This window comes from Aestuariibacter sp. GS-14 (genome assembly GCF_006494365.1).
GTDB lineage: Bacteria > Pseudomonadota > Gammaproteobacteria > Enterobacterales > Alteromonadaceae > Alteromonas > Alteromonas mangrovi.
Genome location: NZ_VHIP01000005.1, coordinates 57,672 through 173,014, shown reverse-complemented (window position 1 = coordinate 173,014; position 115,343 = coordinate 57,672). Strand labels below are relative to the sequence as shown.

The 115,343-nt window shown below is 48.0% G+C and carries 102 protein-coding genes and 1 tRNA gene (2 of these 103 cut by a window edge); 53 read left to right on the top strand and 50 right to left on the bottom strand.

The window, feature by feature from the left end:
* On the bottom strand, positions 1-856 hold the 5' portion of the coding sequence (locus FJ444_RS10375; protein ID WP_140958220.1) for a DUF808 domain-containing protein. 62 nt of this gene lie to the left of the window's left edge; only the first 856 of its 918 coding nucleotides appear in the window; its start codon is at positions 854-856; its stop codon lies beyond the left edge, outside the window.
* A 5-nt stretch (positions 857-861) separates the two neighbouring features.
* Positions 862-1,656: a hypothetical protein gene (locus FJ444_RS10370; protein WP_140958219.1), complete on the bottom strand. Its 795-nt coding sequence runs from the start codon at positions 1,654-1,656 to the stop codon at positions 862-864.
* Positions 1,657-1,911: 255 nt separating this feature from the next.
* On the opposite strand from FJ444_RS10370, the gene glnK reads away from it, so the two are divergent.
* The 7 genes from glnK to FJ444_RS10335 all read left to right on the top strand — a co-directional run bounded on the left by glnK (position 1,912) and on the right by FJ444_RS10335 (position 9,120).
* Positions 1,912-2,250, top strand: coding sequence for a P-II family nitrogen regulator (gene glnK, locus FJ444_RS10365; protein ID WP_140958218.1), 339 nt, complete (start codon positions 1,912-1,914; stop codon positions 2,248-2,250).
* Positions 2,251-2,285: 35 nt separating this feature from the next.
* The gene (locus tag FJ444_RS10360) at positions 2,286-3,527 is read left to right on the top strand and encodes an ammonium transporter (protein WP_140958217.1); all 1,242 of its coding nucleotides are present in this window, start codon (positions 2,286-2,288) and stop codon (positions 3,525-3,527) included.
* A 163-nt stretch (positions 3,528-3,690) separates the two neighbouring features.
* Complete coding sequence (gene ggt, locus FJ444_RS10355; protein ID WP_140958216.1) at positions 3,691-5,376, top strand: gamma-glutamyltransferase; 1,686 nt, start codon at positions 3,691-3,693, stop codon at positions 5,374-5,376.
* 7 nt (positions 5,377-5,383) lie between these two features.
* Positions 5,384-6,298: a Dyp-type peroxidase gene (locus FJ444_RS10350; RefSeq protein ID WP_140958215.1), complete on the top strand. Its 915-nt coding sequence runs from the start codon at positions 5,384-5,386 to the stop codon at positions 6,296-6,298.
* 21 nt (positions 6,299-6,319) lie between these two features.
* Positions 6,320-7,198: a transcriptional activator NhaR gene (nhaR, locus tag FJ444_RS10345; protein ID WP_140958214.1), complete on the top strand. Its 879-nt coding sequence runs from the start codon at positions 6,320-6,322 to the stop codon at positions 7,196-7,198.
* Positions 7,199-7,316: 118 nt separating this feature from the next.
* On the top strand, positions 7,317-8,198 hold the full coding sequence (htpX, locus tag FJ444_RS10340; RefSeq protein ID WP_140958213.1) for a protease HtpX: 882 nt from the start codon (positions 7,317-7,319) through the stop codon (positions 8,196-8,198).
* A 70-nt stretch (positions 8,199-8,268) separates the two neighbouring features.
* Positions 8,269-9,120 carry an endo alpha-1,4 polygalactosaminidase gene (locus FJ444_RS10335; RefSeq protein ID WP_255439117.1) on the top strand — a complete coding sequence of 284 codons (852 nt, stop codon included), beginning with the start codon at positions 8,269-8,271 and terminating at the stop codon, positions 9,118-9,120.
* Here the strand turns inward: FJ444_RS10335 and FJ444_RS10330 are convergent.
* Genes FJ444_RS10330 through FJ444_RS10315 form a run of 4 tightly spaced genes read right to left on the bottom strand, consistent with a single transcriptional unit; the run spans position 9,107 to position 12,747 of the window.
* On the bottom strand, positions 9,107-9,313 hold the full coding sequence (locus tag FJ444_RS10330) for a hypothetical protein (protein ID WP_140958212.1): 207 nt from the start codon (positions 9,311-9,313) through the stop codon (positions 9,107-9,109). The two genes, FJ444_RS10335 and FJ444_RS10330, sit on opposite strands and share 14 nt — an antisense overlap.
* 42 nt (positions 9,314-9,355) lie before the next feature.
* On the bottom strand, positions 9,356-10,423 hold the full coding sequence (locus tag FJ444_RS10325; RefSeq protein WP_140958211.1) for an adenylate/guanylate cyclase domain-containing protein: 1,068 nt from the start codon (positions 10,421-10,423) through the stop codon (positions 9,356-9,358).
* A 23-nt stretch (positions 10,424-10,446) separates the two neighbouring features.
* Complete coding sequence (gene hemL, locus FJ444_RS10320; protein ID WP_140958210.1) at positions 10,447-11,727, bottom strand: glutamate-1-semialdehyde 2,1-aminomutase; 1,281 nt, start codon at positions 11,725-11,727, stop codon at positions 10,447-10,449.
* Positions 11,728-11,739: 12 nt separating this feature from the next.
* Positions 11,740-12,747 carry an aspartate carbamoyltransferase gene (locus tag FJ444_RS10315; RefSeq protein ID WP_140958209.1) on the bottom strand — a complete coding sequence of 336 codons (1,008 nt, stop codon included), beginning with the start codon at positions 12,745-12,747 and terminating at the stop codon, positions 11,740-11,742.
* 244 nt (positions 12,748-12,991) lie between these two features.
* On the opposite strand from FJ444_RS10315, the gene FJ444_RS21375 reads away from it, so the two are divergent.
* Together FJ444_RS21375 and FJ444_RS10310 are read left to right on the top strand one after the other, a co-directional pair.
* Positions 12,992-13,144 carry a hypothetical protein gene (locus FJ444_RS21375; protein ID WP_181405127.1) on the top strand — a complete coding sequence of 51 codons (153 nt, stop codon included), beginning with the start codon at positions 12,992-12,994 and terminating at the stop codon, positions 13,142-13,144.
* Positions 13,128-13,805, top strand: coding sequence for a DUF2982 domain-containing protein (locus FJ444_RS10310; protein WP_140958208.1), 678 nt, complete (start codon positions 13,128-13,130; stop codon positions 13,803-13,805). Before FJ444_RS21375 ends, FJ444_RS10310 begins: the two co-directional genes overlap by 17 nt.
* 27 nt (positions 13,806-13,832) lie before the next feature.
* Here FJ444_RS10310 and FJ444_RS10305 read toward each other — a convergent pair whose 3' ends face one another.
* On the bottom strand, positions 13,833-16,961 hold the full coding sequence (locus FJ444_RS10305; RefSeq protein WP_140958207.1) for a hybrid sensor histidine kinase/response regulator: 3,129 nt from the start codon (positions 16,959-16,961) through the stop codon (positions 13,833-13,835).
* 211 nt (positions 16,962-17,172) lie between these two features.
* Here FJ444_RS10305 and parC point away from each other — a divergent pair, with 211 nt between their 5' ends.
* From parC to FJ444_RS10290, 3 genes are all read left to right on the top strand, one after another.
* Positions 17,173-19,422 (top strand): DNA topoisomerase IV subunit A, encoded by a 2,250-nt coding sequence (gene parC / locus FJ444_RS10300; protein ID WP_140958206.1) that lies wholly within the window; start codon positions 17,173-17,175, stop codon positions 19,420-19,422.
* 146 nt (positions 19,423-19,568) lie between these two features.
* Positions 19,569-20,105: a heme NO-binding domain-containing protein gene (locus FJ444_RS10295; RefSeq protein WP_140958205.1), complete on the top strand. Its 537-nt coding sequence runs from the start codon at positions 19,569-19,571 to the stop codon at positions 20,103-20,105.
* A gap of 2 nt (positions 20,106-20,107) precedes the next feature.
* The gene (locus tag FJ444_RS10290; protein WP_140958204.1) at positions 20,108-22,270 is read left to right on the top strand and encodes a bifunctional diguanylate cyclase/phosphodiesterase; all 2,163 of its coding nucleotides are present in this window, start codon (positions 20,108-20,110) and stop codon (positions 22,268-22,270) included.
* Between the two features lie 38 nt (positions 22,271-22,308).
* On the opposite strand, the gene FJ444_RS10285 is transcribed toward FJ444_RS10290, so the two are convergent.
* The 8 genes from FJ444_RS10285 to rpe all read right to left on the bottom strand — a co-directional run bounded on the left by FJ444_RS10285 (position 22,309) and on the right by rpe (position 30,906).
* Positions 22,309-23,115 carry a DUF1338 domain-containing protein gene (locus FJ444_RS10285; protein WP_140958203.1) on the bottom strand — a complete coding sequence of 269 codons (807 nt, stop codon included), beginning with the start codon at positions 23,113-23,115 and terminating at the stop codon, positions 22,309-22,311.
* Positions 23,116-23,140: 25 nt separating this feature from the next.
* Entirely contained in the window at positions 23,141-24,613 is a 1,473-nt protein-coding gene (astD, locus tag FJ444_RS10280) for a succinylglutamate-semialdehyde dehydrogenase (protein ID WP_140958202.1), read from the bottom strand.
* A gap of 24 nt (positions 24,614-24,637) precedes the next feature.
* Positions 24,638-25,675 (bottom strand): arginine N-succinyltransferase, encoded by a 1,038-nt coding sequence (astA, locus tag FJ444_RS10275; RefSeq protein WP_140958201.1) that lies wholly within the window; start codon positions 25,673-25,675, stop codon positions 24,638-24,640.
* A gap of 17 nt (positions 25,676-25,692) precedes the next feature.
* On the bottom strand, positions 25,693-26,901 hold the full coding sequence (locus FJ444_RS10270) for an aspartate aminotransferase family protein (RefSeq protein WP_140958200.1): 1,209 nt from the start codon (positions 26,899-26,901) through the stop codon (positions 25,693-25,695).
* Positions 26,902-27,301: 400 nt separating this feature from the next.
* Positions 27,302-28,462: an HDOD domain-containing protein gene (locus FJ444_RS10265; RefSeq protein ID WP_140958199.1), complete on the bottom strand. Its 1,161-nt coding sequence runs from the start codon at positions 28,460-28,462 to the stop codon at positions 27,302-27,304.
* A 100-nt stretch (positions 28,463-28,562) separates the two neighbouring features.
* Entirely contained in the window at positions 28,563-29,183 is a 621-nt protein-coding gene (locus tag FJ444_RS10260; protein WP_140958198.1) for an aminodeoxychorismate/anthranilate synthase component II, read from the bottom strand.
* Between the two features lie 18 nt (positions 29,184-29,201).
* Positions 29,202-30,209 (bottom strand): tryptophan--tRNA ligase, encoded by a 1,008-nt coding sequence (gene trpS / locus FJ444_RS10255; protein ID WP_140958197.1) that lies wholly within the window; start codon positions 30,207-30,209, stop codon positions 29,202-29,204.
* A 19-nt stretch (positions 30,210-30,228) separates the two neighbouring features.
* Positions 30,229-30,906, bottom strand: coding sequence for a ribulose-phosphate 3-epimerase (rpe, locus tag FJ444_RS10250; RefSeq protein WP_140958196.1), 678 nt, complete (start codon positions 30,904-30,906; stop codon positions 30,229-30,231).
* 355 nt (positions 30,907-31,261) lie between these two features.
* Between rpe and FJ444_RS10245 the strand changes: the two genes are divergently transcribed.
* The 3 genes from FJ444_RS10245 to FJ444_RS10235 all read left to right on the top strand — a co-directional run bounded on the left by FJ444_RS10245 (position 31,262) and on the right by FJ444_RS10235 (position 32,578).
* Positions 31,262-31,978 carry a TorF family putative porin gene (locus tag FJ444_RS10245; RefSeq protein ID WP_140958195.1) on the top strand — a complete coding sequence of 239 codons (717 nt, stop codon included), beginning with the start codon at positions 31,262-31,264 and terminating at the stop codon, positions 31,976-31,978.
* Between the two features lie 145 nt (positions 31,979-32,123).
* On the top strand, positions 32,124-32,381 hold the full coding sequence (locus FJ444_RS10240; RefSeq protein ID WP_140958194.1) for a hypothetical protein: 258 nt from the start codon (positions 32,124-32,126) through the stop codon (positions 32,379-32,381).
* A gap of 5 nt (positions 32,382-32,386) precedes the next feature.
* A complete protein-coding gene (locus tag FJ444_RS10235) occupies positions 32,387-32,578 on the top strand; it encodes a DUF2970 domain-containing protein (protein ID WP_140958193.1) in 192 nt (63 codons plus the stop codon).
* A gap of 10 nt (positions 32,579-32,588) precedes the next feature.
* On the opposite strand, the gene FJ444_RS10230 is transcribed toward FJ444_RS10235, so the two are convergent.
* The 9 genes from FJ444_RS10230 to pilM form a co-directional block, all read right to left on the bottom strand.
* A complete protein-coding gene (locus tag FJ444_RS10230) occupies positions 32,589-33,443 on the bottom strand; it encodes a Dam family site-specific DNA-(adenine-N6)-methyltransferase (protein WP_140958192.1) in 855 nt (284 codons plus the stop codon).
* 252 nt (positions 33,444-33,695) lie between these two features.
* Positions 33,696-35,141, bottom strand: a complete 1,446-nt coding sequence (locus tag FJ444_RS10225; RefSeq protein WP_140958191.1) for an SPOR domain-containing protein — start codon at positions 35,139-35,141, stop codon at positions 33,696-33,698.
* 23 nt (positions 35,142-35,164) lie between these two features.
* The gene (gene aroB / locus FJ444_RS10220) at positions 35,165-36,244 is read right to left on the bottom strand and encodes a 3-dehydroquinate synthase (protein ID WP_140958190.1); all 1,080 of its coding nucleotides are present in this window, start codon (positions 36,242-36,244) and stop codon (positions 35,165-35,167) included.
* A 21-nt stretch (positions 36,245-36,265) separates the two neighbouring features.
* Positions 36,266-36,781, bottom strand: a complete 516-nt coding sequence (gene aroK, locus FJ444_RS10215; protein ID WP_140958189.1) for a shikimate kinase AroK — start codon at positions 36,779-36,781, stop codon at positions 36,266-36,268.
* A gap of 277 nt (positions 36,782-37,058) precedes the next feature.
* Positions 37,059-38,834 (bottom strand): type IV pilus secretin PilQ, encoded by a 1,776-nt coding sequence (locus FJ444_RS10210; protein ID WP_140958188.1) that lies wholly within the window; start codon positions 38,832-38,834, stop codon positions 37,059-37,061.
* 16 nt (positions 38,835-38,850) lie between these two features.
* The gene (locus FJ444_RS10205; RefSeq protein ID WP_140958187.1) at positions 38,851-39,372 is read right to left on the bottom strand and encodes a pilus assembly protein PilP; all 522 of its coding nucleotides are present in this window, start codon (positions 39,370-39,372) and stop codon (positions 38,851-38,853) included.
* Positions 39,369-39,977 carry a type 4a pilus biogenesis protein PilO gene (locus tag FJ444_RS10200; RefSeq protein WP_140958186.1) on the bottom strand — a complete coding sequence of 203 codons (609 nt, stop codon included), beginning with the start codon at positions 39,975-39,977 and terminating at the stop codon, positions 39,369-39,371. Before FJ444_RS10200 ends, FJ444_RS10205 begins: the two co-directional genes overlap by 4 nt.
* Positions 39,974-40,567 (bottom strand): PilN domain-containing protein, encoded by a 594-nt coding sequence (locus FJ444_RS10195; RefSeq protein ID WP_140958185.1) that lies wholly within the window; start codon positions 40,565-40,567, stop codon positions 39,974-39,976. The genes FJ444_RS10200 and FJ444_RS10195 overlap by 4 nt, the downstream gene beginning before the upstream one ends.
* The gene (pilM, locus tag FJ444_RS10190; RefSeq protein WP_140958370.1) at positions 40,555-41,622 is read right to left on the bottom strand and encodes a type IV pilus assembly protein PilM; all 1,068 of its coding nucleotides are present in this window, start codon (positions 41,620-41,622) and stop codon (positions 40,555-40,557) included. The genes FJ444_RS10195 and pilM overlap by 13 nt, the downstream gene beginning before the upstream one ends.
* Positions 41,623-41,764: 142 nt before the next feature.
* Between pilM and FJ444_RS10185 the strand changes: the two genes are divergently transcribed.
* From FJ444_RS10185 to FJ444_RS10175, 3 genes are all read left to right on the top strand, one after another.
* Complete coding sequence (locus tag FJ444_RS10185; RefSeq protein ID WP_140958184.1) at positions 41,765-44,437, top strand: penicillin-binding protein 1A; 2,673 nt, start codon at positions 41,765-41,767, stop codon at positions 44,435-44,437.
* Between the two features lie 46 nt (positions 44,438-44,483).
* Entirely contained in the window at positions 44,484-46,175 is a 1,692-nt protein-coding gene (locus FJ444_RS10180) for an NAD-dependent malic enzyme (protein WP_140958183.1), read from the top strand.
* Positions 46,176-46,386: 211 nt separating this feature from the next.
* Positions 46,387-47,364 carry a DUF4382 domain-containing protein gene (locus FJ444_RS10175; protein ID WP_140958182.1) on the top strand — a complete coding sequence of 326 codons (978 nt, stop codon included), beginning with the start codon at positions 46,387-46,389 and terminating at the stop codon, positions 47,362-47,364.
* 30 nt (positions 47,365-47,394) lie between these two features.
* On the opposite strand, the gene FJ444_RS10170 is transcribed toward FJ444_RS10175, so the two are convergent.
* Positions 47,395-48,258, bottom strand: coding sequence for an alpha/beta fold hydrolase (locus FJ444_RS10170; RefSeq protein WP_181405126.1), 864 nt, complete (start codon positions 48,256-48,258; stop codon positions 47,395-47,397).
* Between the two features lie 197 nt (positions 48,259-48,455).
* Positions 48,456-48,803 (bottom strand): hypothetical protein, encoded by a 348-nt coding sequence (locus tag FJ444_RS10165; RefSeq protein WP_140958181.1) that lies wholly within the window; start codon positions 48,801-48,803, stop codon positions 48,456-48,458.
* 786 nt (positions 48,804-49,589) lie between these two features.
* Here FJ444_RS10165 and FJ444_RS10160 point away from each other — a divergent pair.
* The 5 genes from FJ444_RS10160 to FJ444_RS10140 all read left to right on the top strand — a co-directional run bounded on the left by FJ444_RS10160 (position 49,590) and on the right by FJ444_RS10140 (position 55,135).
* Positions 49,590-50,501, top strand: coding sequence for a sugar phosphate isomerase/epimerase (locus FJ444_RS10160; protein WP_140958180.1), 912 nt, complete (start codon positions 49,590-49,592; stop codon positions 50,499-50,501).
* 513 nt (positions 50,502-51,014) lie between these two features.
* Positions 51,015-52,115, top strand: a complete 1,101-nt coding sequence (locus FJ444_RS10155) for a polyamine ABC transporter substrate-binding protein (protein WP_140958179.1) — start codon at positions 51,015-51,017, stop codon at positions 52,113-52,115.
* A 148-nt stretch (positions 52,116-52,263) separates the two neighbouring features.
* Entirely contained in the window at positions 52,264-53,409 is a 1,146-nt protein-coding gene (locus FJ444_RS10150; protein WP_140958178.1) for an ABC transporter ATP-binding protein, read from the top strand.
* 5 nt (positions 53,410-53,414) lie between these two features.
* Positions 53,415-54,323 carry an ABC transporter permease subunit gene (locus FJ444_RS10145; protein ID WP_140958368.1) on the top strand — a complete coding sequence of 303 codons (909 nt, stop codon included), beginning with the start codon at positions 53,415-53,417 and terminating at the stop codon, positions 54,321-54,323.
* Positions 54,320-55,135 carry an ABC transporter permease subunit gene (locus FJ444_RS10140; RefSeq protein ID WP_140958177.1) on the top strand — a complete coding sequence of 272 codons (816 nt, stop codon included), beginning with the start codon at positions 54,320-54,322 and terminating at the stop codon, positions 55,133-55,135. Before FJ444_RS10145 ends, FJ444_RS10140 begins: the two co-directional genes overlap by 4 nt.
* Before the next feature lie 124 nt (positions 55,136-55,259).
* On the opposite strand, the gene argA is transcribed toward FJ444_RS10140, so the two are convergent.
* From argA to FJ444_RS21640, 7 genes are all read right to left on the bottom strand, one after another.
* Positions 55,260-56,570, bottom strand: a complete 1,311-nt coding sequence (argA, locus tag FJ444_RS10135; protein ID WP_140958176.1) for an amino-acid N-acetyltransferase — start codon at positions 56,568-56,570, stop codon at positions 55,260-55,262.
* Positions 56,571-56,576: 6 nt separating this feature from the next.
* Positions 56,577-57,959 (bottom strand): argininosuccinate lyase, encoded by a 1,383-nt coding sequence (gene argH / locus FJ444_RS10130; protein WP_140958175.1) that lies wholly within the window; start codon positions 57,957-57,959, stop codon positions 56,577-56,579.
* Between the two features lie 2 nt (positions 57,960-57,961).
* Positions 57,962-59,170, bottom strand: a complete 1,209-nt coding sequence (locus tag FJ444_RS10125; RefSeq protein ID WP_140958174.1) for an argininosuccinate synthase — start codon at positions 59,168-59,170, stop codon at positions 57,962-57,964.
* A 14-nt stretch (positions 59,171-59,184) separates the two neighbouring features.
* Positions 59,185-60,096 carry an ornithine carbamoyltransferase gene (locus FJ444_RS10120; protein ID WP_140958173.1) on the bottom strand — a complete coding sequence of 304 codons (912 nt, stop codon included), beginning with the start codon at positions 60,094-60,096 and terminating at the stop codon, positions 59,185-59,187.
* Position 60,097: 1 nt separating this feature from the next.
* Positions 60,098-60,889: an acetylglutamate kinase gene (gene argB / locus FJ444_RS10115; protein WP_140958172.1), complete on the bottom strand. Its 792-nt coding sequence runs from the start codon at positions 60,887-60,889 to the stop codon at positions 60,098-60,100.
* On the bottom strand, positions 60,879-61,901 hold the full coding sequence (gene argC, locus FJ444_RS10110; RefSeq protein WP_140958171.1) for an N-acetyl-gamma-glutamyl-phosphate reductase: 1,023 nt from the start codon (positions 61,899-61,901) through the stop codon (positions 60,879-60,881). The genes argB and argC overlap by 11 nt, the downstream gene beginning before the upstream one ends.
* Before the next feature lie 119 nt (positions 61,902-62,020).
* On the bottom strand, positions 62,021-62,143 hold the full coding sequence (locus tag FJ444_RS21640) for a hypothetical protein (protein ID WP_255439114.1): 123 nt from the start codon (positions 62,141-62,143) through the stop codon (positions 62,021-62,023).
* 264 nt (positions 62,144-62,407) lie between these two features.
* Between FJ444_RS21640 and FJ444_RS10105 the strand changes: the two genes are divergently transcribed.
* From FJ444_RS10105 to trmL, 7 genes are all read left to right on the top strand, one after another.
* On the top strand, positions 62,408-62,824 hold the full coding sequence (locus FJ444_RS10105; protein ID WP_140958170.1) for a methylglyoxal synthase: 417 nt from the start codon (positions 62,408-62,410) through the stop codon (positions 62,822-62,824).
* A gap of 188 nt (positions 62,825-63,012) precedes the next feature.
* Positions 63,013-64,656, top strand: a complete 1,644-nt coding sequence (locus FJ444_RS10100; protein WP_181405125.1) for a DUF1800 family protein — start codon at positions 63,013-63,015, stop codon at positions 64,654-64,656.
* Between the two features lie 9 nt (positions 64,657-64,665).
* Positions 64,666-66,015, top strand: coding sequence for a DUF1501 domain-containing protein (locus FJ444_RS10095; protein WP_140958168.1), 1,350 nt, complete (start codon positions 64,666-64,668; stop codon positions 66,013-66,015).
* A gap of 217 nt (positions 66,016-66,232) precedes the next feature.
* Positions 66,233-66,946, top strand: coding sequence for a response regulator (locus tag FJ444_RS10090; RefSeq protein ID WP_140958367.1), 714 nt, complete (start codon positions 66,233-66,235; stop codon positions 66,944-66,946).
* A complete protein-coding gene (locus tag FJ444_RS10085; protein WP_140958167.1) occupies positions 66,943-68,313 on the top strand; it encodes an ATP-binding protein in 1,371 nt (456 codons plus the stop codon). The genes FJ444_RS10090 and FJ444_RS10085 overlap by 4 nt, the downstream gene beginning before the upstream one ends.
* Entirely contained in the window at positions 68,300-69,283 is a 984-nt protein-coding gene (locus FJ444_RS10080; RefSeq protein ID WP_140958166.1) for an alpha/beta fold hydrolase, read from the top strand. Before FJ444_RS10085 ends, FJ444_RS10080 begins: the two co-directional genes overlap by 14 nt.
* A 71-nt stretch (positions 69,284-69,354) precedes the next feature.
* Positions 69,355-69,819, top strand: a complete 465-nt coding sequence (gene trmL / locus FJ444_RS10075) for a tRNA (uridine(34)/cytosine(34)/5-carboxymethylaminomethyluridine(34)-2'-O)-methyltransferase TrmL (protein ID WP_140958165.1) — start codon at positions 69,355-69,357, stop codon at positions 69,817-69,819.
* A gap of 10 nt (positions 69,820-69,829) precedes the next feature.
* Here the strand turns inward: trmL and gpsA are convergent, their stop codons facing one another.
* The 4 genes from gpsA to FJ444_RS10055 are packed head-to-tail and all read right to left on the bottom strand — an operon-like array spanning position 69,830 to position 72,090.
* Positions 69,830-70,831, bottom strand: a complete 1,002-nt coding sequence (gpsA, locus tag FJ444_RS10070) for an NAD(P)H-dependent glycerol-3-phosphate dehydrogenase (protein ID WP_140958164.1) — start codon at positions 70,829-70,831, stop codon at positions 69,830-69,832.
* A 9-nt stretch (positions 70,832-70,840) separates the two neighbouring features.
* Entirely contained in the window at positions 70,841-71,350 is a 510-nt protein-coding gene (gene secB / locus FJ444_RS10065) for a protein-export chaperone SecB (RefSeq protein ID WP_140958163.1), read from the bottom strand.
* A gap of 36 nt (positions 71,351-71,386) precedes the next feature.
* Entirely contained in the window at positions 71,387-71,644 is a 258-nt protein-coding gene (gene grxC / locus FJ444_RS10060) for a glutaredoxin 3 (RefSeq protein WP_140958162.1), read from the bottom strand.
* 20 nt (positions 71,645-71,664) lie between these two features.
* Positions 71,665-72,090: a rhodanese-like domain-containing protein gene (locus FJ444_RS10055; RefSeq protein ID WP_140958161.1), complete on the bottom strand. Its 426-nt coding sequence runs from the start codon at positions 72,088-72,090 to the stop codon at positions 71,665-71,667.
* Positions 72,091-72,794: 704 nt separating this feature from the next.
* Between FJ444_RS10055 and gpmI the strand changes: the two genes are divergently transcribed.
* From gpmI to FJ444_RS10040, 3 genes are all read left to right on the top strand, one after another.
* Positions 72,795-74,330 carry a 2,3-bisphosphoglycerate-independent phosphoglycerate mutase gene (gpmI, locus tag FJ444_RS10050; RefSeq protein ID WP_140958160.1) on the top strand — a complete coding sequence of 512 codons (1,536 nt, stop codon included), beginning with the start codon at positions 72,795-72,797 and terminating at the stop codon, positions 74,328-74,330.
* Between the two features lie 72 nt (positions 74,331-74,402).
* Positions 74,403-75,500 (top strand): murein hydrolase activator EnvC, encoded by a 1,098-nt coding sequence (locus tag FJ444_RS10045; RefSeq protein ID WP_181405124.1) that lies wholly within the window; start codon positions 74,403-74,405, stop codon positions 75,498-75,500.
* 106 nt (positions 75,501-75,606) lie between these two features.
* Positions 75,607-76,419 (top strand): divergent polysaccharide deacetylase family protein, encoded by an 813-nt coding sequence (locus FJ444_RS10040; RefSeq protein ID WP_140958158.1) that lies wholly within the window; start codon positions 75,607-75,609, stop codon positions 76,417-76,419.
* 145 nt (positions 76,420-76,564) lie between these two features.
* Here the strand turns inward: FJ444_RS10040 and FJ444_RS10035 are convergent, their stop codons facing one another.
* Both FJ444_RS10035 and FJ444_RS10030 read right to left on the bottom strand, forming a co-directional pair.
* Positions 76,565-79,684 carry a TonB-dependent receptor domain-containing protein gene (locus FJ444_RS10035; RefSeq protein ID WP_140958157.1) on the bottom strand — a complete coding sequence of 1,040 codons (3,120 nt, stop codon included), beginning with the start codon at positions 79,682-79,684 and terminating at the stop codon, positions 76,565-76,567.
* A gap of 217 nt (positions 79,685-79,901) precedes the next feature.
* Positions 79,902-81,710, bottom strand: a complete 1,809-nt coding sequence (locus FJ444_RS10030) for a tetratricopeptide repeat-containing sulfotransferase family protein (RefSeq protein WP_181405123.1) — start codon at positions 81,708-81,710, stop codon at positions 79,902-79,904.
* 207 nt (positions 81,711-81,917) lie between these two features.
* Here FJ444_RS10030 and FJ444_RS10025 point away from each other — a divergent pair, with 207 nt between their 5' ends.
* Positions 81,918-82,331, top strand: a complete 414-nt coding sequence (locus tag FJ444_RS10025; RefSeq protein WP_140958155.1) for a MerC domain-containing protein — start codon at positions 81,918-81,920, stop codon at positions 82,329-82,331.
* On the opposite strand, the gene FJ444_RS10020 is transcribed toward FJ444_RS10025, so the two are convergent.
* The 4 genes from FJ444_RS10020 to rsgA form a co-directional block, all read right to left on the bottom strand.
* Entirely contained in the window at positions 82,328-83,017 is a 690-nt protein-coding gene (locus tag FJ444_RS10020) for a glycerophosphodiester phosphodiesterase family protein (RefSeq protein WP_140958154.1), read from the bottom strand. The two genes, FJ444_RS10025 and FJ444_RS10020, sit on opposite strands and share 4 nt — an antisense overlap.
* Positions 83,018-83,020: 3 nt before the next feature.
* Positions 83,021-83,896 (bottom strand): DMT family transporter, encoded by an 876-nt coding sequence (locus FJ444_RS10015; protein ID WP_140958153.1) that lies wholly within the window; start codon positions 83,894-83,896, stop codon positions 83,021-83,023.
* A gap of 3 nt (positions 83,897-83,899) precedes the next feature.
* A complete protein-coding gene (asd, locus tag FJ444_RS10010) occupies positions 83,900-84,787 on the bottom strand; it encodes an archaetidylserine decarboxylase (protein ID WP_140958152.1) in 888 nt (295 codons plus the stop codon).
* 127 nt (positions 84,788-84,914) lie between these two features.
* On the bottom strand, positions 84,915-85,943 hold the full coding sequence (gene rsgA / locus FJ444_RS10005; RefSeq protein WP_140958151.1) for a small ribosomal subunit biogenesis GTPase RsgA: 1,029 nt from the start codon (positions 85,941-85,943) through the stop codon (positions 84,915-84,917).
* 88 nt (positions 85,944-86,031) lie between these two features.
* Between rsgA and orn the strand changes: the two genes are divergently transcribed.
* The 5 genes from orn (at position 86,032) to ilvN (ending at position 90,446) form a co-directional block, all read left to right on the top strand.
* Positions 86,032-86,589 (top strand): oligoribonuclease, encoded by a 558-nt coding sequence (orn, locus tag FJ444_RS10000; protein WP_140958150.1) that lies wholly within the window; start codon positions 86,032-86,034, stop codon positions 86,587-86,589.
* Between the two features lie 100 nt (positions 86,590-86,689).
* Positions 86,690-86,765, top strand: a tRNA-Gly gene (locus FJ444_RS09995).
* Between the two features lie 257 nt (positions 86,766-87,022).
* A complete protein-coding gene (locus FJ444_RS09990; RefSeq protein WP_140958149.1) occupies positions 87,023-87,511 on the top strand; it encodes a DUF4442 domain-containing protein in 489 nt (162 codons plus the stop codon).
* Between the two features lie 719 nt (positions 87,512-88,230).
* A complete protein-coding gene (locus FJ444_RS09985) occupies positions 88,231-89,949 on the top strand; it encodes an acetolactate synthase 3 large subunit (protein ID WP_140958148.1) in 1,719 nt (572 codons plus the stop codon).
* Positions 89,949-90,446, top strand: coding sequence for an acetolactate synthase small subunit (gene ilvN / locus FJ444_RS09980; protein WP_140958147.1), 498 nt, complete (start codon positions 89,949-89,951; stop codon positions 90,444-90,446). Before FJ444_RS09985 ends, ilvN begins: the two co-directional genes overlap by 1 nt.
* A 66-nt stretch (positions 90,447-90,512) precedes the next feature.
* On the opposite strand, the gene FJ444_RS09975 is transcribed toward ilvN, so the two are convergent.
* Together FJ444_RS09975 and FJ444_RS09970 are read right to left on the bottom strand one after the other, a co-directional pair.
* Positions 90,513-90,803: a hypothetical protein gene (locus FJ444_RS09975; protein ID WP_140958146.1), complete on the bottom strand. Its 291-nt coding sequence runs from the start codon at positions 90,801-90,803 to the stop codon at positions 90,513-90,515.
* A gap of 162 nt (positions 90,804-90,965) precedes the next feature.
* Positions 90,966-91,925, bottom strand: a complete 960-nt coding sequence (locus FJ444_RS09970) for a hypothetical protein (RefSeq protein ID WP_140958145.1) — start codon at positions 91,923-91,925, stop codon at positions 90,966-90,968.
* 305 nt (positions 91,926-92,230) lie between these two features.
* On the opposite strand from FJ444_RS09970, the gene tatA reads away from it, so the two are divergent.
* From tatA to hemB, 7 genes are all read left to right on the top strand, one after another.
* Entirely contained in the window at positions 92,231-92,476 is a 246-nt protein-coding gene (gene tatA, locus FJ444_RS09965) for a Sec-independent protein translocase subunit TatA (protein ID WP_140958144.1), read from the top strand.
* A complete protein-coding gene (gene tatB / locus FJ444_RS09960; RefSeq protein WP_140958143.1) occupies positions 92,476-92,775 on the top strand; it encodes a Sec-independent protein translocase protein TatB in 300 nt (99 codons plus the stop codon). The genes tatA and tatB overlap by 1 nt, the downstream gene beginning before the upstream one ends.
* Positions 92,776-93,513 carry a twin-arginine translocase subunit TatC gene (gene tatC, locus FJ444_RS09955; protein WP_140958142.1) on the top strand — a complete coding sequence of 246 codons (738 nt, stop codon included), beginning with the start codon at positions 92,776-92,778 and terminating at the stop codon, positions 93,511-93,513. It abuts the gene before it with no gap.
* A gap of 77 nt (positions 93,514-93,590) precedes the next feature.
* On the top strand, positions 93,591-94,163 hold the full coding sequence (locus FJ444_RS09950; protein ID WP_140958141.1) for a type VI secretion system-associated protein TagO: 573 nt from the start codon (positions 93,591-93,593) through the stop codon (positions 94,161-94,163).
* Entirely contained in the window at positions 94,164-94,937 is a 774-nt protein-coding gene (locus FJ444_RS09945; protein WP_140958140.1) for a TatD family hydrolase, read from the top strand. It begins immediately after the preceding gene.
* A gap of 8 nt (positions 94,938-94,945) precedes the next feature.
* Positions 94,946-96,817, top strand: a complete 1,872-nt coding sequence (locus tag FJ444_RS09940; protein ID WP_140958139.1) for a diguanylate cyclase — start codon at positions 94,946-94,948, stop codon at positions 96,815-96,817.
* Between the two features lie 9 nt (positions 96,818-96,826).
* Entirely contained in the window at positions 96,827-97,828 is a 1,002-nt protein-coding gene (gene hemB / locus FJ444_RS09935; protein WP_140958138.1) for a porphobilinogen synthase, read from the top strand.
* Positions 97,829-98,015: 187 nt separating this feature from the next.
* Here hemB and FJ444_RS09930 read toward each other — a convergent pair whose 3' ends face one another.
* The 4 genes from FJ444_RS09930 to rhlB all read right to left on the bottom strand — a co-directional run bounded on the left by FJ444_RS09930 (position 98,016) and on the right by rhlB (position 105,844).
* Positions 98,016-100,304 (bottom strand): multiheme c-type cytochrome, encoded by a 2,289-nt coding sequence (locus FJ444_RS09930; RefSeq protein WP_140958137.1) that lies wholly within the window; start codon positions 100,302-100,304, stop codon positions 98,016-98,018.
* Between the two features lie 182 nt (positions 100,305-100,486).
* A complete protein-coding gene (locus FJ444_RS09925; protein WP_140958136.1) occupies positions 100,487-102,640 on the bottom strand; it encodes a sulfatase in 2,154 nt (717 codons plus the stop codon).
* Between the two features lie 415 nt (positions 102,641-103,055).
* On the bottom strand, positions 103,056-104,567 hold the full coding sequence (locus tag FJ444_RS09920) for a guanosine-5'-triphosphate,3'-diphosphate pyrophosphatase (protein ID WP_140958135.1): 1,512 nt from the start codon (positions 104,565-104,567) through the stop codon (positions 103,056-103,058).
* A 14-nt stretch (positions 104,568-104,581) separates the two neighbouring features.
* Positions 104,582-105,844 (bottom strand): ATP-dependent RNA helicase RhlB, encoded by a 1,263-nt coding sequence (gene rhlB / locus FJ444_RS09915; protein WP_140958134.1) that lies wholly within the window; start codon positions 105,842-105,844, stop codon positions 104,582-104,584.
* A 99-nt stretch (positions 105,845-105,943) separates the two neighbouring features.
* On the opposite strand from rhlB, the gene trxA reads away from it, so the two are divergent.
* From trxA to FJ444_RS09890, 5 genes are all read left to right on the top strand, one after another.
* Positions 105,944-106,270 carry a thioredoxin TrxA gene (gene trxA / locus FJ444_RS09910; protein ID WP_140958133.1) on the top strand — a complete coding sequence of 109 codons (327 nt, stop codon included), beginning with the start codon at positions 105,944-105,946 and terminating at the stop codon, positions 106,268-106,270.
* A 129-nt stretch (positions 106,271-106,399) separates the two neighbouring features.
* Positions 106,400-107,713 carry a tRNA 5-hydroxyuridine modification protein YegQ gene (yegQ, locus tag FJ444_RS09905; protein WP_140958132.1) on the top strand — a complete coding sequence of 438 codons (1,314 nt, stop codon included), beginning with the start codon at positions 106,400-106,402 and terminating at the stop codon, positions 107,711-107,713.
* 271 nt (positions 107,714-107,984) lie between these two features.
* A complete protein-coding gene (rho, locus tag FJ444_RS09900) occupies positions 107,985-109,250 on the top strand; it encodes a transcription termination factor Rho (RefSeq protein ID WP_140958131.1) in 1,266 nt (421 codons plus the stop codon).
* Positions 109,251-109,375: 125 nt separating this feature from the next.
* Positions 109,376-110,674 (top strand): amidohydrolase, encoded by a 1,299-nt coding sequence (locus FJ444_RS09895; RefSeq protein ID WP_140958130.1) that lies wholly within the window; start codon positions 109,376-109,378, stop codon positions 110,672-110,674.
* Between the two features lie 35 nt (positions 110,675-110,709).
* Positions 110,710-113,481, top strand: a complete 2,772-nt coding sequence (locus FJ444_RS09890) for a response regulator (RefSeq protein WP_181405122.1) — start codon at positions 110,710-110,712, stop codon at positions 113,479-113,481.
* 35 nt (positions 113,482-113,516) lie between these two features.
* Here FJ444_RS09890 and FJ444_RS09885 read toward each other — a convergent pair whose 3' ends face one another.
* Entirely contained in the window at positions 113,517-114,395 is an 879-nt protein-coding gene (locus FJ444_RS09885; RefSeq protein WP_140958128.1) for a LysR family transcriptional regulator, read from the bottom strand.
* Between the two features lie 287 nt (positions 114,396-114,682).
* Here FJ444_RS09885 and purE point away from each other — a divergent pair, with 287 nt between their 5' ends.
* A complete protein-coding gene (gene purE, locus FJ444_RS09880) occupies positions 114,683-115,168 on the top strand; it encodes a 5-(carboxyamino)imidazole ribonucleotide mutase (protein ID WP_140958127.1) in 486 nt (161 codons plus the stop codon).
* A 2-nt stretch (positions 115,169-115,170) separates the two neighbouring features.
* Positions 115,171-115,343, top strand: partial view of a 5-(carboxyamino)imidazole ribonucleotide synthase gene (locus tag FJ444_RS09875; protein ID WP_140958126.1) — the 5' portion only. 976 nt of this gene lie beyond the right edge of the window; 173 of the gene's 1,149 nt are visible here — the first part of the coding sequence; the start codon lies at positions 115,171-115,173; the stop codon falls past the right edge of the window.

Sequence of the window (115,343 nt, the reverse complement as noted above, 5' to 3'; positions counted from 1 at the left end):
CGCCAGCCACACCATCAAACAGAATGCTCACTAACCAGTCGACAGCGGGGGCCAGGCTGACTGCAGCTTCTGCAACGTGGTGAAGGACACCAATACTGTGGGTGAGAATGCCGCCGCCCACTAAGAACATCGCAATGGTGCCCGCGATGGACAGAAATTTCATCAGTGCTGGTGCAGCGGTTAACATCAAGCGCCCACTTAGTCGCTGCACAGTATTAAATGAGCCAGTTAGCGACTTTCTGAGCAAATACAATCCGAAGTCATCCATTTTCACAATGGCTGCAACTAATCCATACACACCCACGGTAAAGGCGATGCTCAGGCCACTCAAAATCAGTATTTGCGAAAACAAATCCGCATCCTGAATGGAGCCAAGTGTGATCACCACGATTTCTGCGGAAAGAATAAAGTCGGTGCGAATGGCACCTTTGATTTTGTCTTTTTCCATCGCCACCAAATCAACGCTGTCGTCGGCCAATTTGTGTAAACGCGCTTCTGAATCTTCGTGGTCGCCATGGGAAGCAAAAAACTTGTGCAGTAGCTTTTCGGCACCTTCAAAGCACAAAAAGAGCCCGCCTATTACTAACAGGATGGTGATCAACGCAGGTACGAAAGCACTTATCAACAGCGCGGCGGGTACTAAAATAAGTTTATTCAGGAATGACCCTTTTGCAACGGCCATTACTACCGGAATTTCGCGTTCGGGCTTTACTCCCTGCACCTGGTTTGCGTTGAGTGCAAGGTCATCTCCCAGCACCCCGGCCGTTTTCTTGGCCGCCATTTTTGACATCACGGCGATGTCGTCGAGCATGGTGGCAATGTCATCCAATAACGCCAGTAAGTTTGCTGCAGCCACTGTAATTAGTCCTTGTCGAGATGTGTTTTATTCAGCCGCTTGTCTATAAACTGCTGAAAGTCGTTACGTTGGGTGCACTTTACATTGCCACCAAACAGTCCTGCAACCACTGCCAGTGAACTATTCACACCCTTGTCGCAATTAATTTCATGTTCACCAGGTGTTGGCTCGGGATTGGGTTGATACTCACCAATCCTCAGATCCGGCGAGTTTTTTTGTTCACGGTAAGCCCGGGCCGCGGCTTCAGCCATTTCCTGCTGCACCTGTAACTGTTGCTGCTGGAGTGACTGTCCAATCGACTGCCGAATACTGCGGCTGGCGGGGGCCGGGCTGTCGTCAGACTGCATCAAAATGCTACTGGTATCGGTAGTCACCTCTGTGGTCACCTCCGGGGTCACCTCTGGGGTCACCGCTCGGGCAGGCGTGGTTGGCTCCGGTATTGTTTCTTTTGCTACTGCCTCTGCAACAGGCTCAGTTTTTGGTGCAGGCTCATCATTGGGCAGTGGGGCGTCTACTGCTAACTGTTCGGTTATTTCCGCCACTGCCTCGGGGACGGGCAACAAGACTTCCTGCTTTATTTCAGGCGCAGGCGTGATAGCAGGTAGTTGAATCAATACCGCCTTAATTGCGGGAGCAGTCGTTTCTTGTGGCGCGGGAGTTGACCAGGATAGTGACGTCACGATCCCAATATGAACCAATACAGAGAGCAGCACGATTCCCCACAGTGCGTTTGACTGTGTTGGTGGCCTTGAACCTGGTCCTGGTATGTCGTCGACCAGGTCTATATCGATCATTTGCATGCGCAATTCGACCCACTCAGGCAGCGATAGTTCCCTGCGATAAATCGTGTGAATGGCGAGTTAAAATCCCATGGCACTAAAATAGTGCAAAAGGATGTTGTTGCTTTCAAATGGTGCAAAAATTTGAGAAATTCTTGTGCAATTTTGGCGTAAGTTACTGAATTGTATTGATTAAAATTTGTGGCATAGGACTTGTCTTATTAGCATTTGCACAACATCAATATTGCTAAGCAATCCAACATTTGGGAGCAACACATGAAACTAGTCACAGCAATCATCAAGCCATTTAAGCTGGATGATGTTCGTGAAGCCATTTCAGAAATCGGTATCGACGGTTTAACCGTGACCGAAGTGAAAGGTTTCGGACGTCAAAAAGGACACACTGAATTATACCGCGGCGCGGAATATCAGGTCGATTTCCTACCTAAGGTAAAACTGGAAATTGCGGTACAGGATGACCAGGTAGATCGTCTGGTAGAAGCGATCGTTGGTGCAGCGAAGACCGGTAAAATCGGCGATGGTAAGGTATTCGTTTACAACCTTGAAGGTGCCGTTCGGATTCGTACGGGCGAAACAGACGCTGACGCCCTGTAAGCGCCGTCTACGAGAATTTTGCGGAGATAAGCATAATGGAAACAACTTTTGAATTAGGGTACGCGTTAGATACCTTTTATTTTTTGATCTGCGGTGCATTGGTAATGTGGATGGCTGCGGGTTTTGCCATGCTGGAAGCTGGCCTTGTACGTGCTAAAAACACAACAGAAATTCTTACTAAAAACATCGCACTGTTTGCGATTGCTTGTACCATGTACATGATTTGCGGTTACGGCATCATGTATAAAGGCGGCGACATGATGTTGCTGGCTGGTATTATGGGCGATGGTGCAACGGGTGTGACTGAAGAGCCGGCAACCTATGCTCCTGCCGCTGACTTCTTCTTCCAGGTAGTATTCGTTGCAACAGCAATGTCTATCGTATCTGGTGCGGTAGCTGAGCGTATGAAACTGTGGGCTTTCCTGGCTTTCTCAGTAGTAATGACTGGTTTCATCTACCCAATGGAAGGTTCTTGGACCTGGGGTGGCGTGTCTGTATTTGGCATGTACACACTGGGCGACTTAGGCTGGTCTGACTTTGCAGGCTCAGGTATCGTTCACATGGCGGGTGCTGCAGCAGCATTAGCAGGTGTTCTGGTACTGGGTGCACGTAAAGGCAAATACACTGCTGATGGCAAAGTAAATGCTATCCCTGGTGCAAACCTGCCGCTAGCTACCTTAGGTACATTCATCCTGTGGATGGGTTGGTTTGGTTTTAACGGTGGTTCTGTACTGGCTACTGCTACTGTTGAAAGTGCAAACGCAGTTGCGGTTGTATTCATGAACACCAATGCAGCGGCTGCTGGTGGCTGTATTGCTGCGCTGATTGTTGCCCGTATTATGTTCGGCAAAGCTGACCTGACAATGGCATTAAACGGTGCACTGGCTGGTCTGGTTGCAATCACTGCCGAGCCGTCTACGCCAACTCCATTTACTGCTACTCTGTTTGGTGCATTAGGTGGCGTACTGGTTGTATTTAGCATCATCACGCTGGACAAACTGAAAATCGATGATCCAGTAGGTGCTATCTCTGTTCACGGTGTTGTAGGTCTGTTAGGTCTTATCCTGGTACCTTTCACCAACGACAATTCTTCAATCAGCGGCCAGTTGATTGGTGCACTGACTATCTTTGTATGGGTATTCGTGACCAGTCTGGTTACCTGGTTAATCATCAAAGCTATCATTGGTGTACGTGTAACTGAAGAAGAAGAGTTCGAAGGTGTTGATATTAGCGAATGTGGTCTGGAAGCATACCCAGACTTCACAAACGGTCGTTAATCACACTGATAAAATTTAAGATTAGGCACGAAAACAATATTAATAAGCCTATATCACTTCAACTATAACCCCGCTTTTGCGGGGTTTTTCTTATCCTGATACCCTTCTCTCAACACGCTTTAGCAGGTATGCTTTGATTATTTGGCCAACGCCCATAACGATCATGAAAATAATTAGCCGGCTGTTGATATTGCTCACATTTTCTTCTGCGTCTCACGCTTATGACCGCGTAACGGGCGCGCCGTTTGCCAGTCGCTCAGAAGTCATTGCGCAGCAGGGTATGGCGGCGACCAGTCAACCATTAGCTACACAGGTTGCCCTCGATATACTGAAACAGGGTGGTAGCGCAGTAGATGCCGCTATTGCCGCTAACGCCATGCTTGGATTAGTAGAGCCCACCGGGTGCGGGATCGGCGGTGATTTATTTGCCATTGTCTGGGATGCTGAAACCAAACAACTTCACGGCTTAAATGCGTCAGGGCGTTCTCCTGCATCACTAAAAGCCGACTACTTTGCGAAGCAAGGCTTAACAGCTATTCCCTCATTTGGGCCACTGCCGGTTTCTGTTCCTGGTGCCGTAGATGGTTGGTTCAGCTTGCATGAGAAATTTGGCCGCCTGCCCATGACCAGTATTTTATCACCGGCGATTGACTATGCGCGCAGGGGCTACCCTGTGAGTGAAGTAGTGGCTTACTACTGGCAAATGAATGTTGATCGCATTGGACAGTACGACGGGTTCGCTGACGTATTTATGCCCAACGGCAAAGCGCCAGTCACCGGTCAAATCTTCAAGAATCCGTCGCTGGCTGCTACGTACGAGAAAATTGCGACTGGTGGACGCGATGCGTTTTACAAAGGTGATATCGCGCGCACTATTGGCGCATACATGAAAGAGCAGGGTGGCTTTTTAAGTTATGACGATTTGGCGGCGCATACCTCAGAGTGGGTCTCGCCGGTATCCGCCAACTATCGCGGTTACGACGTTTGGGAATTACCGCCAAATGGGCAGGGGATTGCTGCACTGCAAATCCTGAATATTCTGGAACAGTATGATATTGAAGGAATGGGATTTGGATCAGCCGACTATATTCACACTTTTGTGGAAGCCAAAAAGCTGGCGTTTGAAGACCGTGCCAAATACTACGCTGACCCAGCGTTTAACAAGATTCCGGTAGGCGCGCTTATTTCGAAAGAGTACGCGCAACAACGCCGCGCGTTGATTAATCCCGACAAGGCTGCGAAGCGTTACGAAGCGGGTGTAGTGGAAGGCGATACTATTTACCTTACCGTAGCCGACAAAGACGGCAACATGGTGTCACTGATCCAAAGTAACTATCGCGGCATGGGCTCAGGTATGACGCCACCCGGCTTAGGGTTTATTTTGCAAAATCGCGGTGAGTTGTTCACTCTGGCACCCAATCATTTCAATTCTTACGTACCCCAAAAGCGTCCGTTTCACACTATTATTCCGGCGATGGTAACCCGTAATAACAAGCCCTGGTTGAGTTTTGGTGTAATGGGTGGTGCAACGCAGCCGCAAATGCATGCCCAAATTGTGGTAAACCTCATTGATTTTGGGATGAACCTGCAGGAAGCAGGCGATGCCCCACGCTTTATTCACGTAGGCTCGAGCAGCCCAACCGGTGCCCTGATGAAAGATGGTGGCGAGCTGAGTATGGAAACCGGCTTTGCTACGGAAGTGCGTCGTACATTATTTGAGCGGGGGCATCAGTTGTCTGATAAGCTGGGAATATACGGTGGCTATCAAGCCATTCTGTATGATGCCGATAAACAAGTCTATTATGGCGCTTCGGAAAGCCGCAAAGACGGTCAGGCCGCGGGATATTAGGAGTTTTATGTCACAACCACAAAAAGGTATCTGTGCCGAGCCAAACCTGCACGCACAATATTTGATGTTCAACGTGGTTGACGAAGACAGCCAGGCGGTGCGCGCCAAATTAGGGCGAGTACTGGAAGTACTTGATCACTACGACAACGAGCACTATGAAGCCATGGTGTCCGGTGTGATTGCAGTGGGTAACAGCTACTGGAGTGAGTTGTATCCCGGCCCCATTCCCGTCGAGCTTACGCCCTTCCCCGATATGCAGTGCGAAGACAGAATTGCGCCCGCCACGCCTGCGGATTTGTTTATTCAAATCCGTGCTGACCGATGGGATATTTGCTATGCCATTGGCTTAGAGATTATGGAGTTATTGCGTATCCATGTCGAATTGGTTGAGCATGTGCAGGGATTTCGTTATCTGGATGGCAGGGACCTTAACGGTTATGTGTACGCGGCCAACAACCCGCGCGGCATGCAGCGTATGAAAGTGGCCGTGTTAGACGAAAGCGATGAGTTTGTTGGCGGGAGCTATGTGCATGTACAACGATTTCGTCATGATTTACGGCGGTGGCAGAGTTTGTCTCAACGGCAGCAGGAACAGGTGATGGGTACAACTCAGGAACACAATCTGCCGAGCGTTGAGTGTAGTCCGTCTTCACATTCAGTAAGATCTAATCTGTTATCGCACGAAATGGGTACACCGGAGTTACTCAAACAGGGCATGCCCTATGGTGATATGATAGTGCAGGGACTATTTTCGGTAACCTGTTCCGCCAGTTCACAACCGTTTAAGCGCATGCTGCACAGCCAGATTTTTGGTACCGGTGACGGCGATTACGACCGCTGGCTGGACTTTACCAGCGCAGAATCGGGCGGCGCTTACTTTGCGCCGTCCATTAACTACATTAAGCAACAAGCTAAGCTTTAATTCTTTTGGTCGCCACTGCCCATGACACCGGTAAATTTTAATCAGCTGTATTATTTTTATATGGTGGCTGAGCACGGCAGTATTGCACGCGTCAGTGAGTTGCTGCATATCACACCGCAAACCATCAGTGGCCAGATTAGTGCCCTGGAGGATTCCATTGGCGCACGATTATTCACCCGTCAGTCGCGCAGATTAACGCCTACCGAACTAGGTAATCTGGTGCATGGCTACGCTGCCGATATATTTCAGTTAGGTGATGAACTCAAAGCCGTACTCACACAACAACACAGCCAGTGGCAAAGCTTTACCGTTGGGATAACCGACGTGCTGCCTAAAACGCTGGTATATGAAATGCTGAAACCCGTGCTGACACTCCCGGTAAAACTGGTGTGCAGGGAGGGCGAGCTTACCAGCCTGCTGGCCGAACTGGCGGTAAATAAGCTGGATATGGTACTGGCCGACCAACCCATTCAAACCGGTAGTCATGTAAAAGCCTATAGTCATTTGGTTGCCGAATCTTCAATGGCGGTTTATGCCACGCAGGAGCTGGCGACATCGTTAAGCAACGGGTTCCCGGAATCGTTGAATAATCAGCGGTTCTTATTACAAGGTAAAAAGTCGCTTATTCGGCAAAAACTGTTGGGTTGGTTCAGTGAAATGGAGCTTCAGCCCGATATACATGCCGAATTTGATGACAGCGCGCTTATGCTGGCATTTGCCCAGCAGGGGTTAGGCGCATTTGCTGCCCCGGAACTGTTGTCTGCGCACCTTCACACACAATACGGTTTGGTAAAAGTAGGCACTATCGAGCGCGTTACCGAACATCTGTATGCCATTTCCCCTGAACGCAAACTTTCACATCCCGCGGTAGTCACGCTGGTAAAAGCCCTTCGTAAATAGTCAGGATTTGCCTGATTATTTATAAGTTATATTCGATTTTAACTTATAACGTTTGACCCTATATACTCTATGTCTGGGAAATCTCAGAAGCAGGTTTCTATTTATTACAGAGGTTATTATGAAACGTATAGTGCTATTCCTTATCACCAACCTGGCTGTGGTGTTGGTGCTGAGCGTTGTAATGAGCGTTGTATTCAGCGTTCTGGGTATCAACAGCCAGAGTATGGGTGGATTATTAATTTTCGCTGCAATCTTCGGATTCGGCGGATCGTTTATATCGCTGGCTATGTCAAAATGGATGGCTAAGCGATCAACAGGCGCTGTGGTGATCACTGAACCACGCAATGCAACTGAGCGCTGGTTACTGGATACCGTGCGTCGTCAGTCTGAAAAAGCAGGCATTGCTACGCCGGAAGTGGCAATTTACGACTCACCGGAAATCAACGCCTTCGCTACCGGTGCCAGCAAGAACAATTCGCTGGTGGCGGTAAGCACCGGTTTGTTGCAAAGCATGACACAAGACGAAGCCGAAGCGGTACTGGCCCATGAAGTGTCTCATGTAGCCAATGGCGACATGGTAACCCTGGCCCTGATCCAAGGCGTGGTGAACACCTTTGTTATTTTCTTGGCGCGTGTAGTGGCGGGGATTATTGATAATTTCGTTCGTGGTAACGACGAGGAAGGTGAATCCATGGGCGGTTTTGCTTACTTCATTACGGTAATTATTTTGGAGATAGTTTTTGGAGCACTGGCCAGCATCATTGTTTACTGGTTCTCACGTCAACGCGAATACCGTGCGGATGCGGGTTCGGCCAGATTGGTTGGCAGCCATAAAATGGTTGCTGCGCTGGAACGCCTGAAGTCTAACAGGGAAAGCCAGTTAGAAGGCACGATGATGGCGTTTGGTATTGCCAGTAAACCAGCAATGTCAGAATTGTTTATGAGTCACCCCCCGCTTGAAAAGCGGATCCAGGCACTTCGCACTACTCTGCATGGATAATGGGTGATCAGGCCGGACGGGTGTCCACTTCCCGTCCGGCTTTTTCTATTTTAGGCCTTGAGGACTCTGTGTGCTGTTATTCAATCGCGTGTTGCTTTGTGTTGTTGTGCTTACTTCACTAAATGGTTGCGGTGGTAACGGTCAGGAAGATCCGCAGTCTTCAGCGCCACTTCCTCTGCCCACTCCCGTTCAGGGGGAATGGTACTCACCCGCACTGGGCACTACCTGGCAATGGCAACTCAGTGGCGACCTCAACACTCAATACGATGTTGATGTGTACGATGTGGATTTATTCGATGTCAGCGAGTCACACATCGCGAATCTGCATTCTCAGGGAAAGCAGGTGATTTGTTATTTTTCAGCTGGTTCATACGAACAATGGCGCGAAGACGCAGCGCAGTTTCCTGCACATGTACTGGGCGATACGCTGGATGGATGGGAGGATGAACGCTGGTTGGATATTCGGGATGAGCGCGTACTCGCAATTATGGATTCCCGTATCGAACTGGCGAAAAGTAAAGAGTGCGACGCTGTTGAGCCCGATAACGTTGACGGTTATACCAACCATACCGGATTTAATCTAACTCACGAAGATCAATTGGCTTTTAATGTGGCACTGTCGGATTCAGCCCACGCGGCAGGGTTAGGTATTGGCCTTAAAAATGATCTGGACCAGATCATAGAGTTAGTGCCCTACTTTGATTTTGCGGTAAATGAGCAGTGCTTCGAATATAGCGAGTGTGAAGCACTGCAGCCATTTATTGACGCCAACAAAGCGGTGTTTAACGCCGAATATCACAGCCGTTGGGTTAACGACGAGACCGCACGTGCAGATTTATGTGAACAGGCTAATGCCATGGGGTTTAGTACACTGGTGTTGCCACTCGTGCTGGACGACAGCTTTCGCTTTAGCTGCTTGTAGATATATCCGGCTTGTTAATCAGCACAATCAGATAAATCAAAGCAACCAGCGGAATAATACAAGACACAGCAAGGGAAACAGCAGTCAGAACCGGGGTGTTTGTTTTGCGCTTGCCAAGGTAATAGCCTGCCAGGCCCATTGTAATCGCGACGAAAAAAATAATTTCGCCTGCCAGGGTAAGGTTAATATCCATCGTCTCGTCCCTAATAAAGTAGTGAAAGCCAATCAGAAACAACTAAGCGGAAACGGAGCCATCCCAGTCTTGCGGGATGGTTAATTGCATTAGTTGTTGGCACGTATCAATGTGGTAACTTACCACAGGATCTCCAGGAATTCTGCTAAGTGCACGGTGAAAATGAGTAAGGGCAGTGGGAAAGTCCCGGGCAATCCGGCATGCCAGTCCCTGTTCAATGTCATGCTGAATCATGAGTTTATTTTGTCTGATCGGTTCGTCCAAATGGTTCAGTACTTCATAAACCCGCACCGGTGAGCGCCGTCCCTTTACTCTAACCCAATCCAATACCCGGTACTGAATATCTGATGCTTCACCAATGATGGACAACGTTTGTGCACTTACCACGATATCGGCGTGATATTTTGGCGCCAGGCTCTCCAGCCTGAATGCCACATTCACACTGTCGCCTATTACGGTGGTATCCATGCGATCGTCTGAACCTACTGTACCTAAAATTACCGGGCCAAAATGAATACCCACGCCTACGCTAATGCCGGCATAACCTACATTGGCCCGATGCGCGTTATATATTTTCAGGGCTTGCTGTAAATCGATTGCAGCACGCACGGCATCGAGTGCCTTGGCACGACCATCGCCACCGGGGTGGTTAAATAACGCCATAATGGCATCGCCGATGAACTTATCAATGAAGCCCCCGTTTTGGTGAATTGGGTCGTTCATTCGCAGGAAGCACGAATTGAGAAAGTTCATTAACTCCTGTGGGCTCATTTGCTCAGACAAGCCGCTAAAGCCGCGGATATCACAGAGCAATATGGCCACTTCGTCCTCCGCTGCACGGCCCAATTCGAGGGTATCATTGCCGTGCTTGGCAAAATGCTCCACAAACTGCCGGGGAACAAATTTCTGAAATGTTTGGGTAAGTCGCATGGCCTCATCGGCCTTTTCAAGGAATCGCTGTTCGCTGTCGTCGATTTGACCAGCCGGGCGGCTTACTATACGAGTGGCAGAGGTAATAATATGCTGTGTAAGTCGACGCTGCCTGATATACAGCAGCGTCACAATCAGTGCGTAGAGACCAAGGCTTATAAAAAGAGCGATTAATATCATTGCCTTAGTCCCCGTGAGTTGCGTTACAAGTTAGCAAATACCTTACGTGCAGCGTCCAGTGTTGCGGTGATGATGGCATCATCATGTAACTTTGAGACAAAACCTGCTTCGTAGGAGGCAGGTGCCAGGTAAACGCCTTCGTCGAGCATGCCGTGATAGAACTGCTTGAACTGTGCCTGGTTACAGTTAATGGCTTGCTGATAATTCACCACTTTTTTCACGTCGGTGAAGAAAATACCAAACATGCTACCTGCTGAGTTGGTTGTGAGCGGGATGCTAAATTCGTCTGCAATCGCTTGAAAGCCATTTACCAGTTTCTGCGTGCTGGCAAAAATACTCTCGTAGAGTCCAGGTTCGGCCAGTTGTTCTAACGCCGCCAATCCGGCAGCCATGGCAATGGGGTTACCCGACAAGGTGCCTGCCTGATATACTGGGCCTGTGGGCGCAATATGGGTAAGTATTTCACGTTTTCCGCCAAACGCACCTACCGGCATACCGCCGCCAATCACTTTACCCAGACAGGTCAGATCCGGCGTAATACCGTAGCGTTCCTGTGCGCCACCGCGGCTTACTCTGAAGCCGGTCATTACTTCGTCAAAAATCAATACTGCGCCGTATTGGTCACAAATAGCCCGCAATCCTTCGAGAAAACCCTCTACGGGTGGAATGCAGTTCATATTGCCTGCTACCGGCTCCACAATAATACAGGCAATATCGTCGCCGCATTCGGCAAAGATGGCCTTCACGCTGTCGAGGTTATTAAACTCAACAGTAAGCGTGTGTTTGGCAACATCGGCGGGCACGCCAGGTGAACTGGGTACGCCCAGAGTGAGAGCGCCGGAACCGGCTTTTACCAGCAATGAGTCGGCATGACCGTGATAGCAACCTTCAAATTTAACCAGCTTGTTTTTGCCGGTAAAGCCACGGGCCAGACGAATCGCTGACATCGTGGCCTCTGTACCTGAGTTCACCATGCGGACCATTTCCATTGACGGCACCAGCGATTTGACTTTCTCCGCCATGATGATTTCTGCTTCGGTGGGTGCGCCGAAACTCAGTCCGTTTTGCGCCGCTGCAATAACGGCATTGCGAATGTTGGCGTTGTTATGACCCAGTACCATCGGGCCCCAGGATTGCACATAATCGATGTATTGTTTGCCGTCGGCGTCATAAATGTACGGGCCGTCAGCTTTGGTAATAAAGCGCGGTGTGCCGCCTACGGCTTTAAAGGCGCGCACCGGTGAGTTTACGCCACCGGGAATGGTCTTTTGCGCACGTTCAAATAATTGTTCTGATTTTTGCATAGTTACTAACTCTTATTTATTGGTGTACCACACCACATCCCGCTCGTATTTAGACACCAGATTTTCAACGCCCAGGGTAAGCGCAAACAGGGCCATACGAACCAGCACGCCGTTGTCGGTCTGACGAAATATAGCCAGGTTGGGGTTGAGGTTCAGGTCGTTATCTAATTCGTTGGCTTCAATACGCGAGTCCCGAGGTAAAGGATGCATGATTACCGTCTTTGACTGGAAGTGACGGGTGTAAATTGCCTGATTCAAACGGAACTTACCACGGTATTTGTTGGCTTCATCCTGTGACGGGAAGCGCTCTTCCTGAATGCGTGTCTGATAACAGATATCGGCATCCATAATACCTTCTAACTGTTCGGTTACGTGCAACGAATGACCAGCATCGGTGATTGCGTCCAATATGTTCTGTGGCATGGCCAGCTCTTTGGGCGAAATCAAAGTAAAACGAATGTTCTTGAATAAACACAACAGTTTTGACAAGGAGTGAACTGTGCGCCCATAGCGCAAATCACCAATCATCGCGATATGCAAACCGTCAATGGTTTGATTATGGTATTGCAACTCGCGCTTTATGGTAAATAAATCCAGCAATGCCTGAGTGGGGTGTTCATTGGCCCCATCTCCGCCGTTAATCACCGGCACACGGCTACCTTCGGCAAACTCCGCCACCGATCCTGCTGCGGGATGACGCATAGCAATAATGTCGGAATAACCGCTCAGCACCCGAGCGGTGTCGTACAGCGATTCACCTTTCGCCAGTGCGGAATTATCCATGCCGGTCGTTTCGCGAACTTCACCACCCAGCAGGTTAAAAGCGGTACCAAAACTCACTCGTGTTCGTGTACTGGGCTCAAAAAACAGATTCCCCAGTATTGCGCCATCAAGAACAGATGTTCTTTTCTTCCGTTTGGCGTAGGGCTCCATGGATTCGGCAACATTAAATACCAAATCAATGGCATCACGATTAAACTGTGTAACTGATAGGATGTGGTTTCCGGTAAAACTGGACATAGTCGATGCGATTGGCCTAAGTTGGTGGACGGAACAAGTCTATATACTGTGCACTGCTGATTAATGGCAGCCTGAAGTACACCGGTAAGTGTAGCAAAAACAGCAGACAGACGCGCAGATAATCTTTGCCCTGGATCATAGCGATGTGCAGATAGATTGCCAAGTTTTAGTGATTTTTGAATCGCCCCATCATTGATGGAAAAAATCATCCTTATTTGCCTGATTTGCGTTTAAAGGATACAACATGCAGCAAAAGTCTTCGCCTTCGCAGCGACAGACCCGAACAACGAAAAAACGCTGGTGGTCAACCGACTGTCAGGTGTGTATACGCATGCGTTTATATGTGATTTGGACGGTTATCATGATGGTGGTGTATTTTTATGTCTTCGACCAATGACATTATATTCATAAAGTCTACTGCTAAGCGCAACGGTCTCACTACGCTGTTGATTGGAACAATTGCGCTTCTGCTGTCTGCAGCTATGTTAATTGCACTGCCCGACTGGTTGTTTCTGATTGGTATCTTTATGGTGAGTGGTGCCATTGTAACAATGCTAATTGGGTGGTTTAAAATTCGCGAGCCTGAACACAGCCTGTCGGTGGATCGTGAGCGTATTCTGTATCAGCATCGCTGTGGTCAGTGGCAAATTGCGTGGGATAACATACAGCGTATCGATTGTCCGCGGGTGCAGCAGGGGTTGTCGTTAACCCCACTGAATATGGTGGGCTTTAAGTTAAAACATTACGACGACTTCATTCTGGCTATTTCTCCCCGACTGGCTTCTCACCTTATTATGGAGCAGCGAGCGCTGTTAATGCATAGTGAAGACAAGTCCTGCGCAACCGGTGGGTGTTACAGTAGTAGTTTATTTGAAGACAAGCCTTATCAGCTGGCAGATGGCCAGGTGGTCACTGGCATCAAGGCAATACTGGCAAACCGAATGATCACGTTACGGCAGATATTCGGCTACGATGTGTTTTTGTCTGCCAGCGAACTGGACCGCTCTCCCGAGGCATTTGTCAGTTTGCTGCGGGATTGCCAGCAATCCCGGCATTAAGGGCTGTTATTTAAATATCAACAGCCCCTAATCGCTACTGTTTTCCTGAATGAATTTATTGACCTGAGCTGAAACTATCTCGCATTCAAGGATGATGGTAGGGATCAGCTCGCCCAATTCAGAATGTTTGCCCAGTTTCAAATTACTCTCAATTCTGTTTGCCAGTGCCTGTAGTTTCGGTACGCCGGTATAGCAGCATGCACCGTGCAAACGATGGATTTCGTCCTGAACGCCCTTGTAATTACGCGCATTCCATTCTGTGCGAATCATTTCCACAGATTTTGGCAGGTGGCTTACAAAATCGCCCAGTAATTCCAGTGCGATATCCCGATTTTGATTGGCGCGTTTTACCGCGAGTTGCCAGTCCAGTGTCGGGAGCGCCAGCGTGGTGTTGTCACCCTGCTGACACCAGCGTTTAATCAGGTTAATAAGGGTAGCGTATTCAATGGGCTTGGGCAGATAATCATCCATGCCTGATGCCAACAGTCGCTCCTGTTCTTCTTTGAAGGCATGGGCAGTTACCGCAACAATGGGGGTTTTCTTGTTCAGCGGTGATTTTTTAATTAAACGTGTTGCCTGCAAGCCGTCGATGCCGGGCATTTGCACATCCATTAGGATCAAATCATATTCATTGTGCTGGCATTTCTTAATGGCATCCTGACCACTGGTTGATAGCGTAAGCGTAACCGAAGAATTGGACAGCCAGGTATCCAGTAGCTTTAAGTTCATATCCATGTCGTCTACAGCCAAAATCCGCACAGGTGGCAATGAACTGGCTTTTGGTTGCGACGGAGACTGGGAAATAAGGTGATCACCGTGCAGTAAACCATCCAGTTTAGATGGCGTTACTGGCAGGCGTATTTGTGCCTCGAAGTCGTCAATGTACGCGGTATATTCACTCAATGGCTCGTCGCCTGCAAACCACAAAATGCGTTTGTCTGCAGGCACTTCAATCAGTGTTTCCAGCATCATTTCCCAGCGAGATTGTTTGTAATTGGGTAATGCTGCAAACAAATAATCAAAATGGCCGGTTGCGCGGCGCAGGTAATCCAGCGATTCCACACTGTGCACATGTGCGCCCAGGCTGATGAGCATTTTTGCGGTGGCACGACGGCTAACCGGGTGCGGATCAAACAATAAAATGTATTTATCCTGCCATTCCGGATTACTGGTCAGAGAGTAACGCTGACTGAGCGTGTTAGTGCGGATATGAACGGTGAACAAACTTCCCTGGCCTGGCGTACTCTGCAGTTGCAGCGAGCCTCTCATCAGCTTCACGAGCTCCTGACAAATTACCAAACCCAGTCCGGTACCCTGATAGCTTCTATTAAGCGCATCATCTAACTGAGAGAAGGCGTTAAACAGCTTATTGCGATCCTTGCGGCTAATGCCTATTCCAGTATCTTCGATTTTAATTTCTAATTCGTGAATGCCGTGAGGAAGCGCACGTCCTTCAACCGATAGCTTGATATAGCCTTCAGAGGTAAACTTAAGCGCGTTGCTAAGTAAATTGTTTAACACCTGCCGGATACGAAACAGGTCGCCAATGAGCTTTTCTGGCAACGGTGCCAGTTCAAAAACAAATTCCAGACCTTTCATATGCGCTGACTTACTCATAATGGTAACCATCTCCTCAAACAGCGTGTTAGGAGAAAAGGGCTGGTTGTTTACGTTGAGTTTGCCGGCTTCTATTTTCGAAAAATCCAGCACGTCATTCACAATCGTCAGCAAGTTGTCGGCAGCGGCATTAATAATACGCACCTGCTCCATTTTGTCGGAAGGCAGTGATAGATTGGTCAGCTCCTTACTGAAGCCCAGTATGGCGTTGAGTGGGGTGCGTATTTCGTGACTCATATTAGCCAGAAACTGTGATTTAACATTACTGGCCTTAATGGCATCTTTGCGGGCAATGTCCAGGCGCGCGTTTTGTTCTTCAATTAACTCCATGTTGTGGCGCAGTTCGTCAGTGGCTTCCGACACTTCGTTCTCAAGCCTGCTGCGGCTCTTTTCCATGAGGGCAATAGAAAACAATCCGGCTTCGCAGAACACCGCCACCTGGAAACAATAGGTAGTGAAGAGGTTTGAAGGCACGGCTCCTATCAGACTCAGCATGCCAATAAGTGCGCCGGTGGCCAGAATACTCCAGGCAAAAATAAAGTAACGCGCGGGTTTATATTTTTTCAGATAGGCTTCGAAACCTGCGGCAATATAACTGCAGATCGATAGCATGGCGATGCCATAAATTAAATTGTGTTCCCAGGTGGGGGGCATAATCCCGATGAGTGCCACAAAGCCCATAACGCCCTGAAGCCATAGGAAGGCTATAACAACCGGATGAGTTGATGGCGCGTTGTCTTTAGTTTCTAAAAATATCAGTGAAAAAATGCCCGAACAGATACCTATGAGCACAAATATCAATGAGGTATGGGGCGAGAATATAGGAGACAAGGTATCGGGGAAAAAGAAGTGTAAATGACCACCCCATACAATTTGCCAAATTAATACTGCGGCGATGTATATTACATACCCAATCAGGCTCAACTCTCTGGAGCCCAGGAACAGCACAAAGTTATACAACGCAAGGATCAGTAAGCCACCGTAAAAAAAGCCCCACAACAGGTTGTCAACCTGACTGATAATGGTTTGTTTGCTTTGTGACGTCACATAAACTGGTGCAATTAACGCAGAAGAGCTGCTTTGTATCCGCACAAATAGCTCGGCCTCAAGCCCAACGGGTAGCGAGGTAGCAAAAACGGGAATGCGGAAATGTTGCTCAGGCTGGAATTTCCCCTGATGGCTCTGATCGATCACATGGCCGTTTTGCACGATATAAAAGTCAACCTTGTCTAGCTGGCTGAAATTAAGTGCAAACACCCACTCGTCAGTGTGCGAGAGGTTCGCGATCTCTGCGTGCAACCAAAGTCCGTTGTCACTGAAACCGTAATTGGGATTATCGTCGGCCTGATAGATAAATTCATGGCGAAGCTTCTGTATTTCACCAATGGTGAGTTGTTCGCGCTTTTCGCGGTATACCGAAAAATTATCGGCCAGCAACTGCATTTGCTCTTCGTCGTAAAGATGCACCGCTCCCTGAACCGGTAAGCCGATGACGCACAAAAGCAGTAAACACCACCTTATTACCGGGAAACTACGCATAGACTTTTCAGATCCTTGATAATGCAGTCGTAAAAAAGACATCCCTATTAAACCCTAACTTTCACTTGTCTGCAAAAGCAGCGAATTAGCTTCAATCGCAACGCTCCTGTCTATTGCGATTAAAGCTGGTTTATCTCACAATGGGTTAATCAGTACCTACGTTGAGGCAGCCGCGCCTGCGTTAGCAATACGACGAGAATAATAACGACTCATGAGCGACGAAATCACCATCAATCAAGACGGTATCGAACAGCTTCCTATGCGGAAGTTCACCGAAGATGCTTATCTGAACTATTCCATGTACGTCATTATGGACCGGGCCCTACCGAATATCGGTGACGGCCTGAAGCCGGTGCAACGACGTATCATTTACGCCATGTCTGATCTGGGACTCAGTGCCACCGCCAAATATAAAAAGTCGGCGCGTACTGTGGGTGATGTGTTGGGTAAGTTCCATCCTCACGGCGACTCAGCGTGTTATGAAGCCATGGTGTTAATGGCGCAGCCCTTTTCTTATCGATACCCATTGATAGACGGCCAGGGTAACTGGGGCGCACCGGATGATCCCAAGTCGTTCGCCGCTATGCGGTATACCGAAGCGCGTCTGTCAAAATTCAGTGAAGTATTACTCAATGAACTCGGGCAGGGCACTACCGATTGGGTACCTAATTTCGATGGTACGCTGGACGAGCCTAAAGTGCTGCCATCGCGTTTACCGCATATCCTGTTAAACGGGGTAACGGGGATTGCGGTGGGTATGGCAACCGATATTCCACCGCATAACGTGCGTGAAGTAGCCAATGCCTGTGCCCGGTTACTGGATAATAGCAAGGCAGAATTATTCGAACTACTGGAAGATATTCAGGGGCCGGATTTTCCCACTGAAGCGGAAATTATTACGCCGCGCAGTGAAATTCAGAAAATGTATGAATCTGGTCGTGGCAGTATAAAAATGCGTGCGGTGTACCACGAAGACAATGGTGATGTAGTGATTACTGCATTACCGCATCAGGCGTCGGGTGCGAAAATCCTCGAGCAGATTGCAGGTCAAATGCAGGCTAAAAAGCTGCCAATGGTAAGTGATTTACGCGATGAATCCGACCACGAGAATCCCACAAGACTGGTGATTGTGCCACGTTCAAACCGGATTAACGTAGAACAGTTGATGCAGCATTTGTTTGCTACCACGGATCTTGAAAAAAGCTACCGGGTAAATTTGAATATGATTGGTCTGGATGGACGTCCCCAGGTTAAGGATCTGCGTACGATTCTGTCTGAGTGGCTGGTGTTCAGAAAAGATACCGTTACCCGACGTTTGCAGTATCGTCTCGATAAAGTACTGGCGCGTTTGCACATTCTTGAAGGCTTGCTGATTGCCTTTTTGAATATCGATGAAGTCATCGAGATTATTCGCTTTCACGAAGAACCCAAAGCGGAATTGATGCGCCGCTTTAGCCTCAGTGATAAACAGGCTGAAGCCATTCTGGAATTAAAGTTGCGCCACCTGGCAAAACTGGAAGAAATGAAAATCAAAGGCGAGCAGGAAGAACTGGCTGCCGAACGGGATCACTTACAACAATTACTTGGCTCAGATCGTCGTTTAAAATCGCTGATTAAGAAAGAGTTGCTGGCCGATGCTGAAACGTATGGCGACGATCGGCGTTCACCCATTGTGGAGCGCTCAGAAGCGAAAGCGCTGAGCGAAAAAGAGCTGGTACCCAGTGAGCAGGTAACGGTCGTATTGTCTGAGAAAGGCTGGGCGCGCTGTGCTAAAGGGCACGATATTGACGCTAACGCATTAAGTTATAAGTCGGGCGATGAGTTTCTTGCCAGTGCCATGGGACGAAGTAATCAACCTGTGGTGTTCCTGGACACATCCGGCCGGGCGTTTGCCTGCGATGCGCATGCCTTACCGTCGGCGAGAAGTCAGGGCGAACCGCTTACTGGACGTTTCAGTATCGTCGCTGGCGAGCAATTTGCTCATGTGTTAATGGGCAGTGACGACAGTAAATACCTGATTGCGTCGGATGCGGGGTATGGTTTTGTGGGTACGTTTGCCGATATGGTAAGTAAAAATAAAGCCGGCAAGGCTTACATCAATTTATCTACCGGCGCCAAAGTGATTGCTCCACAGGCCGTTGAAAATCTTGAAACCGACTGGTGTCTGGCTATCTCTAACGAAGGGCGAATGCTGATGTTCCCGCTTCGGGATTTACCGAGCCTGGGTAAAGGTAAGGGCAACAAGATCATCAGTATCCCGTCTGCCAAAGCGCAAACTCATGAAGAATATGTGAAAGTGTTGGCAGTCGTGCCAGAGGGCAGGTCGGTGAAATTGTCTGCTGGCAAGCGCAGTATGACGCTTACTGCAGAGGATCTGTCTCATTATCAGGGCGAGCGTGGGCGCAGAGGAAACAAACTGCCTCGCGGTTTGCAACGGGTAGACGCCCTGGAAATCGAATAACGGCATGTCCGGCTGTTAAATTAAGAATATTAAAAGAAAAATGCGCCGAACAGGCGCATTTTTTTTGTGCTTTTACCGTGCTCATCTACACTTTGAATAGATGCAAATTAGTCCTGTGTCAGGGTTGTTTAAGTTAGGAGTTGATTGTGCTTGGGATAGTCTTTACCACGTTAGTGGATATGCTAGAGGAAAAAATTTCACCGGAGTTTGCTGATGAGGTGCTGGTAGAGGCCAATCTGCAAAATGATGGTGCATATACCGCCGTTGGCTATTACCCCTTTTCCGAAATGGAAAAGATACTTACGGTGCTGGTAAATAAAACCGGTCAGTCAGTTGATCAACTTCTATATGGCTTTGGTGAGCATTTGTTTGGTGTACTCGCCGGGGCGCACGCAGAGGTAATGACAGATAAAATGACGGTGCTGGAGGTACTGGACAGTCTGGATAATGATATTCATGTTCAGGTGCGCAAGTTGTATCCAGACGCCGATTTGCCTTCCTTTAAAGTACTGGCGCGCAAAGAAAATGTTATCGAACTTGAATATTACTCTCAGCGTGATTTATACAAGCTGGCGGAGGGTTTGATTGACGGGGCGGCAAAGTATCTTGGCAATACCGTAACACACGAGGTGACGCCAACCAGTACCCCCCATACGTATATTATCCGGGTAACAATGGATTAGCCGTGCCAGTTTCGCCACAGGACCCGGGAGCAGACATAGCGTTACTAAATCGCAGGTTAAAGCGCGAGAAAGCCGCGCGGCAACAAGCGGAGAAACTGCTAACGGAGAAAAGCAGGGCGCTGTATTTAGCGCTCCAGCAAAGTCAGGCCAATCAGGAAAAACTGGAGCTTGCCTTGTGGGCAAGTCAGGAGTCTTACTGGGAGTGGCACGCTGAAGATGATAGTTTTGTTGTTAAGTCCTTTGGCTTACATCGAAAACAGGTGAAGCAATCCAGACACAACGCAATTGCGCTGCTTTCGTTGATCCACGAAGATGATATGTCGGCGATACAATTTCAGTGGTCATTGGCCGTACACAGTCTTTACGATGATATCGAAGTCACTTTCCGCATCAAGGCTCGTCATGGATATCAGTGGATGAGATCGAGAGGGAAAGTGCTCAGAAGAGATGATAGCGGTGCGGCTCGTTACATTGTTGGAACCAGTAAAGACATTACCCAGCAGCAACGGGCAGAGCAGTCGTTTCAGTTAATGGCCTCGGCATTTTCGAGCTCCAGAGAGCCAATGCTGGTGCTGTCTACCGATTTTGTTATTACCGAAACAAATGAAGCATTCCTGGCGTTAACAAAACTCACTACCAAATCGGATTGCGAGCAGAAAAGCCTAACGGTGTTTCTACCCGAAGCAGAAAAACAGCTTGGTCGACTGCCACAGTTAGGACAGCTGCAGTTTGATACGCAACTGGTTACCTGCGCCGGGCAATTAATACCAGTGGATGTATCATTGGCGATGTTTGAATCTCGTCAGCAAAGTTCCCGGTATTTGATTGCCACGATTCGGGATATCAGTGAACGCAAGCAAAACGAAGCGCGGCTGCGCGAACTGGCTACGCACGACGATTTAACCGGGCTTAAAAACCGACTTGGTCTCAATGCTGCACTGGCAGACTTAACCGAGTCTAACAGACCCTATTCGCTGGCGTTCATCGACCTGGATGGATTCAAAGCTATCAATGACCTGGCCGGCCATGATGCAGGGGATCGTTGTTTAATTGCGGTAGCCAGTACGCTTTGTTCAATATACGAGGACAGCGCCATCATCACCCGCTGGGGAGGCGATGAGTTCCTGATAGCCATTCCAGGCGAAGACCAGCAGGCATGTGTCGCGTCTAGCCAGTCATTGATCAAGTCACTTGAATTGCTTAACTTCGCACTCAACGACAGCGATATAAGCCTGTCTGCCAGTATTGGTATTGCCAGTTTCCCTGAACATGGCGACAGTGTAGAAGACATTATTCAAAATGCAGACGCCGCCATGTACCAGGCCAAAACATCCGGCAAAGGCCAGGTATTTGTATACTGTCATGGCCTGATCGAAAGCATGAAAGAGCAGGTGACCTTGCTGACGGATTTGCGCAGGGCAATCCGAACGCGTGCACTGGATTTTTACCTGCAGGGTAAATTCAGTTCTACCGGCAGGATGATTGGTGCTGAACTGTTGTGTCGATGGTTCTCACCGCTACATGGCATGGTGAGTCCGGGAACGTTTATTCCCCTGGCAGAAGCACATGGCCTGGACGACCAAATTGGCTTGATGGCGCTGGAGTCTGCGTGTGAGTACATTGCCATGATGGAAGCCGAGGGTTTAAGTGTGCCCATGTCGGTAAATATCAGTGCTAATCAGTTGTTGGAACCAGGTTTTGCCGCTGTGGCACTTGCGTTGTGTGAAGATCATGTCGTGTCACCGCAATTGATTGAAATAGAAATCACAGAATCTATTTTTATAAAGGATCAATCAAATGCCTGGCGGGCACTTACCGAGTTGCGCAACGCCGGTTTTGTGTTGTCGCTGGATGATTTCGGCAGTGGTTTCTCATCGCTGAGCTATTTACGCACCTTTCAGTTCGATATTATTAAAATTGACCGCTCACTGGTCAGGGATATCCATCGTTCAGCAAAAGCGTTGTCGCTGTTAACCGGCGTGGTGAAAATGCTAAACAGTCTGCAGTATGAAGTGCTTATTGAAGGAATAGATGATCCGGCTTACATACCGCTACTGGAGGAGATGGGGATTTCGGCGTTTCAGGGGTTCTTGTTTGAAAAGCCCATGCCTTACGACCAGTTTATTTACAAACATGCACGGTATCCGATGGCCGTGGAGGAATAAATACGCGGCTATTGGCGGGCAATAACCGCGTGGAAAGTTTATTTGGCGTTGGTACTTTCGAAGATTTTGTCAGCTGAGGCCTCAACAAAGCCCTGATACAACTCGCCATTTGGCATAGTGTAGCGCTGTGCGAACTCATAAAAACAACTTGGAATGGTTAACGTGGTGTCACTGAATTCCAGGTCGATTTTATCTGCCATAGTAGAAGACTGAGCCAAAAAGACCGACTCGCCGCCCTTTATTTCACCGCCCACCGTATTCAGAACAAAGCCAGCGTCTTTAAGTAAGGTGTTAACCTGCTCAAGGCTGTCACTGTGGGTTAAATGATTTACGCTCACGGTGAAGTGGTTAGCTCTGAAGCCCCACGCCGCTAACCAGCCAGCGTATTCAGACTCGCTAATTAACGCCTGGTATTCTTCAGTAGATAATTGCCATTGGCGCCCTGAGTAAAGGAAATTATCAGCCGTTACCACGTCTGCCGACATCTGCGCTACTAACCCCTTAATGATCTGCTGAGCACCTTCCGACAATTCTTCCACACGCAATTGGCTAATAAACACCTTTGGCTTGGTGGTGTCAGGGTGCTCAAAGTGTTTGGCATCCAGCTTTTTAGCTTTGAAGTTGTATTCGCCCTTGGCTTCATAACCCAGTGCCAGAAAATGCGCGGCCAGCTTATCCAGGTTTGTTTTGTCCAGGTTGAATGTACGAAACGCTACGTGATCATTCACGATGTCGGGACTGCTTTCTTCGCCGGCCAACAACTCGTGAATACGCTTCGCACTTGGGGTAATTTGCACATAATCCTGCCACATATTGGCAAACAGGGTACTGATATCGTTGTGCATGATGTTCTGTCGTTCCTTTATATTTTTAAATTGTTAGACCCGGGTTAAGTGTGCCCGGCAATGTTACTTTGTCCAGCTCAACTGACGCTACAGGATAAGCGCAGTAGTCGGCTGCGTAGTAAGCACTCGCTCTGTGATTACCGCTTTCGCCAATGCCCCCGAATGGAGCCGCACTGCTTGCGCCTGTAATTGGACGGTTCCAGTTAACAATACCTGCCCGGATATGCTGGAAGAAGTGCTGATAGTCTGATTCGGCGTCACTGAGCAAGCCGGCAGATAATCCGAAACGGGTGTTGTTGGCCTGTGCAATCGCGGTGTCGAAATCGGTGTAGCGGATCACTTTGAGCAGCGGACCGAAGTGTTCTTCATCCGGCATGCTGTCAACGATAGCCGTTACGTCAACGATGCCTGGCGTGACAAACCCGGTTGATTCATCTGTGTGAACAAGTGGCAGCAACGCAGTTGCACCTAGATCCAGCAGCGATTGCTGTGCCGCAGCCATGCCCTTTGCCGCTGCCGCGCTAACCATAGCGCCCATAAAAGGTTGTGGCTCGGCATCGTAATGACCAATCTGAATGGCCTTGGTTGCTTCAATTAGTGCAGCCATCAGGTTGTCTCCCTGCGGGTTGGCAGGAATAAACAAGCGACGCGCGCATGTGCAGCGCTGACCGGAGGTAACAAAAGCAGATTGAATAATGTCATGCACGGCTGCTTTAGTATCAGCCACATCAGTAATGATGAGCGGGTTGTTACCACCCATTTCCAGCGCCAGAATTTTACCCGGATGACCGGCAAATTGCTCGTGCAGGATTTTACCGGTACGCGAGCTACCCGTGAAGAACAAGCCGTCCAGTTGTGGGTGGGCCGCCAGTGCTTTACCAGTTTCTACTTCACCCTGTACCAGATTCAGCACACCTGCCGGGATACCAGCTTGCTCCCACAATTTCACAGTAGCTTCAGCAACGGCAGGTGTTAAATCACTGGGTTTAAATATAACGGTATTCCCTGCAATTAACGCAGGTACAATGTGACCATTTGGCAAGTGACCCGGGAAATTATAAGGGCCAAATACCGCTACAACGCCATGGGGCTTGTGGCGGATAAATGCTTTACCCACTGGCATAGGATTTTCAACTGTACCCGTGCGTTCAAAATAGGCTTTTTCGGAAATAGCGATCTTGCCAATCATGGCAGCCACTTCAGTAGCTGTTTCCCACAGTGGTTTGCCGGTTTCCTGGGCAATGAGCGTTGCCAATTCTGATTTATTGGCGGCCAACAATTCACCGAAGCGCTTTACAATGGTAAGACGCGCTTCAACCGTGAGGGCAGACCAGGCAGGTGATGCGGCTCTGGCAGCGTTAACGGCACGGCTCACTTGCTCGGCTGAAGCGGCGTTGCCGTGCCAGAAAACGTGATTCTTGGCTGGATCAGTGGAGCTGATAGAGGCACCCTGGCCCTCAACCCACTGACCATTTATAAAATGTGTAGTTGGCATAATTCTGTCCTGATGCTTGTAATAGTGTTAATCCCGCGGGGTGACCGCGGCAAAGCGGATTGCACCGCCTTCGTCAACGTTAAGAGCGGCTGCGGCCTTATGAGATATCACGGCAATATCGGCCTGACTGTCATACTGAACATCGGCAACCACGGCCCTAAAGCCTTTAACTGACGTGTTGATGATGTAGCATAATTCGCCGTCTTGTGCGGCAGACTGATCGTCAATGTGCACTGTAGCGCGCCTGCTGCGCTGCGCAGTGCGTATATGACTTAAATTCGCTTCTACCGTGGGGCCGCCATCAAAGATGTCTACGTATCCACGACCAATGAAGCCTTCTTCCTGTAATAAGCGCAGTGCAGGCTCGGTTTTTTTGTGCACCTTACCAATTACGTTTTGAGCATCCTGACTCAGCAGGTTTACGTAAATGGGGTATTTGGGCATCAGTTCGGCGATGAACACCTTGTTGCCAATACCGGTCAGGTAATCCGCGGTAGGGAAATCCATTGAAAAGAAATGGGCTTCCAGCCACTCCCAAAAGGGAGAACGGCCGTTTTCGTCACTCACTCCGCGCATTTCTGCAATAACGGTATCGGCAAAGCGTTCGCGGTGTTCCTGCATGAACAGGAATCGCACTTTAGAAAGGAACCGGCCATTGAGGCCTTTACGGGCACTTTCACGTAAGAACAGCGTACAAATTTCACTTACGCCGGTGTAGTCGTTACAAAACGTCAGGATCTCTACCGTGTTGTGAATGTTCAATTCGCGCGACGCGTGTACTACCTTACCAACATGATAATGGTAAAACGCGTCATCGGTACCAACGGCGGCTTCTATACCTGCTGTACCTACTACTTCACCAGTAGTGACATCTTCCATGACAAACAAATAGGATTCGCTGTGAGGCTCGGACACATCCTTACCAAAAGAGCTGGTTGACCTGTCGATTTTGCGCTGCAATAAGCTTTCGTTCACCGGCAATGACGTGAAGCCAATGCCGGATTCCACTGCAATCGCATACAGCGCAGGATAATCGCTTTGTTGTATGGGGCGAATAATGTACATGCTCAGCTCACTTACCGTTACTTGGCAGCGACTACGCTGGCAATGGCTTTTTCAAAGCGCACCAATCCTTCTGCAATATCCTCATCAGGAATAATAAGCGAAGGTGCGAAACGAACAACGTTGGCGCCGGCCACCAGACACATGAGTTGTTGTGCAGTAGAGGCGTCCAGGAAAGCCCGGGACTGACCAGCAAAATCTTCGTTTAACGCACAGCCTAGCAGCATGCCTTTACCGCGAATTTCGCTAAACACTTTGTGCTTATTATTGATGGTTGCCAGCGTATCGCGGAACAACTGTTCCTTGCGTTTTACGCCTTCCAGTACCGCCGGATCATTCACGATGTCGAATGTGCGCTCGGCTACTGCACAAGCTAATGGATTACCACCGTAAGTACTGCCGTGCGTACCCGGTTTCAGGTGTGAGGCAATTTCAGTGGTAGTCAACATGGCACCAATTGGGAAACCGCCGCCTAATGACTTGGCTGACGTTAGAATGTCAGGGATAACGCCCACGCCCATGTAAGCATATAAATGACCGGTACGGCCCACACCTGACTGCACTTCGTCAAAAATTAACAGTGCGTTGTGCTTGCTACACAGTTCACGCACACCCTTAATAAATTCGGGAGTTGGAGAGATGATACCGCCTTCACCTTGTAAAGGTTCCATCATTACTGCACAGGTATTGTCTGAAATCAGCGCTTCAAACGCAGCTAAATCATTGTAGGCACAGTGGTCGATCGCGCCTGGCTTAGGACCAAATCCGTCGGAATAGGCCGCCTGACCACCTACTGTAACGGTAAAGAAAGTACGTCCGTGGAAGCCTTGGTTAAATGCGATGATTTGCTGTTTGTGCTCACCGAACTTCTCCAGCGCATAGCGACGGGCCAGCTTCAGTGCGGCTTCGTTCGCCTCGGCACCAGAGTTGGCAAAATAAGCGCGCTCGGCAAACGTGTGCTCAGTTAATTTCTTGGCCAAACGCAATGCGGGTTCGTTAGTAAACACGTTGCTCAGGTGCCATAATTTATTGGCTTGTTCAGTCAGTGCTTTCACCAATTCAGGGTGACAGTGACCTAATGCATTTACGGCAATACCACCTGCAAAGTCGATAAACTCGTTGCCGTCCTGATCCCAGACTCGCGAACCCAGGCCGCGAACCGGCACCATACTGGCAGGGTTGTAGTTCGGTACCATGACTTCATCAAATAAACTCCGGGTTACGTGCATCTTTTCACCTCTAACTGTGGATAAGCTGGTGTTTCGTTTTATCAATTTGTTAACGAAATTCAGCGGAATAATGTGTATCAAAGCGTTCCAGTATGCCAGCATAAAACCCCTTTGTCTTGTCAATTCAGTACTCGCAAACACAGTAAAATCAAGGGTTACGGCTTGTTTTGCATAATATATGAATAACTATCCACGTAAATGAATAGGCTGGAAAATAATCAACTCAGAGGAAGCGACATGCAGGGCGCTGCTCCCTGATTTAAATGCGTGTAAAGATTAGTTTACGCCTGAATGATTATGAAAGGTGAGTGTCCAGGGAAGCGTGGCCGTTTAGTGCTTTCATCGGAGCACAATTAAGCAAATTGCGGGTTATATCGCCTAAATTGAAACGAAAAGGTGGCTACAGTTCAGCCACAACGGGTAATTGCGATAATGCTGTGCGTTGTAAGGATTCAAAGGTATCGGAGTGAATGGCACTGCCAGCCTGAAATACCCTTGCTTCATCTTCTAAGAACAGCTTGGCGTCACTGAGCATACGAAACTTGGTGTAATAGCGGCTCTGTTGCAGCGTCTTTGCCAGTGGGAGGATATCTTCCTCGTCGGGTTCCTGTAGGAATTGATGCAGGGGAGTGCTTAGATCAATACGTTTGAATACCATTTGTTCAAGCAGATGCATCGACAGCTTGTCGCTGTGCTGGTTCACCAGGCTGATACATTGGGCCGGATCGGGCAGCAACTGTGTAAGTGCACCATGCAGGTCGCGTAGTTTGGCTTTTTGCGCATGCTGTAGAAAATCAAAATGCACTTGTTCAAACAGCTTAAAGTACAGTTTTAAAACCACACTGCGGCCCAACTGGCTCAACATCGCCAGCAAGTAGGCATGATAGGGTTTGGCGCCAAACTGCGGGGCGATCTCTTTTGCCGTTCTGGCACAGGTTAGAGTGTACTCAACGGTTTTGTGTTTCACTTGTGGAAATGGATCGGTAATGAGCGGCACCGATTGTCTGAACATCAGTGCCGGCAATACCACTTTCACATTATCAATACCCATAAAGCTCAGTGCAGTTTTCAGGGTGTCCACTACAATCACCATGCCGCGGGCATCGCGTTTGCGATTCTGAGGGGCATTAACCAACTTTAATAGTTCATCGTACAACCAGGGCATACCAGCCGCTATGGCTTCTACTTTGGTTATGGTTGCAGAGGGTGTGGTGAGCAAGTCTATTAAATCGGTGGAATTGTCCTGCCAGTTGAGCTGTTTGTCTAATATGCCAGGTGTATCGCTTATTGCCTGGATAAACTTCTTCTTTATCAGCGTGTGCACCTGCTGATTGATTTGAGCCAGATATTCAGCTTTCACCTTCGCGGATTGAAGTTTGTCGCGTATAGCGGTTTTTTCTACCTTCAGCAGTTGCCTGCGGGTATAACTTTGCTCTGATTCCGCGTAACTCACCTCACCTGGTGCACGTTTGCCGATCATTTCATTTGCCCGCTCTGGCGCAATGAGCCAGTAGTCGAAACGTTCTGCAATGGACGGTGGCGCTAGTAATTGCTCAACCATAAGCGAAGGGGTTACTCCAAATTTTCTTCGGGTTGGAAATGAATTGGTATTGAACACATTACAGTGAGTATCGGCTGAATCCTAAATCGCTGCAACTTAATTACGGCTGCTCTACCGAAAGCCTGGCCTGATGCGGTGTTGAAATGTTCGCAAGTGCTAAAAAATTATCCAATACCTGATGACCATACTCGGTTAACAGCGACTCAGGATGGTACTGGAGCCCCCATATTGGTAAGGAGCGATGAGCAATTGCCATGATTTCGGGTACTGCGCCATCCTGGCTGAAGGCCAACGCCTCCAGACACTCTGGTAAACTCTGAGGTGATATTACCAGTGAATGATACCGTGTTACGGTAAAGAGCTCCGGGATATTGGCAAACAGCGGGTGGCCGTTATGCGCAACGGGTGACAGTTTGCCGTGCCGGATATGCTGCGCGCCAACCACCTGCGCACCAAATACCTGCCCAATCGCCTGATGCCCTAAACATACGCCGAGTAATGGCAACTTACCGGCAAAATGGCTGATGACTGACAGACTAATACCTGAGTCGTCTGGGGTACAGGGGCCGGGTGAAATCACAATGCCTTGCAAAGGCATTGCGGCAATGTCTTCCAAACTGACTTCGTCGTTTCTGACGACCTTTAGCTCACAACCCAGCTCAACAAAATAGCGCGCCAGGTTATGGCTAAACGAATCATAATTGTCGATGAGCAATAACAAGTGGTACTCGCAACTTGCTTACGGTTTTGCAATAAACCCGAGTGCTTCGTAGGTTGCGGCCAGGGTTTTACTGGCTTTCGCCTGTGCCTTGGCTGCACCATCTCGCATTACCTGGTTGAGATACGCCTGGTCTTCACGGAACTGATGGTAGCGTTGCTGAATAGGTTCAAGTAATGCTACTACTGCATCTGCTACATCGCCTTTCAAGTGTCCGTACATTTTGTCTTCGTACTCAGGTACTAAGGCTTCAACCGACTTACCAGTGGCCAGCGACAATAAGGTCAGCAGGTTACTCACACCAGCTTTTTCGACTGGGTCGTAGTAAATGCGGGCTTGTTCATCCGAGTCGGTCACGGCGCTCTTGATTTTTTTCGACAGCTTTTTCGGATCTTCCAACAACCCAATGTAATTTTTGGGGTTGGTGTCAGACTTCGACATCTTTTTGTCAGGCTCTTGCAAACTCATGATACGTGCGCCGAATTCCGGGATGTAAGGGTCGGGCAGGCGGAACGTATCGCCATAGATATTGTTAAAGCGTGTCGCTACGTCGCGGGTCAGTTCAAGGTGTTGCTTCTGGTCTTCGCCAACCGGTACTTTGTCGGCCTGATACAGCAGAATGTCGGCAGCCTGCAGCACCGGGTAGCTGTACAAGCCTACGTTGATATTGGATGCGTTTTTGGCAGACTTGTCTTTAAACTGGGTCATGCGATTGAGCTCACCCATCTGTGTATAACAGTTCAGTACCCAGGCCAACTGCGCGTGCTCAGGAACGTGTGACTGCACAAAAAGTGTGCTTTTTTGCGGGTCGATACCGCACGCCAGATAAAGCGCCAGGCCGTCCAGGCAGGCTTGTTTCAGTTTTTCAGGCTCCTGACGTACAGTAATGGCGTGTAAATCTACCAGCATGTATAAACAGTCGTGGTCGTCCTGCATGCTTACCCATTGCTTCAATGCGCCCATGTAGTTGCCAAGGGTTAATTGACCGGACGGCTGACAGCCGCTAAGTACGATTGGTTTTACACTCATGAATTATTACCTACTGTTATTACCGGGCGTTGACCGAAGCCAGTTCGTTGCGCATTTGCTGAATCACGGTGGCGTAATCAGGTTGATTAAAGATAGCTGAGCCGGCCACAAACATATCTGCGCCTGCTGCTGCAATGGCTGCGATATTATCGACTTTCACTCCGCCGTCAACTTCCAAACGGATATTTCGCCCTGAATCTACGATTCGTTGCTTAACTTCGCGCAGTTTATCCAGCGTGTTGGGAATAAATGACTGCCCGCCGAAACCCGGGTTTACCGACATCAACAAAATATGATGTAACTTTTCCATTACGTAATCGAGGTGAGAGAGTGGTGTGGCAGGGTTAAATACCAATCCCGGCTGACACCCTTTGTCGATTATTAATTGCAGGCTGCGATCTACATGCTGACTGGCTTCCGGATGAAAGCTAATCATGGTGGCACCGGCGTCGGCGAACTGTTCTATCAGTGCGTCGACAGGGGACACCATAAGGTGAACATCAATGGGGGCAGTAATCCCATAGTCCCGCAGGGCCTTACAAATCATTGGGCCAAAGGTGAGGTTAGGCACATAGTGGTTGTCCATTACATCAAAGTGGACTACATCGGCACCGGCTGCCAATACCTTTTCTACATCTTCACCCAAACGAGCAAAATCCGCCGACAAAATTGACGGAGCTATCAGAAAATCTTTCATACCTTACCTTTGGTTGTTCAGGCCCTGGCGCACAGCGTTTATTCAGCGCGCGGTGATCGGCTAAATTTTACCGGATTATGTGTGTGGGCAAAAGGTGAAATGCCGCCCTTTATTGGTGAGGGTGCACTATTGTGGTGCGCTTGGGGCGTCATGGAGTTCATGTGAATCTAGCAATGAAAATATTTTTTTAAAATAAAAATGTTTTTTATCAATAGTTTAAGTTTAATTTTGATGATTTTTTTGAAGGGTTTTAATTGGGCATCAAGTTTGCGTATATGCAAAACACAATAACAAGAACCATAGACAGAAAGTGATTTAAAAACACTTATGCAAAGTTAATTTACGGAGAACACACATGAAATTTAACAAAACATTGGTAACTTTAGCTGTTGTTGGGTCTTGCCTGACGTCTACTGCTGCCCTGGCGGATAGCGTATCGGCTAACATTAGCGTTACTAACAACTACATCTGGCGCGGTCTTACTCAAACCATGAACGAAGCTGCGGTACAAGGTGGTATCGACTACGCAAGCGACAGCGGCTTCTATGCTGGTACATGGGCATCTAACGTTAAGTACGGTGCAGACGATGTGTACTCTTATGAGCACGATATTTATTTTGGTTACTCAGGTGAGTCAGGCGACATTTCTTATGACGTTGGTTACCTGTACTACAACTACGACACAGAAGCTGGTTTCGACTTTGGTGAAATTTACGGTACTGTAGGTTATGGTAACTTCAGTGCAACGCTGTACGTGTTGGCAAATGCTGAGCCAGATGAAGAGCCAGGTCAGGACTTCGGTTTTGGTTCAACTACTTACTTATCTCTTAACTATGCTTATGCACTGGAAAACGGTACAGAAGTAGGTGTACATATTGGTTCTCACCAGGGTGATTTCTCTGAAGCGTTCAATGGCGTACCAGGAGACTACATCGATTACTCTTTGAGCCTGTCTAAAGACGGTTTCGGATTCATGATCAGCGGTACTGACCTGGACGATTCAGGTCCGGATGCATACGACAACGACAGCATGAAGTTCACTGTTTCTTACGCAGTAGATTTCGAACTGTAAGCGATAATCGCTTAAAAATTATTTGTTGTGCGTACGGGGCCATGCAGAAATGCATGGCCTTTGTACTTTTGGATGATCTTTTCGTTGCCACACGGACGTATCTGGTTATAATTACGCCAATGGAATCTACTGGGTAGATAAGTGAATGATTAAACAAAACCTCAAATGGCGGGTATCAAGCACAGTTTTAACTGTGGGCTTGCTGGTAGGTACATTTCACCTGGCAACGGATAGCCGCGAATTAACTGCAACAGAGTGTCAGCCTCCTTGCACAGATGTGCAACAGCAAGCCGAGCAAGTGAGCTGGATGAGCTGGTTAACAGGTCGCTCTACATCTTACCGATTCCACTATCTCGATCTGCTGGAATTGTTGTCTCGCCAGAAAGGCTCGGAAAGCGAATAAGCAATATGGCCAGTAAACCCGGTTTACTGCAAGTAGTGCAAAGCGTGTTAGCCAGTGCCTTTGGCGTGCAAAGTCAGAAGAAATATCAAAGCGATTTCTCTCAGCCGGATGCGAAAGTCTACATTGCGGTAGGTATTGTATTTGTGGTGCTGTTTGTCTTGTCTCTCATTGCACTTGTGCAATGGATTATACCCTAAACTACAAGCGCTAAGCCTTCGGCTTACTGATGGGCATGACTGGTGTGTCGTCGAAATACGCCAGCAACTCACTTACTGCATTGCGTTTACTGCCGTTTTGACTGATTGAGCGTTTCACATTTAATGTTGAAATGCGTGCGCCATTGTATAACTGGCGGGTTAACGGTAGATCGTGATTTGAGATCAGTACGGGTATGTCACGTTTGTATGCGGCGCGTTTGGCCAGGGTAGCCAACTTGTGCTGACACGCCAGGCTAAATTGCTTTGCAGCATAACTGGTGAATAGTGCCGTTTTACTGATGGGGGCATAGGGCGGATCGCAGTAAATCACACTGCCTTTGCGGGCGCGCTGAAACACCTTTTCAAATGGCAAACAGGTAAATTTTGCCTTCTGCGACTTTTCCGCAAACACATACATTTCGCGTTCGGGAAAATACGGACGTTTATAGCGGCCAAAGGGCACGTTGAACCGGCCACTCAAACTATAGCGACACAATCCGTTGTAGCCATGGCGATTTAAGTACACAAACAACAATGCTCTGTAATGTTCATCTGTCGTTTGGTTAAATTCTTCACGCAGCGCGTAATAGGTGGTCTCGTCGTTATTTTTCGGCGTGAAGTACGATTTCACATCATTAATCAGCGCATCTGGCTGCTGCTTTAGCAGGTTGTACAGACTGATTAGATCCGGATTAATATCGTTGAGGACATACTGAGGGTAATCTGAGTTGAGAAACACCGACCCGGCGCCAACAAAAGGTTCAATGAGTTTGTTCGCTGCTGGCAATTGCGCGTTGATTTTTTCTACCAGGCTGTATTTGCCTCCTGCCCATTTGAGGAACGCCCGGTTTTTATTAATTGCCATTATGTTAGTAACTACTCACTGACGATTTATTGATTATTAGTCTTCGTGTAAAGCATAGCCATGACAGCGCACATATTAAAAATGAAGCTGTAATACCAATTTACATAGAAGTTTCGACTCGCCCTCAGGGGTCACTCTGAGAGGGCAAACTTCTATGCGATTTGGTATATAACCTGTTTAACCCAGATAAACCATGATTGTAGCGACCACAGCGGATCCCGACAACCAGCAATTTCCAGAAACCGTAAAAATTTAGTTTGAAGCGTTGAGTTCGCGTTGGATTTGCCTTCCGGACTTCACAAAAACCGTATCCCGGCCTGGAAAAGCTGGCAGCGCTGCAATCATTCCTCTGGCCTGCTGCAAAGACGCCGCGCTGGTTTGCCATAACAGCACATACCAATCGCCGCCATAGCGTGTAGTTTTGTATACTGTTACGTTGGAGGTGAGATTGTGGTCGTTTAAAAAGCTCGTTGCCAATGGTAAGTCTTTCATACCTGCTATCTGAATATAATAGCTGGCTGCATCTACAGCCGACAACAGGCTTACGACAGAGGTATCGGCCGCGTCATTGCTGGTGATTGCCTCAGCACTAAGCGTTGCTTCGGGCTGTTGGCTGGGCATGGCGACACTGGCTTGTTCATGTGTATCTTCCTTCAGGCTAACATCCTGACTCTGCTCTGTTTTGGCCGGGTCAGACTCCGTTGCAGATGAAGTAGAAAGTGCAGTGGGCAAACTGGCAGCTGCCGTCAATTCGGGCACAGTATCTTCTTGTTGCTCAACGATTTCGGACTGCGTAGGCAGTGCGTTCATTGCGTCGCTGAAACTGCTTACAACTCGATTATTCGTTTGTTCTGCTTGCAGAGTTGTGTCGTCTGAGCTGTCGGTTTGCATCGGTACGCTAATGGTCTGACTGGGCAAGGATGCCTGTGAAGATAACGCTACTTCGTTTGCGCTATGCACATTCGCGCTATCAGAGTGCTGCTCAATAGGATTGAACAAAGTGCTTAGCGTGGCCCCATATTGCCAGCCTAATAAGGCAACAAAAGAGGAAATAAACACTGCACTGATTACCAGCCAAACCAACGGAGACCGAAGCCGATTCGGCCGTGTTTCTATATGTGCCAATCCTTTCGCTTGTCTGTAACGCTCAAATGCTGCTCTGCGCTGCGCCAGTAACTTGTCTACCTCGCTACCATAACTGTCACGGCTAACAGACTGACTGCTAATAAGTAGTGGTGTATCGGTATTCTTGGCGGGTAGCCATTGTTTGGCTTGTTCTGCCCATTCGGATTCGCCGAACAGTAAAACATTAAGGTGCTGCTTATTGTTGGCGAACCGGCTTTGTAGTACCAATTCCCACAATTCCTGTAAGAATTGGTTAGGTAAAAACTGCGCGTTGGTAATGGTGATCAGTACCGGGCCATTGTGATGATTAAGCTCGGCAAGTAGCTCATTGAGTGGCCTTACAAAGCTCCCGACCACTTGACCTAATAACTGACGGCACACATCGCGGCGATAATCCGCAACCTGCATAGTTTCGTTGGCAGTAATAAAGGCCAACTCAGTATTGTCGGCCTGTTGAAATACAAATGATTCAAGCGTGCGCTGCTGTTCTGCAATAGAGTCGCCGCTAACAAAAATTAGCTGAGACGAATAATTGACCAGATATTCCAGTCGGTCATGCAGTTCAGACGCCACGTTGTAAACCTTATAGCTTGTAATTAACCTGCTGGTTGGCTTAACAACTCTGTCAGTATGGCTTCACTGACGTTCTTTGTTACCACCGCGTGCCCGATACCTTGCGGAATGACAAAGCGAATGTGTCCGGCCTCAACTTTTTTGTCGCGAGCCATATGACGCATATAATCGTTGTAAGACATGGTGTTGGGTCCGGCAACCGGTAAATCAAATGCCTGTTGCAACGCCTCAACCCGACGGGTTTCTGACGGTGTTAGCCAATCCAGCTTCTCTGCTGTCTTGCAAGCAAGGATAATACCAGCCGCAACGGCCTCGCCGTGTAACCAGTTGCCATAGCCTTGCTCGGCCTCAATGGCATGGCCAAAGGTGTGTCCCAAATTCAGTAACGCGCGAATGCCACCTTCGCGTTCATCTTGGGCCACCACCTCTGCTTTTATTTGGCAGCAGCGGAAGATCGCGTGCGCTAAAGCGGATTGATCCAACTCCCTGAGCGCTTGCTGATTGGTCTCCAACCATTCAAAAAAGGCATTGTCGTAAATGATGCCGTATTTGATCACTTCGGCCATACCTGCTGAAAATTCACGTGCTGGCAGCGTGTTGAGCGTGTTGATATCAATAGCAACCAAAATGGGCTGATAAAACGCGCCAATCATGTTTTTGCCCAGCGGATGATTTACTGCGGTCTTGCCACCCACCGATGAATCAACCTGAGAGAGCAGGGTAGTAGGTACCTGAATAAAGGGTACACCCCGCTGGTAAGTGGCGGCCACGAAGCCACACAGATCACCAATTACACCACCACCCAACGCAATCAGTGTGGTATCGCGCGCAGCGTTCATTTCAAGCAATCGCGTCATCACCACTTCAAATTGCTCTAAGGTTTTGTATTGTTCGCCGTCGGGCAATGTGACTACATCTACCTGCTTGTCACCACAAGCCGCAATAACCTTTTCCAGATACAAAGGGGCAATGGTTTCATTGGTAACGATAACTGCCCGCGGACCTTTTATGTAAGGCACAAAAAAGCCGGCTTGGTTTAGTAAGCCGGCTTCTATCTGGATTGGGTAGCTACGATCGTCAAGTTCTACAGTTAAGATTGACACCGGGGTAGCTCCTAAAAAAATTTATAATCCGATTTTGCTGATGATTTGATTTGCCACTGCCCGGGCAGATTGATCATCGGTATCCACCACGTAATCAGCCACTTCTTCGTACAGTGGATTACGCTTTTCAGCCAGATCTCTTAATACCTGCTCTGGATCGTCCTTTTGTAATAATGGACGACGCTTATCGCGCTGAGTGCGGGCGACCTGCTTGTCGATTGTTGTTTGTAAATACACTACGATGCCGCGAGCCGATAAACGATTGCGAACTGCTTTGGTCATAATAGAACCACCGCCAGTTGCTAATACAATGCCTTGCTTATCGGTAAGGTCGTTAATGACAGTCTCTTCGCGCTTGCGGAAACCTTCTTCGCCTTCTAAATCGAAAATCCAGGTAATATCAGCGCCAGTGCGACGTTCAATCTCCTGATCAGAATCGTAGAATTCCAGATGTAATTCATCTGCTAAATGACGACCAATGGTACTTTTACCTGCGCCCATTGGACCAACCAAAAAGATATTACGTTTTTCAGCCATATTTGCTTATTTCACAACTCATCAATGTTAAGGGTGCGTTAACTGAGTTTCTCAACCACCCATTCACACGTGCTTATTTTGTTGCTAATAAGCACATATACTCAACCTCGTAAAAATTTCGAGAGCGGGATTATCTCAGTTTCTCAGACCGCTATGCAAGTGTTGTTGCAACATTGGGGTGGATGTTTTGAAATCAAGGGGGAAATCAACGCTGTGCGCAACAAAAAAACAGCAAAATTATGTTGCGGCTGACCAATACCCCTATTTTTCATAGGGGCTAAAGGTCCTCTGTTACAATTTTGGGGGTCACAAATATTAGTAACTCGCGTTTTTGATAAACAGTGGAACTGTTTCTGAATAGCGCGCCGACTACCGGTAAATCACCAAACAACGGTACTTTGCTAACGTCATTGCTGTTTACTTGCTGGAATATGCCTCCCAACACAATGGTTTCGCCATTCTCTACCAGTACCTGGGTTTTGATTTCCTGTGTATCAATGGCAACGGCATCGCCGGTTGCCGTTGCAACGGTTTCGCCTCGGGTATCCTGCGTAACCACCAGATCCAAAATAATACGATTATCCGGTGTGATATGAGGGGTTACTTTCAGACTCAGTACGGCCTTTTTGAATTCTACCGAGGTGGCACCGCTGGAAGTGGCTTGAGAATAAGGAATTTCAGTACCCTGCTCAATGTAAGCTTCTTGCTGATTGGCAACGGTGATGCGCGGGCTGGCAATGATTTCACCTTTGTTTTCCGTTTCCAGTGCCGACAGTTCTAAATCAAGAATAGTACCGTCTGCCAGGCTCGCAATTTGAAAACCAATTGCGCCTGCTGCACTGGTTACCGGTAAATTAACGTTCAGTCGGTCACTTAAATCAGGCACTACGCCACTTGCAATAGTGTCAGCGCCTTCCAGTGAACCTGAAATGCCGTTGTCGTCCTGACGGTCAGAGAATCCCCAGCGTACACCGAAGTCTTCTCCAACGTTGTCGCGCACAGTTACCATACGCGACTCAATAAGTACTTGTTTAACCGGAATATCCAGTGATGAAATTACTTTTCTGGCTTCATCAATGGATTCTATGGTATCGCGAACCAAAATGGTGTTGGTGCGTTCGTCTACGGTTACTGTACCGCGCTCGGTTAAGATGCCGCCGCTACCTTCACTGGCTTTCAGAATATTTGCCAGCTCGATTGCCTTTGCATAATTTACGGTAATGCTGGCTGAAGATAATGGAGCAAGTTGCGCTACCTGCTGGTCGCTTTGTAGTTTTTGCGTTTCCCGTTGCGACAATTCTTCGCTGGGCGCAATCAGCAGAATGTTGCCTTCACGACGCTTATCCAGACCTTTGATCTTCAGAATCATATCCAGCGCCTGATCCCAGGGTACCCCGGTGAGGCTAATGGTGACATTACCCGTAACGGTATCAGTAGTCACCAGATTAAAGCCGTTAACTTTGGCAATAATTTGCAGCACCTGACGAACGGGGACGTCCTGGAAATCCAGCGAAATCGGTTCGCCTTCATACTTACTGCTTGCCAGGCTGGCTACCTGATCGGCACTCATTGGAATAATGATTACCCGCAGTGTTTTACCATCCTGCTCTGTGCTGGCGGTTACTTTTCCTTCGTAGTTAAATACCACGCGCGATGATTCTTTTTCCTGAAAAGTCTCAATGCTGGTTACTGGCGTACCAAATTCTGTTACGTCCAATTCAACCAATTGGTCTTCACCTAATTCCGTTTTAGGTAAAGTAAGTACTAACTTTCCTTTTGCTTCAATAAGCTGTGGCTGACTTTTGCTGTTCGAAAACGTAAAGGTTGTTACCGCGCTTTGCTTTGCGCTGCGGGTAAAAGCAATGTCGTTTAACGCAGATTGAAAAACAGATTCTTGTGCGGCGTTGGGGTTCAGTAATTGAGGAGATTCCTGTGCGTTTAATTCCGACGCAACGACATTGGCAAGCAATAAGGTAACCGCCAGGCCAACCAGCCAGGTGCGGCGTTTACTGCGCTTGTTCAGTCTTTCGTTAAAGATATATCGCTTAGACATCTTATTTATCTCCTGCTCACGAACCCATCGCGAGCGTTGTTTCTTTGCGCTGCCAGCATCCGGTGCCATCCGGCACTAATTCTTCGATGATTACGCTGTTATTCTGAACGTTTATAATCCTGCCAAAAAACAACCCGATACGGTTACCCACCTTGGCCTGATACAAGTTGCCATCATTAGTTTTAAACAATACCCAATTCGCGCCGTTCGACCGGAAGCTACCGGTTAATTGCAACGCATCTATACCGTAAGATTCCAATGGCTCTCTTGTCCGGCTTAAATCTGGCTGGGTACAGTTCGCTTTGGTTTGCATAACTATGGGAGCCATTTCGCGTTTGGGTCGCATGAACGGGCTTCTGAATTCAGAGGCTCCGTAAATAAAAGCCGGTTGCTGCGTAAATTCAGGATATGGCTCAATACGAGATTGCGTAGTTTGCTTCACCTGATCTGTGTAAGCAACTAAATCATCCATTTGCGGAGCACAACCTGCTGTTAAGCCTACTAAAACCAATATAGCCAGCGAACGTAAGGGCTTCATTTTTTGTCCCCTTCGTTTTTGGTGTTTGCTGCGCGGTAGGTTTTAGCCAGCAAGCTCAATTTAAGGCCGTCTTGTTCGGCTTTCAGTTCAAAATCGTGCATGGTAACGATGCGCGGTAATGCTGCCACCTTTGACACAAACTCGCCGATATTGTGATAACCACCATTCACTTCGATTTTTATCGGCAATTCGGTATAAAACTCTTTAGGAATTTCATTTTCCCAGTTTATTAACCGGAATGTCAGTCCCGCGCTGGTACCTACGTATGTAATATCATCCAGCAGGCCGGGTGTTTCGTTGCGGGTAGGCAACGACTTCAGCATCGACGAAAAGTCTTCTTCAATTTGCGCCAGTTGTTTTTTATATGCAGCAAGGTTTACTGCCAGACGGTACTTGGCTTCAAACTGTAACTTGAGTTCGGCTTCCTGACGCTCTGCCGCGTCCAGCATGGGCAATTTGGGGCTGATAATGGCAAAGTAGCTGATTGCGCAAATCACTACCGCTACAAACAGCGAAACCACTACTTTTATTTCAAACGGCCATACCGCAACCTGTTCAAAATCCAGATCGTTCATTTCTTTCAGGCGAGACACATCAAACTTCATTTTTTGCCTCCCTTGGATTTTTGTTCAGCTTCGCGCTGAGCATTTGCAAGTACCTGGCTTATCGAGAAAGTCAGGGTGAACTCGCTTACCGAATCACTTGCACTGGTGTCCGCTACAATCGAAGACAGGTCGCCAGCACTGAAAACTTTGGAGCGCTCCAACTGACGCATAAACTCGGCCAGACGGTTGTTTGATTCACTGGTACCGCGTACTTCAATTTCTGCACCTTTGCGGATCATAGATTTGAAGCTCACGCCTGGGGGCACCAGTCGTGCCAGCTCATCCAACACGTTTGGTGTGATGTTTCGGCTGCTTTGTAACTGTTCAATCAGTGCCATGCGCTGTTCAATTGCCGCCTTGCTTTCCTTAATGCGTTTAATCTCGGCGATTTGGCTTTCCAGCGCGGTTATTTCATTTTGCAGGTATTGGTTACGGGTGTTTTGATTGCTGATTTGCGTTTCAATTACCTGGCCAACAATCCAAAACACCAGTCCACAGAATACGGCTACCAATGCCAGCGTTACCAGGAACTGTTGTTTTTGTTTTTGACGGCGCTGTTCACGCCAGGGAAGCAGGTTTATATGTGCCACGACGAAAACCCTCTGCTCGCCAATCCTGCGGCAATAACCATCATAGGAGCCAGCTGTTTAACCTGCTCAGGATTCACTTTGTCACCCATCTTCATTTGTGTGAAGGGGTCAAAAATATCAACGTCGATACCTAAATCCTGTTTAAGTGTTTCAACCAGTGCGGGCATAACGGCGCCTGCACCGCAAATCAGAATGCGGTCGGGACGGTCGGCGTGCACCGTACTCATGTACATTTGTAGCGCGCGGTTAATTTGTTGCTGAAGGTTGGCCGCAAATACCGGTAGGGTTGCGAGTTCCCAATTAGCCGGTAACTGCTGGTTTATCAGCTGCTCTTCGGTGTCTTTGCGATCCTGCATGTGGACGAGTGCCAGGTCCTGGATAAGCATATCCACACCAAAGTTATGTTCTTTGCTGTACAGCACCTGACCCGCCTGCCATACGCACATTTGCAGTAGTGATGCGCCGATATTAATGCAGCAAATCCGCTCATTTTCCGCTTTGTTTGGATAGAAATGGTCAATGGCATTGCCCAGTGCATAGCCTTCCACGTCTACCACCAAAGGTTCAAAGCCTTGTTCGCGAACTAGTGTAGAACGCAGCATCACAATATCCTTGTGGGCTGCAGTAAGCAGTACATTGACTTTACCAGCATGCGTAATACTCATACCCAGTTCTTCAAAGTCCAGGTACACCTCTTCAAGCGGGTAAGGGATAAGACTGTCGGCCTCTACTTCTATCTGGCCTTCCAGTTCAAAGTCGGTCTGATCGGGTTCCATATGGACTACTTTACTGATCACCGATGCACCCGCAACAGCAATAGCAGCGGGTTTGAGTTTACTCTTCATCGATTTTCTTACTTTGCGAAGCGCAAGACTCACCGCTTCCATATCGGTAATTTCACGCTCGCGAAACGCATCTTTAATTATGGGCTCGCAGGCAAAGGCAGACAGCGTGTAATCGCCGTCGCTACCTTCCAGCACCACTGCTTTAATACAACGCGTACCAATGTCGAGCCCGACAATGGGTGGTTGCTTCTTTTTAAACAGCGATTTCAACATATAAACCGTGCCTTTGAGTGCCTGCGTAAATTTCTACCATATGATGTTACTGAATTTTTTTCTATTAAATGGTTCTAATAAATACACTTAGGTATAAAATATAAGTCATTTTGGCAAAAAAGCCCTGAAATATTGCATCGTGAAGTACATTAAAATCTTATTAAAACTCGGCATTCTTGCCGCACTGCTCGGAAGCATTGTACTAACGGGTATCTATTTCTATATCAAACCTGATCTGCCCAGCGTGGTTATCCTTAAGGATGTCCGCTTGCAAACACCGATGCGAATTTACACGCACGACGGCAAATTGATTTCCCAATACGGTGTCAAAAGACGGATTCCAGTAACACTGGACGAAACGCCAGATTTACTTAAAAAGGCAATTCTGGCTACCGAAGACAATCGGTTTTACGAGCATTTTGGTATTGATCCTATCGGCATCACGCGCGCTTTCATTAACCTGGTTGTTACTGGTGAGAAAAGTCAGGGTGCCAGTACCCTTACGCAGCAGTTAGCCCGGGGCTTCTTCCTTACCCGCGAAAAGACATTTATTCGCAAAATAAAGGAAGTGTTTATTTCGTTTCATATGGAAGCGGAGTTAACCAAAGACGAAATCTTCGAGCTTTACCTGAATAAAATTGAGCTTGGGCACAGGTCATTTGGATTTGGTGCCGCGGCACAGGTTTATTATGGAAAGAAGCTGGATGAACTAACGCTGGCACAAATGGCTACCCTGGCGGGGTTACCGCAGGCGCCTTCGGTATTAAATCCCATCAGTCGTCCCGAACGCTCGCTGGAGCGCCGCAGAATTGTATTGCTCCGTATGCTGGATGAAGGTTACATCACTCGCCAACAATTCGATGAGGCACTGAATGAGCCTGTAACGGCGAAGAAACACGGCGCTGAAATAGAAGTGGATGCTCCCTATCTGGCTGACCTCATCTACAGTGAAATGGTTGAGCTGTACGGTAAAGAAGAGGCAGAAACGGGCGGCTATCAGGTTTACGCTACAGCAGATTCGGCAATGCAGCAGGCTGCTCAGCGTGCAGTGAAGCAAAATCTGCATGACTACGATGAGCGTCATGGCTATCGCGGAGCAGTTGCGCGTTTATGGCCCAAGCCTGACCCGAAAAAAGCCTCGCGTCAAACCGATGCTGCGTTAGCCGGAATATCGGTTGATGAATGTGAAACGCCTGCGCTTTACACCAACTGGCCGTGTGATATTCGCCAGGAGCAGATCATGGCAGCGCTCGACAGCGCTGGTGCGTATGGTTTTGTTTTTCCGGTAGCGGTAACAGAAGTAGAAGAACAACGTTTTATTACCCGCGATATTTCAGGAGTGGAGCGGGCAATTGAATGGGAAGGCATGGATTGGGCGCGTCCCTTCTTAAGTGACAACCGTCAGGGGGAATCACCTCAAACCGCAGGTGAAATCGTAGCGCCTGGTGACGTTGTGTATATCCGCGAAATGGACGGCCAATGGCGACTCGCGCAACTACCCGATGTGGCCGGTGCGTTTGTGGCGCTGGATCCCCACAATGGCGCTGTGCAGGCCATTGTGGGTGGCTACAGCTTTTATCAGAGTCAGTTTAACCGGGCAACCCAGGCAAAACGTCAGGTTGGTTCAAATATCAAACCATTCATTTATTCAGCGGCACTGGAGTATGGCTATACCATTGCCAGCGTGATCAATGATGCCCCAATTAATGAATGGGACGAAGCCACAGGCGTAGCCTGGCGGCCGCAAAATTCTCCAGCTGAATACGATGGCCCTATCCGCATGCGTGTAGCTCTGGGTAAGTCTAAAAACGTAGTATCGGTGCGTTTATTACGGGGCGTTGGTCTGGATAACACAATCAATCACCTCACAAAATTTGGCCTCGACCGGGCCGACATACACCGTGATGAAACTGTGTCATTGGGGTCCAGTTCTCATACCCCGCTGGAAATTGTGCGCGGTATGGCTGTTATTGCCAATGGCGGCTATTTAATTGAGCCCTATTTTATTGACCGCGTGGCGAATGAAATGGGTGAAGTGCTTTGGAAACACAAGCCCGTAGTGGCATGTGGTGACTGTGCCGAGAAACGCAACACAGCAGCGAAGCCGGAAAGTGAAGAGGTAGATATTGAGGCGCTGCTTGCCGCAGAGCTTAATCAGTCTCCTGCTACTCAATCGCAAAGCGAAGACGAGATTATTCCGGCTCCGCAGGTAATTTCATCGCAAAACGCATTTTTAGTGGCTGAAATGATGCGTTCAGCAGTGCGTTACAACGGCAGCTACAGCAAGAAAACGGGCTGGCAAGGAACAGGTTGGCGGGCAAGTAATATTCTTGGTCGCGAAGATTTGGCTGGTAAAACGGGTACTACCAATGATTCCCGCGATGCCTGGTTCAGTGGATTCAACCGCAATCTGGTTGCAACTGCCTGGGTGGGATTTGACGATATGAGCCGTCAGTTAGGTCGGGCTGCCTACAACCGGCCATTGGCCGAGCGCAATCCAGACAGGTTTGGCTGGATTGGTAACGCATTGGTTGGCGCAGAAAGTGGTGCCAACGCCGCGCAGCCAGCCTGGATCCGATTTATGCAAGTTGCGTTGGATGGCGTGCCTGAAGCACCCATGCCGGTACCCGATGACATTGTGCGCGTTCGCATTGATCGTACCAGTGGGAAGTTGACCCGACGCACCGACCATACCACACTATTCGAATATTTCCTGCGGGGCACTGAGCCGACCGTTTATGTTCTGGAAGATGACATCGACGATCCGGCACAGCAGGATGAGGAAAGTGTAGACGTAGAGGAAATTTTCTAACGTTTGCGCCAAACGGCAATGCATAAAAAATAAATGGTTAATTACAATGTCTGATGACGATAAGCGCTATCTGTATATCCCTCACGCGGGACCTTCGTTGCTGGAAACGCCACTGCTGAACAAAGGCAGTGCGTTTACTGCTCGCGAGCGAACCGCGTTTAACCTTACTGGTTTGTTACCGCCCCGTTACGAAACCATCGAAGAGCAAGTAGAGCGGGCGTACATGCAGTACAGCTCTTTCGACGAGCCACTGAATAAGCACATTTATCTTCGCGCTATTCAGGATACTAACGAAACCCTGTTCTATCGCCTTATCCAGCGACACATTGAAGAGATGATGCCGATCATCTATACCCCAACGGTAGGGGATGCCTGTGAACAGTTTTCCGATATCTATCGCAGTTCCCGTGGTTTGTTCATTAGCTGGGAAGAAAGACATCAAATCGATGATATCGTACGCAATGCCACCAAGCGTAAAGTAAAAGTGATAGTGGTGACCGACGGTGAACGTATTCTTGGCCTGGGTGATCAGGGCATAGGTGGTATGGGGATCCCAATCGGCAAACTGTCGCTGTACACTGCCTGCGGAGGCATTTCTCCCGCCTACACGCTGCCTGTAATGCTGGATGTAGGCACTAACAACGAAAAGCTACTGAATGACCCCATGTATATGGGCGCGCGCCATCCGCGGATTAGTCAGGAAGAATACGACGAATTCCTCGACATGTTCATGCGTGCAGTTAGCAGACGCTGGCCCGAAGCTATGGTGCAGTTTGAGGACTTTGCCCAGCCCAACGCCATGCCGTTGTTAAAGCGCTACCGCCACAAAGTATGTTGTTTTAACGACGATATCCAGGGTACTGCTGCGGTTACACTAGGCACTATTCTGGCTGCGTGCCGCATGCGTAAAGCAAAGCTGTCTTCAATGAATATCGCGTTTGTGGGGGCTGGCTCGGCAGGTTGTGGTATTGCGGAGATGTTGATCCAGCAAATGGTTCATGAAGGTTTACCGGATGCCGAAGCGCGCAAGAAAATCTTTATGATTGACCGTTTTGGCCTGGTAATGGAAGGACAGGAAAACCTGCGTGATTTCCAGCAGCGATTGCAGCATACCGCCGACGAAGTGAAAGACTGGTCTTTCAGTGGAGAATATCCATCGCTTCTGGATGTAGTGAATTGTGCACAACCTGACGTGTTAATTGGTGTGTCGGGACAGCCTGGATTGTTCACTGAGCAGGTTATCCGAGCGATGAAACGCAATAGTGATATGCCCATCATATTCCCTCTCAGCAATCCATCACGTCAGGTAGAAGCGCGTCCGGAGCAGGTAATTGAATGGACCGAAGGTGATGTGATCATTGCCACCGGCAGCCCGTTTAAGCCAGTGGAATACAAGGGTAAGTCTTATCCGATTGCCCAGTGCAATAACAGCTATATCTTCCCAGGTATTGGCCTTGGTGTTATCGCGGCGAAAGCCCGTTTGATCAGTGACGAAATGCTAATGGCTGCCAGTAATGCGTTAGCAGATGCGTCGCCGTTGGCGAATACCGGTGAAGGGCAGTTATTGCCACCATTGCGCAAGATTTCGCAGCTGAGTCGCGATATTGCCTTTGCGGTGGCCAAGGTGGCGATGCAGCAGGGATTGGCACTGGAACAGACCGATGAAAATCTTCTGGCTAGTATTGAACGCAATTTCTGGCGGGCGGAATACCGGCCATACAAGCGAGTCAGTATTTAACTCGTTTTCCCAGGGCAACGTCATGTTGCCCTTTTTATTTGCCTGAACCGTGTAATTTCTGTAGCGATATTGCAACACTTTCACACTGTTTTAACTCTCTTCAATTAATTTAATTACGCTAACGCCATGATACTTATACTTTTGTTGTAATTGGCATACGCCTTGATACCCCTTGCTCTGTAAAGATAAATAAAAACAAGCAGGAGTAGTTATGTTGTCACTACGTCAATATAGTCTTAAGCCGGTTACCCAGGCCGTTTTAATTAGTTCACTTGTTGGAACGCTAGCAGCGTGCGGCGGTTCTGGTTCCAACAATACCAACGTTAATAACCCGGACAGTCAGCCCGATAGCACCTCATTTTCGCTGGCGGTGTCAGATGCACCAGTTGATCAGGCAAGTGAAGTGGTGGTGTATTTCGATGCGGTGGAATTGATTGGAGAAAGCGGTAATCAAACGTTTGATGTTCGCGACGGCAATGGCGACCCAAGGGCCATTGATTTATTGCAATATCAGGGCAACGCTTTTGTAGAAATTGTTGCTGCGACTGATATCCCGTTGGGCACGTATTCTCAGTTGCGATTGGTGGTAACCGATGATTCTTATATCGTTACCGACGCAGGTACGTTTAACTTATCTGTACCCAGCGGAGAATTAAAATTGGACGGATTTGTTGCACTGCCAAATGTTGAGGCTGCTTATACCGTGGAATTTGACTTGCGCAAGAGCGTTGTTGATCCGGTTGGGCAAACGTCTACTTATTTCCTTAAGCCACGTGGTGTACGTTTGGTTGCTAATAGCGAGGTGGGGACCCTTAGCGGCACGGTTTCAACCGATTTAATCACGCATGCTGATTGCAGTGTAAAAGCCGACAGTGATGTGGGGAATGCCGTCTATATCTACAACAGTACTAATTTAGATGCAGGTTTATTGGGCGACGATGCGGATAGCCCGGAGAATGCTGCCGAAATTTCACCCTACGCCATTGCAACAGTGAATTACGAGGCGTCTTCAGACACTTACCGTTATGTTGCAGGTTATCTGCCTGCGGGCGATTACACAGTCGCATTCAGTTGTCTTGCCGATGCAGACTTACCAGAATCAGATGAAAATGCGGAAGACGGATTCAATTTCCAGTTGGTTACCGAAACCAGCATTAGCGCAGGTAACGAAACGGTATTATCGCTTTAACCCTTGGTGGGCAAGGGACTGCCCACTTTTTTATGCCGTTTGCTTTTGCAGCCACTGACTGGCGATAGACCATAATGGCAGGCAATGACGTGAAAAAAAGCGCATGTGACCGATATGGTCCAGACCGTAAGTGGCAGGATCCAACGATTTTTTCTCTGATTTCAAGCGGCTGTAAACAGCCAGCATTTCGTCTACATTCTGCGGGCGGGCTATTTCATCATCAGTAGCGGTCAGCCATAGCGAAGGTTGAGTTAACTCATCGTAATAATGTTGGTTTACGCCTTTGCCAAACTCGGTTTTCACATAACCCTGACCGTTACACCATTTTTGCCACTGTGACGCAACACGCTTAGGCAACGGTTCGCCCATACCGACCCAGTGAGACTGCGTCTGCCCAAACAGCAGATTGGTTAGCGGAATAAAGCAGTTCATATAAAAATGCGCTTTAAACTTATATGGCCACTGAAAATTACGTAAGCTGCCAGATGAACTGCCAAAGGTAACAAAGCTATGTAGCTGGTGGCTGTTCGGCATAAGTCCAACCAACTGACCTCCGGCACTGTGGCCAATTAAATGCAGCGGTAAGTCTGTATACAGTTCTTTTAGTACATCCAGTACCGCAGGCATGTCCAGTTCACCCCAACTTTGCAACGAAGCCTGGCGCATAACCTGCTTGTGTTTGTCAGACTCACCAATGCCCCTGTTATCGTATGTCAGCACGGCAAAGCCCTGTTCGCTCAGGTATTTGGCAAAATGCTGGTAAAAGCGCTGACTTATGCCGGTGGCGGGAGCCAGCATAATCGCGCCTGTCGCCAGTCGTTTCGCCGGGTAGAGTGTTGCTGCCAGCTTAACGCCGTCGGCACAGGTAATTGTGATTGGCTTAGGTATGGTCATGGAATGTTATTGTATGTATGCGTTCTGGTCTAACCAGTTGGCATTATAGCGAAGCAAGTGTGTAAGTGACAATAAGATAAATGGTGATTACATGTTGACGGTTAGCGTATTTGCTCTGTATCGCCTGTACTCAGGTAGCGCATTCAAGCCGTGTTAGTATGATAACCAGTCGAAAGCTACACTTGCAGGCGCCACCGCTATTCGTCCTTAAGGTTTGTTTTTTTAAGATGTTTTCTGATTTGGTCATTTATTTGTTTAACCTTGGCGAGGCAATTTTTCTTTTGCGCACCCGATAGGTCGTCACAACTTTGAGGTTGAGGCGAACTTTGTGGTGTTTCACCGGTAAGCGCATAGTTTAAAATTGCTAAATCAATTTCCCCGCCAAGTCCCGAAAGCGAGCTGTCATTCTCTAAACGCTGCTTAGCCAGGCTTGAATTTTGATGTTGTGCGCTGCTTGATTCGCCCATTTTGCTGTCGAGAACGGCACCTAACATTGAACATCCCTGAAGTGCAGTACCAAGCATGATCACGCCATATATTTTCATCTGTTTAATCTCCCGGTTGGTCACTTGTTAACATCAACGTCATCTGTCCTGATTGACTCAGTCTCACAATCTGCCTCTGGACTTCCACCCTAAATATCCACCAACGCAATAGCAAATAGGCGACAACAGTAATCCGGCCAACCCTCCAATATTTGCTCCGGCTCCATCGTAAAAAATGACTATCGACAGGGAATATAGCGATATCAATACGGACACGACAAGTAAGCCGATTGTCATTCCCTTCAGGGCGTTCACATTGGCCCGGACAGTCATTGATGCCAGGAGGGAAGAGAGTAGAAATGGCGCACCAAACATCATTACACATAGTGTCAGGATTGTTTGCGAACTTTCATTCGGCAAAAACAGCACAAGCATAGCGTAAGACAAAATGGTTACCACAATACCTGCGAGTGCAAATTTGATAGCGAAAAACTTCCTGTCTATTGTAGTGTTCACGGCTTTTACCTTCCTTGTAGAAACCAGTATTTTCAATTTCGGGTGCAGGTACTGAGCACAAAATGGCAAAGCAGACCGGCGTAAATGCGCTCATGACTCATTGTGAATACCTTGATTATTGAAAATGAAAGCAAGGTGAAAAGCAAGTGCAAGCATACTCCGGAGGCGCAATCCACAGTAGCCTCTAAGCAAACAGGTGGTGAATTGGTATTACCTTCGCAGGCAATCTCAACCTTTCCGGGTTTGAAGGGCACTTATTCATTGTTGATATGTTAGCCAAATGTTAACCTGCATTTTATTACTCATTACTGATAATTCAGGCTTTTCAACATGGATCGTCGTCGTTTTTTGCGTTATTCCGGTGCAGCAGTTACCTCCTCGTTATTACTTCCTTCTGGTTTGGCTCAGGCTTTCACTGCCTCAAAACAGGAATACAAGTTGGGCTATCAGCTCTACAGTGTGAATAAAGACATGCAGCGTTCTCCCTGGTCTACGTTGTTAGCGTTAAAGGACATGGGTTATCGGGACTTCGAGGTATTCGGATTTGAGCCGGACTCAGTTAGTTACTACGGGTTATCTGCGAAAGATTTTAAACGCACACTGGATGAACTGGGGTTAACCGCGTCGAGCGGTCATTATGGATTTGCGCCTTATCTTGCCAAATCGCAGGCTGAAATGGATGCATTTGTAGCACAGTGTCTTAAAGGTGCTAAAAAACTCGAAACCCCGTTTATTACCTGGCCCTGGATGGCACCCGAACAACGTACCCTGGACACCTTTAAAAGACTGCCTGACATATTGAATCGCATTGGCGAGCAGGTGTCAAAAGCCGGATTGCAGTTCGCTTATCACAACCATGGATTTGAATTTGAGATTGTTGATCCGCACACCGGTCAGTCTGGGTACGACATGGTGTTAAATCAAACCGATCCCGATCTGGTAAAAATGCAGATGGACATGTACTGGGTAAGTCATGCTGCCAAAACCACTCCCAAAGCGTTGGTAGAAAAATACCCCGGTCGTTTCGTAATGTGGCATATCAAAGATATGGATAAAGTATCCCGGGATTACACTGAACTGGGTAATGGCAGTATTGATTATCCGTCGGTGTTGCCTAATCCTTCTGAGTCAGGTTTGCGTTATTACTATATTGAGCAGGGCGGAAATTTTGCCAGCTCACCGCTGGAAAGCGCTGCGGCCAGTGCCGCGTATTTTAAAGCACATCTGGCGTCGCATTTTTAGCTGCGCCATCGTACTAACGCCTGTTAGTTGATGCGAATTCAGTAAGTTGTTATTGAACAGCATGACTAGCATATACACAGGAGAGGAGTGGTAACCCTGTTTAGCGATTGTGCTGAAATCTCTTTATACTCTCATGTGTTTGCGGTTCGTTTCCCGGGGCAGCCACGATCGACAATACAACCCATGCCAGCCAGTGTAAAAAGAGTATTACTATTGATTTAATTGGCATATCGCGTAACTGAACTATGATAAACAAGTCTGGCGTCAGCAGCGGTTCGGGACAGGGTATTTGCCTGTTTTCAGGTGGTGGAATGCCACAGCGGAATACAGCCACAAATTCACCAATGAATGCACCAATCATGAGCATGCAAAAAAAATGTCGGGTAAGCGAAAATAATTCTTTTTTTTTCGACGTTTTTCTTTCATATTCAGCGCGTCAGCGCCGAGGCAAAATAAGTAGATTGGTATCACTCGAGATGACAACGTAATTCTTTATTCAGGAGTCGTTTATCAATGAAAATGTCTAAGTTAGTAAACAGCGTTGCTGCAATGGCGCTTACTGCCACTGTGAGTACGGTTAATGCCAGTGAAGAACTGCATATTTACAATTGGTCGGATTATATTGCCGAAAACACGGTAGCTGATTTTGAAAAGAGCAGCACAATAAAAGTAACCTACGACGTATATGACTCTAACGAGATTCTGGAAGCTAAAATCCTGGCCGGAAAAAGCGGCTATGATTTGGTATTCCCGACGGCGCGCCCGTTTGCTGATCGTCACGTAAGGGCGAAGCTGTATCAGCCAATCGACAAATCGGTACTCACCAATTACGGTAATTTGGACCCAATCATTCTTAAGTCGCTCAACGATATCGACCCGGGTAACCAATATCTGGTGCCTTATATGTGGGGAACTACAGGCATTGGGATTAACCTGGATAAAGTAAAAGCCATTTTAGGTGACGACATGCCTTTGGATACTTGGCGACTGGTGTTCGATCCGGCTATTGTGTCGAAACTGTCTGCCTGTGGTGTGAGCCTGATGGACGACGCTACTGAGGTGTTTGTGGCTGCACGCGCTTACTTAGGCAAGGACACCACTGATTTTAGCCCTGCTGCCACTGAAGAAGCAGCTAAAGTGGTGAGTAATGTTCGCGAGCATATTCGTTACTTCCACAGTTCGCAATACATCAACGATTTGGCCAATGGCGACAGCTGTGTTGCTCACGGCTATTCGGGTGACATTTTACAAGCCCGTGACCGCGCTGCTGAAGCGGATAATGGTGTAAACATTGCTTATTTAGTACCTTCTGAAGGTGCGGTTGTGTGGACAGACGTAATGGCAATTCCTGCTGACGCACCAAACCCCAAAGCTGCGCATGAGTTTATTAACTACATACTTACACCAGCGGTAATTGCCGATGTAACCAATTACGTTGCTTATGCCAATGCGAATGCCGCTGCAACTGAGCTGGTAGAGGAAAGTATTCGCACAGATGCAGGGATTTATCCTCCAACAGCGACCCGTGAGCGTTTGTTAATTCTTAAAACGCCTTCGGATAAACAAGCGCGTAATATGAACCGCGCGTGGACTCGCACCAAAACGGGCCGCTAATATATATCGCAATACTCCGGTCAACACATAAACAGTGTTGATCGGGGATCACTTGCACGTTAGTATTTTTGACGTATGTTTTTTACCCCTTTTAATTCAGTAACTATTATTATTCCGGGCGCATTTGTGCGAGGAGATGACAGATCTAATGACCGACACCCGTTCTGCCGATGAGCTGGCCAGCAGTGCGCCGGATACATCCAATAACCGCGATATTATTCTTCAGATAGACAAAGTCACTAAGCACTTTGATTCAGCGTATGCGTGCGACGATATCAGCCTGAGTATACACAGGGGAGAATTCTTTTCGCTTTTGGGTGCTTCAGGGTGTGGAAAAACCACACTGCTGCGGATCCTGGCAGGGTTTGAAACACCCACCAGTGGCCGCGTGTTAATTGATGGCGTTGATGTGACTAACGTACCGCCTTATCAGCGGCCGGTTAACATGATGTTTCAGTCTTTTGCGCTATTTCCGCATATGAGTGTTATCGACAACATCGCGTTTGGCTTGAAGCAGGAAGCTATTTCCAAGGCTGAACGCAATGATCGCGTGCGTGAAATGATGTCTCTGGTGCAAATTGAAAAGTTAGCGGGTCGTAAGCCGCATCAGCTTTCGGGTGGTCAGCGCCAACGTGTGGCGTTGGCACGCGCTTTAGCCAAACATCCCAAGTTATTGCTATTAGACGAACCATTAGGCGCGCTCGATAAAAAGCTGCGGGAACAAACGCAGTTTGAGTTGATTAATCTACAACAGCGACTTGGCATCACATTTATTATGGTTACCCATGATCAGGAAGAAGCCATGACTATGTCGTCGCGGATTGCACTGATGCATGAAGGCAGGGTAGAACAAGTTGATACGCCACGGCGTATCTATGAGTTCCCGGCTACCCGCTACGCAGCAGGCTTTATCGGCCTGGTTAACCTCTTTCAGGGGGTGGTAGTGAGTCATGAGAACGATCAGGTGCTGATTGAATGTGAGGAGTTACCGGGTCAGCTTCTGGTGCATCACAGCCAGCCACTGGCAGTGGGTATGGATGTATCGGTTGCCCTGCGTCCGGAAAAAATCCGTGTGCTGCCAGGTAACGATAATCAGCCAAATCGCGTTAACGCGGTAATTAAAGACATTGCCTACCTGGGCGATGTGTCGATTTATCATGCTGAAGTAGCAAGTGGCAAGCGTATCAAATTTACGCTGCCCAACGTGCAGGCCCTGGCAGAGCAGCCTTTGACATGGGAACAGGAAGTTACACTAGGCTGGCAGGGCGATAGTTGTGGAGTGTTAACGCTGTGATCACGATCAGGCAGCTCCCGCAGTTATTGCGCAAAGAAAGTCGCTCATTAATTATTGCCGTGCCCTGGCTTTGGCTGGCGCTGTTTTTTATTCTGCCATTCTTATACATACTTAAAATCAGCCTGGCTGAACCGCAGCTTGCACAGCCGCCTTACACCGACTTGATACAGACAGATGGTGAAGGGCTGGTTACCGTGCTGTTGAACTTCGCCAACTACATGCTGATTTGGGAAGACTCCCTTTATCTGGATGCATTTGTGGGGTCGCTCAAAGTCGCTGGTGTGTCCACAATATTGTGCCTGCTGGTGGGATATCCCATGGCTTATGGCATTGCTCGGGCACCTGTACACATGCGTTTGCCGCTATTGATGTTAATTATTCTGCCATTCTGGACGTCGTTTCTGATTCGGGTGTATGCCTGGATGGGGATCTTAAAAAGTAACGGATTGCTGAATAATATGTTGATGTGGCTGGGCGTAATTGACGAACCGTTGGATATTCTGTACACCCCGATAGCCATATACATTGGTGTAGTGTACAGCTATTTGCCGTTTTTAATCCTGCCGCTATATGCAACCTTGGTAAAACTGGATAACACGCTGCTTGAAGCAGCGGCGGACTTAGGGTGCCGGCCATTTAAGCAGTTTTTAACCATTACGTTGCCGCAATCTGTGCCCGGCATTCTGGCTGGTGGCATGCTGGTGTTTATCCCTGTAATGGGCGAGTTTGTGATCCCCGATTTGCTCGGTGGTCCTGATTCTCTGATGATTGGTAAGCTGCTGTGGACCGAGTTCTTCAATAACAAAGACTGGCCGCTGGCTTCCTCACTGGCTGCTGTTCTGCTGGTAGCATTAATTATTCCGTTTATGCTTATGCGTCATTTTGAACGGAAATCTGAGGAGGGCCAGGCATGAGAAAGCGTTCCACATTCCTGCTCACCGCAATGATTATGGGCTATGCGTTCTTGTATATCCCCATTTTTAGTTTGGTGGCTTACTCCTTTAACGAGAGTCGGCTGGTAACCGTGTGGAGCGGATTCAGCACTAAGTGGTATGCAGCGTTACTGGAGAATGATGCCCTGCTTGATGCGGCCTGGTTGAGTATTAAAGTTGCCGCAATTAACGCGTCTTGCGCCATTGTACTGGGTACACTGGCTGCCTTGGCGTTAGTAAAACTTAAAGGGAAACGCGGCACGCGCAGTTTAGGCGTAATGGTAACGGCACCATTGGTAATGCCCGAAGTCATCACAGGCTTGTCGTTGTTGCTCTTATTTGTGGCAATGGAAACCATGCTGGGTTGGCCCGCTGGCCGAGGACAAACCACCATTATTCTGGCACATGTCACGTTTTCAATGGCTTATGTTACAGTGATAGTGCAAAGTCGGCTGGCTAATATGGATCAATCACTTGAAGAAGCGGCGATGGATTTAGGGGCAAAGCCACTGAAGGTATTCTTTGCTATTACGTTACCGATTATTTCTCCTGCACTGATTGCCGGTTGGTTACTGGCATTTACGTTGTCGATGGACGACCTGGTTGTTGCCAACTTTGTGTCCGGGCCAGGTGCCACTACGTTGCCCATGGTGGTGTATTCCAGCGTGCGGTTAGGCGTAAGTCCACAAATAAACGCCTTGGCAACCATTATGATTTCGGTGGTGGCGATAGCAGTATTGATTGGCGGCATCATTACGTGGCGACAAGAAAAGCGCAATACTCAGCGTCATTAATGCCATTGATGTTTGTTGCTCGGTAAAGCACACCATTCGGGCAATATAAGTCTGCACTGATAATAAAAACGGGATCATCACGATCCCGTTTTTGCTATCTATACTGCGTAAACTGCTTATTGAGTTATAAGTCCAGTGTGAACACTTTGGATTTACGCTGGTAGTTATACAGCTCTTTTTTAGACGCTGGCAGTACATCAATACTTGCCGCTTTAAAGCCGTGATCCAAAAACCAATGCGCGGTAACGGTGGTTAATACGAACAAGCGGTTAATGCCTCTTTCGATTGCCCGTTCACGTACTTCTGCCAGGATACGGTCACCGCGGTTTTTACCTCGGTAATCCGGGTGTGTGGCAACACACGCCAGTTCTGCAGAACCGTCTTCCGGATACAGATAAAGCGCCGCACAAGCGATAATCATTCGGTCGCGTACAATCACGATAAACTGATGGATTTCGTTTTCCAGACGCTCACGAGAGCGTTTTACCAATACGCCGCTTTCTTCCAGGGGTTTGATTAGATTAATAATGCCGCCCACATCATCTATGGTAGCTTCGCGGATCTGCTCGTATTCGTTTTCCATTACCAGCGAGCCGGCACCGTCGCGAGTGAACAATTCCTGTAACAGGGCGCCATCGGTTTCATAACTCACACAGTGAGCGCGCGGGATACCGGCTTTTACGCTGGTCACCAAGGCTCGAATAACCGTGTCTTCGGTCATGATTTCCTGGTCTTTGTGCATTTGCTCTAGTACAGAACGTTCGATGGTTCTGACTAACTTGCCGTCTTTGCGGAAAATACCCGAATAATTCGAGAATACAATCAGCTTATCGGCTTTTAGCGCAATGGCAGCCTGTGTAGCCACATCTTCGTGCGATAAGTTAAATACTTCGCCTGTCGATGAATAGCCCATTGGTGACAGTAAAACAATAGAGCCGTCGTTCAGGTGATCGTTGATACCCGTGGTATCAATTCGGCGAACTAAACCACTATTTTCAAAGTCGACACCATCGAGAACCCCTATGGGTTTGGCTACCACAAGATTACCGGTACATACGCGTATTTGCGCACCGTACATTGGCGAGTTTGGAAGCCCCATAGTTAACAGTGCTTCAATGTGGCATCGCACCGAGCCTGCAGCGTCTTTCACGCATTCCAGGGTTTGTTTATCGGTTATGCGGGTACCATGACTGAAGCGCCCTTCAATTTTACGCAGTTCAACGCGCTGATCAATTTGAGGACGAGCCCCATGAACCAGTACCAGACGGATGCCCAGACTGCTTAGCAGGGCAATGTCCTGAATGATGTTTGCAAAATTGTCGTCTTCTATGGCCTCTCCGCCAAACATTATGACAAAGGTTTTGCCCCTGTGTGCATTAATGTATGGCGCAGAACTGCGAAACAGGCCAATGCTTTCGTGATGCGGTAGCACCATGTGTAATTATCCCAACTTGTCTAGATTTTCTAACTCCTGGTACAGCGCTTTCGTCACTGTTTCGGCACTGGTGCCGCCCAGAATATTGCGTTTGTCTACCCCGTATTCTAATTGCAATACCGGGTAAACGTCTTCTTTAATTTCAGCGCATACTGATTGTAACTGTGCTAAAGAAAGCGCTTCGATGGCCGCGTTATTTTCAATTGCCAGTAATACAATCTGGCCAGAAATATCGTGCGCCGTTCTAAACGGAATACCTTTACCAACCAGATAGTCAGCAAGTTCAGTGGCATTCGAATAGCCTTGCGCTGCCGCGATACGACACCGTTCTTCATTCAGCGCCAGTGTGTCGAGCACTTCACTGGCAATGCACAAACAGCAATGCCACTGATTTACTGCGTCAAACGCACCCTCTTTGTCTTCCTGCATGTCTTTATTGTACGCCAAAGGCAAACCTTTCATGGTGACCAATAAAGCCTGTAAGTGTCCAAATACGCGGCCGCATTTACCGCGCAGTAATTCTAATGCATCCGGGTTTTTCTTCTGAGGCATTAGCGAAGAACCAGAGGTTACGCTATCACCCAGTTGAAGGAAACCCGCTTCACCTGAATTATAGAAGATTAAATCTTCTGCCAAACGCGACAGGTGCATCATGCTGGTGCTTGCCACAAATAATAACTCCAGCACGAAATCCCGATCGGATACTGCATCCAGACTGTTCAGGCAAGGACTGCTAAACCCTAATTGACTGGCGATTTCATGGCGATCTACCGGATAGGTAGTACCAGCCAGAGCACCCGAACCCAGTGGACACTGATTCATGCGTACATGTAAGTCATCCAAACGGCTCAGGTCGCGTTTAAACATTTCTACATAAGCTAAACACCAGTGCGGGAAGCGAACAGGCTGCGCGCGCTGTAAGTGAGTATAGCCCGGAATGATAGCTTGTTGGTGTCGACTTGCCGTATTCAATAGACTACGGATCACACCAATAACATCGGTTTTCAGCGATTCAATGTGGGTACGGCACCACAAACGGAAATCGGTCGCAACCTGATCGTTACGGCTACGGCCGGTGTGCAGTTTACGCCCCACGACACCAAGCTTATCAATCAATGCGGCTTCAACAAAGCTGTGAATGTCTTCTTCGCCACTGGCGTTGAAATCGATTTCACCGGCTTCCGCCTGGGCTTTCAATTCACTGAGCGCAGATTCTAACTGCTGCTGTTCTTCGGCGGTTAATACACCGGCTTTCGCCAGTGCACGAGACCACACAATCGATCCTTCCATATCCTGCGCGGCCATGGCCTGATCGAAGGGTAAGGAATCGTTGACCTGACGGAACATACTGCTGCTGCCGGCAGCGAACCGGCCTCCCCACAATGCCATGCTTACTCTCCCTGCTTCTTCAGCGCCGCGATACGGCTTGATAAGCTGAACAAACGGATAAAGCCTTCTGCGTGTTTCTGGTCGTAAACGTCGTCGGCACCAAAGGTAGCGAAGTCTTCAGAGTAAAGGCTGTTTGGCGACTGGCGCTGAGTAACTGTAGCCTGACCTTTGTAAAGTTTAACTACGATTTCACCGGTTACGTACTTGGCAAATGATGCTGCGCCAGCAATTAACGCTGCGCTCAGTGGTGTGAACCAACGGCCATCGTACATGACGTGTGAGAATTCCAGAGCCAGCTGTTCACGGTGTTTCAGTGACGCTTTGTCCAGTACCATGGTTTCCAGCGCTTTGTACGCTTTAACCAGCACTGTGCCTCCAGGTGTTTCGTAACAACCGCGTGACTTCATACCCACCAGACGGTTCTCAACGATGTCGATACGGCCTACACCGTGGGCTGCTGCCAGCTTGTTCAGCTCGGCCAACCCTTGATAAGGTGACACAGCCTTGCCGTTAACGTGCGTTAATGCACCTTCAAAAAACTTCAGGTTTACGCGCTCTGCTTGGTCTGGTGCTTCTTCCGGATCAACCGTCATTGTCCAAACTTGTTTGCTAGGCTCGCACCATGGGTCTTCCAGTTCGCCACCTTCGTGAGAAATGTGCCATGCGTTGGCGTCACGGCTGTAAATCTTTGTTGCTGATGCAGTGGTTTTGATGTTGCGCTCTGCCAGGTAAGCCAGCAGGTCTTCACGCGATACCATGTCCCACTCACGCCATGGAGCAATAACAGCCAGATCCGGTGCCAGTGCATTAAATGCACCCTCGAAGCGCACCTGATCGTTCCCTTTACCGGTACAACCATGACACAGTGCATCGGCACCTACTTTACGGGCGATTTCCACTTGTGCTTTGGCGATAACAGGACGCGCCATTGAGGTACCTAACAGGTATTCACCTTCGTATACTGCACCGGTAGTAATAGTTGGGAATATGTATTCTTTAACAAATTCTTCTTTCAAATCCGCGATATAGCATTCGCTAGCACCAGTAGCAATGGCCTTTTCTCTGAGACCTTGCAACTCTTCGTCGCCCTGACCTACATCAGCGGCAAATGCGATTACTTCGCAATCATAGTTTTCTTTTAACCATGGAATGATAGCAGAGGTATCTAAACCGCCAGAGTAGGCGAGCACAACTTTATTTACTTTGCGCATAACGGGTGTCCTGATTAGGCTCCTAACAATTGAGTTAATATAGCATTTTGGCCGTGCATACGGTTTTCTGCCTGTAGCATAAGTAATGATGCATCACTGTCCATCAGGCTTCCGGTAATTTCCAGATCACGGTGAGCTGGCTGGCAGTGCAATACGTGTGTCGCGCCTGTCAGGGCCATAAGTGCTTCGTTAACCTGGTACGGCATAAATTTATCTTTTATGGTGTCCAGAGGGGTTTTGTCGCCCATAGACAACCATGTGTCGGTATATACAACGTTAGCGCCTTTCCCGGCGGTAACGTCATTGGATTCGGTAATTCTTGCGCCGGTTTGTTCGGCGAGGGCTTTAGCCTGAGCAACGATTGTTGGATTGGCTTCATGGCCCTCAGGTGTTATTAGAACAACATTACAGCCAAGTAATGCGCCCACAATGATCAGCGAGTGAGCAACATTGTTGCCATCACCTACATATGCCAGTGTTAATCCTTCGGTACTGCCAAATGTTTCGAATAACGTAAGGTAATCAGCAACGGCCTGACACGGATGATACAAATCGCACAAAGCGTTAATCACAGGCACTTTGGCAGCTTCCGAAAAGGTCACGAGTGTATCATGCGAATACACTCGCGCCACAATGGCATCTGCCCAACAGGCCAGGTTGGCTGCAACATCGGCAGCATCTTCGCGACCAGCCAGTCTGTTTGACTGACTGTCCAGGTACACCATGTGCCCGCCCAAGCGGTTTATACCCACGTCAAAGCTAACGCGGGTGCGTAACGAGGGCTTCTCAAACAGGGCTACCACGGATTTGCCTTTCAGTACGTTGGCATAGGATGCCGGCGACTGTTTTATCTGAACAGCCAACCCAAGCAACGCTTGCATTTGGTCGGGTGTCCAGTTGGCAAAATTTAGAATGTCCTGCTTCATACTACTCTCCAGAGAGCTGGGATCCCGGAATCACTCTTGTTCCGGTTTGATTCGATAATATTGCGGTTAGTGATTGTGACCAGCTTGCAATGGTAACTGGTTTGTTTAACTGAGAAGCTGCTTGCATAGCGGCTTCTACTTTTACTAGCATGCCGTCTTTGATCACGCCTTTACTGACTTCTTCCTTAAGCCGTTTTTGATCCAGTGAATGAATCAGCGCTTTGGTGCCGTCGAGCACGCCATCAACGTTACTCAGCAGCAGCAGATCGCCTCCGGTCAGTTCAGCAATAACCGTCGCAGCCTGATCGGCATTCACATTCAGTAAACGTCCTTTGTCTGTTGCGCCAATTGAACTGATCACTGGCAGGCAACCACTGGCCAACAGGTGATTAAGTAATACCGGGTTGCCAGGCGATGGAATGCCTACTGCACCGTATTTTTCATCGAGCACGGTACACTGAGTCATACCACCATCAAGGAGACCAATGCCTACAGGGGTAATACCTACGCCAATGGCGAGACCACACAGCATTTTGTTGGCTGTACCACCCAGCGCACCACTTACAATAGGCATGTGCTCGTCGGGGGTAACCCGCAACCCGTCAATTTTTGTGCTGGTTAGCTGCATTGCACCCAACAGGGTGTCTACCATAGCGCCGCCACCATGCACCAAAATGACCGGGCGAGTGGCCATTAACACTTTTATCTCTGTTAATAACTGACCAGCAATGGCTGGATTCTCTAACAATGCACCGCCAACTTTAATGACAACCGGAAGTGTATTAGCTGACATGAATCAACCCCTCTGTTGCAGAAAGTCCCAGTGCCAGGTTGGCACATTGCATAGCTTGCGAGGCAGCGCCTTTCATCACGTTGTCGATTGCGCTGGCTACGACGGCGTAGCCTGATTCCGCATCTACTTTCCAGTGCAGATCACAAAATGGCGTGTGGGCAACATCGTCTACCTTGGGGAAGCTGTCGCGCAGTCTGACGATAGGTTGGTTGGCGTAAACCGAATGATAAAGGCTATTCAGGTCAGCCTGAGTGGTACCTGCTTTTAGTTTTACTGTAATGGTAGCCAGAATACCGCGCTTAAAATTACCCAAATGCGGTGTGAAGATAACTGGCGTGCCCAAATGCGCTTCGATTTCCGGCATGTGGCGATGACCAAGTACGCCGTAGGCTTGTAAGCTCACTTCATAGAAACTGGTAGTAAGACTGGCTTTTCTGCCCGCACCGCTTACACCGGATACGGCGTTAATAATTGGGCGCATGCTGGCATCCAACAGTCCGGCATTAAACAGTGGCTTCAATGCGAGAAGTGACGCTGTGGGGTAACAGCCAGGTACAGCTACAATACTGGCGTTCTTCAACGCGTCGGACTGATACTCTGCCAAGCCATAAACGGCCTTTTCCAGACAGTCTGTAGACGTATGGGCAAAGCCATAGTGCTTGGCAAAGACGTCGGTATCCTTAATGCGAAACGCGCCGGACAAATCGAATACTTTAGCTTTCGCCTTCGACAGCGCTGCCATCCAGTCATGGCTTGCTTCGTGAGGGGTTGCCAGGAAAATCCCGTCCATCTCAGATGCCAATTCTGCCAGCAGCTCATCGCTAACCGGTGTCAGTACGTATTGCGACAGGTGAGCGAGGTGTCCGTGCACCTGTGCCATGGTTTTACCTGCATCGGCACTGTTTTCTGATACCAGCACATGTTGCAGTGACATTTGAGGGTGTCCTGCAATTAAACTAACTAGTTGTGCCCCGGTGTACCCGCTGGCACCAATCACTGCAATTTTAAACATAATTTGTTTTCGTAGAGTTTGAGTAGTTACAAATAAAAAAACACTTTTTACCTTTGCGTGGGGCTTGTGAACAGGCCGACCAAAAAGCACAAAGGTAAAAAGTGTGCTACAGCAGGTGTTTACTGCTTGGGCAACCTTACTACAAATCGTCGCCGATCACACTGCATTATGTAGCCAGCCAGGGGAGAGCTAAACTGGTCTTTGGCAACCGGTTCGTCAAACCGATTGGTTGTTTTATTCATGTTCCGATCCTATTGAGTTTTCCCGAAACCCCGCACACAATTCAGACAAAAGCAGGGTTGAAAACCATTACCGCGTGTCATCATACAACAAGGGAATATTTATGCAATAAAAACGTATAAATATTTATTGAATGTGACTAAACTCAGTTTTTTTCGGGTGTCAGTGGCAAACTATCCATTTTTTCAGCATAGCGTAACCATTTCATTACCGGCCGATAAATGATACAAAAAGCGAATAATCATACAATACAGAAAGGAATTTCCATGCCTAGCCGTACCATTGCACTGGTTGCTCACGACCATAAGAAGCCAGAGTTACTCGAATGGGTAAAACTGCACCTCGATACGTTACGCCCCTTCAACATTGTAGCAACTGGCACTACTGGTTCACTGATTCAGGACAGCACGGGTCTGGAAGTGCATCGCTTTAAAAGTGGTCCGCTGGGTGGAGACCAACAAATCGGTGCGCTGATTGCTGAGGGCAAACTGGATGGGTTATTTTTCTTTTGGGATCCATTGAACCCTGCGCCTCACGATCCGGATGTGAAAGCCCTGTTGCGGTTGTGTTCAGTATGGAATGTGCCGGTTGCTTGTTCGCCGGCTACGGCAGATCTTATCGTAACCTCGCCGTTGTTCAGTGATATTAATCATGTCCGTAAGATACCGGATTACGGGAAATAGTCGGCTGTTAATACACTCTCTCCTGTAATGTTGGCGTGTAAAAAATTACACGCCCGATTGTTTTCAGCTTAACAGCAAGAAGAATGCTTGTTCTGGCGAATAAATATACGCATCTGTCGCGCATTATATCCGTATCTGACATTGAATGTGGCATACTTATAGTTCACTCTTTTTTCAGGCGGATCGGCATGCGATCACAATTTTTTCTTTGCCTCTTTGTTTTAATATCTCTGGCTGGATGTGGTGGGGGAGAAGAATCAGCCTCGCCAGCACCTACTCCTGGCCCAACACCTACACCACAACCCTCACCTGAATTGACCGATGAACAGGCGGTGCGGTTGCTTATGCAGGCTTCGTTTGGACCAACCGATGCCAGTGTTGCGCAGGTAGCACAGAGTGGCGCTGAACAATGGTTGATAGAACAGTTTGCCTTGCCGGTAACTGAACATCTGCCTTTATTAGACAGTACCTTCCCTCAGGATGAAATCTACAGCCACCATTGGGTAGAAACCTGGTGGCAGCGATCTGTATATGCAGAGGATCAGCTTCGTCAACGCGTAGCATTTTCACTGTCTCAAATATTCGTTGTATCTACCAAAGACGCAAGACTACTAGTGGATCCCCGTGGCGTGACTTCATACTACGACACGTTACTAAATCACAGTTTTGGTAATTTCAGAGACCTTTTAGAGGCGGTAACATTACACCCCATGATGGGGATGTACCTCAGCATGCTGGGGAATGAAAAGCCCGATGAAGAGAGAAATATTCGTCCGGATGAAAACTTCGCTCGCGAAGTGATGCAGTTGTTTACCATTGGTTTGGTTGAGCTTAACCAGGATGGCAGCGTAGTTACCGATGAACAAGGACAGCCTGTAGCCACCTATGATCAGGATATTATTAAAGGCTTTGCCCATGTGTTTACTGGATGGCATTTTGCGGGACGAGCAAACTGGTGGGATGACAACTACGACGGGCTATCGCCAATGCAGCCCTACGAAGCGTTTCATGACCGAAGTGAAAAGCACCTGTTAAATGGCACAATAGTACCAGCACGCCAAAATGCCAGAGCCGATCTCGCTATGGCTTTGGATAACCTGTTTAACCACCCCAATGTCGGCCCTTTTATTGGGAAGCAACTCATTCAAAGGCTGGTAACCAGTAACCCGAGCCCGGATTATATCGAAAGGGTTGCCGCAGCCTTCAACGATAATGGCAATGGAGTGCGTGGTGACATGCAAGCGGTGATCAAAGCCATTTTACTGGATGACGAAGCACGGATTCTTGATACATCTGGCACTGGCAAATTAAGGGATCCACTTTTGCGAATTGCTCATGTGATGCGAGTGTTTCAGTCACGAGCACGGGACGGCGGCATGGGGCATGAGTTTGTCAGCCTGAATATTGGTATGGCGCCACTCGATTCACCCAGCGTATTTAATTTCTACCGCCCTGACTACAGTGCGCCAGGCACAATCCGCGAAGAAGGTCTGGTCTCGCCCGAATTTCAGATCACCAATGAAATAAGCATTACTCGTTACGTTAACTACATGTTTTATATGGCATGGTTTAATAACCTGAGGGGAGACGAGATTATTGAAAACGACGCAGGTATTGTGAATTTCGATCGTTTGGCTGCGTTGTCGGGCAATCACGATGCCCTGCTGGACTATCTGAATTTAATGTTGTTAGACGGACAAATGAACGACACCATGCGTACCATCTTAATGGAGGCATTGGATTACTGGTCACAAGGCGATGCAGACTGGGTAAAACTGGCAAACGTAGTGTACTTGATTACCATATCACCCCAATTCGCTGTGCAACAGTAGGAGCCTGCCATGCAAAGACGTGATTTCTTAAAACGCAGTTTGCTGAGTCTTGGTGGAGCGAGTTCATTATGGGCCACTACGTCGCAGTTTAATCTGGTAAATGCCGCAACATCTGCTCAGTCATTTGACGATTACAAAGCACTGGTCTGCGTATTTTTACTTGGCGGTAACGATTCGCTGAATATGCTCATTCCTACCGACCCAAGTGCGTATCAGCAATATGCTGCTACCCGCCAGAATCTCGCGGTCGCGCGCGAGTCCGCCTTGCCATTGAGTGTTGCTAATACCCAATACAGTGCGGTGGGATTACATCCCTCTTTGGCGGCGCTTCACACTGTTTACGAACAAGGTTACATGGCGCTGATTGCCAACGTGGGGCCCATGATTGAGCCTGTTACTAAAGCCGATATTCTGGCTGGCAGGGTAGCACTGCCGCCGCAATTGTTCTCGCATTCCGATCAACAAAATCATTGGCAAACGGCCTATCCTCAGCAGGCTGCGTTAACCGGGTGGGCAGGCAGAATGGCCGATATGCTGTCGGATACCAGTCACCCACTGTCGATGAATTTGTCGATGGCTGGTAATAATCTGTGGCAGACCGGCAATCAGGTATTGCCTTTTGCGCTGAGCAGTAATGGTGCCGAGGTATTGGAAGGGATTAATCCAAACGAAGAATGGCAGCGTCCGAATGCGTCGTTTCTTGATCGCATTCATGCCAATACGGAAGGCTTGTTTGCTACGCAATTTGCATCCATGGTCGACCGCACCCGGTCAACCGGTGGGCTGGTCAACGATGCATTAGCGCTTGGGCCAGAATTATCTACCGTCTTTCCTGCCACTCGATTTGCAGAACAAATGCGTCTTATAGCAAAAATGATCAGTGTTCAACAGCATCTGGATCAACCCCGACAAATGTATTTTGTCGCTTTGGGAGGCTGGGATACGCACGACAACCAGCTTACCGACCATCCAACGTTACTAGCGGAACTGGCCGAGGGAATGGCAGCGTTCTTCAACGCTACTACTGAGCTAGGTGTCAGTGAGAGTGTTACGGCGTTTACTGCGTCTGATTTTGGCCGTACGCTAACCAGTAACGGCGATGGTACCGATCACGGCTGGGGCGGTAATCATATTGTCATGGGCGGTGCGGTGCAGGGCGCAGACATCTATGGGCAGCTTCCAGAAATGGCGTTAAACAGCAATGATGATTTGGGCGATGGCCGAATCATTCCAACCCTGGCGGTAGATCAGTATGCCGCAACACTGGCTGGCTGGTTTGGACTATCCGACAGTGAATTAACAGACATACTACCTAATTTGAGAAATTACGATCGCCATCGTTTGGGGTTTTTAACCTAGCGCCTTTAACTCCAACGTATAGTATGGTCAGGTAGTGTAAAAGTTGCGTAAATCACCGGCTATATTTTTGCTTGTATATTAAGCAATCAGTAATCTTGCGGTCAGAATTGTCTTCCACATTAATGGAAAAATTATGACCACATTGAAAGCCCGTGCTATATCTACCGTTAATGTAATTAATCACGTATGGCAAAAAAAGGAAATCGACGTGAGCAATATGAGCAAGCCGTCGTTTTCGGCTTATCAGTCTATCCTATTGATTGATGATGACGATGAACTAAGCGACATGCTGCAAAGTTATTTAGAAACCATGGGTTACGAGGTTACGGTTGCCCATGACGGTGAGGCGGGTTTAAAACTGGCTACCGGAACGGGTAATTTCGATCTGATTCTGCTGGATGTAATGATGCCGAAGATGGATGGGTTTGACGTACTGAAAAAACTGCGCCAGACGCATTTAACCCCGGTATTAATGCTCACCGCTAAAGGCGATGACTACGACCGTATTTTAGGGCTGGAGTTAGGTGCCGACGATTACCTGCCAAAGCCGTTCAATCACCGCGAATTGGTCGCGCGTATCAAAGCGATTTTCCGACGCCTGGATCTTGGCTCTCAGGTAAAACAGCAGCAGGATTTGGTTATTAACGACATTGAGCTAAGTGTGACTAAACAAGAGGCGTCGGTGAAAGGCGTACAACTCACCCTCACCGGCACTGAATTCTCAATTTTGCGTTTGTTAATGGTCAATGCAGGTGAGCTGGTAACGAAAGAAGATATCAGTCAGCAGGTGCTTGGACGCAAACTTATGGCATTCGACAGAAGTATAGACATGCACGTGAGCAATTTACGCAAGAAATTATCTGCGTCCTGCAATGACGAAAAAATCAAGACCATACGCGGTTCTGGTTATCTCTTACGGCAGCAATCATGAAATTCTTAGCGTTTCTCAATCCCACACGGCGCCTCGTTGGGCGCCTTTTTCTTTGGTTCTGGGTTACCCTGGTGCTTACGGCGGTTACCTCTGCCTGGCTGGCCAGGATGTTCTATCAGCCATTTCAGATCGAAAAGCCATTAAATAGCGATATTCAGCAATTAGTGTCGATGGTAAATGATCTGGAAAGGCGCAAAACCGAGTACGACCGATTCCGGACATTGTTACGTGATATCAGTATGGAAAAGCGTCGCTCATTGATTGCGGTAGACGTAGACACCGGTAAGGTATTCAACGATGGCGGGCCACCTCTACGCGAAGACGAAGAAAACCTGTTGGCCCAGTTTGCCCGTCAGTCTAATTATATTTCAGTTCAGTTGGGCCCAATGGTGGCTATTGGGCCGGTGCTGGTGGAATTTAACGGCACCAGTCATGCCATATTCTGGCGTCGCCCCGATGGAAAGGGCGGTCCGGAGCGCATGCTTACCTGGATAATACCTACGGCGGTGGTAATTTCTGCGCTGTTTTGCTGGTTGTTTGCCAAGTCGATTGTGCGTCCAATTCGGCATTTACAGCATACCGGACGCCAATTAGCTGAAGGTGACTGGCAGGCGCGTACAGACATAAAGAGTTTCAGAAGAGATGAGATAGGCGAGTTAGCAGCAGATTTTAATCTGATGGCAGAGCAGCTATCCAGTATGTGGTTGGGGCAAAAGCGTTTGCTGGCCGACATTTCTCATGAGCTGCGTTCACCGCTGGCCCGTATGCAAATGGCCATTGGACTGGCACATCAACAAGCGTTTGATACGCCAACGCTGGATCGCATAGAGCGGGAAGCGGAGCGAATGGAGGCGCTGATTAATCATCTGTTACAGCTAACCCGTGCAGAAGCCGGGAAGCCGTTGATGAAGCGCATTGCGCTGCGCGAAACCATGAAAGAGCTGTTTCAGGATGCCGCATTTGAAGCCAGCACCAACAGCAAACACTTTAACAGTGAAGAGATCCCTGACATAACGCTCAGAGCAGATACTAACCAGCTCAACAGCGCCGTAGAAAACGTACTACGAAACGCCATTCGTTATGCCGATACGCAGGTGGACGCAACATTTACGGTAACAGATGAGCAATTAACACTTGAGATAAGTGACGACGGACCGGGTTTAACACCGGCAGAATGCCAGGAGATATTTAAGCCGTTTTATCGGCCATCGGCCTCGCGGGAGCGCAAGTCTGGTGGTGTCGGTTTAGGGCTGGCAATAGCGCAAGCCGCGGTTGCATTGCATAAGGGAACAATTCGGGCGCGGCCAGGAGATTCTGGTGGTCTGGTAGTCACAATTACCGTACCCTTAGGGAATGAGCGAGAGTAATTACACATATTTCACCGAAGCTAACCTGAAACAGGGATTTGCTGAGCGTGTTGCGCCTTTTTGGCAGCAGCAGGTTACGCAAGGCCAGTTTGTCGGGCGGGGCGACGTTTTGGTGCATTATGCCTTCTGTATTCCAGAAGCCGCCAGGGCTACCGTCGTCATTAGTTCTGGCCGTATTGAGTCGTTACTGAAATACCAAGAGGTCATTTATGATCTCTTTCATCAAGGATTTGCGGTTTTCATTCTGGATCATCGCGGCCAGGGTTTATCCGGGCGAATGCGCGATAATCCGCATCTTGGATTCGTTAATCATTTCGACGAATACGTTGCTGACATGGCGCATTTCCTAAACCAGGTAGTGCTTCCCAACCAAAAAGGCCAACTCAATTTGTTGTGCCATTCCATGGGCTCGGCCATTGGCGCGTTAACTATCCTGGCCATGCCAGACGTATTTTCCCGCGTTGTATTTTGTGCCCCCATGTTCGGCATTCGACCTGCGCTACCAGCATGGCTTGCTGCATTACTTATTACCCTTAATCGCATATATAACGCTGTCATTCCTGGCGCGAGTGGATACTTTTTTGGACAGCGAAACTATCACGAAGAGCCGTTTTCCACCAACCGGCTTACCGGTAGTGAACCCCGTTATACGCTATTTCGTGAACTTTATTCACAGCAACCTGAAATCCAGCTGGGTGGGGTTACCCCTGAGTGGCTTGCTGCAGCCAGTGCCGCCATGTGGCACATTGAGCAACATGCCGCTGAACTCACACTGCCAGTGAAGGTGTTCAGCGCGCAACAGGACGAAGTAGTAGACAACCGCAAGCAACAATACGTGGTAAGCAATATGCCCAATGCAAGCTGGGAATCAGTAGCCGGAGCCCGGCACGAAATCCTGATTGAGCAAGACGCTATCCGTATGCCAGTGATGCGCAAAATAGTGACTTTTTTTAATTCGGCAACGGCGTAGCGGATTTTGACGCAACGCCCGAAAACTCGCATAATGCGGCCCCACTGCTAGCCCCTGTCAGGATTTGAGTAATGCTGGATATTGTACTTTATCAACCCGAAATTCCGCCTAACACCGGCAATATTATTCGCCTGTGCGCAAACACAGGTTATGCGCTGCATTTAATTGAACCACTGGGATTTGACTGGGATGATAAGCGTGTGCGTCGTGCAGGATTGGATTACCATGAATTTGCCGACGTAAAACGCTACGCCAATTTCGATACTTACCTTGCGCAGCGCAATCCAAAGCGTGTATTTGCCTGTACCACCAAGGGCAAAGCGTTTCACTCCGACGTACAGTATAAGGCGGGCGATGCTTTGTTATTTGGTCCGGAAACCCGCGGATTACCCGATGACATTATCGAATCGCTACCACCTGCACAACGGGTACGCATTCCCATGTTGCCCAATAGCCGAAGTATGAATTTGTCTAACGCGGTGTCGGTATTCGTATATGAATCCTGGCGTCAGTTTGGGTACGAGCAGGCCAGATAGCCTGCGTCGCTTATTCGCTTTTTAACGAACGGCCCAGTAAGGCAAGTGCTGCATCTTTGGGAGACTTGCCTTCGTAAAGTACGGCGTAAATTTGCTCGCAAATAGGCATCTCTACACCTAAGCGCTCTGCCAGTGCCTTAACCTCTTCGGTATTGCGGTAGCCTTCAACGACCTGGCCTATGTCTTTCATGGCTTGCTCAACCGACACGCCTTTACCCAGTGCCAAGCCGAAACGGCGATTACGCGACTGGTTATCGGTACAGGTGAGCACTAAATCGCCCAAACCTGCCATGCCCATAAAGGTTTCGGGCTGCGCACCGGCTTTCACACCCAAACGGGATAGTTCGGCTAAACCGCGCGTAATAAGCGCGGTTCTTGCGTTTGCACCAAAGCCAAGGCCATCTGCCAATCCGGCGCCGATAGCAATTACATTTTTTACCGCGCCACCCAGCTGCACACCAATAAAATCCGGGTTTTTATATACGCGGAAAGACTTAGAACAATGCAGCTTGGCTGCCATATCATCTATAAACTCATCATCGGTAGACGACAGCGAGATAGCGGTAGGTAATCCGGCTGCCATTTCTTTGGCAAACGTAGGACCAGACAACACCGCCAGCGGATAGTTGTCTCCCAATACATCCTGAGCCACGTCTTTCAGCAACCTGCCGGTGCCGGGTTCAAGCCCTTTAGTGGCCCAGATGATCCGATGTGTGGGTTGCAAGACAGGCGCAATAGCTTCCAGCATGTCCTTAAATGCATGACTGGGCACTACTACCAGAATATCGCGACTGGCGGACACTGCTTCGCGCAAGTCAGCAACTATTTGCAGGCTGTCAGGAAAGGCAATGTCGGGCAGATAGCGTTGATTCTGTCTGCGCTCAGCCATCTCGTCGAGTTGTGAGCTGTCACGCCCCCACAACAACGTTGGCGTGCCATTCCGGGCCAGGCAAATAGCCAGAGCGGAGCCATACGACCCCGCTCCAAGTACCGTTACCGATGCTTGATTCATGCTGAAAAATTAAGCGTCTAACTGCTGAGATGCTTGTTGTGCGTCCTGTGCACGTTTTTGCATGTATGCTGCAAAAATGGCGTCAAAGTTGACTGGTGCCAGGTTCAGAGGAGGGAAGGTGCCACGGTTTACCAGGTTTGAAATGGTTTCGCGTGCGTACGGGAACAAGGTAGTTGGGCAGAATGAACCCAACATATGGGCTTTGTTCGCCTCTGGCATATCGCCAATCATAAAAATACCCGCCTGCTGCACTTCACACAGGAATGCCGTTTCTTCGCCCATGCTGGCCGTTACTGTTACCGACAGTGTTACTTCGAACAGGTTGCCGTCAAGCTTGTTGGTGGCAGTGTCGATATCCAGCTTGATTTCCGGCTTCCATTCTTTGGTAAAGATGCCTGGCGCATTAGGTGATTCAAAAGAGATGTCTTTTGTGTAAATACGCTGAATGTTGAATTGTGGAGCCTGGCTCTGTGTGCCTGCTGCTGCGTTCTCTTGATTTGTTTGATTTTCGTCAGACATGATATTACCTATGGAATTTATATAATTGTTATAAAGCTATTGGCCAAGCAGTGGATCGAGCTTTTGCTGACGCTCTAGTGCGTGCATGTCATCACAGCCGCCAATGTGTTGCCCGTTAATAAAAATCTGCGGTACTGTGTACCCACCATTTGCACGCTGTATCATTTCGTCACGCAGTTCTGGCTGCGCATCAATGGCGTATTCAATGTACTCTACACCTTTTTGCTGCAGCAGTGCTTTAGCCCGGTGACAATACGGGCAATAGCCCTTGGTGTAAATTTCAACTTTGCTCACAGTGTTACCCCGCTGGGTGATTATTTTGCTACGGGCAGTCCGGCCTGTAACCAGGCATTCATACCACCGCGCAGAACATTCACTTTGGTGAAGCCTGCTTTAGTCATGGCCGCTGCAACGCCGCGGGCACTATTGCCCATTGCGCAAACCACTATAATGGGTGTGTCTTTGTATTTTTCAAGCTTACTGAAGTTACGCTCGCGTAATTCTTCTGCTTTAATTTGACGGGCACTGGTTACATGGCCTGCTTTGTAATCGTTGGCAGAGCGGGTATCCAGTACCACGGCGTCTTCGCGGTTAATGAGTAGCGTCATCTCGTGCACGCTGACTTCCTTAACCGGGGAGATCAGTCCGCTGATATAGCTGAACACCAACATACCCACTAATGCCAGCCAAATGCCGGCTAGCATAAAGTTGTTGCCAGCGAATTCGATGATTTGATCCATTACGTCTTCCCAATGCATCGGTTTTCAAAAAAGAGAGCAAAGTATATAGAAAAAACCAACAGAAGCTAGGGCGTGTTGATCTTTGCTGTGCACTTTTGCAGCAGTTTGTGCGCCATTTAGGCAAGGTGACTGTTTGCAGGTCTAGTGGGCCTAAATCAAAAACAGTCAACGCAGCATAAATGGCGCACAAGCGCTGCCCGAAGGGGTCGTCATGAAAGCATTTTACTCTTTGTCACAGCCCTTTGACGTAGAACAACTATGCCTGCAGGGCTGTTTCGCGATTAAAATGCTTTCATATAGACCAAAAGTCGTACAGCAAAGATCAACACGCCCTAGGGCAGGGCCAGAACTGGTGCTTCAAAATTAGTCGATGCGGGGTGTTTTTAACCGTTTAACTGCTGTTGCTTCGCTGAATTTGATTGGCCCGGGCAATGATGTTTGCTTGTTTGAATTATCACTATTACGTTTAATCGAAAAAAACTATACAAAGGATTTGCTGAATTTTTGACTTATTCGCTTCAATCCCTTGTAAGGTTTGGTAATATAGCAACCAAGCCTCACCCTACGGAACGTTACAACGCGTCTCAACGAGCCAAAGCGATCAAACAAGAGTACCTGTGAGTACCCAATATACCCCTTTGGTAACACGTATCGCCTGAGCAGGACAGCCTGCCCGGAGGCACAGAATTTTGATAGGAGAACTCATGACTGAATCCAAGAAAACACTGGCGTTAATTGTACTCGACGGCTGGGGTTATCGTGAAGATCCAGAAAATAACGCCATTTTGGCTGCTAATACGCCGAATCTGGATGCGTTGTTTGCAGACTACCCAAGTACATTGATCAGTGGCTCGGGTTTGGATGTTGGCTTGCCCGAAGGACAAATGGGTAACTCCGAAGTAGGTCACGTTAACCTGGGAGCAGGTCGCGTGGTGTATCAGGACTTTACCAAAATCACCAAATCTATTGCGGATGGGGAATTTGAGCATAACCCTGCACTTACCAAAGCAGTGGACGATGCCGTAAGCAAAGGCAAAGCGGTGCATATCATGGGCCTGATGTCGCCAGGCGGCGTACACAGCCACGAAGATCATATTTTTGCTGCAGCGAAAATGGCTGTAAGCCGCGGCGCGACAAAAGTGTACTTACACGCATTTTTGGATGGCCGTGACACGCCTCCTCAAAGTGCACAGTCGTCACTGGAAAAGGCCGACGCCGTATTTAAAGAACTGGGTGTAGGTAAAACAGCCACCATCATTGGTCGTTACTTTGCAATGGACCGCGACAAGCGTTGGGACCGGGTACAAAAAGCGTATGATTTGATTACCCAAGGCAAAGGCGAAGCGCAAGCTGCCAGTGCGGTAGAAGGCCTTAAAGCATCGTATGCAGCAGGTAAGAATGACGAATTTGTACCGCCCACTGTGATTGGTGACAGCGTAGCCATGGAAGATGGCGACACCCTGTTGTTCATGAACTTCCGTGCCGACCGCGCGCGTCAGTTGAGCCAGGTATTCCTGGATGCTGATTTTACTGGATTCAAAAAAGCAGCTGCGCCAGCGTTATCTGCATTTGTTATGCTGACAGAATATTCAGCGGATCTGAAAGCGCCGGTAGCATACCCACCAGAAAAACTGGTTAATGTGCTGGGCGAGTGGTTGGCGAAAAATAACAAAACTCAACTGCGTATCTCTGAAACTGAAAAATACGCCCACGTTACGTTCTTCTTCAGCGGTGGCGTAGAAAAAGAATACGACGGCGAAGAGCGAATTTTGATCCCCTCTCCAGATGTGGCTACTTATGACTTGCAGCCAGAAATGAACTCAGAAAAGCTCACGGATGAACTCACCGGCGCCATTGAGTCAGGCAAGTTCGACGTGATCATCTGTAACTATCCAAACGGCGACATGGTAGGTCACACAGGTGACTTTAATGCCGCGGTGAAAGCCTGTGAGGCGGTTGACCGCTCAATTGGCCGCGTGATTGAGTCGCTGAAGAAAGTAGGTGGCGAATGTTTGATCACTGCTGACCACGGCAATGCTGAGCAAATGGTGGATAAATCTACTGGCCAGGCTCACACTGCCCACACCAGTGAACCGGTTCCTTTCATATACTTTGGCCGTGATGCACAGCCGAGAAAGGGTGGCACACTGAGTGACGTTGCCCCTACCATGCTGCATTTGATGGGCATGGAACAACCAAAAGAAATGACCGGTAAAACCATCATGACACTGAAGTCGTAACTTCAGGTTATGATGTTAGCTGCAGGCAATATGCGGTCAAGGGCCACTATCCGAGCGATAGTGGTTTGCTGCATGTTGCTGCTGTTCTCTGGCGTAGCACACGCTCAGCAGACTGACGACGCAGAAAAAGAGCTGGCTGCGCTGCAGGCCGAATTAAAGGCAAGGCAACAGGCGCTGGTGAACAGTAAGGCGTCTGCTGATGAACTGCAAACTGTGCTGGCAGAGTCTGAAAAGCAAATTGGTAGCGTGGCGAGCAAGCTTAATGCTACACGCAAGGCGCTTGCGGAAAACCAGCAACAGCAGGCTGTGTTGAGCACTCGCAGAGATGAATTACGCCAGGCGATTGCTCAGCAGCAAACCATGCTGGCAGGGCAGTTAAAAAGTGCCTTTATTGCAGGGCACTATGATTACGCCAAAATGATTTTTTATCAGCAGGATGCGGCTAAATTCGAGCGTATCATCACGTACTACAAATATCTGAATCAGGCCAGACAGGCCAACATTAGTGAATTCACTTCTACGGTAAATGAACTGGAATCGGTAACGGCGTCGTTGCAAGTAAAAGCCGACGAGTTAACGCAACTGCAAGCAGATCAGCAAAAACAACAGAATGAGCTGGTGGCGCGTAAGCAGGACAGGCAGCAAACGCTGCAACAACTGAACAATAAAATTGCCAGTGAAGAGTCGCATATAGCCCAGTTACGCGAAGCCGAGCAGGCGTTAATGGAAGCCATTGAGCGGGCTGAGCGAATGAGCCAGATCCCACAGGAACTCAAGGGGTTAACGTCAGACAAAGGCCGGTTACTGCAACCTGCCGATGGGACGGTGAGAAAGCTGTTTGGCAAACGCCGTCAGGGGCAGGTGCGCTGGAAAGGCATAATGATTGATGGTCGCGAAGGCAGCGCAGTAAAAGCGATTGCCCACGGACGGGTGATATATGCAGACTGGTTGCGCGGGTTTGGACTGGTCACCATTATTGAACATGGCGATGGTTTTATGAGTGTATATGGTCACAATCAGGCGTTACTGCGCCAGGCCGGAGAATCAGTTGCTCAAGGCGAAACCGTTGCCTTGCTGGGTCAAAGTGGTGGTCAGAGTTCGCCAAATCTGTATTTCGAAATCCGCCATAAAGGCAAAGCGGTCAATCCCGCCGACTGGCTGGATATATAGGCCCATTCAGCACGTCACCACCTTGTACAAAATCCTTTCTTGGTGATGATAGTTCAGGCTGGTATGCTTGGCGCACAACAATAATACAACAGTGCGTGTAAGGTTAGTGACAAGTAAGCAGTGGTTTATTCAGATGTGTTGCCTTGCCGGTTTACTCTTAGGGGTAAGCTTTAATAGCAATGCTGCGCCAAACAACAAAGCCACTATTTACGTGATCATCGACGATATCGGTTATCGCCATACCGATGATCAGGCCCTTGTATTACCCAACGAAGTGACGCTCTCTATTTTACCGCATACCCCACTTGCAGAGGCGTTGGCTAAAAAAGCCCATGGACAGTCCCGCGAAGTGATGCTGCATTTACCCATGGCTGCCTATTCCGACAAAACACTCGGGCCCGGTGCGATTACGCCGCAAATGGTACCCGAAGAAATCAGCTATACATTTGCAAACGCGATAAACTCAGTACCCTTTGCCATTGGGGTTAACAATCATATGGGCAGTGAGTTAACCGCCTCAGAAGAAGCGATGACACTCGTTATGCAACAAATAAAGCAGCGGAATTTGTTTTTTGTTGATAGCCGTACCACACCCAATTCAGTGGCGCAGGATGTAGCGCAGCAACAGCATGTGCCGAATGCTCGCCGACATGTGTTTTTAGATCATGAATTAACCGAAGATTTCATGCAGTCTCAATGGCAGCGGCTGATTCGTTTGGCAAAACACAATGGGCAGGCCATCGCTATTGCTCATCCACACCCTGAATCAATCGCATTCTTACTTCAGAAATTGGGTAATCTCGACACTGAACACATTGAACTGCGCCCTATCAGCCATTATTTTCGGCAGGGGAGTTCGCAAGTGTTGTTTACAGCAGAGGGGGCAGTATTACCTGCTACTCCGATCGCCCCGCGTTAGCATGCTCGCCTTAGATTAAGCGTGTGGTTTTGCCCAAATAGGCGAGCATAAAAAACGGCTAATTACGTTGTGTAATCAGCCGTTTTTCAATTTAGGTGGGCACCAATGCGAGGCAGTTATTACCACCTCGCGTCCACTATCTGCATTACATGGTGTAGTTAACACCCATAAAGAATGTCCGTCCGCGCGGGCCAACGGGCCAGGCTTCCTGAGTAGCGAATGGTGATTCGTCAGTGATGTTATTTACGCCACCAAACACGGTGAACGTTTCATCCAGCTGGTAGCTGGCGTTAAAGTCGTGGATAAGTGTGCTGCCGAAGAAACCGCCGCCCTCGCCGAACAAAATAGCCTGACCATTAAGACCAAGCGAGTTCTCAACTTCCTGATAAGCCTGACGGCTTTGGTAAGTTGTTTGCAGCGCCATACTCAGCTCATTACGCGTCCAGCTAAACTCAACATTGGCTGCAGTTTTAGGCGTTTGAATCTCTTCCAAATCAATATCCACATCAGTAGGATCAGTTGGATTATAGTAACGATTCAGGGTTTTCTGGCGTGTGCCAACCACGCTGATGCCAAACTCGTTTTCATCAATGTTGAACGTGTAGTTAGCTGAGAAATCAATCCCTTCTGCTTCAACCCGGGCGAAGTTAATTTCACCCGTTGTGAGGAAGTTTAAGCCGCCATCAGCACGACGTGAAATCTGTCCGCAATAACCGATAGCCGGGTAATTTGTTGAATCGTAGCAGCCGTTTAATACATCAGCCGGACCAACAGCAGAAATCGCATCCTCAATTTCTACATTCCAGTAATCAAGCGTAACGGTAAAGCCTTCGAGGAAACTGGGGCGGAATACGGTTCCAATGGTGTAGGTCGATGCTGTCTCTACGTCCAGATCCGGATTACCACCAGATGTACCGGAGAAACGGGCGGTTAACGGGTTAGTCCAGATATAATTGCCATCGGCATCCTGGATATCCGCTAAATCAACACCTACCGCTTGCAGTGCGGCCACACAGTTAGCCTGACGTACTGAACTACCTGCATCAATGTTTGCCGGATCGCACGGATCATTGTCCAGGTTGATGGTAATTGGCAATTGTGGGTCAAATAACTCAGTAATGTTCGGTGCCCGTACTGCTTCAGAAACGGTACCGCGGAAGTTCAGTTCTTCTATTGGGCTATAAGAGAAGCCCAGTTTCCAGGTGGTGGCGTTACCCAGTGTTGAGTAGTCAGCTACGCGCACGGCACCGTCAACGGTAAATTCGTAGGCGTATTCTCTGTCCTGGAAGATGGGTAAACGCACTTCAACAAAGGCGTCCAGTACATCGTATTTACCCGATGTATTAAATTGTTGAACGTTATCGATACCGGTGAGGAAGTTCAGCCAGGGAGACACTTCACTAACGAGTTGTCCGGCTGTGTAGGATGTCCCTTCCGGAAGAATACCCAGCGCCGCAGGATCCAGGCGGTTGTCACTCGATTCCTCGCGATATTCCAAACCCGTTGCGTAGCCCAGTGCACCATCTAATACACTGTCTAACAGTTTATCAAACTGACCAACGGCGGTTAACGTAACCACGGTTTGCTTAATCGTTAGTTCGTCTTTCATGCGGTTAGAGATAAAGGCTTTGGCCTCATCGCTCAATGCATCTGTACCAAACGGATTTAACGGGGCACACTGGCCATCACCAGGGGTAAAGGTGTAATAGCGGTCGCTGTAGAAGTCGCCATTTGCATAGTTCACGTTATAAGCGAAGTAGTCAATTTCATAGGCAGCAGTAGGGTCGATATCTGAGCGACATACTGGCGTACCGTCTGGGCCCGTAACGGCATCCATGGCCGCAAAAACGCGGTCGATATACTGCTCAGTGTATCGGGTGGTATTAGAAAATTCGCCGTGATTGAACGCGAGTTCCAGACTGTGATCGTAAGAGTAATCCCAGGTAAAACCACCTACGAAGCGCTTGGTTTCACGTACGTAATTGGTGTCATCGTCATCCCATGCGATGGCGTCCTGAGTGATCAACAAGCCACCAGTCTGATCAACTACGGGCAGCAACTGTTCAGGGATATAGGGGTTGTCAGGTAAAATGAACAGCGTATCGTAGTAAGAGTCGTATTCAGCATAGTAGTTTGTTTCTGCTCTTACGTATTTAGCTTCAAAAAACGCGTTTAATTCGTCGTTGATTTGGTAGTTACCGTTTAAGTTAACAATAAACTTATCGGTGTTTGGCATCAGAGTGTCGTTGTCGAAGTTAAACTTCGCACCGTCGCCACCACTACTTAATAAACCGTTGTAAATTGGACCATCGCTATTTACGCGCACCGTTCCGTCTGGATTGGTTAACCAGCAACCTGCCAGGTAACCCGTTTGTCCACCCAGCGATTCCTGACAGTCGGCGATGCCGTTGTTGTTAATATCAACATAGGTGACATCACGGCCGCCAAAAGTAGGGGCAATGGAGCCTTCATTGGACGTTAACCAGTAACGCACATCACTTGCCAGCATACGCTGCGTTTCACCGCTTGGATTTGGCACAATTGAAGACAGTCCGTTATTACGTGACCATGAGCGATCGCCATGCAGCAATTCTTCTTCTTTTTCGTACGACAGGGTAAATACTACGTTACCTTTGCCATCGTCGAAATTTTTACCATACAAACTGTCTACAGCAAACGAACCACCGCCCGATTCCTCAGGTAAGGCGCCAGTGGCGTTGATTTGGAAACCTTCGTAGTCATCTTTCAGGATGAAGTTAACAACACCGGTTACCGCGTCAGCACCGTACACGGCAGACGCACCACCGGTGGTGACTTCAACACGCTCAACCAGTGCCCTTGGGATAGTCCCAATATCAACAGCAGAGGTACCGCGGAAACCCGCAACGTGGCGGCGGCCATTAACCAGTGTCAGGGTTCTCTCTGCACCCAATCCACGCAGGTTCAGTGAGTTTGCACCGGTGTCGTTATTTTCGGCCGTTGAAGACGAAATTAATGCAGGAATATCATTCACGATATCAGCCAGGTTTAGCTCACCCGACAGCGCAATGTCCTTGCTGTCAACTGACTGAACCGGTACAGACGAGATCACGTTGGGATCGGTGGGGATGCGCGAACCGGTAATGTTAATCACCTCTACCGACTTTAATGCTTCTTCTGTTTCCTGTGCCAGTGAACTGGCGGAATAGCCTAATCCCAGCGCGGTTGCGATACACAGGGATATCGCAGAGCGCTTCTTGTCGTGAAGTGTATTGAATGTGCTCATTGTGGTTTCCTCAGACTGTTCTGATGTTTTTATTTTTGCAAACGTTGTCAAAAGCATACTTTATACCATGTGCAACGAGCCTTTAACGGCGTGTGCTGCAAGGGGTAATGTCAATGCAACCTGACAATTGGCTCCATAGGAGTGCAGGATTGCACCAAGATAGGGAGTTAAGTGTATTATAGAGGGTTATCGCGTATACACAATTTGCAGACTGGTTTTAGGTTTGCTTTAGCGCAAGTGATTCACTTAAATATACAGGGTCAAGGCTGTCCTGCAGCACCTGAAGTTCTCCGGCTAAATTTACCCAACCACACACACCGTTGCGATTAATAGGCTGGCGCACCTGCTCACTACTAGCGGTGTGAATGGCTCGGCTGGTGGTGTGAAAAGATAAACACTGTGGTTCGAATTCGAGACCCATGTAGTTCAGGACACGTGTAATCTGGGTCGTTGGGTCGTCGATGAGTGATTCATAATGTATCCGAATAACCTTGCCTGGCAATACGCTATCCCAGTGCGCCATCATACTGCGGTAATAGTTATATACCGTGCCTATGTGGTTAAGGTTATAACTAAAATCCACACCAGAGTGAAAATACTGTTTAAACAAGCTGAGTCCGCAATCCATGGGGTTGCGCACAACATCAATAATGATCGCTTTGGGGAGTATTTTGTGGATCAGACCTATCAGACGAAAGTTAAAAGGCTGTTTATCGGTAAAAAAGCGCATATTCTGATGCCGGAATACTGCGCTTTCTTTCAGATAGATATTGCCAAAATCCGTTAGTTCTTTTGCCGAAAGTTTACTGAGCGTGTCTCCAAGTTTGGCGTGATAGTGCGTTTGTGAGTGACGGTTGGCACGCTGCTCAACATGTAACAACGTGGGTTGCTCCATCGTACCTTCTATGTGGCTATGACAAGCCAGCATCTGTTCAACAAGCGTAGAACCCGAGCGCGGTAAACCCACAATAAATACAGGCGTTGGGTGCGAGTTTAACGCTTCCGCCTGTTCATAAAGAGCACTGGCGCAGTATTGGTGTTTGATGTTTGCTAAATCCTGTTGAATCCCCTCAACAACGTGGGGGTTGGTTACCTTTAACGCATTGGCAGCCGCGTAGTGTTTAAAGCTCGCCTGAGTGTTGCCTTTGGCGTCACATAAGCGGGCATAAGCGAAGCTTGCCATACACTTTACTTCAGCAGAAACAGGGCGGTTTAACAGGGATTCAAGTTGATGCTTTTGGGCTTCAGTGAACACGTAATCTTTGAAATCGGCCAGAGCAAGCCAGGCTTCGGCATTGTTTGGGTTTATTGTCAGACTGGATGTAAGGCAGTGAATGCTTTCATCCCGTCTCCCCAATACTCTTAAAGCCTGGCCTTTTAACAAAGCCAATTGGCTGGATTCATCCGATTGATTATCTACATACTTCGCAGCAATCTCACAGAAGTGAAGAAATTCGTCATACTGGCCGTATTTAAATAGCAGTCCCAGCAAGCGCCACAGATTCTCAAAACACTCATCCAGTTGCACCAACACCTTACTTGCAGCAATAGCGTTTGAGTATTGCCCGGATCTGGCGTAACCATCGGCAAGTAATCGTCTCAGCGTTATATTGGCTGGCTGCATTGTCACTTCCGGTGTCAATATGGCTATTGCGACTTCTGGTTGCCCGGACGACAACGCCAGGCTTGCCAGCGTAAACAGGGCTTTGCAATGATGCGGTACGTCCTCCAGCATAGCCCGGGCAATGCCGGTTGCCTCTTCGATGCGTTGATGCTGCATACACAGCTGGATGCGTTGGAAGTGCGAAACCAATGGGTCAACGCTGTCGGCATGTCTGGCTATTTGCACCGCTTCTTTTACATAACCAGTCTCGAATAAACAACGACTGAATAAGAGCCAGGCCTGATAGTACCCTGGGGATTGTTGAACAAGCGGATATAACAGTTTAATTGCGTCGGCCGGTTTTCCTTCATTTACCAGATTCACAGCCTGTTCATAACGTATCTGAATTGGGGATTGTGGCATACAGACAATCTCAGGCGGTATGGGAAATAGGAAGTTGAAAAGCCTAGCAGCAAACATGTGGGGCATCAAGTCGGTGGCGCAGCGTATTAGGAGCAGCGTATTAAAGGTTCAGCATATTGAAGCAGTTAGCCGGCGAATTGCATTTTTGACTTGATAAATACCGGATTTGTTATATTATAACATCCGTTCGTAACACTAAGGCTTGATATGCAGTCACCCATCGACAATCCAACTATTCTCGACCGGCTAGGGATCTGGATCTCTGGTTTGTGTGCGTTGCATTGTCTGGCTATTCCGGTACTTCCTTTACTGGCCTCCAGCGTATTTGGTGAAGTATGGTTTGAACGAACCATTCTTAGCTTGTCTATTCTGATTGGTAGCGTTGCACTGATTGTTGGTGCAATTCGTTACCATGGTCAGGTTTACCCTCTGTTACTGCTATTAAGTGGTGGCGCGATTTACTGGTTCAAAAATATGTTTGGTGAAGCCGGTGAGCCATTCACTATCGCTGTGGGAGCCATGCTCATTATTGTGGGACACTGGCTTAACATGCGTTTGTGCAGAAAATGCCGTTGTTGCCATGGCAAGATTGGCGGCCAGCATTTGGCCGATAGTAATTAACCCAGTGTGTTAACCGCAATATCGGGTACGTTGGTAAAAATACCATCAACACCCCAATCAGCCAGCATAACCATATCCTGCGGATGATCCACGGTATACACAAGTACCTTTAAGCCGGCTTGTTTGGCTTTCCGAACATAATTTTCGTCAACCACATCAAGCGCCATGTGCAGTGAGTAAGCACTGAGATCCTCAGCAAATCCTAAACCGCTCTGTGGATACGTTGCGGTAAGTGCACCAATTTTTACCCCGGACCAGGCCTGCTGAATACTGCGAAGCCAGCGATGGTTAAACGACGAGATAATGATATTTTCCACAGGAAAACCGGATTGCCGGATACCTTGTTGCACCGTTGCTATCCAGCTGTCTGTGCAATGCAAATGCTTAATTTCAATATTGAACAGGGCGGTGTGTGGCAGCAAACTGAATACATCCTGTAACAATGGAATGCGCTCGCCATTGCCTGCATCCAGGCTCATCAAATAGGGCAGAGTCTGGCAGGTTACCAAGCCTGTTCCATTCGTTGTGCGGTTTAACCACCGGTCGTGAATAACCACGATTTGACCGTCAACCTGATAGGTGTCCAGCTCAATGCCGTGTGCGTGTTGAGCGAAGGCCAGAGAGAACGCGGCCAGGGTATTTTCCGGCGCGGCTTTGCTGGCACCGCGATGCCCAAGTATCCACATACATTAACTCTTTTTGGATGCCACTGACTTATGGGTATTTACTGTTTCATAAATCGACGCAGAGGTCACCAACAATCCACCAATTAGTGTATTCCACCCCGGACTTTCATTTAGTAATACAATCGCAAATGCAACACCGTAAAAGGGTTGCATACAGGCGATGAGTGAGAAGGTTTTTGCACGCAAGTGGGCAAGGCTGCTGGCTACCATTGCATGAGGTAGCGCTGTGAAAAATGTACCCAGGGCTAACAATAGCAGCCAAACATTCATGTCGGTATGTAGTAGTGACGCGCCGCTAAAAGGTAATATGCACAGCGCAATAACCAGCGTTTGCCAGGCCATGGCCTTGGCGCCACTGTAGTGTGAAAAGTACTTGCGATGTGACAGGTTGCGGATGGCATATAACACCGCAGAGGCAATCCCTAATCCCACCCCAAACGTGATGTCATTTTTCAGCGAAATTTCCGGCACAATCAATACTATTCCCAGCACCACGACAAGTGTACTTAACACATCCTGCCACACCAGGCGTGTACGCTCGAAAAAAGGCTCTAACAGTACGGTGATCACCGGAAACGTAAACATGGCAATCATGCCTACCGATACCCCGGCATGTTGCATGGAGGCAAAATAGGTGATCCAGTGCACCGCCATTAACAGTCCCAGGCCAATAGCTATGCTGTAGTCGCGACGGCGTTCAAGCGCCAGTCCCTCTTTGCCAATGAACACTACGCAACACAATGCAACGCAGGCAAACAGGCTGCGCCCCAGCGTGATGTCGGTAGCCGAAAGCGGAATAATATTTGAAAAGAGCCCTGTACCCCCAAGCAGAATTACGGCGATATGCAGGGAGATAAGGCTCTTTTTAACGGGTTCCATGAATTAATCTGGTTGGGCTTGCGTGTCCGCAGAAGAAGCGAAAGTGGCAAAAGGCGTACCCAAACGGGTAACTTGTTCGGTAGCCAAATCAGCAAAGTCTACTTTGTCGGCTTCGAAGCACACAACAATAGTTGAGCCTAATTTGAACTGGCCCATTTCTTCGCCTTTGCCAATGGTAATCGCGCCTTCACCTTCGGTGTCATATCGCCAGTGCGTTACGTGTTTACCGGCGGGTGGCGTCACTGTACCAGCCCACACTGTGTCGATGCTGGCTACAATGGTGGCACCTACCAACACAATGGCCATTTTGCCTACTGGCGTATCAAACAGGGTAACTACACGTTCATTGCGGGCAAATAAACCGGGCACATTTTCGGCCGTTAGCGGATTTACGGAAAACAATTCGCCTGGTACATATACCATGTCTGTGAGTGTGCCCTCGATAGGCATATGGATTCGATGGTAGTCTCTGGGCGAAAGGTAGATAGTGGCAAATTTACCGCCTTTGAAATGTGCGGCTAAATCCGGATTGCCACCTAACAGTGCACTCAGTGTGAACTTGTGGCCTTTAGCCTGAATAAGGTCTTCACCCACAATATCGCCGAACTGACTAACGGTGCCGTCTACTGCGTGGCAAAGCCCGTTTTCACTATTGTCGATGGGGCGTACGCCGGGTTTTAACGGCCGGGTAAAGAAGGCGTTAAACGTGCGGTAATCCTCTGGCTGAGAATACATGGCTTCATCCATGTTGACCTTAAACTGCTTTACAAACAGCTTGATAAGCCACGTGGTCAGTGAGCCGGCTTCGGCAGCGGCAAGCTTACCTACCAAACGTGAAATAGGGTGTTTGGGTAAAATGTACTGTACGTTAACTTTAAACCAATCCAGCAAAAGGGATCTCCTTACTTATTCTGTGGTGTCTGCCTGAACCCTTCTGGGAATGCTCAGATATACGACCCTGTTATGCAGCGCATTGTACCGGATCCCGTGGCTAAACATAGCAATTTACGGTTATGGTTCATGAGGGTTTGATATAAGACGGCCGTTGTTCGTCCATTGCAGCAATAATTTTGTGATAATTTTCGTAGCGCTGAGGGGCAATTTCTCCGTCTTCCACTGCCTGGCGGATGATGCAGCCGGGGTCATTCAGGTGTTTACAATCGCGGAATTTACAGCCGCCCAAATAGTCGCGGAACTCTTTAAAACCCCATGTGATCCGCTCTTGCGGCAAATGCCATAATGCAAATTCCCGTACACCGGGCGAGTCGATTAAATCGCCGCCAGTGGGAATGGGCAATAGTTTGGCTGCGGTGGTGGTGTGTTGCCCAAGCCCGGAGTTTTCCGAAATTTCGCCAACCAGTTCATCAGCATCGGGTAGGACCTGATTAATGATACTGGATTTGCCCACACCCGACTGGCCAACGAACACACTGGTTTTATCGCGCAGTGTGTCGTGAAGGGCGTCGATTCCTTCACCGCTTTTACAACTGGTGTACAGAAAGCGGTAACCAAGCTTTGTATAAATTTGTAGCGAAGTCTCTACGGATTCGCGCTCTTCGGGGCTTAATAACTCTACTTTATTCAGCACCAAAAGGGGAGCAATACCAGTGTCCTCACAGGCTACCAGATAACGGTCGATAATATTCAGGGATAAGTCTGGCTTAACCGACGAAACAACGATGATTTGGTCTATATTGGCGGCGATGGGCTTTACGCCATCGTAAAAGTCAGGCCGGGTTAACACTGAGCGACGGTCTTGCACCAGCTCAATAACGCCACCGAGGTTTTCATCTGGCACTTCCGAGCGCGCAAATAGTACATTGTCGCCGCATACCACCGACGCTATGGTTCGACGTATGTGACAACGCACAATCTCGCCGGCGTGGTCCTGAACGTCTGCCTGTTTACCAAATCGCCCGACCACGCGACCCGCTATTAACGAAGATAAATCCGGAGAAGATTTTGCCTGTCGGTGAGCCAGTCGCTTTTCGCGATTTGCTGCTACCTGACGTTGTTGTCGCTGGGATAATTTGGGTTTCTTGGCCACGCCGCTCTCTTTTATTGCGTTTTAAGCTGTGCATGATACCTTTTGTGCACTTTATGTGTCACCACTTCAACGCAAATAGGTGTGCTTCATGACTACTTCCGCTGTATTTTCGCCAGATAATCTGGTTTGGATCGATATGGAAATGACCGGCCTTGATCCAGAGACCTGTGTGGTTCTGGAAATAGCAACCATTGTAACGGACTCGCAGTTAAATATTTTGGCCGAAGGGCCTGTGATTGCGGTTCATCAGCCCGATGCCGTGCTGGATGGCATGGATGATTGGTGTACCCGTGTGCATGGTGAGAGTGGATTAACCCAGCGTTGTCGCGAAAGCCAGGTAGATGAGTCGAGCGCAGCAAAACAGACTATTGCGTTTTTGGAACAATATGTACCAGCGGGTAAATCACCGCTATGCGGTAACACGATAGGCCAGGATCGCCGCTTCATGGTGAAGTACATGGCAGAGTTGGAAGCGTACTTCCATTACAGAAGCATTGATGTGAGTACAATAAAAGAGCTGGTTCGTCGGTGGCAGCCAGCCGCGCTGGAAGGTTTCACTAAGAAAGGAACTCACCAGGCACTCGACGATATTCGCGAATCCATCGCGGAATTACAGTTCTACAGAGAAAAAGTGTTTAGTATTTAAGCAGTCAGTGCGCAGATTACAAAAAAAGTGAAAATAGGTATTGCGTTAGATAAATAATTTTGTAAAATGCGCACCACTTCAAACGAAGTACCACTCTTAAGCGGGAATAGCTCAGTTGGTAGAGCACAACCTTGCCAAGGTTGGGGTCGCGAGTTCGAGTCTCGTTTCCCGCTCCAATTTCTCTTCAGAAATTACAAAAAATCCAAACACAGAAAGTCATAGCGATTCGCGACCCCAAGGGGCCAGTGACAACGTGCGTGTTGCTCAGCGATTGACAGTTGATATCAGATTTTGATCTCTTAATTTCTAAGCCATTGAACCAGATAACATAACCAGTTCTGAACCGCTACTCATTGTGCTTTCACGCATTCCGCTTGAATAGATGACAAGATCCGACTACTCTTCTGGTTCGACCAGTAAGAGTTAACGATGTATGAAACCAAACCCTCTGCGCGCCTTTGCGCAAAAAGCGAATCAGTATCCTACGTGGTTGCGTCAGCGCTTGTTAACCTGGATGTTCAGGTACAAAGTGAAGCTGGCAGGAACGGCGAAGGTGGATATTCTGGAAACAGACCTGACACAGGTTACCTTCCGGCAGAAGAACTACAAAAAAGTACAAAATCATATTGGCAGTGTGCACGCAGCAGCAATGGCATTATTGGCTGAATCGGCAACGGGGTTTATTGTGGGAGTGAATCTGCCTGGCGATAAGTTACCGTTAATTAAGTCGATGAATTTGCAGTACGTGAAACGTGCTCAGGGTGACATGCTGGCCGTCGCTTCACTTACCGATGTTCAAATTGCCCAGATGCAGGAGCAGGATAAAGGGGAGGTTACCGTGCAGGTAAAAGTAACCGATGCACAAGGTATTGAGCCTATTCTGTGCGAAATGATTTGGGCATGGGTGCCAAAAAAACGCTGATTGCTGAAAGCGCTAAAGCGACAAGCTCGCACCAGATAGCCGATAATCCCGCTTAGTCCGCAACTTTACTGCCTGGTTGAAAGTGTTCAATCAGCAGTGAAGTTGCCGTATTCTAAATCGTATAACAACGCGCGTTGCCACATTGTTATCATCTCTGCCGAAATATTGAGTCATTTGGGTCCATGCGAGTCGATCAGCTTGTTTAGCTCCTGAGGCGATGTAACGCCATCAGAGTCAGGTACTGTTGGGGTGAGTGAATTGTTAAACAGTCTAAATAGACGCAACGACGATGAATTCCCCAATATCTAACGAACATTTTCTCAAATAAAACATCAAACGAAATGTTTATCCTAATTTAGCATATTTATGGAAATCGATATTTTTGGGATGAATTGCCTTGAGGGCCAATATCTATGCGGTATTAGGCTAAAGTTTACACAATTTCAGTGTTAATTTAATGTGAAAAAATATTTCGTTTTAACGGGTTAAATAGTGAAAATCGAAAGATTCATCCTAATTATTTCCATTATTGGGATATGTGTCTCACTTTTATTCAGAAAACTGTTTGATCTTCCTAATTGCTTCGATATAGTCCGCGTACCGTGAATAGGTGATAAACAAATTTTGCCATTTTTCTCGTTCGTCAAACTGTGTTTGTCACTTATTACGGTTAACTATTACGCTGCAACAGGCACAATTATCTAGTAGGAGATAACACCGTGAAGATGATGTCGGGCGCCGCCATGGTGGTGGAAGCGCTAAAAGATGTAGGAGTTACACATGTATTCGGTTACCCAGGCGGTGCCGTTCTTGACATTTATGATGCTTTATTTGCTCAGGATGATGTCAAACATGTCCTCGTACGTCACGAACAGGCCGCTGCACATATGGCAGACGGGTACGCGCGTTCGACCGGCAAGACGGGTACTGTCCTGGTCACGTCTGGCCCAGGGGCAACTAACACCCTGACCGGTATTGCAACAGCGTATATGGATTCTATTCCAATGGTCGTTCTGTCTGGCCAGGTACCGTCTATGCACATTGGTGAAGATGCGTTCCAGGAAACAGACATGGTGGGTTGTTCACGCCCTATCGTGAAGCACAGCTTCCTGGTTAAGCGTGCTGTGGATATTCCAGAAGCCATTGCAAAAGCATACTACATTGCAAACACAGGTCGTCCTGGCCCGGTAGTGGTGGATTTACCAAAAGATATTGTTAACGTAATGGAAGAACACCCCTATGTGTTTCCAAGCAGCGTGGCAATGCGTTCTTACAATCCTACGGTGCGTGGTCACAGTAAGCAGGTTAAGAAAGCGGTTGAATCACTGAAAAAGGCTGAACGTCCGGTACTGTATGTTGGTGGTGGTGCTGTAACAGCTGAAGCGTCAGGATTGGTAACCAAACTGGCTGAACTGTTGAATGCACCGGTAACCTGTACCCTGATGGGCCTGGGCGCATTTTCAGGTACGCACCCGCAATTTGTGGGCATGTTAGGCATGCATGGCACGATGGAAGCCAATAAAACCATGCATAACTCGGATTGCATTCTGGCTCTTGGTGCACGATTTGACGATCGCGTAACGAACAACGTTGCGAAATTCTGTCCGCATGCAGAAATTATTCATGTTGATATTGATCCTGCTTCGATTTCAAAAACAGTAAATGCGCACATCCCGGTGGTAGGTTCGGTTGATGTAGTACTTGAGCAAATTCTTGAGTTACTCAATCCTCAGGAGTTTGCTGCTCAAACAGAAAAACTGGCCGACTGGTGGCAGCAAATTGAACAGTGGCGCTCTCGTAAGTGTTTGAACTACGAACAAGGCGACACCGTAATTAAACCACAACGTGTTATTGAAGCATTGTATAAGTACACCGATGGTAAGGCCTATGTGAGTTCAGATGTAGGCCAGCACCAGATGTTTGCTGCGCTTTATTACCCCTATGCCAAACCACGCCAGTGGATCAACTCAGGTGGTCTTGGCACCATGGGCTTTGGTTTACCAGCAGCCATGGGCGTGCAGTTTGCACATCCTGAGGCGACCTCTGTGGTTGTAACAGGAGATGGCAGTATCCAGATGAATATTCAGGAACTGGCTACCTGTTTGCAGTACAACCTGCCTATTAAGATTATTTCACTGAATAACCGTGCTTTGGGTATGGTGCGTCAGTGGCAGGATATGATTTACAAAGGCCGTCACTCTCATTCTTACATGGATTCTCTACCGGATTTCGTGAAACTGGCTGAAGCTTACGGACATGTAGGCATTAAAGTAGATTCACTCGATCAATTAGATGCTGCCATGGAGAAGTGTTTTAGCTTAACCGATCGTCTGGTGTTCATGGATATTGCAGTAGACCAGAATGAACACGTATACCCAATGCAAATTAAGTACGGCGCAATGGACGACATGCGTTTAAGTAAGACGGAGAGAACCTGATGAAAAGAATCATATCTGTATTAATGGAAAACGCCCCAGGTGCTTTGTCGCGAATTGTAGGTGTGTTTTCTCAGCGTGGTTACAACGTTGATTCTTTGTGTGTGGCACCAACAGAAGATGCCAGTTTGTCACGCCTGACTATTATTACCCATGGCGATGATAAAGTAATCGAGCAGATCACCAAGCAGGTTAACAAGCTGGTAGATGTACTTAAAGTGGTTGATTTAACTGAAAACGCACACATCGAGCGTGAAATGATGTTAATCAAAGTGGCAACGCGCACGGAAGCCATTCGCGCTGAAGTAAAACGCAATGCCGATATTTTCCGTGCAAACATACTGGATGTGTCGGTAAGTAATTACACCATTGAAGTAACAGGCACCACCGATAAGCTGGACGCCTTTGCGACTACCATGGCGCAGTGTACCGAGATCATCGAGTCGTCGCGTACCGGTGTATGTGGTTTAGCGCGCGGTGAGCGGGCCTTACGTCCCTAGTACACAGTTACTAATAAAACCCAAAAAGCCCGATTTTATTCGGGCTTTTTGTTCTGTGCACAAAAGCTAACTCGGACTACTGCCTTGCCGGAACTGCGTAAAGTCCTGGCGCTGTTGTCCTCTGATAGCACCTACTACCATAAACGCAGTAAATGCAGAAAACAGTAACTGGATTAGTTCCTCGTTCATGCGTTTACCCGTTGCTGGGCGCTCAGGTTGCAAAGCGGCTTGAGGGCCGTTCGTGTGGAACGTGTCTCGAAAAAAGGTGATGGATTTATCATGTTCAGGCTGAAGGGCAAACGCAGGCAAAGACAACACCAAGAAAAGCACAAAGCGAATGGCATTCTTGACACGCATGCGAACAAATCTCCCTTTTCTGCGATCCATTAGACTAAAGTTCTGGGCAATTATTAAACCCAATTCTATCTTAACGCGCAACCAGAACAATCAACACTGTGTGTTAATCGGTCGAACAATAAGCTAATCACTAATTGGGTGAAAAGTAAACAGTTGTGCGATTTAGTTTGTTCCGTAGTAGAACTCAAATCGTAAAGCCAGGCCGTACGAAGGCGAAAAGTGCTCTTCCTTCAACCAGATAACAAAGGGTTCCAATTCAAAGAACAACCAACTTCTGCGGTAGTTCGTACGCCATCTCACACTGGTATACACTTCGGTAACATGGTAGTTGGGTTCGGTAAGGCCTTTTATAAAAAATGTATACAGTAGGGCACTTTGATCGGTGAGTGGTCGTAAATACTGAAACTCATGACGCCATAGCCAGTCGTCACTGCGGTCTCTGAAATAATAGCGGTTTTGCATTCTTACAAATTTGTCGTCGGCGAGCATTCGGGTGAAGTTTAACCCTAACTCCGCTCCAAACTGGTCGCGGGTGTAGTAGTAAATTTCACCGTCGTAGTTCAGTTGTAACTTTTCGTTTAACGCTATTTCATCTTCGTATCTGCTGCGGGCAAATAATTGATCGCCACGCCCCGCACCGATGCGATGAGACAGGTTGGAGTTTTCACTTTTTTGATACCGAAGTGCCAGACTGGCAGAATCCTGCAAATGATTAACCGAGTCTCTCGCAGCGCGGATGTTGTCCTGACGGGTATAGTCATCATCATCAGACAGCAATAAATCAACCCGATTTTTTAAAGCCGGCAACTTAACCCGTATGCGAAAGCGAAAATCGGTAGCCATGAGGTCGCGACTTCTTGGTTCAATACCAAAGCGAACGCGCCCTTCAGCGCGGGCATCTTTATGGTTATCACTACCGTCTAAAGCGAAAAACTCATCCAGTTGTTGCGCGGTGTAGTGCATTGAATTGCTGAACTTGCTGTGCCAAATATCCAGCCAGGCGTCATCCGCCGGCGGCAGAGACGTTATATCAGTTTGTTCCTCGGCGAAGGTTTGCGTACTCAAGGCGCAGAGAAAATAAATGACAAACCAACACCCTTTACTACTGAACGGTGTTTTCAAATACCTAAATCCTTTTAGTTGCGACATGCAGTGCAGATGTGGAACGAATCATAAGTGGCCCGGTCCTAATGGCTGAACAGCTATTTATAAGCTTGCGCGATAAAGCCGGAGCCTGCAAATGATTTTTTGTTACTGCTTGCGTCGATCGCTTTGTAATTTAGCGTAAAATTATTCGGTTAGACCAGCTAACAAATGCTGGCTTATCGGCGCAGCCTCGGTAGAATGTACTGATTCAGGGATAAAAGTACTGCCCGGCCACGCTGTCGGTGGCATACTGTGTATACAGAAGTAAGTAAGAGGTTTTTATGGGTGGAATTAGTTTGTGGCAACTGTTAATCATTTTATTGATTGTGGTGTTGCTGTTCGGAACCAAGCGTCTAAAAAGCATTGGCTCAGATTTAGGTGGTGCGGTGAAGGGCTTTAAGAAAGCGGTTACCGATGAAGAAGCTGATGCCGACTTTAAAGAAGGTCAGGCAAAAGTAGAAGAAAAGCCAGCGCCAGCTGCAACGGCGTCAGCTAAAACAGAAAGTGCCGTTAAAGAAAAACAATAATGTTTGATATTGGGTTTTTTGAAATCCTGGTGATTGGTGTGCTGGCGCTGTTGGTGCTGGGGCCTGAACGTTTACCGGGAGCCATCCGATCTACGCTGAAAACTGTGCGTAGTGTGCGCAATATGGCTTCCGGCTTTAAACAAGAGGTTGAACACCAACTGCGTGTGCACGAGCTGCATGAGAATTTGAAAAAAGCTGAGCAACAAGGCCTGAAGGACTTATCTCCAGAGTTGCAAGACAGTGTAGATGAGTTGAAAAAGGCTGCTGAATCTGTTCAAGAACCGTATAAAAAGCCTTAGATGTCTGAAGAAAACAGCTTAATTTCGCATCTTATTGAGTTGCGTACCAGAATTCTGCGCGCACTACTTAGTGTGATGGTTGTGTTTTTGTGTTTGGCTTACTTTGCCAACGATCTTTACCAGTTACTGGCTCAGCCATTACTGGATGCGTTGCCAGAGAATGCCTCCATGATTGCCACAGACGTTGCCTCACCATTTTTTGCGCCGTTTAAACTCACTATGGTGCTGTCGTTTTTTATCGCCATTCCCTATGTGCTATATCAGGTTTGGGGATTTGTGGCACCGGGTTTGTATCGCAATGAAAAGAAACTGGTTGCCCCATTGCTGTTTTCCAGCACCATTCTCTTCTACTCAGGCATGGCTTTTGCGTATTTAGTGGTGTTCCCCATCGCCTTCGCCTTTTTCACGTCTGTCGCCCCGGAAGGCGTAACCGTCGCAACCGACATCAACAGTTATCTCAACTTTGTTCTGAAACTGTTTTTTGCCTTTGGAATGTCGTTCGAAATCCCGGTTGCTATAGTGTTGCTTATCTGGACTGGTGTTACCGATGCAGACAGCCTGCGCGAGAAACGTCCATACGTAATAGTTGGTGCTTTCGTAGTGGGCATGTTGCTCACACCACCAGACGTTATTTCACAAACACTGTTGGCCGTTCCTATGTGGATTTTGTTTGAGTTTGGTGTCATTGTAGGTGGCATGTATTCGAAAAAAGACGACGCAGACGCGTCTGACGAATAACCAGACAATCCCCAGGTAAATACCTACTAACCTGCATAAGTTGCGCTAGTCTGGTTGCAGAAAAACAGGACACACACATGAAATTGCGAATCAACCTAGTATTGCCGGCATTATCATTCCTTATTATTGCGCCTTCGTTGCAGGCAGACACGCTTCAACAATCTCTGGCAGCATGCCGTGCGATAGAGAATGGCGTTGAGCGGTTAGCCTGTTACGACGCCATAAACGCAAACGAATTAGCCAATAAGCGCCCTATGCCGCAGCGCATGGATAAAACCATCACAGAAATTGTTGAAGAGAAGCAACAATCTGCCCAATCGCAGGCTGAATCACAGCCTCAGCCGCGTGCCTCTGATATTGCCGCCGCGCCATCATCAAAGCCAGCTCCGCAAAGTCAGTTTGGTTTGAAGGTGAAGTCTGAAGTACAGGCGCTTGAAAATATAACTGATACCGTCGCTAACGTAACCAAATCTGCCCGTGGAAAAATGGTTATCCACATGAAGTCGGGTGCCATATGGCAACAGGTGGATTCGGGTTACTTTAAATTGGAAGAAGGTATGGCAGTGTATATCGAACGAGGTTCGTTAGGCTCTTTTTTCCTTAGCAACAACGACGTTAACCGACGCATTAAAGTAAAACGGATCCAGTAAATGCCATGGTTTGATGCTGGGGTAAATCTGTTTGACGACAGAATGCCGGCTGAAGCAACAATTTCCCAGGCAAAGCAGGAAGGGGTAGAACGGCTTTGCCTGATCACTACGCATCCTGATGAGTGGTCGGTTGCTGAACAACTCTATCAACAATACCCGGATACCTTGTGTTATACCCTGGGTATTCACCCTCATCATGCCAAAGATGCAAAGCCTCTTCACTGGGATACACTGATCACTATGGCGCAGTCGCCTGGTGCGGTGGCGATTGGTGAATGTGGTCTGGATTACAACCGCGATTTCTCACCGAGGCAAACCCAGCGCGAGGTGTTTGAGAAGCAGTTGTCGATTGCCGTACAACTCAATAAACCGGTATATCTGCATGAGCGAGAGGCGTTTGGCGATCAATGTGCGCTACTAAACCGCTACATGCCAACACTGCCCGGCGGCATCGCACATTGCTTTACCGGTAATGTAAAGGAAATGCAGTCTTATCTGGCGTTGGGGTTGTACATAGGCATAACCGGGTGGCTGTGCGACGAAAAACGCGGTGAAGCGCTGCGGGAAGCGGTACTCAGCCTGCCACTAGACAAGCTGATTCTGGAAACCGATGCGCCTTACTTGTATCCAAAAACACGCAAACCACGGCAGCGAAATAATGCGCCGGCCTTTTTGCCTCATGTAGGTCATGCTCTTGCAACGTTAATCAATCAACCTGTTGAAAACGTAGAGATGACGAGTTACAAAAACAGCATTGCGCTGTTTAATTTGTAGGCAGAAATATGCAGTTTAGTACTCCCACCACCCGTATAACCGACAAATGGCTGTTCGGCCTAACGGTAGTCTGTGTAGTGGCATTACTGGTGCTGTTTACCGACAAAGGTTTGCAACAATCCCGGGATTATTATTGGCCCGCGTTGAAGGTGCTGACCGACAAGCAATACAGCGACGCTATTGACCAGGTTATGGCTGCGCCAGATGCTGCCTGGCGGGAGGATAATAACCCGATGAATGCGGGGCTGTCTGACGAACCCGTTTGGCTGCGTTTTACTTTGCCCGTTACCCGTATTAATCAACAGGCTGCTTACATTGAAATTGGTTATCCGTTACTGGACAGCATAGATGTATGGATTCATTCGGGTGGACGTTCCGGTAAGTTTCATGCTGGCGATGCTGAGCCATTTGAACAGCGCGACAGCAAATATCACGGGTTTCTGTTTCCCTTACCCGAACAAGAGGGATCTGCAACCGTATTTATGCGGGTTCAATCGAGCAGTGTAGTAAAAGTGCCGGTGAAAATCTGGCAGCAAAAGGCTTTTTGGGAACATATAAGCAACACTAACCTGGTGATGGGGCTGTTCTTTGGCTTGTTGTTAGCCATGGCACTGAGCAATCTGTTTTTCTTTTTCACTACACGTACGCTTACGTTTATTTACTACACCGGCTATGTGATCTGTTTGGGGCTTACACTTGCCACATTACACGGTTTTGCCTACAAATATTTATGGCCAGAACAAGCGTGGTTTCAGTCTAAAGCGATCTCTCTTTTTGCCAGTACTACGCTGATTTTTGCGGTTGTGTTTTCCGCTTCGCTGTTGGAAATATCCAGTCACAGCAAGCGCTTGGCCACTGTATTCAAGGTATTGGCGGGTGCGTTTGGCCTCATCGCTGCCAGCGCATTGTTCCTGGATTATGCGGTGTCTATTCGCCTGTTCTTGGTATTGCTTACCTTTACCGTGTTCCTGATCATGGGGGTGGCCATTTGGCTGGCTCGCAAAAAGGTATCGGTTGCAGGCTACTATGCGCTGGCCTGGGGAGCGCTATTGGTGAGTGCATTTACGGCTAGTCTGGACAATCTGGACATTGTATCGATTAATGTGCCTTCACAGGTGCTGCTGGTTTACGGAGCAGCCATCGAAGTGCTGATGCTGGCCTTTATTCTGGCTATCAGTTACAGCCGTCAGCGCGATTTTATGCTTGCCGCGAAAGAAGATGCGCTTGAGCAGGAACGCGAGGCCGTCAGGGCAAAACAGGCATTGATTGAGCTGCAACAAACCACTCAGGATGAATTGGAGTATAAAGTGGGCGAGCGAACCCTGGAGCTGGAGATTGCCCTAAGGGAATTGTCGGAAGCTAACCGTGAGCTGGAAAAGCTCAACACGATTGATCCGCTCACCGGTATTCGCAATCGCCGCCACTTTGATAAACGCCTCCAGGCAGAAGGACGACGTAGTCGCCGCGAACAAACGCCGCTGGCATTGGCTATGGTTGATATCGATTACTTTAAGTCAGTAAACGACCAACACGGGCACAGTGCGGGCGATGCATGTATTAAGCATGTTGCTTCGATTTTGCAACAGCAGCTAAAGCGTCTAAGCGACGATGTGTGCCGTTACGGCGGGGAGGAATTTGGTATCATTCTGCCTAATACCGATACAGATGGCGCAGAGCAGTTATTAGAAGCCATGCGCGCTGAAATCGCCGCCCAGCCTTGTATGTTTGATGGCAAAGTGATCTCGCTGACAATAAGTGCCGGTGTGGTGTCAGGGGTGATTGCCTTTAGTGATGAAGAAAACAGCCTGCTCAAAACAGCCGACGAACGATTATATTTAGCCAAACAGGCCGGACGAAACCGGGTTGTGGCAAAACAGTAAAGGTTAAACATGTCTTATTCACAATATTTACCGCGCAGAATGCGCCGACTCCGCCGTACCGATGGCTTACGCGCCATGGTGGCAGAAAATCAGTTAAGTGCAGCCGATTTAATTTATCCGGTATTTGTTTTGCCTGGTACGAATCAGCGTGAGGCCGTGCCGTCGATGCCAGGTGTAGAGCGTTTGAGCATTGATTTACTGGTAAAGGAAGCGCAAGCAGCCTATGACCTCGGCATTCGCAGCATGGCATTGTTTCCAGTTACACCAATGGATGCCAAGTCGCTGTGCGCCAGTGAAGCGTTTAACCCCGATGGTATTGCGCAAACGGCCATTAGGGAACTGAAAAAACATGTGCCCGATATGATGTTGATTTCAGATGTGGCACTCGACCCGTTTACTTCGCATGGTCAGGATGGCCTGATTGATGAACATGGTTATGTGGTAAACGACCAAACCGTAGAAATTCTCATCAAGCAGGCGTTGTCTCACGCCGCTGCCGGGGTGGATATTGTGGCGCCATCAGACATGATGGACGGGCGAATCGGTGCGATTCGCGATGCATTGGAAGAAGCCGGGTTCATTAATACCTGTATCATGGCTTATTCCGCTAAGTATGCATCGGCTTACTACGGGCCTTTCCGCGATGCAGTTGGTTCAGCAGCCAATATTAAAGGCGGTAACAAGAAGACTTATCAGATGGATCCGGCTAACAGCGACGAAGCGATTACCGAAATTGCGCTGGATATCGAGGAAGGGGCCGACATGGTGATGGTAAAACCAGGCATGCCGTATCTGGATATTGTACGTCGTTGTAAATCAGAGCTTGCAGTGCCTACCTTTGCCTATCAGGTGAGCGGCGAATACGCTATGCATATGGCGGCCTTTGAAAAAGGCTGGCTCAACCGGGAGCAGGTGATCCTGGAATCATTACTGGCATTTAAGCGCGCAGGCGCAGATGGCATTCTTACCTACTTTGCACCAGAGGCTGCAAGGTTGTTGAAGCAAAATTAAATTGATTTGAAGTTTGCTTAAAAAAATATTTGGTAAAGCGTGCTAATCCGGTTTTTGAGGCTAAAAATGCGGATTAGCATGACCAATCAGCAACCGTAGTTTTTATTTGTGCTCATTACAGATATTGGCAGGTAAACTTGTATTTACCGCTTTACTTCTGTAATACGCTTATCAAGCAAGTTTGCTCTTATTGTATCAAGTGTTGAAGTTGCAGGTAGGTGGGGTCAGTTTGATAATAATAACCCAGCTGTTCCAGTGAGTTGCGAAGAGCGTCTTTGTCGCGAAGCTGATAAGCATACTTAGCCCAGGTCAGCAGTACATCATAGTTACCCGGCCAACGGGTATTTGCGTGGGCTAATACTGTTACAGCTTGTTGGCGTTGATTTTGTTGCCATAGCGCAACAGCAAATACGAACGAGAATCTGGGGACGGCATCATCAGAATTTGCTGCCAATCTAAGATGAGCAATCGCTGCCTGATAATCTTTATCCCTAATCTGTTGTAATCCATAGGCAAATTGCACACTAGCTATATCACTGCCATATTTCAATGCACGTTGCAGGAGCTCTCGTGCTTTAGCTTCTTTACCAACATTACGCAGAAAGTCTGCGTAACTTAGCAAACTAGGGATATGCTGCGGATCGACCGTTAAAGCGAATTCATAAAACTTTATTGCAGCAGGTAAATCCTGCTTGTAGGTAGCAATACTGGCTAATCCAAGGTTCGCGCCCGGGTGATCCTGACTGCGTAACAGAATCCGCTGGTATTCATCTAAAAGTGCAGTAAGTTCAGGTGATCTGGTAAACCACTCTGGAGAATCGGAAAGTATTGTGCTGGCAACAACTGAACGTACCGAGCGCATCGGATCCTGACTCAATGTCAGCCAGATTTTGTATCGTTCTGTCTCGGGCAAATTAGCGGCTGCGCGGGCTGCACTTTGCCTTGCTAATGGGTCTTCGTCTCTCGCCAAATCGAAGACGCTGTTTATTATTTCCCGAGGGGCGAAGGTTACTATTTTCTCTACTAACGCAGCCGATTCAAGTACCGGTAAGTTGGTGTTATTGAGATGCATAATGGCCTCGAGAACCGCGGTAGGATCAGAAGCCGAAAGTCTGTTATTTATTGCGGCCCATTCACCCAATGTATCAGTCGACGCCCCCTTGCGTTTAGGCCAGTTAACAAGCGCATTTGATACCCATTCCTCACTCTCTTTGGTGTGACAGGCCAGACAGGGAGAACCGCTGTTGGGATGCTTGGATGATGGCCTGTGGAAACGATGGTCTCTGCGAGCATCAACACCCATGTAGATGCGTTCCGGCATATGACAATCCAAACAATCTGCTCCTTCGTGATTATTTGTATGTAAAGGTTGGGCGAAGACATCGGGAGCATGGCAAGTGCTGCAAACTTGCGCTCCGGGCAATATAGTGTCGCCACTATGTGGGTCGTGACAGTTAGTACAGGTTACACCTGCTGTAGCCATTTTACTTTGTAAAAAGGAGCCCAGTACAAACACTTCATCGCGAATTTGACCGTCACTAAAGTATAGCGGTTCATTCAGCCCTTCGAGTTGAAACTGCTGATGGTAAGGTGCTGTTGTTATAGGTTCCTGTAACTCGGCCCTGCGACTATGGCAAGCGCCACATATGTTCAGAGTCAATGATGTTTCAGAGGCATTTCCGGTGGAGCGAGCGATGGGATCGCCTTCACTAAAATGGAACGCCAGTTTCTTACCTAACTCTTGCAGGCCTGATTGTGTTAGGGAGTACGTTTTACTTTTAACTCTGGTTATGTGTTCTTTGCCAGGGCCATGACAGCTTTCACACGCGACATTGATATCTGTCCAGGTCGATTGGTACTGATTGGTGTCTGCGTTAAATTGCTTAGCAAAATCCGTAGTATGGCAAGCGGCGCATCGGCTATTCCAGTTTTGGTAGTAACCTGTCCAAAAAAATGGATGATCAGGATCTGTAACACTATCGTCCTGTAACTGATACCAGCGCTGTCCGCCATCTGATACCGGGCGTGAATCCCAAGCAACATCAAAAGCTTGTAAACGCCCCTCTTCTGTTTCGAGAAGATATTGCTGCAGGGGATAGTAGCCAAAAACGTATTGCACTGGGTAAGACTGCGCTTTCCCCTTTTCATTGAGGGTTTCAATTAAATAATGTTCGCCCTGTTTGTAAAAGCGGGTGGTACGCTTACCGGCGGTAAAATGAAAGTCAGAGAAGTCGCCTAAGACATAATCAGGGGTGGCTGGCTGCATGCTTTGAAAATGATCAGAACGCGACCAGGCGTCGCCTTGCGATTTATGACAACTAATACAAGCTTGGGCCCCAACGTATATTTCGTTGCCATTTGCGCACGATAAGATGCTGGTAATGAATAACAGGATGACCAGCAAACTCGAGCAAATTAGTGATTTAATAGAAAACTCCTGGCGCTCAATCTGGGCGTAATCAGAAGTCGTTATCACATTTATCTATTTGGATTTCAACTGAAATAAAAATCACACTCGTGTTTTTTCTGGTTTGATACGGCACATTAAAAGGAGCAATTCCTTGCTAACAGTTATGTTTACTGTGCACTGTTGCCCGGAAACATCCCATCAGCAAAGATCAACACGCCCTAGTTATAAGCAGTCTATATTTAATTAAGTTATTTCTTTATCCGCATAGCTAAAATTATCACTGATAAAGGAATCAGCCAGAATATTGCCCCACCGCCACTACCATTGGATGGTGTTGATGTGGAGGTCTGAATCTCGAAAGTTTGCGTCAAAGATGTCTCTTCTTGTCCGTCGGTCAATTTAAACGTTAGCTCAATCTCATTATTAGTTAGCGTAGATGGGACGGTAAATTCAAATAATGTGGGGTCATCTATATCGTGATTATTGAGTTGCAGTGCTGGACTTGAAACCGATAAATTCAGGATATCTTTGTTTACGTCGTAGACAGAGAATTCAATGACAGCTTTTTGGCCTTTTTGTAGACGGGAAACATGCTTAATGGACAATTCCGGAGCCGTGTTTACTGGTATTATTTCTACACCGAGCTGCTTTCTGATCACCTGATCACCCTTACGGGCAATAAAAGCAAATGAAATAAACTCGGCCACGTCGACCCGTGGTGCGCTAAAGCTAAATCCATTCACGACAGGACTGATAGCGACACTTTGCCCCATAAACTGGGCGTAATTAGTTGATACATCTGTAGCGTCACCTGATACGCTCCACGAAATTTCAATGGAATCCCCTGCAAAAGCTTTGGTATGCGAGGAGCTAAGGTGCAATGCGAAGGTTTTGTCTATCGCTTCTTCCGGTAATACATATTGATTGCCCGGTACCCCAAGTCGCTGGTAATTGAAACGCCCCTCAATATAATTTGCATTCGGTTGGGGGAGGGCTGCAGATGATCCAGCCAAGTAGTCGCTCAGGAGTAAGTCAAGCTCAGACAGTTTGGATAATTCGATGTCTGCCAGATTAGTACTTTCAGATATATCCGTATCTAAATTGTATAGCTGGTACATGTCTTGTTTAGTCGTACCATAATAAAATGTTTTGATTAGTTTCCAGTTATCGAGCTGAATGGTAGCTGAAGGTGGGAGCCAGTCAGGGACGGAAGATTGTGTCGGATAATAGGTTATTACCGGCCTCGACGGTAATGAATCACCCAGTAGCGCATCTGAGAAATTGGTGCCGTCAACCAAATGGGATTCTGGCCAGGAAAAGCCGAGCTCCTGAAGTAATGTGGGATATATGTCTGCTGTCTGAATAAATTCATTGCTAAGTGTATGAGGCTGACTTTTCCCTGGCCAGATTACAAATGTAGGTACTCTATTGCCCCCACTATATTGCGTGGCTTTACCGCCACGGAGAGGAAAGTTGCTTGTGGGGTGGATCTGGCCGAGCACATCATACATATTACCCCCATTGTCGGAAGTGAATATTATGATTGTGTCGTTTTCAATTCCTGCTTCAACAAGACCTTCCCACAATATGCCAATAGCATCGTCAAAGTGCTTTACCATGGCAGCGTACACAGCACTTCTCTGGCTGTTGTAGGGACTTCTCTTTTCAACGAAGTAATCGTAATAATCACCGGAGGCCGACAGGTACGGCGCATGCACTGAAAAAGGCCAGAAGTTAATAAACAGGGAGCCGTCGTTGCTATTGTCCTTGATCCACTTAACCGCCTCCTCGGCTAACCGGATATCTATATGCTCTCCTGGTGCTTGTGGTTGTAATCCGGGAGCAAAGGACCACGGTGCCAGGTAACCGCTTGTAGGGCCTGAGCCAGCATAGTGAGGGATGTCAACATCAAAACCGTGCTCAAGTGCACTAAATGGTTCTGCTCCTAAATGCCACTTTCCAAAATGCGCAGTTTTATAATTATTCGCTTTAAAAATAGTAGCCAGCGTGGGTATTGCTGTATCAAGTCTTGTTGCTGTGTCGGGTGCGGCTGAAAGTTGATTTGATGCTGCAGTAGATCGCTCTGTAGCTATCAACCTGATTTCCGATGTTTCTATGTTGGGATTTAGAATATGGTGTCTTGCTGGCGTTTGACCTGTAAGTAAAGACGCCCTGGTGGGAGAACACAAAGGACTGTTAGTAAATGACTGCGTAAACACCATGCCACGATCAGCAAGTGCATCTATATTGGGGGTTTCATAAAATTGGTTGTCCTGGTAAATAGATGTGTCATTCCACCCCAGATCATCGGCAAGAATAATAAGGACATGTTTTGGATTTTCCTGCGCCAGAGAAGTCAGGGACAATGAAAGTAATAAAAGAAGCAGAAACACACTGCGCATGTCAGTCCTTGTTGACAAGAGAAATTAAAACAGTCCCATCATGATTATCAGTAATCAAAGGCTAATATAAGAAAATGAATATTTTGAACCGATCGTCGTACGGTATCGTTAATGTTTAAGTACGTCAACAGAGCAATATTTCCTGATTAAATGACGCAGGTATTTGGTGCTGAAATCATTAGGTTAATTCAGAGCGAATAATAATACGAACTAAAGAAAAGCAAACCCTAAAATACTTAACTCGAAAACAGAACCCAAACAATTAACAGGCTAACGTGACACATTTAGCCGTTTCATCGAGTGACTCGCGTCAGTTCATCTAAATAAAAAGGCGAAGTAATAACTTCGCTTTTTCAATGTCTTAGATTCAAGAATGGCAGTTCTGTAATTTTGGTTGACTGTGCTGCTATTGGTGCTATGTACAGCTAAGGTGCCAGCCTGCCCGGTGTTGTTGCCAGGCTTCATTTACCAGCTCCGCATTAATTAACGGATGCTCTTTCAGCCAGCCTTCGGGGAAAGTGAGTGACCAGTCCTGTTTGTCTACTTTTAATGTAATTGCTGGGATGTGTTGCTGATGTCTGCGCAGGCATACCACAACGGCAATTCGCAAAATCCGTAACAACCCCATTAACATGGCACGTACATCATCGTGATACAGATTAAACGGTTCAATTCGAACAGCCTGGCGATGACACTTCACTAAATCGCGTATAGCGGCACGCTGAAGGCGGGTGTAGCCCGGTAAGTCAATGTAATTCAGAATGTAGGCACCATGGTCGTGATGCTTTTTATATTCGATATGTAAACCCAGTTCATGCAACATGGCCGCGGCATCTAACACTGCTTCAGTATCAAGGTGACAAAAATCTGATTGCTTACACAGTTGCTTACACAGGTTAATTGCCAGCTTTCTTACATTCACAGCATGCGGTTTATCAATGTGGTAGCGGCGCATTACCGTGTTGATGGTTTGCGTTCGGCGATCGTTGTGCTTTACGTTATCAAGCATGCCATAAATCAAACCTTCGCGTAGCGCACCACCAGAAATATTCATTGTGGCAATCTTTAATCGCTCAAACAAAGCAAGAAGAATGGCCAAGCCGCTGGGGAAAATGGGCTGGCGATTAGGTTCCAGACCATCAATTACCAGATTAGCCAGATTGCCACAATCGATGCACTGTTGTTTAAGGTTATAGAGATAATCCAGGCGAATAGCATCGCTGATTTCTTGTTTCACCAGAATTTCGGTAATGGCTTGTGGAGTACCCGAGGCGCCCAGGCAGTTGTGCCAGTCGAAGCACAAAAAGCTGTCTACTACCGGATCGAGTAAAGCATAGGCTGCTTCCATGGCGCGGTCGAAATTAGCTTGTGAAAGCTCCCCGTCGAGGAAATAACGTTCCATAAAGGTTACACAACCCATGTCCAGACTGACCAAATGAATGGGCTGCATATCGTTGCCAATGATAATTTCGGTACTGGCACCGCCAATGTCGATAACCAGTGTATTGCCCTGGTTAGCTGATGTGTAAGCCACGCCTAAATATATTTGGCGGGCTTCTTCTTCGCCTGAAATTACCTGCAAGGGATGTTTTAGGATCTGTTCCGCTTTTTCAATGAAATCCTGAGCGTTACGAGCCAGCCTCAGGGTTGCGGTAGCAACGATACGAATATTCGAGGCGGGAATGTCTTGCAGCCGTTCAGCAAAGGTCTCTAAACACTGCCAGCCACGCTCCATCGCCTCGAGGCTCAGTATCATATCTTTATCGAGACCAGCAGCCAGGCGCACTTTCTGCTTTACCTTGCCGATGATTTGCACGCTCCCGTTGACCACGTGCACAACCACCATATGGAAGCTGTTCGATCCTAAGTCAACGGCCGCGTAGTATTCGCCGAGTGTCTCGGCGTCATATTGAGTTTCAGGCTGCATAGTGTAACGCCGTATTATTTTTGCTGCGGTGGTCTTCCTTTGCCCCGACGGTTAGATGGACGTCGGTTTTGTTTACGCTGACGCTGTCTCGGTGGCGTTATATCGTCCAGCAGGGCGTCGTGCACGTAATCGGTTACCGGAATGGGATGGCGGATATAGCTTTCAATACCGGGCAGATTTAATGCATATTTTTCGCAGGCGAAACTTATGGCTATGCCACTTTTTCCAGCGCGTCCTGTACGACCGATTCGGTGCACATAATCTTCCGGATCATCAGGCAAGTCATAGTTAAACACGTGTGTAACAGCTTCAATGTGCAAGCCACGGGCCGCAACGTCTGTTGCTACCAGAATGTCCAGGCCACCTTTGGTAAAGGCTTCCAGAATGCCCAAGCGTTTCTTTTGCGGTACATCACCACTTAACAAACCCACTCTGTGGCCGTCTGCTTCGAGCCAGTCGGCTACTCGCTCACAGCTGTGCTTGGTGTTGGCAAACACAATGGCCTTTTCCGGCCATTCTTCTTCAAGTAAGGTAAGTAGCAGGCGCATCTTGTCGTCATCTGACGGGTAAAACAGTTCTTCCGACACGCGGCTGGCGGTCATTTGCTGGGCTTCTACCTGAACATGAGTAGGATTGTTCATGTGTTCATAAGCCAGTTCCTGAACGCGATAGCTCAGCGTGGCAGAGAACAGCATACTCAAGCGTTCGCTAGCAGGCGGCATTCGACGGAACAGGAATCGGATGTCTTTAATAAAGCCTAAATCGAACATGCGGTCGGCTTCATCAAGTACGGCAACCTGAATATTATTCAGGCTGAACACGCCTTGTTTGTAGTAATCCAAAATGCGTCCGGTCGTGCCAATTACAATATCTACCCCTTCCTGTAATGTTTCCCGTTGACTTTGATAACCTTCGCCCCCATAAATGAGGCCAAGTGAAAGTCCGGTATGTTGAGCGAGTAGTTCTGCATCATTATAAATTTGCACAGCGAGTTCGCGGGTTGGTGCCATAATAATGGCTCTGGGGCCAGCTTTCTTGTCTTCAGCCGACTGTGCACGACTTAAAATGTGGTGGAATGTCGCAACAAGAAATGCGATGGTTTTTCCAGTTCCGGTCTGGGCCTGACCGGCAATATCATTACCTTCTAATAAAGGAGGTAAGCTCAACGCCTGAATTGGTGTACAATGCGTAAAATTAGCCGCATTTAGTGCATCAATCACTTTGCCATTGATAGGCAAATCGGAAAAATGTGTTTCGGTTAAATGAGTTGTTTGCATAGCTTATAGCTTATCAGTGCTTGCATTAAAAAACAGTTTCTATATAACACTTATGGTAGAGCTGAACAAATCAGCGACAGACCAATAACGGAGAAAAGAATGAGCGACAAAATTATCCAGTTGACTGACGATAAGTTCGAAGCAGATGTTATCAATGCATCAGGTCCTGTGCTGGTTGACTTCTGGGCCGAGTGGTGTGGCCCTTGTAAAATGATTGCACCAATTCTTGAAGAAATTGCAACCGATTTTGAAGGCAAGTTAACAGTTGGCAAGCTGAATGTCGATGAAAATAATGAAACTCCACCTAAATACGGCATCCGTGGTATTCCTACCCTGTTGTTGTTTAAAGGCGGTAACGTTGCTGCTACTAAGGTAGGCGCTTTGTCTAAAGCCCAGTTAACTGAATTCCTGAACGCTAATCTGTAAGCGTTTAGTAAAAATGTAAAAGCCGCCGCAAGGCGGTTTTTTTATGTCTGTTTGATCTCAATTAAATAACGGGCGAGCCGAATCCGCTAAGCTGTTGCGCTCTGTTTAATAACCACACTGCGACACATTATGCGAACTCCTGAACTGCTCTCGCCAGCAGGCTCCATGAAAAACCTGGAATATGCGCTGGCCTACGGCGCCGATGCGGTCTATGCGGGTCAGCCGCGATATTCACTACGGGTAAGAAACAACGAATTTACCTTAGAAAAGTTGGCCGAAGCGCGAGCCTACACCTGGGAAATGGGTAAGCAGCTTTATGTTGTAAACAATATTGCGCCGCACAACAGTAAGCTAGCAACCTTTTTGAGCGATTTAGGGCCGGTAGCCGCATTGAAGCCCGATGCCATGATCATGTCTGATCCGGGTATTATTATGCTCACCCGGGAACACTATCCTGATTTGCCTGTTCACTTGTCGGTACAGGCAAACACTGTGAACTGGGCTACAGTAAAATTCTGGCAGCAGCAGGGGATAAAGCGGGTGATTTTGTCGCGCGAACTCGGCCTCAACGAAATTGAAGAAATTCGCCAGCGCTGTCCGGATATTGAACTGGAAGTCTTTGTTCATGGTGCACTGTGTATGGCCTACTCCGGGCGCTGTTTGTTGTCGGGTTACATTAATAAGCGCGACCCTAATCAGGGGGCATGTACCAACGCGTGTCGCTGGCAATATGATGTAAAACCTGCCACCACTAACGATGTTGGGCAGTTTATACCAAGCGGTGAGCCGATCGCACCAACACTGGGTAAAGGTCAGCCCGTGAATCAACCGTTTTTAATTACCGAACCACAGCGACCTGATGAACCCATGGCAGCTTTTGAGGACGAACATGGCACATACATTATGAATTCTCGCGATTTGCGCGCGGTGCAGCATGTTCATCGATTAACCGAAATTGGTGTCGATTCGTTAAAAATAGAGGGGCGCACGAAATCGTTTTATTACTGCGCGCGGACTGCACAGGTTTATCGCAAAGCCATCGATGCTGCGGTTGCAGGTGAACCCTTTGATCCACATTGGTATACGGAGCTGGAGCATCTGGCAAACAGAGGATATACCGACGGATTTTTACAGCGGCACAATCATCAGGATTATCAACAATACGAGCGCGGCAGTTCGGTGAGTGCCTCAAGACAGTTGGTTGGCGAAGTAACCGGTGAAGATGAAAACTGGTGGTATATTGATGTTAAGAATCATTTTACTGTCTCCGATCTGATTGAAATTATGACGCCGACAGGGAATAAGATTGTGCAATTGGCCGCATTGCAATCGGCTATCGGGGAGTCTGTGCTTGTGGCACCGGGCAGTGGCTATCAGGTGCGTATTCCAAGGCCCGCTGATCTTTCCGCTACGCATGCTGTAATGTTGCGCTGCACGGGCTAGTCTTTGGCGTTGTTAAACAGGCTGAAGCCATTGATACGTCGCTGTAAGCGGCGTATTGATGGTAACCGCAAAGTTTTTTTAACATTTAATCCTGAAAGGCTGGACGAGTGAAAATTATGGTGCTAACGTTACAACACTAGGAAATCTTTCAGAGTTCTTGGCATCCTTACAAGCCTTACCCGGCTGGCCCATACCCGGGCAACGAACCCTTTTCAATACAATTTAACGAATTTCCCAACAAGACGTTCAATATACACAAAGACCCACCAGTATGAATCTAACTGAACTAAAGAATAAGCCAATTAACGAATTGGTCGCCCTATCCGAAGAAATGAGCCTGGAAAACATGGCTCGCGCGAGAAAACAAGACATCATTTTCTCTATCCTTAAAGCGCATGCGAAAAGCGGTGAAGACATTTTCGGTGATGGTGTGCTCGAAATTCTTCAGGATGGCTTCGGATTTTTACGTTCAGGCGATTCATCTTATTTGGCCGGCCCTGACGATATCTACGTTTCTCCAAGCCAGATCCGCCGTTTTAATCTGCGCACTGGTGATACGATTTCAGGTAAAATCCGACCGCCGAAAGACAGTGAACGTTATTTTGCCCTGTTGAAAATCCGCGAAGTTAACTTCGACAAACCAGAAAATTCCCGCAACAAAATCCTGTTTGAAAACTTAACACCACTGCACGCAAATAGCCGTTTGCGCATGGAGCGTGGCAATGGTTCATCAGAGGATATTACTGCCCGTGTTCTGGATTTGGCATCGCCAATAGGTAAAGGTCAGCGCGGTCTGATTGTTGCTCCGCCAAAAGCGGGTAAAACCTTATTATTACAGAACATTGCTCAGTCGATTGCTGCTAATCACCCCGATTGTGAACTGATGGTATTGCTCATCGACGAGCGTCCGGAAGAAGTGACCGAAATGCAGCGTCTTGTGCGTGGTGAAGTAATTGCGTCTACTTTTGACGAACCAGCTAGCCGTCACGTTCAGGTAGCGGAAATGGTTATCGAAAAAGCAAAGCGTTTGGTTGAACATAAAAAAGACGTAGTTATTCTGCTGGACTCAATTACCCGTCTTGCCCGTGCATACAACACAGTCATTCCGTCATCTGGTAAGGTACTTACCGGTGGTGTGGATGCCAACGCATTGCACAAGCCTAAGCGTTTCTTTGGTGCAGCGCGTAACGTTGAAGAAGGCGGCAGTTTAACTATTATTGCTACTGCGCTGATCGACACTGGCTCTAAGATGGACGAAGTGATTTACGAAGAGTTTAAAGGTACCGGTAACATGGAACTGCACTTAAACCGTAAGATTGCTGAAAAACGCGTATTCCCGGCAATCGACTTCAACCGCTCAGGCACCCGTCGAGAAGAATTACTGGCTGGCCAGGATGAACTGCAAAAAATGTGGATCCTGCGCAAAATCGTGCATGAAATGTCAGAAATTGATGCGATGGAGTTTTTGATCAGCAAGCTGGCCATGACCAAGACAAACGATGAGTTCTTTGATGCAATGAAGCGTCAGAAGAGCTGATTGCAATCAGTTAATTGAGTTAATAAATAAGAAAGCCGCTGAAAATTCAGCGGTTTTTTTTTCTGTAATACGTTGGCCCTTAATGTATAGTTATTATCAATATGTTTTTAATATTCGGAAATTCTATGCGAAAGTTTTCCCTGTTCTTCGCCCCGTTGGTTTTCTCTGCGGTAGCTGCTGCACAATCTGGCGATGTTGATCGTTTAGCTAACGAAGTGGAAGGTGATGTTATTGCCTGGCGCCACCATTTACACCAGTATCCTGAGCTGTCTAACCGGGAATTCAATACGGCGGAATACGTTGCAAAATTTTTGCGTTCACTCGACCTTGAAGTAACGACAGGTGTAGCAAAAACCGGCGTGGTTGCTGTGCTCGACAGCGGCAAGCCTGGCCCTGTAGTGGCTTTGCGCGCCGATATGGATGGATTACCGGTTCCGGAACAAAACGACCTGGCATGGCGCTCTACTCAGCGCGGAGAGTTTAAAGGGCAGGACGTGCCAGTGATGCACGCTTGCGGCCACGATACGCATATGGCAATGCTGATGGGCACTGCCAGTGTGTTAACAGCTATGAAAGACCAGTTGAAAGGCAAAGTGAAATTTATATTTCAGCCGGCAGAAGAAGGCGCTCCTCCAGGAGAAAAGGGCGGTGCTGAAATCATGGTTAAAGAAGGCGTGCTGAAGAATCCGGATGTTGACGTAATTTTTGGCCTGCACATTAGTGCGAATGCCAACATTGGTACTGTGAGCTATAATGCCGGTGGCACAATGGCAGCAGTCGATCCGTTCAAAATTGTAATCCACGGCAAGCAAGCGCACGGTGCGTATCCCTGGAAGAGCGTTGACCCTATTACTACCGCAGCACAAATGATCATGTCGTTACAAACCATCGTGAGCCGGGAGCTTAAACTTATCGATGACGCGGCTGTGGTAACTATTGGCTCAATTCACGGCGGTAACCGCTCTAATATCATTCCCAACGAAGTAGAAATGGTGGGTACAATCCGCACCCTCAATCACGCGGCCAGAGAGCATGTCTATGAGGCAATGGCCAGAAAAGTAAAAGGTATCGCCGATAGTATGGGGGCAACAGCAGAATTAACGTTACCATTAGACTATAATTACCCTATTACGTTTAATGACCCCGCGCTGACTGCTCAAATGTTACCTACGGTTGAACGCACAGCCGGTAAGGAAAATACCATTCTGGCTAAACCAGTAACTGGTGCGGAAGATTTTTCATTTTATCAGGAGCAGGTTCCGGGACTCTTTATGTGGCTGGGAGGAAAGCCTCTTGACGTACCAGTAGAAGAGTCTCCGGCGCATCATACACCAGAGTTTTATGTGGACGATGCTGGCATGAAGCTTGGCGTTCGGGTGTTATCCAATCTAACCCTCGATTACATGGCACAGCACGGCGGATAATACTCTCTGCTATAAGAGCGGTTATGGGGAATCACTTGCTTAGAGCATTCGCGCTAATTGTTGTTGGGGCGTTTGTCAATCTTCTGCCTGAGCCTATCGAAAGTCAAGGCGTCATCTTTTTTGGTGGCGGCTTTGCGGTTACGGTAGCTTTGCTGTATTCGATACGGTTAACCGTGGTCGCTATGGTGGCCGTGTATGGAGTCTTATTGCTAAAAGGCTACGATTGGCCTTTGGTGCTATTTCTGGCCGGCCAGCCGCTGTTAATTAACCTGTTGTATGACCGCACTGACACACTCAATCCACTAAAAGTAGGAATTGGTTGGTGGAGCGCTTTCACTGTCCCCATCTTTGCCGTCATTGTTGCTGTTCATTACAGCGGTAGTCCTGACACCGCTTTAACCGCGTATATAGTAACCTGGTTAAGTGGTGCGTTTTCCTGTCTGTTTGGACACTTGTTATTTCTCACCATGGTCCGGCGGCTCGATATTGGCTATAAGCTGAAGTTTAATGTGGAAGTACTGTTCCGCTACATGTTCTCGGCTTTGTTTTTCTTCATTATTTTGTCAATGACCTATGTGTACCTGGGCCAGCTGCAGCGTCAGCAAGCCAACCAGGTTAGCAACTACATGGGGCATCGTTCGCAGGTGATGGCAGAAGAGCTGTCGTCGTTTCTGCACTATCACGCCACAGCAATAACCAGCGCAGCTCAATCCATTCATTTAGCGTCACAAAATGGCGCAAACCTGACGAGGGTGGCACCGGACACACTGGCCAATATGGCCCGCAACTATCCGGAGTTTCTGACGTTTTTGATCGCTGACACAAATGGCAAAATTACCTATTCTTATCCTACCAATTTGTTATTCAGAGCGAGACAGCTTGGCAGGGCAGACATCTCACAGCGGGAATACTTCGTTAAGGCTATTGAAACTAACAACACCTTTGTGTCCAGTGCTATTCAGGGGCGAGGCTTCGGCGATGATCCCATCGTGGCAATTTCAAGCCCGCTTCGCGATGCAACAGGCAATGTGATTGGTATCATTGAAGGCTCATTAAATCTCAGTAGTTTTATGGAGTACGACAGTCGTAACCTGGCCTTGTTCTGGGCGGTCTACCAGGATAATAGCGGTACGGTGGTTTATGCGTCTCCGGAGTTGCAAATTAACCCACTGGAAACTCCTGATATGCAGTTCTGCTCAGACGAAAAATGCCAGGGCAGAAAGCATTTCATGGGGCGGGAGTGGTTTGTGGCTCAAGCGTTTGAGCCTGAACATGGCTGGACTGTTTCAATTTTGTATGAACACAGTAGCTTTGTGGCATTGAGTACCAGTTATTTACGGTGGGCGCTGATATTACTGTGCGTGTTGACCTTTTTAGGGATTTATTTAGGCGGCAAAGTGGCGAGAATTTTTGCTGATCCTATCAGAGAGTTGATGCTGACTTTCGCGGGCTACACACCGGAAAGAAAAGTTCACCATCAGGTATTTTCTAACGAAACCCTACAACTCACTGAGATTGCTGGTCTGGGTAACGAATTCAGGGAACTGGGTGAACGTTTGGTCAGCGTGTTTAGTGATTTAAATACCGCAAGAAAACGCCAGAATGTGTTAAATCAGGAATTGGAAGAACTCAATCGCACCTTAACCGAGCGGGTAGAGGAAAAAACGGCGTCCTTAGTGAATGCGCTTAACCAGGCAGAAGCTGCCAGTGTGGCAAAATCACAGTTTCTGGCAAATATGTCTCATGAAATCCGTACACCCATGAATGGCATTCTTGGTACCTGCGAGAACCTTCTGGAAAAATCGCATGATCCTAAGACAACCAGCCGAATTCAGGTAATTATGCAATCAGCAACCAATCTTCTGCTTATATTGGACAGTATTCTCGATTGGTCAAAAATTGAAGCGGGCAAAATGAAGCTGACACTGCATCCCATGTCACCGCGAAAAGTCATTACTGCCTGTGTTGAAATACATCGCCAGGCTGCCACACGCAAACAGATCAGGCTGGATGTTAAATGGGCCGAAAGCGTACCGGAAATGGTGAAAGGCGATGCAGTAAAAATCAGTCAGATTCTGAATAACCTATTGAGCAATGCGGTGAAGTTCACCGCTATTGGTGGCGTTTCTATGTACGTTGATTATGCCAACGGATGCTTGAATATAGCGATAAAAGACACCGGTATAGGCATAGATAAATCTGAGCAATTCAAAGTGTTTGAACAGTTTGTGCAGGCTGATGCTACTACATCTCGTCAGTTCAGTGGTACAGGATTGGGGCTGGCGATCACCAGTAAGCTGGTTGAGCTAATGTCTGGCACTATTTCACTTGATAGCGAGTTGGGGATGGGCACAGTATTTACCGTATCGTTGCCAATGGCAATTACGGATCACGTGGAGCCTGCTTTTGATGAAACACGTCTTTCTCTGCCTTCGGGACTCAAAATCCTGATTGTCGAAGACAACGACATCAATGCTGAAATCCTGATTGATATGCTCAAGGATGGAAATGCCAAGTGCATAAGAGCCAAAAATGGCCGGGAAGCGCTGGAGGTGATTGCCCGGGTTAACTTTGATCTGATATTAATGGATTGCCAAATGCCCATTATGGACGGATTTACGGCCACCAGGGAAATTCGTGGTATGGAAGATGCCAAAGCTTCCACGCCCATAGTTGCGCTTACGGCAAATGCGTTTGAAGACGACAGAAAAGCCTGTTTAGCCGCGGGTATGAATGATTATCTGGCTAAGCCGGTGCGCCGTGGCGACTTATTCCGGCTCATTATTCAGTATGCAAGCGGTAAGTAACCCTAAACTGTATAAGAAAAGCGTTACAACCTCGCTTATTTTTTCTCAATCAGCGATTGACGGAACGCCTGCGCAGATAAGCTAATTGGGCGGCGCTTGTTGGTAACCACCTGCCAGTTACTGTGCAAAGGAAAATCGCGCACCTTTAGTATTTTTACATTGTCGGTAGACGCCTGCGCCAACGTGTGCCGCGACAATATCGCCAATCCCAACCCCGCAGAAACGGCCAGGCGTATAGCTTCATTGCTTTCAATGATCATTTTATTATTCAGTGTAATACGTTTTAAGTCGCAATATTCATCCAGTGTTCTGCGGGTGCCACTGCCTTGTTCACGTAGCAGAAATTTCTGATTTACCAACTCGCTCAACGAACAATTATCCGGCCCGTCATAATCGGAGGGGGCTATGATCACCAATGGATTTGACATGAAGGGTACACATTCCAGGTCTTCATCTTCTGGTGGGTACGTAAAAATGTACAGATCGTCCCGATTATGTGAGAGGCGTTCAATAATCTGCGCCCGGTTACCCACAGTGAATCGCACGTCAATATTAGGATGCTGCCGACAGAACGGGCTAAGAAACGGGGGAATAATGTACTTGGCAGTCGTTACCACTGCGAGTTTCAGTGAGCCTACTTCCACACCGCGCAATGCACTTATCTGACTGTTGAGCTTCTCCTGAGAAGTCAGCACTTCCTGAGCACAGCGATACACAGCTTCACCGGCCTCAGTCAGTTGAATTTTACCCTGGTAGTGCTCAACCAGCGGCAGGCCAACAATACTGGTTAATTTCTTTAATTGCAGCGAAACCGTTGGTTGGGAAAGCGACAGTGCGTTAGACGCTGCAGTCACTGATCCGCTGTCTACAACCTGTTGAAAGACTTCTAATAAACGGAATGTCAGGGAATTCATTAACGGCTCTCTCTGAAAATATTGAAATAAAAATAGAACAAAAAAGCATTTATTTCTATCTATATTTTGAAGCGTAACAATATTTTCGGCAATGCCATTGGGTTGAATCGAATAATTGGCAGGTCAGATTACCACTTTTACGCATCAATGAATTTTACATAAATATAGTTATTGGATTGGGCGGGCTATGGGCAAATGTACCAAAATAGGCTAATATCGGCCGCTTTTCGAGCGCTGTGTATTATTCCAGCACCTGTTGATTACAACTAGCCAGTGAGGACAGCATCATGGCAAAAGTCGCGATCGTTATGGGGTCTACATCAGATTGGCCTACCATGCAGAATGCCGCGTTAATGTTAAAGCAATTTGGCGTTGAGTTTGAAGCTCAGGTAGTGTCAGCACACCGAACGCCAAATTTACTGGTGGAATTTGCCGAAACGGCTGAAGATAAAGGCTTCTGCGCTATTATTGCAGGCGCTGGTGGCGCCGCGCATCTTCCTGGTATGATTGCTGCCCACACCCATTTACCTGTATTTGGATGTCCTGTTCAGTCTAAAGCTCTCAATGGTATGGATTCGTTGCTGTCTATTGTGCAAATGCCAAAAGGCGTTGCGGTAGGCACGTTAGCTATTGGTGAGGCGGGCGCGGCCAATGCCGGTCTACTGGCTGCGCAGGTGGTTGCTTTGCAAGACCCACAAGTGCGTGAAGCAGTGATAGCGTTCAGAAAGTCGCAAACTGACACCGTATTAGCAAGTGGTAAGCTGGAGTTATAATTATGCAAGTGCTGGTATACGGTGCCGGACAGCTGGCACAGATGATGTATCTGGACGGCGCAGCGTTAGGGATTGATGTACAGGCTGTCGATGTAAGCAACAACGCGGTCGTTCACCCCGTAAGCAAGCAACCGCTGGATTGCACGTTAGCGCAAGCCATTGAACGCGCCGATGT

Excerpts from the sequence above, each read along its gene's own strand:
- FJ444_RS10125 (WP_140958174.1), bottom strand. The coding sequence starts at position 59,170 with ATGCGCAAAGTAAATAAAGTTGTGCTCGCCTACTCTGGCGGTTTAGAT.
- FJ444_RS09975 (WP_140958146.1), bottom strand. The coding sequence starts at position 90,803 with ATGCGTGTCAAGAATGCCATTCGCTTTGTGCTTTTCTTGGTGTTGTCT.
- gpsA (WP_140958164.1), bottom strand. The coding sequence starts at position 70,831 with ATGAATCAAGCATCGGTAACGGTACTTGGAGCGGGGTCGTATGGCTCC.
- FJ444_RS10175 (WP_140958182.1), top strand. The coding sequence starts at position 46,387 with ATGTTGTCACTACGTCAATATAGTCTTAAGCCGGTTACCCAGGCCGTT.
- hemL (WP_140958210.1), bottom strand. The coding sequence starts at position 11,727 with ATGCAAAAATCAGAACAATTATTTGAACGTGCGCAAAAGACCATTCCC.
- tatB (WP_140958143.1), top strand. The coding sequence starts at position 92,476 with ATGTTTGATATTGGGTTTTTTGAAATCCTGGTGATTGGTGTGCTGGCG.
- purE (WP_140958127.1), top strand. The coding sequence starts at position 114,683 with ATGGCAAAAGTCGCGATCGTTATGGGGTCTACATCAGATTGGCCTACC.
- FJ444_RS10160 (WP_140958180.1), top strand. The coding sequence starts at position 49,590 with ATGGATCGTCGTCGTTTTTTGCGTTATTCCGGTGCAGCAGTTACCTCC.
- FJ444_RS09895 (WP_140958130.1), top strand. The coding sequence starts at position 109,376 with ATGCGAAAGTTTTCCCTGTTCTTCGCCCCGTTGGTTTTCTCTGCGGTA.
- FJ444_RS10020 (WP_140958154.1), bottom strand. The coding sequence starts at position 83,017 with ATGTGGATACTTGGGCATCGCGGTGCCAGCAAAGCCGCGCCGGAAAAT.
- FJ444_RS09990 (WP_140958149.1), top strand. The coding sequence starts at position 87,023 with ATGAAACCAAACCCTCTGCGCGCCTTTGCGCAAAAAGCGAATCAGTAT.
- FJ444_RS10025 (WP_140958155.1), top strand. The coding sequence starts at position 81,918 with ATGCAGTCACCCATCGACAATCCAACTATTCTCGACCGGCTAGGGATC.
- FJ444_RS09925 (WP_140958136.1), bottom strand. The coding sequence starts at position 102,640 with ATGCGCAGTGTGTTTCTGCTTCTTTTATTACTTTCATTGTCCCTGACT.
- ggt (WP_140958216.1), top strand. The coding sequence starts at position 3,691 with ATGAAAATAATTAGCCGGCTGTTGATATTGCTCACATTTTCTTCTGCG.
- FJ444_RS10325 (WP_140958211.1), bottom strand. The coding sequence starts at position 10,423 with ATGATATTAATCGCTCTTTTTATAAGCCTTGGTCTCTACGCACTGATT.
- FJ444_RS10095 (WP_140958168.1), top strand. The coding sequence starts at position 64,666 with ATGCAAAGACGTGATTTCTTAAAACGCAGTTTGCTGAGTCTTGGTGGA.
- FJ444_RS09920 (WP_140958135.1), bottom strand. The coding sequence starts at position 104,567 with ATGCAGCCTGAAACTCAATATGACGCCGAGACACTCGGCGAATACTAC.
- FJ444_RS10230 (WP_140958192.1), bottom strand. The coding sequence starts at position 33,443 with ATGGCAATTAATAAAAACCGGGCGTTCCTCAAATGGGCAGGAGGCAAA.
- FJ444_RS21640 (WP_255439114.1), bottom strand. The coding sequence starts at position 62,143 with ATGAATAAAACAACCAATCGGTTTGACGAACCGGTTGCCAAAGACCAG.
- hemB (WP_140958138.1), top strand. The coding sequence starts at position 96,827 with ATGTCTTATTCACAATATTTACCGCGCAGAATGCGCCGACTCCGCCGT.
- aroK (WP_140958189.1), bottom strand. The coding sequence starts at position 36,781 with ATGGCTGAAAAACGTAATATCTTTTTGGTTGGTCCAATGGGCGCAGGT.
- argH (WP_140958175.1), bottom strand. The coding sequence starts at position 57,959 with ATGGCATTGTGGGGAGGCCGGTTCGCTGCCGGCAGCAGCAGTATGTTC.
- glnK (WP_140958218.1), top strand. The coding sequence starts at position 1,912 with ATGAAACTAGTCACAGCAATCATCAAGCCATTTAAGCTGGATGATGTT.
- FJ444_RS10105 (WP_140958170.1), top strand. The coding sequence starts at position 62,408 with ATGCCTAGCCGTACCATTGCACTGGTTGCTCACGACCATAAGAAGCCA.
- FJ444_RS10080 (WP_140958166.1), top strand. The coding sequence starts at position 68,300 with ATGAGCGAGAGTAATTACACATATTTCACCGAAGCTAACCTGAAACAG.
- FJ444_RS10240 (WP_140958194.1), top strand. The coding sequence starts at position 32,124 with ATGATTAAACAAAACCTCAAATGGCGGGTATCAAGCACAGTTTTAACT.
- FJ444_RS10090 (WP_140958367.1), top strand. The coding sequence starts at position 66,233 with ATGAGCAAGCCGTCGTTTTCGGCTTATCAGTCTATCCTATTGATTGAT.
- FJ444_RS10165 (WP_140958181.1), bottom strand. The coding sequence starts at position 48,803 with ATGAAAATATATGGCGTGATCATGCTTGGTACTGCACTTCAGGGATGT.
- argB (WP_140958172.1), bottom strand. The coding sequence starts at position 60,889 with ATGTCAGCTAATACACTTCCGGTTGTCATTAAAGTTGGCGGTGCATTG.
- FJ444_RS10120 (WP_140958173.1), bottom strand. The coding sequence starts at position 60,096 with ATGAAGCAGGACATTCTAAATTTTGCCAACTGGACACCCGACCAAATG.
- FJ444_RS10270 (WP_140958200.1), bottom strand. The coding sequence starts at position 26,901 with ATGCACGTAACCCGGAGTTTATTTGATGAAGTCATGGTACCGAACTAC.
- tatC (WP_140958142.1), top strand. The coding sequence starts at position 92,776 with ATGTCTGAAGAAAACAGCTTAATTTCGCATCTTATTGAGTTGCGTACC.
- FJ444_RS10210 (WP_140958188.1), bottom strand. The coding sequence starts at position 38,834 with ATGTCTAAGCGATATATCTTTAACGAAAGACTGAACAAGCGCAGTAAA.
- FJ444_RS10235 (WP_140958193.1), top strand. The coding sequence starts at position 32,387 with ATGGCCAGTAAACCCGGTTTACTGCAAGTAGTGCAAAGCGTGTTAGCC.
- FJ444_RS09945 (WP_140958140.1), top strand. The coding sequence starts at position 94,164 with ATGCCATGGTTTGATGCTGGGGTAAATCTGTTTGACGACAGAATGCCG.
- yegQ (WP_140958132.1), top strand. The coding sequence starts at position 106,400 with ATGCGAACTCCTGAACTGCTCTCGCCAGCAGGCTCCATGAAAAACCTG.
- gpmI (WP_140958160.1), top strand. The coding sequence starts at position 72,795 with ATGACTGAATCCAAGAAAACACTGGCGTTAATTGTACTCGACGGCTGG.
- FJ444_RS09885 (WP_140958128.1), bottom strand. The coding sequence starts at position 114,395 with ATGAATTCCCTGACATTCCGTTTATTAGAAGTCTTTCAACAGGTTGTA.
- tatA (WP_140958144.1), top strand. The coding sequence starts at position 92,231 with ATGGGTGGAATTAGTTTGTGGCAACTGTTAATCATTTTATTGATTGTG.
- FJ444_RS10140 (WP_140958177.1), top strand. The coding sequence starts at position 54,320 with ATGAGAAAGCGTTCCACATTCCTGCTCACCGCAATGATTATGGGCTAT.
- trxA (WP_140958133.1), top strand. The coding sequence starts at position 105,944 with ATGAGCGACAAAATTATCCAGTTGACTGACGATAAGTTCGAAGCAGAT.
- secB (WP_140958163.1), bottom strand. The coding sequence starts at position 71,350 with ATGTCTGACGAAAATCAAACAAATCAAGAGAACGCAGCAGCAGGCACA.
- FJ444_RS10170 (WP_181405126.1), bottom strand. The coding sequence starts at position 48,258 with ATGACCATACCTAAGCCAATCACAATTACCTGTGCCGACGGCGTTAAG.
- ilvN (WP_140958147.1), top strand. The coding sequence starts at position 89,949 with ATGAAAAGAATCATATCTGTATTAATGGAAAACGCCCCAGGTGCTTTG.
- FJ444_RS10200 (WP_140958186.1), bottom strand. The coding sequence starts at position 39,977 with ATGAAGTTTGATGTGTCTCGCCTGAAAGAAATGAACGATCTGGATTTT.
- argA (WP_140958176.1), bottom strand. The coding sequence starts at position 56,570 with ATGGTGCTACCGCATCACGAAAGCATTGGCCTGTTTCGCAGTTCTGCG.
- FJ444_RS10055 (WP_140958161.1), bottom strand. The coding sequence starts at position 72,090 with ATGGATCAAATCATCGAATTCGCTGGCAACAACTTTATGCTAGCCGGC.
- FJ444_RS10315 (WP_140958209.1), bottom strand. The coding sequence starts at position 12,747 with ATGTCCAGTTTTACCGGAAACCACATCCTATCAGTTACACAGTTTAAT.
- argC (WP_140958171.1), bottom strand. The coding sequence starts at position 61,901 with ATGTTTAAAATTGCAGTGATTGGTGCCAGCGGGTACACCGGGGCACAA.
- FJ444_RS10150 (WP_140958178.1), top strand. The coding sequence starts at position 52,264 with ATGACCGACACCCGTTCTGCCGATGAGCTGGCCAGCAGTGCGCCGGAT.
- FJ444_RS10155 (WP_140958179.1), top strand. The coding sequence starts at position 51,015 with ATGAAAATGTCTAAGTTAGTAAACAGCGTTGCTGCAATGGCGCTTACT.
- FJ444_RS10030 (WP_181405123.1), bottom strand. The coding sequence starts at position 81,710 with ATGCCACAATCCCCAATTCAGATACGTTATGAACAGGCTGTGAATCTG.
- nhaR (WP_140958214.1), top strand. The coding sequence starts at position 6,320 with ATGACACCGGTAAATTTTAATCAGCTGTATTATTTTTATATGGTGGCT.
- FJ444_RS10015 (WP_140958153.1), bottom strand. The coding sequence starts at position 83,896 with ATGGAACCCGTTAAAAAGAGCCTTATCTCCCTGCATATCGCCGTAATT.
- astA (WP_140958201.1), bottom strand. The coding sequence starts at position 25,675 with ATGTACATTATTCGCCCCATACAACAAAGCGATTATCCTGCGCTGTAT.
- FJ444_RS10205 (WP_140958187.1), bottom strand. The coding sequence starts at position 39,372 with ATGAAGCCCTTACGTTCGCTGGCTATATTGGTTTTAGTAGGCTTAACA.
- FJ444_RS10305 (WP_140958207.1), bottom strand. The coding sequence starts at position 16,961 with ATGCGTAGTTTCCCGGTAATAAGGTGGTGTTTACTGCTTTTGTGCGTC.
- trmL (WP_140958165.1), top strand. The coding sequence starts at position 69,355 with ATGCTGGATATTGTACTTTATCAACCCGAAATTCCGCCTAACACCGGC.
- FJ444_RS10100 (WP_181405125.1), top strand. The coding sequence starts at position 63,013 with ATGCGATCACAATTTTTTCTTTGCCTCTTTGTTTTAATATCTCTGGCT.
- FJ444_RS21375 (WP_181405127.1), top strand. The coding sequence starts at position 12,992 with ATGCAGCAAAAGTCTTCGCCTTCGCAGCGACAGACCCGAACAACGAAA.
- FJ444_RS10285 (WP_140958203.1), bottom strand. The coding sequence starts at position 23,115 with ATGCACAACGATATCAGTACCCTGTTTGCCAATATGTGGCAGGATTAT.
- FJ444_RS10085 (WP_140958167.1), top strand. The coding sequence starts at position 66,943 with ATGAAATTCTTAGCGTTTCTCAATCCCACACGGCGCCTCGTTGGGCGC.
- rho (WP_140958131.1), top strand. The coding sequence starts at position 107,985 with ATGAATCTAACTGAACTAAAGAATAAGCCAATTAACGAATTGGTCGCC.
- FJ444_RS10360 (WP_140958217.1), top strand. The coding sequence starts at position 2,286 with ATGGAAACAACTTTTGAATTAGGGTACGCGTTAGATACCTTTTATTTT.
- rhlB (WP_140958134.1), bottom strand. The coding sequence starts at position 105,844 with ATGCAAACAACTCATTTAACCGAAACACATTTTTCCGATTTGCCTATC.
- FJ444_RS10310 (WP_140958208.1), top strand. The coding sequence starts at position 13,128 with ATGTCTTCGACCAATGACATTATATTCATAAAGTCTACTGCTAAGCGC.
- FJ444_RS10330 (WP_140958212.1), bottom strand. The coding sequence starts at position 9,313 with ATGGATATTAACCTTACCCTGGCAGGCGAAATTATTTTTTTCGTCGCG.
- rpe (WP_140958196.1), bottom strand. The coding sequence starts at position 30,906 with ATGAAAGATTTTCTGATAGCTCCGTCAATTTTGTCGGCGGATTTTGCT.
- FJ444_RS10180 (WP_140958183.1), top strand. The coding sequence starts at position 44,484 with ATGTCTGATGACGATAAGCGCTATCTGTATATCCCTCACGCGGGACCT.
- htpX (WP_140958213.1), top strand. The coding sequence starts at position 7,317 with ATGAAACGTATAGTGCTATTCCTTATCACCAACCTGGCTGTGGTGTTG.
- FJ444_RS09950 (WP_140958141.1), top strand. The coding sequence starts at position 93,591 with ATGAAATTGCGAATCAACCTAGTATTGCCGGCATTATCATTCCTTATT.
- orn (WP_140958150.1), top strand. The coding sequence starts at position 86,032 with ATGACTACTTCCGCTGTATTTTCGCCAGATAATCTGGTTTGGATCGAT.
- trpS (WP_140958197.1), bottom strand. The coding sequence starts at position 30,209 with ATGAGTGTAAAACCAATCGTACTTAGCGGCTGTCAGCCGTCCGGTCAA.
- FJ444_RS09940 (WP_140958139.1), top strand. The coding sequence starts at position 94,946 with ATGCAGTTTAGTACTCCCACCACCCGTATAACCGACAAATGGCTGTTC.
- FJ444_RS10370 (WP_140958219.1), bottom strand. The coding sequence starts at position 1,656 with ATGCAAATGATCGATATAGACCTGGTCGACGACATACCAGGACCAGGT.
- FJ444_RS10265 (WP_140958199.1), bottom strand. The coding sequence starts at position 28,462 with ATGGTTGAGCAATTACTAGCGCCACCGTCCATTGCAGAACGTTTCGAC.
- FJ444_RS10245 (WP_140958195.1), top strand. The coding sequence starts at position 31,262 with ATGAAATTTAACAAAACATTGGTAACTTTAGCTGTTGTTGGGTCTTGC.
- FJ444_RS10350 (WP_140958215.1), top strand. The coding sequence starts at position 5,384 with ATGTCACAACCACAAAAAGGTATCTGTGCCGAGCCAAACCTGCACGCA.
- FJ444_RS10035 (WP_140958157.1), bottom strand. The coding sequence starts at position 79,684 with ATGAGCACATTCAATACACTTCACGACAAGAAGCGCTCTGCGATATCC.
- FJ444_RS10045 (WP_181405124.1), top strand. The coding sequence starts at position 74,403 with ATGTTGCTGCTGTTCTCTGGCGTAGCACACGCTCAGCAGACTGACGAC.
- parC (WP_140958206.1), top strand. The coding sequence starts at position 17,173 with ATGAGCGACGAAATCACCATCAATCAAGACGGTATCGAACAGCTTCCT.